The sequence below is a fragment of the Pectobacterium colocasium genome, from assembly GCF_020181655.1.
Taxonomy (GTDB): Bacteria; Pseudomonadota; Gammaproteobacteria; order Enterobacterales; family Enterobacteriaceae; genus Pectobacterium; species Pectobacterium colocasium.
Genome location: NZ_CP084032.1, coordinates 4,205,780 through 4,321,122, shown reverse-complemented (window position 1 = coordinate 4,321,122; position 115,343 = coordinate 4,205,780). Strand labels below are relative to the sequence as shown.

100 protein-coding genes, 2 tRNA genes, 2 pseudogenes and 1 riboswitch (1 of these 105 cut by a window edge) are annotated in these 115,343 nt (G+C 53.4%); of the genes and pseudogenes, 41 read left to right on the top strand and 63 right to left on the bottom strand.

Annotation, left to right across the window (positions count from 1 at the left end; genetic code table 11):
* Both LCF41_RS19475 and foxA read left to right on the top strand, forming a co-directional pair.
* Window positions 1–509, top strand: partial view of a helix-turn-helix transcriptional regulator gene (locus LCF41_RS19475; protein WP_225085968.1) — the 3' portion only. Its footprint begins 448 nt before the window's first position; the window shows 509 of its 957 coding nt (coding positions 449–957); its start codon lies beyond the left edge, outside the window; its stop codon occupies window positions 507–509.
* Window positions 510–688: 179 nt separating this feature from the next.
* A complete protein-coding gene (gene foxA, locus LCF41_RS19470; protein WP_225085967.1) occupies window positions 689–2,794 on the top strand; it encodes a ferrioxamine B receptor FoxA in 2,106 nt (701 codons plus the stop codon).
* A 73-nt stretch (window positions 2,795–2,867) separates the two neighbouring features.
* On the opposite strand, the gene LCF41_RS19465 is transcribed toward foxA, so the two are convergent.
* Window positions 2,868–4,322, bottom strand: coding sequence for a DASS family sodium-coupled anion symporter (locus LCF41_RS19465; RefSeq protein WP_225085966.1), 1,455 nt, complete (start codon window positions 4,320–4,322; stop codon window positions 2,868–2,870).
* Between the two features lie 306 nt (window positions 4,323–4,628).
* Here LCF41_RS19465 and LCF41_RS19460 point away from each other — a divergent pair, with 306 nt between their 5' ends.
* Window positions 4,629–6,275 (top strand): Na/Pi cotransporter family protein, encoded by a 1,647-nt coding sequence (locus LCF41_RS19460; protein WP_225085965.1) that lies wholly within the window; start codon window positions 4,629–4,631, stop codon window positions 6,273–6,275.
* A gap of 369 nt (window positions 6,276–6,644) precedes the next feature.
* On the opposite strand, the gene lysC is transcribed toward LCF41_RS19460, so the two are convergent.
* Complete coding sequence (lysC, locus tag LCF41_RS19455) at window positions 6,645–8,021, bottom strand: lysine-sensitive aspartokinase 3 (protein ID WP_225085964.1); 1,377 nt, start codon at window positions 8,019–8,021, stop codon at window positions 6,645–6,647.
* 115 nt (window positions 8,022–8,136) lie between these two features.
* A riboswitch (Lysine riboswitch) is annotated at window positions 8,137–8,329 on the bottom strand.
* A 201-nt stretch (window positions 8,330–8,530) separates the two neighbouring features.
* Here lysC and pgi point away from each other — a divergent pair.
* Together pgi and LCF41_RS19445 are read left to right on the top strand one after the other, a co-directional pair.
* Complete coding sequence (gene pgi / locus LCF41_RS19450) at window positions 8,531–10,180, top strand: glucose-6-phosphate isomerase (protein ID WP_225085963.1); 1,650 nt, start codon at window positions 8,531–8,533, stop codon at window positions 10,178–10,180.
* Between the two features lie 43 nt (window positions 10,181–10,223).
* Window positions 10,224–10,568, top strand: coding sequence for a DUF4156 domain-containing protein (locus LCF41_RS19445; protein ID WP_225085962.1), 345 nt, complete (start codon window positions 10,224–10,226; stop codon window positions 10,566–10,568).
* 60 nt (window positions 10,569–10,628) lie between these two features.
* On the opposite strand, the gene epmB is transcribed toward LCF41_RS19445, so the two are convergent.
* Window positions 10,629–11,681 carry an EF-P beta-lysylation protein EpmB gene (gene epmB / locus LCF41_RS19440; RefSeq protein WP_225085961.1) on the bottom strand — a complete coding sequence of 351 codons (1,053 nt, stop codon included), beginning with the start codon at window positions 11,679–11,681 and terminating at the stop codon, window positions 10,629–10,631.
* A gap of 41 nt (window positions 11,682–11,722) precedes the next feature.
* Here epmB and efp point away from each other — a divergent pair, with 41 nt between their 5' ends.
* From efp to LCF41_RS19425, 3 genes are all read left to right on the top strand, one after another.
* Entirely contained in the window at window positions 11,723–12,289 is a 567-nt protein-coding gene (gene efp, locus LCF41_RS19435; protein ID WP_180742814.1) for an elongation factor P, read from the top strand.
* 182 nt (window positions 12,290–12,471) lie between these two features.
* Complete coding sequence (locus tag LCF41_RS19430) at window positions 12,472–12,603, top strand: entericidin A/B family lipoprotein (RefSeq protein WP_005972977.1); 132 nt, start codon at window positions 12,472–12,474, stop codon at window positions 12,601–12,603.
* 113 nt (window positions 12,604–12,716) lie between these two features.
* Window positions 12,717–13,070, top strand: coding sequence for a DMT family protein (locus tag LCF41_RS19425; protein WP_015841889.1), 354 nt, complete (start codon window positions 12,717–12,719; stop codon window positions 13,068–13,070).
* 45 nt (window positions 13,071–13,115) lie between these two features.
* On the opposite strand, the gene LCF41_RS19420 is transcribed toward LCF41_RS19425, so the two are convergent.
* From LCF41_RS19420 to frdA, 5 genes are all read right to left on the bottom strand, one after another.
* A complete protein-coding gene (locus tag LCF41_RS19420) occupies window positions 13,116–13,700 on the bottom strand; it encodes a lipocalin family protein (protein WP_225085960.1) in 585 nt (194 codons plus the stop codon).
* Between the two features lie 121 nt (window positions 13,701–13,821).
* Complete coding sequence (gene frdD / locus LCF41_RS19415; RefSeq protein ID WP_005972985.1) at window positions 13,822–14,178, bottom strand: fumarate reductase subunit FrdD; 357 nt, start codon at window positions 14,176–14,178, stop codon at window positions 13,822–13,824.
* 14 nt (window positions 14,179–14,192) lie between these two features.
* Entirely contained in the window at window positions 14,193–14,588 is a 396-nt protein-coding gene (gene frdC / locus LCF41_RS19410; protein ID WP_182101166.1) for a fumarate reductase subunit FrdC, read from the bottom strand.
* Window positions 14,589–14,601: 13 nt separating this feature from the next.
* On the bottom strand, window positions 14,602–15,339 hold the full coding sequence (locus LCF41_RS19405) for a succinate dehydrogenase/fumarate reductase iron-sulfur subunit (RefSeq protein ID WP_225085959.1): 738 nt from the start codon (window positions 15,337–15,339) through the stop codon (window positions 14,602–14,604).
* The gene (gene frdA / locus LCF41_RS19400) at window positions 15,332–17,128 is read right to left on the bottom strand and encodes a fumarate reductase (quinol) flavoprotein subunit (protein WP_180742811.1); all 1,797 of its coding nucleotides are present in this window, start codon (window positions 17,126–17,128) and stop codon (window positions 15,332–15,334) included. Before frdA ends, LCF41_RS19405 begins: the two co-directional genes overlap by 8 nt.
* Before the next feature lie 473 nt (window positions 17,129–17,601).
* Between frdA and epmA the strand changes: the two genes are divergently transcribed.
* Window positions 17,602–18,579: an elongation factor P--(R)-beta-lysine ligase gene (gene epmA, locus LCF41_RS19395; protein ID WP_225085958.1), complete on the top strand. Its 978-nt coding sequence runs from the start codon at window positions 17,602–17,604 to the stop codon at window positions 18,577–18,579.
* 51 nt (window positions 18,580–18,630) lie between these two features.
* Here the strand turns inward: epmA and mscM are convergent, their stop codons facing one another.
* The 3 genes from mscM to rsgA form a co-directional block, all read right to left on the bottom strand.
* Window positions 18,631–21,954, bottom strand: coding sequence for a miniconductance mechanosensitive channel MscM (gene mscM / locus LCF41_RS19390; RefSeq protein ID WP_225085957.1), 3,324 nt, complete (start codon window positions 21,952–21,954; stop codon window positions 18,631–18,633).
* Between the two features lie 57 nt (window positions 21,955–22,011).
* Window positions 22,012–23,040, bottom strand: coding sequence for an archaetidylserine decarboxylase (asd, locus tag LCF41_RS19385; protein ID WP_225085956.1), 1,029 nt, complete (start codon window positions 23,038–23,040; stop codon window positions 22,012–22,014).
* 144 nt (window positions 23,041–23,184) lie between these two features.
* Window positions 23,185–24,234 carry a small ribosomal subunit biogenesis GTPase RsgA gene (rsgA, locus tag LCF41_RS19380; protein ID WP_225085955.1) on the bottom strand — a complete coding sequence of 350 codons (1,050 nt, stop codon included), beginning with the start codon at window positions 24,232–24,234 and terminating at the stop codon, window positions 23,185–23,187.
* Window positions 24,235–24,539: 305 nt separating this feature from the next.
* Between rsgA and orn the strand changes: the two genes are divergently transcribed.
* The 6 genes from orn (at window position 24,540) to LCF41_RS19350 (ending at window position 32,738) form a co-directional block, all read left to right on the top strand.
* Entirely contained in the window at window positions 24,540–25,082 is a 543-nt protein-coding gene (gene orn, locus LCF41_RS19375) for an oligoribonuclease (RefSeq protein ID WP_225085954.1), read from the top strand.
* Between the two features lie 244 nt (window positions 25,083–25,326).
* Window positions 25,327–25,402 (top strand) — tRNA-Gly (locus LCF41_RS19370).
* A gap of 228 nt (window positions 25,403–25,630) precedes the next feature.
* A complete protein-coding gene (locus tag LCF41_RS19365) occupies window positions 25,631–27,439 on the top strand; it encodes a tyrosine-type recombinase/integrase (RefSeq protein ID WP_225085953.1) in 1,809 nt (602 codons plus the stop codon).
* Window positions 27,440–27,596: 157 nt separating this feature from the next.
* A complete protein-coding gene (locus LCF41_RS19360) occupies window positions 27,597–29,846 on the top strand; it encodes a KAP family P-loop NTPase fold protein (RefSeq protein ID WP_225085952.1) in 2,250 nt (749 codons plus the stop codon).
* Between the two features lie 294 nt (window positions 29,847–30,140).
* Window positions 30,141–31,370 (top strand): hypothetical protein, encoded by a 1,230-nt coding sequence (locus LCF41_RS19355; RefSeq protein ID WP_225085951.1) that lies wholly within the window; start codon window positions 30,141–30,143, stop codon window positions 31,368–31,370.
* Window positions 31,371–31,628: 258 nt separating this feature from the next.
* A complete protein-coding gene (locus LCF41_RS19350) occupies window positions 31,629–32,738 on the top strand; it encodes an FRG domain-containing protein (RefSeq protein WP_225085950.1) in 1,110 nt (369 codons plus the stop codon).
* Between the two features lie 625 nt (window positions 32,739–33,363).
* Here LCF41_RS19350 and LCF41_RS19345 read toward each other — a convergent pair.
* Window positions 33,364–33,612 (bottom strand): helix-turn-helix domain-containing protein, encoded by a 249-nt coding sequence (locus LCF41_RS19345; protein ID WP_025919280.1) that lies wholly within the window; start codon window positions 33,610–33,612, stop codon window positions 33,364–33,366.
* A gap of 789 nt (window positions 33,613–34,401) precedes the next feature.
* Between LCF41_RS19345 and LCF41_RS19340 the strand changes: the two genes are divergently transcribed.
* The 7 genes from LCF41_RS19340 (at window position 34,402) to LCF41_RS19310 (ending at window position 45,245) form a co-directional block, all read left to right on the top strand.
* Window positions 34,402–34,920 (top strand): Hcp family type VI secretion system effector, encoded by a 519-nt coding sequence (locus tag LCF41_RS19340; RefSeq protein ID WP_014699222.1) that lies wholly within the window; start codon window positions 34,402–34,404, stop codon window positions 34,918–34,920.
* A gap of 91 nt (window positions 34,921–35,011) precedes the next feature.
* Entirely contained in the window at window positions 35,012–36,862 is a 1,851-nt protein-coding gene (locus tag LCF41_RS19335; RefSeq protein ID WP_225085949.1) for a type VI secretion system Vgr family protein, read from the top strand.
* Between the two features lie 28 nt (window positions 36,863–36,890).
* Complete coding sequence (locus LCF41_RS19330; protein ID WP_225085948.1) at window positions 36,891–37,337, top strand: DUF1795 domain-containing protein; 447 nt, start codon at window positions 36,891–36,893, stop codon at window positions 37,335–37,337.
* Window positions 37,330–41,655 carry an RHS repeat-associated core domain-containing protein gene (locus tag LCF41_RS19325; protein WP_225085947.1) on the top strand — a complete coding sequence of 1,442 codons (4,326 nt, stop codon included), beginning with the start codon at window positions 37,330–37,332 and terminating at the stop codon, window positions 41,653–41,655. Before LCF41_RS19330 ends, LCF41_RS19325 begins: the two co-directional genes overlap by 8 nt.
* A gap of 8 nt (window positions 41,656–41,663) precedes the next feature.
* Window positions 41,664–42,293 (top strand): pentapeptide repeat-containing protein, encoded by a 630-nt coding sequence (locus LCF41_RS19320; protein ID WP_225085946.1) that lies wholly within the window; start codon window positions 41,664–41,666, stop codon window positions 42,291–42,293.
* 422 nt (window positions 42,294–42,715) lie between these two features.
* Entirely contained in the window at window positions 42,716–43,267 is a 552-nt protein-coding gene (locus LCF41_RS19315; protein ID WP_225085945.1) for a DUF8453 domain-containing protein, read from the top strand.
* A gap of 397 nt (window positions 43,268–43,664) precedes the next feature.
* Window positions 43,665–45,245, top strand: coding sequence for a sigma-54 interaction domain-containing protein (locus LCF41_RS19310; protein WP_284144965.1), 1,581 nt, complete (start codon window positions 43,665–43,667; stop codon window positions 45,243–45,245).
* 63 nt (window positions 45,246–45,308) lie between these two features.
* Here the strand turns inward: LCF41_RS19310 and mobH are convergent, their stop codons facing one another.
* Entirely contained in the window at window positions 45,309–47,132 is a 1,824-nt protein-coding gene (gene mobH, locus LCF41_RS19305; RefSeq protein WP_225085944.1) for a MobH family relaxase, read from the bottom strand.
* Between the two features lie 306 nt (window positions 47,133–47,438).
* Here mobH and LCF41_RS19300 point away from each other — a divergent pair, with 306 nt between their 5' ends.
* Together LCF41_RS19300 and LCF41_RS19295 are read left to right on the top strand one after the other, a co-directional pair.
* Window positions 47,439–48,407, top strand: coding sequence for a hypothetical protein (locus tag LCF41_RS19300; protein ID WP_225085943.1), 969 nt, complete (start codon window positions 47,439–47,441; stop codon window positions 48,405–48,407).
* Between the two features lie 201 nt (window positions 48,408–48,608).
* On the top strand, window positions 48,609–48,983 hold the full coding sequence (locus tag LCF41_RS19295) for a DUF3742 family protein (protein ID WP_225085942.1): 375 nt from the start codon (window positions 48,609–48,611) through the stop codon (window positions 48,981–48,983).
* 13 nt (window positions 48,984–48,996) lie between these two features.
* On the opposite strand, the gene LCF41_RS19290 is transcribed toward LCF41_RS19295, so the two are convergent.
* The 14 genes from LCF41_RS19290 to LCF41_RS19225 form a co-directional block, all read right to left on the bottom strand.
* Entirely contained in the window at window positions 48,997–50,514 is a 1,518-nt protein-coding gene (locus tag LCF41_RS19290; protein WP_225088231.1) for a conjugal transfer protein TraG N-terminal domain-containing protein, read from the bottom strand.
* A 12-nt stretch (window positions 50,515–50,526) separates the two neighbouring features.
* Entirely contained in the window at window positions 50,527–50,808 is a 282-nt protein-coding gene (locus LCF41_RS19285; protein WP_431191545.1) for a hypothetical protein, read from the bottom strand.
* 65 nt (window positions 50,809–50,873) lie between these two features.
* Window positions 50,874–52,277 carry an integrating conjugative element protein gene (locus tag LCF41_RS19280; RefSeq protein ID WP_431191544.1) on the bottom strand — a complete coding sequence of 468 codons (1,404 nt, stop codon included), beginning with the start codon at window positions 52,275–52,277 and terminating at the stop codon, window positions 50,874–50,876.
* A gap of 4 nt (window positions 52,278–52,281) precedes the next feature.
* Window positions 52,282–53,217 carry a TIGR03756 family integrating conjugative element protein gene (locus tag LCF41_RS19275; protein ID WP_225085940.1) on the bottom strand — a complete coding sequence of 312 codons (936 nt, stop codon included), beginning with the start codon at window positions 53,215–53,217 and terminating at the stop codon, window positions 52,282–52,284.
* Window positions 53,214–53,660: a TIGR03757 family integrating conjugative element protein gene (locus tag LCF41_RS19270; protein WP_225085939.1), complete on the bottom strand. Its 447-nt coding sequence runs from the start codon at window positions 53,658–53,660 to the stop codon at window positions 53,214–53,216. Before LCF41_RS19270 ends, LCF41_RS19275 begins: the two co-directional genes overlap by 4 nt.
* Window positions 53,661–53,845: 185 nt before the next feature.
* The gene (locus LCF41_RS19265; RefSeq protein WP_225085938.1) at window positions 53,846–56,710 is read right to left on the bottom strand and encodes a conjugative transfer ATPase; all 2,865 of its coding nucleotides are present in this window, start codon (window positions 56,708–56,710) and stop codon (window positions 53,846–53,848) included.
* Window positions 56,710–57,147, bottom strand: coding sequence for a TIGR03751 family conjugal transfer lipoprotein (locus LCF41_RS19260; RefSeq protein WP_225085937.1), 438 nt, complete (start codon window positions 57,145–57,147; stop codon window positions 56,710–56,712). The genes LCF41_RS19265 and LCF41_RS19260 overlap by 1 nt, the downstream gene beginning before the upstream one ends.
* On the bottom strand, window positions 57,128–58,531 hold the full coding sequence (locus LCF41_RS19255) for a TIGR03752 family integrating conjugative element protein (protein ID WP_225085936.1): 1,404 nt from the start codon (window positions 58,529–58,531) through the stop codon (window positions 57,128–57,130). The genes LCF41_RS19260 and LCF41_RS19255 overlap by 20 nt, the downstream gene beginning before the upstream one ends.
* Window positions 58,521–59,423, bottom strand: coding sequence for a TIGR03749 family integrating conjugative element protein (locus tag LCF41_RS19250; RefSeq protein ID WP_225085935.1), 903 nt, complete (start codon window positions 59,421–59,423; stop codon window positions 58,521–58,523). The genes LCF41_RS19255 and LCF41_RS19250 overlap by 11 nt, the downstream gene beginning before the upstream one ends.
* Entirely contained in the window at window positions 59,420–60,100 is a 681-nt protein-coding gene (locus LCF41_RS19245) for a PFL_4703 family integrating conjugative element protein (RefSeq protein WP_225085934.1), read from the bottom strand. The genes LCF41_RS19250 and LCF41_RS19245 overlap by 4 nt, the downstream gene beginning before the upstream one ends.
* The gene (locus tag LCF41_RS19240) at window positions 60,097–60,495 is read right to left on the bottom strand and encodes a TIGR03750 family conjugal transfer protein (protein WP_225085933.1); all 399 of its coding nucleotides are present in this window, start codon (window positions 60,493–60,495) and stop codon (window positions 60,097–60,099) included. Before LCF41_RS19240 ends, LCF41_RS19245 begins: the two co-directional genes overlap by 4 nt.
* Window positions 60,496–60,507: 12 nt before the next feature.
* Window positions 60,508–60,867, bottom strand: coding sequence for a TIGR03745 family integrating conjugative element membrane protein (locus LCF41_RS19235; RefSeq protein ID WP_225085932.1), 360 nt, complete (start codon window positions 60,865–60,867; stop codon window positions 60,508–60,510).
* Window positions 60,868–60,885: 18 nt separating this feature from the next.
* Window positions 60,886–61,119, bottom strand: a complete 234-nt coding sequence (locus tag LCF41_RS19230; RefSeq protein ID WP_137742619.1) for a TIGR03758 family integrating conjugative element protein — start codon at window positions 61,117–61,119, stop codon at window positions 60,886–60,888.
* Window positions 61,116–61,496, bottom strand: coding sequence for an integrative conjugative element protein, RAQPRD family (locus LCF41_RS19225; RefSeq protein WP_225085931.1), 381 nt, complete (start codon window positions 61,494–61,496; stop codon window positions 61,116–61,118). Before LCF41_RS19225 ends, LCF41_RS19230 begins: the two co-directional genes overlap by 4 nt.
* 838 nt (window positions 61,497–62,334) lie before the next feature.
* Between LCF41_RS19225 and LCF41_RS19220 the strand changes: the two genes are divergently transcribed.
* Window positions 62,335–66,831: an NACHT domain-containing protein gene (locus LCF41_RS19220; protein ID WP_225085930.1), complete on the top strand. Its 4,497-nt coding sequence runs from the start codon at window positions 62,335–62,337 to the stop codon at window positions 66,829–66,831.
* A 284-nt stretch (window positions 66,832–67,115) separates the two neighbouring features.
* Here the strand turns inward: LCF41_RS19220 and LCF41_RS19215 are convergent, their stop codons facing one another.
* From LCF41_RS19215 to LCF41_RS19180, 8 genes and pseudogenes are all read right to left on the bottom strand, one after another.
* On the bottom strand, window positions 67,116–67,865 hold the full coding sequence (locus LCF41_RS19215; protein WP_225085929.1) for a TIGR03747 family integrating conjugative element membrane protein: 750 nt from the start codon (window positions 67,863–67,865) through the stop codon (window positions 67,116–67,118).
* Window positions 67,862–70,021 (bottom strand): type IV conjugative transfer system coupling protein TraD, encoded by a 2,160-nt coding sequence (traD, locus tag LCF41_RS19210; protein ID WP_225085928.1) that lies wholly within the window; start codon window positions 70,019–70,021, stop codon window positions 67,862–67,864. Before traD ends, LCF41_RS19215 begins: the two co-directional genes overlap by 4 nt.
* Before the next feature lie 4 nt (window positions 70,022–70,025).
* Window positions 70,026–70,565, bottom strand: a complete 540-nt coding sequence (locus LCF41_RS19205; protein ID WP_225085927.1) for an integrating conjugative element protein — start codon at window positions 70,563–70,565, stop codon at window positions 70,026–70,028.
* The gene (locus LCF41_RS19200) at window positions 70,562–71,155 is read right to left on the bottom strand and encodes a transglycosylase SLT domain-containing protein (RefSeq protein ID WP_225085926.1); all 594 of its coding nucleotides are present in this window, start codon (window positions 71,153–71,155) and stop codon (window positions 70,562–70,564) included. The genes LCF41_RS19205 and LCF41_RS19200 overlap by 4 nt, the downstream gene beginning before the upstream one ends.
* Window positions 71,137–71,853, bottom strand: a complete 717-nt coding sequence (locus tag LCF41_RS19195) for a TIGR03759 family integrating conjugative element protein (protein WP_225088229.1) — start codon at window positions 71,851–71,853, stop codon at window positions 71,137–71,139. The genes LCF41_RS19200 and LCF41_RS19195 overlap by 19 nt, the downstream gene beginning before the upstream one ends.
* 11 nt (window positions 71,854–71,864) lie before the next feature.
* Window positions 71,865–72,515 (bottom strand): hypothetical protein, encoded by a 651-nt coding sequence (locus LCF41_RS19190; protein ID WP_225085925.1) that lies wholly within the window; start codon window positions 72,513–72,515, stop codon window positions 71,865–71,867.
* Window positions 72,512–73,081 (bottom strand): PFGI-1 class ICE element type IV pilus protein PilL2, encoded by a 570-nt coding sequence (gene pilL2, locus LCF41_RS19185; RefSeq protein WP_225085924.1) that lies wholly within the window; start codon window positions 73,079–73,081, stop codon window positions 72,512–72,514. The genes LCF41_RS19190 and pilL2 overlap by 4 nt, the downstream gene beginning before the upstream one ends.
* A gap of 326 nt (window positions 73,082–73,407) precedes the next feature.
* Window positions 73,408–73,721: pseudogene (locus tag LCF41_RS19180) on the bottom strand (transposase); the annotation flags it as partial.
* A gap of 195 nt (window positions 73,722–73,916) precedes the next feature.
* Here LCF41_RS19180 and LCF41_RS19175 point away from each other — a divergent pair.
* The 6 genes and pseudogenes from LCF41_RS19175 (at window position 73,917) to LCF41_RS19150 (ending at window position 76,848) form a co-directional block, all read left to right on the top strand.
* Window positions 73,917–74,774: an ATP-binding protein gene (locus LCF41_RS19175; RefSeq protein WP_225085923.1), complete on the top strand. Its 858-nt coding sequence runs from the start codon at window positions 73,917–73,919 to the stop codon at window positions 74,772–74,774.
* Window positions 74,774–74,995 carry a hypothetical protein gene (locus LCF41_RS19170; protein WP_225085922.1) on the top strand — a complete coding sequence of 74 codons (222 nt, stop codon included), beginning with the start codon at window positions 74,774–74,776 and terminating at the stop codon, window positions 74,993–74,995. The genes LCF41_RS19175 and LCF41_RS19170 overlap by 1 nt, the downstream gene beginning before the upstream one ends.
* 4 nt (window positions 74,996–74,999) lie before the next feature.
* Window positions 75,000–75,242, top strand: a complete 243-nt coding sequence (locus tag LCF41_RS19165) for a hypothetical protein (protein WP_225085921.1) — start codon at window positions 75,000–75,002, stop codon at window positions 75,240–75,242.
* A 3-nt stretch (window positions 75,243–75,245) separates the two neighbouring features.
* Entirely contained in the window at window positions 75,246–75,623 is a 378-nt protein-coding gene (locus LCF41_RS19160) for a hypothetical protein (protein WP_225085920.1), read from the top strand.
* 12 nt (window positions 75,624–75,635) lie between these two features.
* Window positions 75,636–75,725, top strand: a pseudogene (locus LCF41_RS19155) (integrase); the annotation flags it as partial.
* Between the two features lie 181 nt (window positions 75,726–75,906).
* The gene (locus tag LCF41_RS19150; protein WP_225085919.1) at window positions 75,907–76,848 is read left to right on the top strand and encodes a DUF2971 domain-containing protein; all 942 of its coding nucleotides are present in this window, start codon (window positions 75,907–75,909) and stop codon (window positions 76,846–76,848) included.
* Between the two features lie 522 nt (window positions 76,849–77,370).
* On the opposite strand, the gene LCF41_RS19145 is transcribed toward LCF41_RS19150, so the two are convergent.
* On the bottom strand, window positions 77,371–77,706 hold the full coding sequence (locus LCF41_RS19145; RefSeq protein WP_225085918.1) for a hypothetical protein: 336 nt from the start codon (window positions 77,704–77,706) through the stop codon (window positions 77,371–77,373).
* 210 nt (window positions 77,707–77,916) lie between these two features.
* Here LCF41_RS19145 and LCF41_RS19140 point away from each other — a divergent pair, with 210 nt between their 5' ends.
* The gene (locus tag LCF41_RS19140; RefSeq protein WP_225085917.1) at window positions 77,917–78,909 is read left to right on the top strand and encodes a DUF4917 family protein; all 993 of its coding nucleotides are present in this window, start codon (window positions 77,917–77,919) and stop codon (window positions 78,907–78,909) included.
* Window positions 78,910–78,956: 47 nt separating this feature from the next.
* Window positions 78,957–80,111, top strand: coding sequence for a hypothetical protein (locus tag LCF41_RS19135; protein WP_225085916.1), 1,155 nt, complete (start codon window positions 78,957–78,959; stop codon window positions 80,109–80,111).
* A gap of 148 nt (window positions 80,112–80,259) precedes the next feature.
* On the opposite strand, the gene LCF41_RS19130 is transcribed toward LCF41_RS19135, so the two are convergent.
* The 6 genes from LCF41_RS19130 to LCF41_RS19105 form a co-directional block, all read right to left on the bottom strand.
* Window positions 80,260–81,603 (bottom strand): DUF4145 domain-containing protein, encoded by a 1,344-nt coding sequence (locus LCF41_RS19130; protein WP_225085915.1) that lies wholly within the window; start codon window positions 81,601–81,603, stop codon window positions 80,260–80,262.
* A gap of 317 nt (window positions 81,604–81,920) precedes the next feature.
* Window positions 81,921–84,200 (bottom strand): helicase-related protein, encoded by a 2,280-nt coding sequence (locus tag LCF41_RS19125; RefSeq protein WP_225085914.1) that lies wholly within the window; start codon window positions 84,198–84,200, stop codon window positions 81,921–81,923.
* A 135-nt stretch (window positions 84,201–84,335) separates the two neighbouring features.
* Entirely contained in the window at window positions 84,336–85,445 is a 1,110-nt protein-coding gene (locus LCF41_RS19120; protein WP_225085913.1) for a DUF6094 domain-containing protein, read from the bottom strand.
* Window positions 85,446–85,516: 71 nt separating this feature from the next.
* Window positions 85,517–86,164 (bottom strand): hypothetical protein, encoded by a 648-nt coding sequence (locus LCF41_RS19115; protein ID WP_225085912.1) that lies wholly within the window; start codon window positions 86,162–86,164, stop codon window positions 85,517–85,519.
* Window positions 86,165–86,259: 95 nt separating this feature from the next.
* Complete coding sequence (locus tag LCF41_RS19110; RefSeq protein ID WP_048255714.1) at window positions 86,260–86,934, bottom strand: DUF3275 family protein; 675 nt, start codon at window positions 86,932–86,934, stop codon at window positions 86,260–86,262.
* 81 nt (window positions 86,935–87,015) lie between these two features.
* Window positions 87,016–87,936 carry a DUF3577 domain-containing protein gene (locus tag LCF41_RS19105; RefSeq protein WP_225085911.1) on the bottom strand — a complete coding sequence of 307 codons (921 nt, stop codon included), beginning with the start codon at window positions 87,934–87,936 and terminating at the stop codon, window positions 87,016–87,018.
* A gap of 375 nt (window positions 87,937–88,311) precedes the next feature.
* Between LCF41_RS19105 and LCF41_RS19100 the strand changes: the two genes are divergently transcribed.
* On the top strand, window positions 88,312–88,635 hold the full coding sequence (locus tag LCF41_RS19100) for an H-NS histone family protein (RefSeq protein ID WP_048255716.1): 324 nt from the start codon (window positions 88,312–88,314) through the stop codon (window positions 88,633–88,635).
* A gap of 70 nt (window positions 88,636–88,705) precedes the next feature.
* Here the strand turns inward: LCF41_RS19100 and LCF41_RS19095 are convergent, their stop codons facing one another.
* From LCF41_RS19095 to LCF41_RS19025, 15 genes are all read right to left on the bottom strand, one after another.
* The gene (locus LCF41_RS19095) at window positions 88,706–89,479 is read right to left on the bottom strand and encodes a phosphoadenosine phosphosulfate reductase domain-containing protein (RefSeq protein ID WP_250160541.1); all 774 of its coding nucleotides are present in this window, start codon (window positions 89,477–89,479) and stop codon (window positions 88,706–88,708) included.
* Between the two features lie 194 nt (window positions 89,480–89,673).
* Window positions 89,674–90,039, bottom strand: a complete 366-nt coding sequence (locus LCF41_RS19090; protein ID WP_103182588.1) for a DUF3085 domain-containing protein — start codon at window positions 90,037–90,039, stop codon at window positions 89,674–89,676.
* A gap of 148 nt (window positions 90,040–90,187) precedes the next feature.
* Window positions 90,188–90,985 carry a GTPase gene (locus tag LCF41_RS19085; RefSeq protein WP_225085909.1) on the bottom strand — a complete coding sequence of 266 codons (798 nt, stop codon included), beginning with the start codon at window positions 90,983–90,985 and terminating at the stop codon, window positions 90,188–90,190.
* Between the two features lie 233 nt (window positions 90,986–91,218).
* Window positions 91,219–92,649: a DNA cytosine methyltransferase gene (locus LCF41_RS19080; protein ID WP_225085908.1), complete on the bottom strand. Its 1,431-nt coding sequence runs from the start codon at window positions 92,647–92,649 to the stop codon at window positions 91,219–91,221.
* 522 nt (window positions 92,650–93,171) lie between these two features.
* Complete coding sequence (locus LCF41_RS19075) at window positions 93,172–95,184, bottom strand: DNA topoisomerase III (RefSeq protein ID WP_225085907.1); 2,013 nt, start codon at window positions 95,182–95,184, stop codon at window positions 93,172–93,174.
* Window positions 95,185–95,352: 168 nt separating this feature from the next.
* Entirely contained in the window at window positions 95,353–95,754 is a 402-nt protein-coding gene (locus LCF41_RS19070) for a single-stranded DNA-binding protein (RefSeq protein ID WP_044202807.1), read from the bottom strand.
* Window positions 95,755–95,815: 61 nt separating this feature from the next.
* On the bottom strand, window positions 95,816–96,376 hold the full coding sequence (locus LCF41_RS19065; RefSeq protein WP_225085906.1) for a DUF3158 family protein: 561 nt from the start codon (window positions 96,374–96,376) through the stop codon (window positions 95,816–95,818).
* The gene (locus LCF41_RS19060; RefSeq protein WP_225085905.1) at window positions 96,373–97,191 is read right to left on the bottom strand and encodes a PFL_4669 family integrating conjugative element protein; all 819 of its coding nucleotides are present in this window, start codon (window positions 97,189–97,191) and stop codon (window positions 96,373–96,375) included. The genes LCF41_RS19065 and LCF41_RS19060 overlap by 4 nt, the downstream gene beginning before the upstream one ends.
* Before the next feature lie 280 nt (window positions 97,192–97,471).
* Window positions 97,472–98,686 carry an STY4528 family pathogenicity island replication protein gene (locus LCF41_RS19055; protein WP_225085904.1) on the bottom strand — a complete coding sequence of 405 codons (1,215 nt, stop codon included), beginning with the start codon at window positions 98,684–98,686 and terminating at the stop codon, window positions 97,472–97,474.
* Window positions 98,686–99,246: a DUF2857 domain-containing protein gene (locus LCF41_RS19050; RefSeq protein WP_130637083.1), complete on the bottom strand. Its 561-nt coding sequence runs from the start codon at window positions 99,244–99,246 to the stop codon at window positions 98,686–98,688. The genes LCF41_RS19055 and LCF41_RS19050 overlap by 1 nt, the downstream gene beginning before the upstream one ends.
* An 11-nt stretch (window positions 99,247–99,257) precedes the next feature.
* Window positions 99,258–100,982 (bottom strand): ParB family protein, encoded by a 1,725-nt coding sequence (locus tag LCF41_RS19045; protein ID WP_225085903.1) that lies wholly within the window; start codon window positions 100,980–100,982, stop codon window positions 99,258–99,260.
* On the bottom strand, window positions 100,975–101,235 hold the full coding sequence (locus tag LCF41_RS19040) for a type II toxin-antitoxin system HicA family toxin (RefSeq protein WP_040031768.1): 261 nt from the start codon (window positions 101,233–101,235) through the stop codon (window positions 100,975–100,977). The genes LCF41_RS19045 and LCF41_RS19040 overlap by 8 nt, the downstream gene beginning before the upstream one ends.
* Window positions 101,219–102,082: a ParA family protein gene (locus LCF41_RS19035; protein ID WP_225085902.1), complete on the bottom strand. Its 864-nt coding sequence runs from the start codon at window positions 102,080–102,082 to the stop codon at window positions 101,219–101,221. Before LCF41_RS19035 ends, LCF41_RS19040 begins: the two co-directional genes overlap by 17 nt.
* Before the next feature lie 34 nt (window positions 102,083–102,116).
* On the bottom strand, window positions 102,117–102,329 hold the full coding sequence (locus LCF41_RS19030; protein WP_039325633.1) for an AlpA family transcriptional regulator: 213 nt from the start codon (window positions 102,327–102,329) through the stop codon (window positions 102,117–102,119).
* A gap of 437 nt (window positions 102,330–102,766) precedes the next feature.
* Complete coding sequence (locus LCF41_RS19025) at window positions 102,767–103,717, bottom strand: LysR family transcriptional regulator (RefSeq protein WP_225085901.1); 951 nt, start codon at window positions 103,715–103,717, stop codon at window positions 102,767–102,769.
* Between the two features lie 645 nt (window positions 103,718–104,362).
* Between LCF41_RS19025 and LCF41_RS19020 the strand changes: the two genes are divergently transcribed.
* Window positions 104,363–104,438 (top strand) — tRNA-Gly (locus LCF41_RS19020).
* Window positions 104,439–104,943: 505 nt separating this feature from the next.
* Complete coding sequence (locus LCF41_RS19015; RefSeq protein WP_225085900.1) at window positions 104,944–105,489, top strand: hypothetical protein; 546 nt, start codon at window positions 104,944–104,946, stop codon at window positions 105,487–105,489.
* Between the two features lie 96 nt (window positions 105,490–105,585).
* Here the strand turns inward: LCF41_RS19015 and LCF41_RS19010 are convergent, their stop codons facing one another.
* Window positions 105,586–106,191 carry a hypothetical protein gene (locus LCF41_RS19010; RefSeq protein ID WP_225085899.1) on the bottom strand — a complete coding sequence of 202 codons (606 nt, stop codon included), beginning with the start codon at window positions 106,189–106,191 and terminating at the stop codon, window positions 105,586–105,588.
* A 299-nt stretch (window positions 106,192–106,490) separates the two neighbouring features.
* Here LCF41_RS19010 and LCF41_RS19005 point away from each other — a divergent pair, with 299 nt between their 5' ends.
* Window positions 106,491–107,186 carry a YjjG family noncanonical pyrimidine nucleotidase gene (locus tag LCF41_RS19005; RefSeq protein WP_225085898.1) on the top strand — a complete coding sequence of 232 codons (696 nt, stop codon included), beginning with the start codon at window positions 106,491–106,493 and terminating at the stop codon, window positions 107,184–107,186.
* A 124-nt stretch (window positions 107,187–107,310) separates the two neighbouring features.
* On the opposite strand, the gene LCF41_RS19000 is transcribed toward LCF41_RS19005, so the two are convergent.
* The 3 genes from LCF41_RS19000 to LCF41_RS18990 form a co-directional block, all read right to left on the bottom strand.
* Window positions 107,311–107,640 carry a type II toxin-antitoxin system RelE/ParE family toxin gene (locus LCF41_RS19000; protein WP_225085897.1) on the bottom strand — a complete coding sequence of 110 codons (330 nt, stop codon included), beginning with the start codon at window positions 107,638–107,640 and terminating at the stop codon, window positions 107,311–107,313.
* Window positions 107,609–107,845: a TA system antitoxin ParD family protein gene (locus tag LCF41_RS18995; RefSeq protein WP_039317656.1), complete on the bottom strand. Its 237-nt coding sequence runs from the start codon at window positions 107,843–107,845 to the stop codon at window positions 107,609–107,611. The genes LCF41_RS19000 and LCF41_RS18995 overlap by 32 nt, the downstream gene beginning before the upstream one ends.
* A 183-nt stretch (window positions 107,846–108,028) precedes the next feature.
* Window positions 108,029–109,168, bottom strand: a complete 1,140-nt coding sequence (locus LCF41_RS18990) for a DUF1963 domain-containing protein (protein ID WP_225085896.1) — start codon at window positions 109,166–109,168, stop codon at window positions 108,029–108,031.
* Window positions 109,169–109,628: 460 nt separating this feature from the next.
* Here LCF41_RS18990 and LCF41_RS18985 point away from each other — a divergent pair, with 460 nt between their 5' ends.
* The 3 genes from LCF41_RS18985 to LCF41_RS18975 are packed head-to-tail and all read left to right on the top strand — an operon-like array spanning window position 109,629 to window position 112,243.
* On the top strand, window positions 109,629–110,648 hold the full coding sequence (locus tag LCF41_RS18985) for an ABC transporter substrate-binding protein (RefSeq protein ID WP_225085895.1): 1,020 nt from the start codon (window positions 109,629–109,631) through the stop codon (window positions 110,646–110,648).
* Window positions 110,649–110,663: 15 nt separating this feature from the next.
* Entirely contained in the window at window positions 110,664–111,428 is a 765-nt protein-coding gene (locus tag LCF41_RS18980) for an ABC transporter permease (RefSeq protein WP_015841873.1), read from the top strand.
* The gene (locus LCF41_RS18975) at window positions 111,425–112,243 is read left to right on the top strand and encodes an ABC transporter ATP-binding protein (protein WP_225085894.1); all 819 of its coding nucleotides are present in this window, start codon (window positions 111,425–111,427) and stop codon (window positions 112,241–112,243) included. The genes LCF41_RS18980 and LCF41_RS18975 overlap by 4 nt, the downstream gene beginning before the upstream one ends.
* A 69-nt stretch (window positions 112,244–112,312) precedes the next feature.
* Here the strand turns inward: LCF41_RS18975 and LCF41_RS18970 are convergent, their stop codons facing one another.
* Window positions 112,313–113,479 (bottom strand): MFS transporter, encoded by a 1,167-nt coding sequence (locus LCF41_RS18970; protein ID WP_225085893.1) that lies wholly within the window; start codon window positions 113,477–113,479, stop codon window positions 112,313–112,315.
* A gap of 18 nt (window positions 113,480–113,497) precedes the next feature.
* Window positions 113,498–114,382, bottom strand: a complete 885-nt coding sequence (locus tag LCF41_RS18965) for a LysR substrate-binding domain-containing protein (RefSeq protein ID WP_225085892.1) — start codon at window positions 114,380–114,382, stop codon at window positions 113,498–113,500.
* A 252-nt stretch (window positions 114,383–114,634) separates the two neighbouring features.
* On the opposite strand from LCF41_RS18965, the gene LCF41_RS18960 reads away from it, so the two are divergent.
* On the top strand, window positions 114,635–115,252 hold the full coding sequence (locus LCF41_RS18960) for a LysE family translocator (RefSeq protein WP_225088228.1): 618 nt from the start codon (window positions 114,635–114,637) through the stop codon (window positions 115,250–115,252).
* Window positions 115,253–115,343: the final 91 nt, after the last annotated feature.

Here is a 115,343-nt window from a genome sequence, read left to right as displayed (position 1 = left end):
AACAGGGGGGGAATCCGACGTTTTTATGGCAGGTTCCCGGCTATTTATTATCTGGTTTGCAGCACGCGCTGGAAAATACCACGCCAGGGTTATCACGCCAGCTGATGCTGGAAGGTGTGATGCTACAGTTGCTAGGGCAAGGTCTGTCATTCGGGCAACGTGGGGGAGAACGGCGCGTATTGCCCCCGCCCGGCGAACAGGATCGACTGGAGAACGTTCGTCGGCTTCTGGCACAACAGCCTGAAAAAGCGTACACCCTTAATGAACTGGCGCAGATGGCGGCGATGAGCAGCAGCAGCCTGCGCACCAAGTTTCGTCAGGCGTATGGCCATTCGGTTTTTGATTATCTGCGCGACTGTCGGCTGGAGCTGGCTCGACGCTATCTGGCGCAGGGATACAGCGTTCAGCAGGCAGCCTGGATGTCGGGTTACCAGCACGCGACCAACTTTGCCACGGCTTTCCGGCGGCGTTACGGTATGGCGCCAAGCGATGCACGTATTCCCAGCTAGTGTTTCCCTTCATTAACTCTCCCGAGCGTTATTTATGTCAGAGGCTGCCTGCCTGACGTTTTCTCGCTGAGTTCCCGTTTTGTCATTGCGCATATGCAAGCTGTCACTGCGCATAGCTATAGCAATACCAAAAACAGTAATAATTCTTATTTACAATAATAAGGTCTGTGGAGATTCCCATGTTCAGAAAAACGCGGCTGGCGCTGGTGGTTGGCTGTTTCACCAGTGGATTTACTGTGTCGGTACTGGCGCAGGATACGCCATCCTCTTCTTCTCAGGGTGATACGTTAGTCGTCACGTCTCAAACGCAACGCGGGGCTACCAAGCTGGAAACGCCGGATATCGAGACTCCTCAGGCTGTTTCTATCATTACGCGCGATCAGATTCAGGAACAGGGCGCGACCAGCGTTCGGCAGGCGGTTGGCTATACACCGGGTGTGTATAACAACCAGATTGGCGCGTCTAATCGTTTTGACTACATGGTATTACGCGGCTTTTCCGACGGCAGTCTGGATAATGTCTATCTTGATGGGCTAAAGGTGATGGGAGATACCAACTCCCATAGCTCACTGGTTATCGATCCCTGGTTCCTCGACAGCATTGAAGTGGTCAGAGGCCCGGCGTCTGTACTCTACGGGCGTTCTTCTCCGGGCGGGATTGTGGCGCTGAATTCCCGTCAGCCGTCGTTCGATCGCAGCGGACAGATCAAACTGTTCGCAGGCAACAATGCGCAGCGTGGTGCGGCGTTTGACGTTACCGGACCGTTGGATGATGACGAACGTTTTGCGTTCCGCCTAGGCGGGATGGTGCGTGAGGCGGATACGCAATTTGGGCCGCTGAAAGAAGAACGTTATGCGGTTGCGCCTAGCCTGTTGTGGCGGATTTCCGACAAAACTCGTCTGGAATTTATGGCTTACCTGCAACGCGATCCTGAGGGAGGCAGCCACTCGGGTTTACCGTATGAAGGCACCGTGGTGGCGCATAACGGGCAGAAAATTTCGAACACCTTCTATGAAGGTGAAGAGAATTATGAGAAATACGACCGTAAGCAAAACATGGTGGGATACAACTTTGAGCATGGTTTTGATAGCGGCTGGGCGGTACGTCAAAAACTGCGTTATCTGCGTACCAAGGTGCATTTGGATCAGGTATATGCCTATGGCTGGACGCAGCCGAGCGCCGATACGCTGACCCGCTACTACTCCGGTTCCCGTGAGTCGCTGTCGGCGATCACATTAGATAACCAGCTTGATGGTAGCGTGGATACCGGTGCGGTAAACCATCGTCTGCTGGTGGGTATCGATTATCAGCAGCGTAATAACAATATGGACTGGCCTTCGGGTTCTTTCCCAGCGATCGATGCGTTTAATCCCGTTTACGGTTCCGGTCCAACTGCCATGTCCGGCACGCTGGAAAAGCACAAGCTGCAACAGACAGGCATCTATCTACAAGATCAAATGAGCTGGGAACGTTGGCGCTTAACGCTGGGCGGTCGCCACGATCGGGTGAAAGTGACTCACGTTAACCATACCAAGGGGACACACAGCGAGTTGGATAAAAACAACTTTAGCTCGCGTGCCGCGTTGCTCTACCTGTTTGACAATGGTTTTGCGCCGTATGTCAGCTATTCCACGGCCTTTACGCCGACCAGCTTCGCTGATGATAACGGCAACGTACTGGAGCCGATGAAGGGCAAGCAGTGGGAAGCCGGGATGAAGTATCAGCCTGAAGGCTCTCAAGATCAGTACAGCCTGTCGGTATTCCGTATTAATCAGAAGAACGTAGCGACCAAAGTTCAGCCGAACGACCCTTACCGTTCCGTGGGTGAAATCGAATCGGAAGGGGTGGAGCTGGAGGCCGTGAGCCATGTTACGGAGAATCTGCGCCTGCAAGCGGCTTATACCTATACGGATATTCGCTATAAGAAAAGCAGTGTGGCTGAGCAAGGAAAACGTGCGGTGTATGCGCCGCGCAATCAGGCCAGCGCCTGGGCCAGCTATGATGTCAAAAGCGGTCCGTTGGACGGCTTGACGATAGGTTCCGGCGTGCGTTACGTGAACGGTGTGACCTCCGATCGTGCCAATACCCATACGCTACCGTCCTATACGCTGGTGGATCTGGCAGTGGGATACGATCTCTCGAAAGTGGGTCTGAAAGGGTTGAGCGCGCAGCTTAATGTGAACAACCTGACCGACAAACGCTATGTCTCCGCCTGTAACTCGCTGGAGTTCTGCTACTTCGGTGCCGAACGTAGCGTCGTCGGCAGCGTCTCTTATTCGTTCTGATCGCGTGTGTTGCTGCAATGCAAAGAAAAAGCCGGGGTAACCCGGCTTTTGCATATCATGTATTCGCTAACGATCAATACAAGCCAATGACCTTCCACCACAGCAGACCCGCGCTCATAAAGATCGCCTGATTGACCAGACTGACGACGAAACCCGTGCGCCACCAGATTGCAGTGGGCACGTAGCCCGCGCCGAACAGGATGGGGCCGCGTGCGTGGGTATATTGCGTCAGTGAACAGTACAGGCTGCTGGTAAATGCCAGCATGAACGCCATCGGCACTGCGGGAATGTTCAGGTTGATCCCGACACCGAGGAACACCGCAAAAAGCGCGGCGATCTGCGCGTTGCCGCTGGCGAAGAAATAGTGGGTGTAAAAATAGGCCGCATTCAGCAACAACAGCACCAATACCCAACTGGTTCCCTGCATCAGGTGGCCGATGTTGCTGCCGATGAGATCGCCAAACCAGTTAGTGAAGCCGAGTTTTTTCAACTGATTCGCCATCATCAGCAGGGCAGCGAACCAAATCAGCGTATCCCAGGCGCCTTTCTCGCTCTTCACGTCTTCCCAGCTCAGTACGCCGGTTAACAGCAGGAAAGACAGCCCGACGAACGAGGCCGTCGTGGCATCCACGCCTAAGCGGTCGCCAAAAATCCACAGCACCAGCAGCAGGATGACAGTAAATGCCATCAGCCATTCACCGCGGCTCATGTTGCCCATTTTGGCCAGTTCGGCGACGGCCAGTTTTGGCGCATCCGGCGTATGGCGAATTTCCGGCTTGGTTAGCCAATAGACGAGCAGCGGGACAACCGCCAGAGAAATTAAGCAGGGCACGAGCGCCGCCAGAAACCAGCTTCCCCAGGTAATGGTTACGCCCGCGTTGGCTGCGAGTTTCACCGCCAGCAGGTTGCCGGTGTAAGCGGTCATAAACAGCGCCGCCGTCACGTCGTTAACGTTACCAATGCAGGTAATCAGGAAGGTACCAATCTTACTGCGCGAGGCATCTTCCGGTTTGGAGTCGAAGCTGCGCGATAGAGAGTCGGCAATGGGATAAATAATCCCGCCGCAGCGTGCGGTGTTGCTCGGCATGGCGGGGGAAAGCACCAGATCGGCAAAAGCTAGCCCGTAAGCCAGACCCAGCGTGCGCTTTCCAAGCAAGCGGATCATCTGCAAGGCGATGCGGCGACCTAGCCCCGTTTTGATAAAGCCGCGTGCGATCATGAAGGCGACAACAATCAGCCAAATCAGCGAGCTGTTCAGGTCGCTGAGTGCCGTTTGTATCGCGCCGCTGGCCGTTGTATCCCCCGCGGCATACGTCAGCGCAAAGAGCGTGATACTGATAATACCGATGGCCCCAATCGGGAGAACATTCGCGACAATACACACGATCGTTGCGACGAAAATGACGGCGGAGTGCCAGGCTGCCGGGCTTAAGCCGGTTGGGGGTTCCATGTGCCAAAAAAAGGCGGCGATGGCAAGAATAACGATCAGCGGGAACCAGTTCAGTCCATAAGAGGTTTTCGTCTTCATCCATTTTCCTTACACGAGCTAGCGGAATACTGCGGGGTTATAACCCATAAGAGTTATAGGGATAAAGAGAGCATAGCGTTAACCAGGGAAAGGCGTGAGGCAAAATTATCGGCTTATTGATTTGGATTCTGTTTTTTAAATATTGTCAGTTAATTAATTTTTATCATTAATTGATTGGCAGGCAATTTTACTCTGGCGCGGGCTGCCTCGCAGTATGGCCTGCTAACATCTGGTAAGATGATGGTTTACTACGTCATCCACAGATTGTCTTTCATCAACACATGTTTAGCTGGAGGCGCGGACTTTTTGTTAACACTGCTGAATCTCCTTTCTGCGATTGCGTTACTGGTGTGGGGCACTCACATTGTCCGTACCGGTATCATGCGGGTTTATGGCACCCAGCTACGGCGGGTTCTCAGCGACAGCGTTGAGAAAAAACCGTTGGCTTTTATGGCGGGCATTGGTGTTACTGCGCTGGTGCAGAGCAGCAATGCGACCGCGCTGCTGACGACCTCGTTTGTCTCACAGGGATTGGTGGCGCTAACGCCTGCGCTGGTGATTATTCTCGGGGCTGATGTCGGGACGGCACTGATGGTGCGAATTCTGACGTTCGACCTGTCCTGGCTGTCTCCGCTGCTGATTTTTCTTGGCGTAATCTTCTTCCTTAGCCGCAAGCAGACGCGGGTTGGTCAGATTGGCCGTGTGGCGATCGGGCTCGGGCTGATTCTGCTGGCGCTGGAAATGATTGTCGTGGCTGCGGCTCCGATCACGCAGACGTCGGGCGTGAAGGTGCTGTTTTCCTCGCTGACGGGTGACGTCATGCTGGACGCGCTGGTTGGTGCGCTGTTCGCGGTGATTACCTATTCCAGTCTGGCAGCGGTGCTGCTGACGGCAACGTTGACGGCAAGCGGTGTGATTTCGCTGGAAGTGGCGATGTGTCTGGTCATTGGTGCCAATCTGGGCAGTGGATTACTGACGATGATGAGCACCTCGACGCAGAATGCGGAGGGGCGACGGGTGGCGCTCGGCAGCATGCTGTTCAAGCTGATCGGGTGTCTGGTCGTGATGCCGCTGGTTGAGCCGCTTTCGCGCTGGCTGACGCGTATTCCGCTGGGTGCCGAAGAGCTGGTGATTTATTTCCACCTGTTCTACAACCTGATTCGTTGCCTGCTGCTGATTCCGCTTACTGGCGTGGTGGCACGCCTGTCTTGTGCGATGATTGCGGACTCACCGCAGGTCGATCTTCAGATGAAACCGCGCCATTTGGACACCAGCTCGTTGGACACGCCAGCGCTGGCGTTGACCAATGCTGCACGGGAAACGTTGCGAATTGGCGATGTGCTGGAACAGATGCTGCGGTTGTACCGCGACGTGTTGCAGGGCGACCATATGCAGCGCCGGGAGATTCGCCGACTTGATGATGATGTCGATATTCTTTACACCGCGATTAAGCTCTATCTGGCGCAGATTCAGAAAGACGGGTTGGATGAACGGGATTCCCGACGCTGGGCTGAAGTGATCGAAGTGGCGCTGAATCTGGAACAGGCGGGAGATATTATCGAGCGCATGGCAGACGACATCGCCAATCATTCCTCCGGCGTGCGGATGGCGTTTTCAGCGCAGGGGTTGGAAGAGCTGAACCAGTTGCATGAACAACTGCTGGCGAATCTGCGTCTGGGGCTATCGGTTTTCCTGTCGGAGGATATCACCAGCGCGAAACGCTTGCGTCGTGCCAAACACCGCTTCCGCATTATGAACCGCCGTTATGCGCACGCGCACGTTGATCGCTTACATCAGCACAACGTACAGAGTCTGGAAACCAGCTCGCTCCACTTGAGCTTACTCGGGGACATGAACCGACTGAATTCACTGTTCTGCGCAGTGGCGTATAACGTATTGATTGTGCAGCAGGATGGAGAAGAAGAACGCGAAGAGTCACCGCTGACGCTGTGATTCTCTTTGTGGGGTTTCACTGGATACAGCCGTCTATTTTTATGCTGACTGAGAGATAGTTTCGTGCGCGATAATGCCGCTATTTTCATGCTACCTCGTAGCACGCGCCCGACACGGGACGGCTCAGACGCCGCTCGCCCCGTGACCCCAGGCTTTCGGCGGAAATTATGCCGCTGACGCGGTGCCTTCGTCGATATCGGGCTTAACGGACCGCTTGCGACACGCTCCATGCGTGGCGCAAGCTTTCGCCGCGTCCATGCGGCTCATCCTAAGCCTGCCATCTCCTCAGCATAATTTTTTACGCCGAATAACGGCAAAATCCGCGTCTGCATAAAAATATGACGAAGAGACCGACTACGCGTCGTTAATTTACTCGAACAGGCTGCGGTGCAGCGTCTGTACCACGCGTTCGGCGTCGTCGCCAGGAACCAGGAAGCACAGGTTGTTGCTGCTGGCACCGTAACAGATCAGGCGAATGCGGAAAGGTTCCAGTACGCCAAACACTTCTTTCCCGACGCCACAGGCCTGAGACAGCTTGTTGCCGATCAGCGCGACCAGCGACAGATTCTCTTCAACCTCGACACGACACAGTGATGACAGCTCGGTCAGCAGGGCGCTGGACAGCAGGCTGTCGCCCGTTGAGGTGGAGCCAGTTGTGTCGAGCGTCAGCGCGACGTTGACTTCTGATGTGGTGATCAGGTCAACGGAGATGTTGTGACGTGCCAGAATACTGAACACTTCGGCCAGGAAGCCGCGTGCGTGCAGCATGTTCAGGCTATACAGCGTGAGCAGCGTTTGTTTACGACGTAGCGCCAGCGCGCGGAACAGCGGCGGGTTTTCGGTTTTATTGCACACCAGCGTACCGCCAGCGGCCGGATCTTTACTGGAGCCGACGAACACCGGAATATCGCTACGTACCGCAGGCAGCAGCGTGGCCGGGTGCAGGACTTTCGCGCCAAATGTCGCCATTTCGGCCGCTTCTTCAAACATGATTTGGTCGATGCGTTTTGCTGTCGGCACCACGCGAGGATCGGTGGTGTAGATGCCAGGCACATCAGTCCAGATGTCAATTCGGCTGACGTTGAGCGCCTCGCCCAGCAGCGCCGCCGTATAATCGCTACCGCCACGACCTAATGTGGTCGTGCGGCCTTTTGCTTCACTACCGATGAAGCCTTGTGTGATCACCAGACCTTGCTCAAGACGCGGTTGCAACTGGCTACGCGTCAGTTCGCCCAGCACGTCACAGTCCGGCTGTGCACGACCAAAGTTGTCGTCGGTACGCATGATTTTGCGCACATCGAACCACTCTGCCACCACATCGCGCTGGCGCAGAATTTCGACAAACAGCAGGGTAGACATCAGTTCGCCGTGGCTGACCAGTTCATCGGTCAGGGCGTTCGATGTGGCAAGCGCCGCCGCTTCAGACAGCGTGGTGACGCTGTCCAGCATGCGGTCAATCTCATCGCGAATGACGCTCTGGTTGGTGAGTTTGTCGATGATGGCGTATTGGATCTGGCTGATTTTCGCCAGATTCTCTGCGCGCGCTTCCGGTGCTAATCCTTCTGCGAGTGCGACCAGTAAATTGGTGATACCCGCCGATGCCGACAGCACCACAACGCGTACATTGGGATTAGATAACACCACATCGGCGCTGCGATTCATGGCGTCAAAATCCGCCACGCTGGTGCCGCCAAATTTGGCAATAACGGTAGAGTTCGCGTTTGCGGAGACTTCAGTTGCAGACATGTCAAAAAACCTCGTGTCAGGGGGTAAGCTGTTTTCAGTCAACAGCATTCCATTAATCAGCCTTGGCACAGGGGGAGAGCAGAAGTAGGGGGCAGGCGTAGAAAATCGCTACGATACACCCAGAAGCGCTCCACCTTGCTGAACGTCCATCAGGACGAATCCGGTGACAACCCAGAGGATTCAGCCTCTGTAGTCGATAGGGTGAAAGCCGTATTTCACCGCATCTCGGCGTCGCTCCCCCTCGGATATCATCAGTGGATTACGGTTCCTCCGATACCTTACCTGGGCGACGCGCCTCTTCTGGCTTGCACACCGAGTGTGCAAGTACGGTGTTACAAATAACGGGTTATGCGGTTTCTGTCAATAAACAATCTGTCAGTAAACGACAAGCTGTCAGTAAACCACAGGGCATAAACCGCTTTTAGCAAGAAAAGGGATCTCAATCGGGATTTTAAGGGATACAATCGATTCAGTCACTTTGAACTCATGCTTAGAGAGAAAGTCGCATTATGAAAAATATCAATCCAAGCCAAACTGCCGCCTGGCAGGCATTACAAACCCATTTTGACGCGATGAAAGAGGTGCAAATCAGCGAGCTGTTTGCACAGGATAGCGATCGTTTCGCGCATTTTTCCGCTACGTTCGACGATCAGATGCTGGTGGATTACTCCAAAAACCGCATTACAGCGGAAACGATGGAAAAATTGCACGCGCTGGCGCGGGAAACCGACCTGTCTGCGGCGATTCAGTCCATGTTTGCCGGCGAGAAAATCAACCGCACGGAAGACCGCGCCGTTCTGCACGTTGCCCTGCGCAATCGCAGCAACACGCCGATTCTGGTGGATGGCAAGGATGTGATGCCGGAAGTCAACGCGGTGCTGGCGAAGATGAAAGATTTCAGCGAACGCGTGATCGGCGGTGAGTGGAAAGGCTATACCGGCAAAACGATCACCGATGTGGTGAACATCGGTATCGGCGGTTCCGATCTGGGCCCGTTCATGGTAACCGAGGCGCTGAAGCCGTATAAAAACCACCTCAACATGCACTTTGTCTCTAACGTTGACGGCACGCATATTGCTGAAACGTTGAAGCCGCTGAACCCAGAAACCACGCTGTTCCTCGTGGCGTCTAAAACCTTTACCACGCAGGAAACCATGACCAACGCGCACAGCGCTCGCGACTGGTTCCTGAACACGGCGCAGGACGAGAAGCACGTTGCCAAACACTTTGCCGCGCTGTCAACTAACGCGAAAGCCGTCGGCGAATTTGGTATTGATACCAACAACATGTTCGAATTCTGGGACTGGGTGGGCGGACGTTACTCCCTGTGGTCGGCGATTGGGCTGTCGATCATCCTCTCTCTGGGCTTTGAAAATTTTGAAAAACTGCTCAGCGGCGCGCACGCGATGGATAAGCACTTTGCTTCCACGCCCGCGGAGAAAAACCTGCCCGTGCTGCTGGCGCTGATCGGCATTTGGTACAACAATTTCTTCGGTGCTGAAACCGAAGCGATTCTGCCGTATGACCAATACATGCACCGTTTCGCGGCCTATTTCCAGCAGGGAAATATGGAATCTAACGGAAAGTATGTCGATCGCAACGGCAATCCGGTGGATTACCAGACTGGGCCGATTATCTGGGGCGAACCGGGCACGAATGGCCAGCATGCGTTCTACCAGCTGATCCATCAGGGCACCAAACTGGTTCCGTGTGATTTCATTGCGCCAGCAATTAGTCATAACCCATTGAGCGATCACCATAGCAAGCTGCTGTCGAACTTCTTTGCACAGACGGAAGCATTGGCGTTTGGTAAGAGCCGCGACGTGGTGGAAGCGGAATTTGCTGCGGCCGGCAAAAGTGCTAAAGACGTGGAACACGTGGCGCCGTTTAAAGTATTTGAAGGCAACCGCCCGACCAACTCTATCCTGCTGCGCGAAATCACCCCGTACAGTCTGGGGGCGTTGATTGCGCTGTATGAGCACAAGATCTTTACTCAGGGCGCGATCCTGAACATCTTCACGTTCGATCAATGGGGCGTGGAGTTAGGTAAACAACTGGCGAACCGTATTCTGCCAGAGCTGGAAAATGACAGTCAGATCGACAGCCATGACAGCTCCACTAACGGGCTGATCAACCGTTTCAAGGCGTGGCGTAACTAATCGGGCCTGTGCCCTTTGGTTTTTCAATCGCAAGGAGGAAGACATGCAGGTTCGTATTTTGTTGGGGCTATCAGCAGCAGTGTTGCTGGCAGGGTGCAGCAGTACCAGTCAAGTCAGCGCCGCTGGTCAGGCCGTGACGTTCACGGATACCAAGCCAGGAAGCGAATGTCAGCTGTTGGGGCAGGCCAGCGGTAGCCAGTCTAACTGGTTGGCAGGCAACCATAGCGACGGCAGTTCTATGCGCGGTGCGGCAAACGATCTGCGTAATAAGGCGGCGGCGATGGGGGGCAATACGGTCTATGGCGCAACCAGTCCGAGTGAGACCTTCTGGTCAAGCTTTGCGCCGCTGGACAGCAAAATGAACGGCAGCGTCTACAAATGCCCTTAAGCTAAAGAAAAACCCGGTGAGAGTGACATGTTGCTCTCACCGCTTTTCCTAACGTATTGCTCAACCGACTATCCCAGTGTCGTCCTGATGCTGCTTCATTCCTAAATCCAGCGGCGTTTTGCTGGCTTCCCCGCCGATTTCCCGCGCCAGACGCGGCACCAAATAGCCGGATACCTGTTTCATGAGCGCTTTGACCAAGACGCGCGCCTCGTTGTCATCCACCAGAAAATGCGCGGCACCCTGAACCTTGTCCAGCACATGCAGGTAATAAGGCAGAATGCCGGCGTCAAATAAGGCATTGCTGAGCCGGGCGAGCGTTTCTGCGCTGTCATTCACCCCGCGTAGCAGCACGCTTTGGTTGAGCAGCGTCACGCCAGCGCGGCGCAAACGCGCCATACTTTGTGTTAAATCAGGATCAATTTCCTGCGGATGATTAATATGCGTCACCAGAAGCACCTGAAGCGAACTGCGGGACAGGCGATCGCACAGCGCGTCGGTGATGCGGGCAGGGATCACTACCGGCAAACGGCTGTGAATGCGCAGGCGTTTCAGATGTGGGATAGCTTCCAGTTCGGTGATCAGCCAGTCCAGCTCGTGGTCTTTGGCCATCAGCGGGTCGCCGCCGGAAAAAATGATTTCATCCAGTTCGGGATGCTGACGGATATAATCCAGTGCCTGACGCCAGTTGGCCTTATTGCCCTGATTATCCTGATACGGGAAATGGCGGCGGAAGCAGTAACGACAGTTCACCGCGCAGCCGCCTTTCACCAGCAATAACGCGCGGTTGTGATATTTGTGCAGCAACCCCGGCACGACGCTGTGTTGCTCATCAAGTGGATCGTGGGTGAAGCCTGGCGTGGCAATAAACTCCTCACGCGCGGTCAATACCTGTCGCAGCAACGGGTCGTCAGGATTGCCTTTTTGCATCCGTGCAGCGAATGCGCGTGGTACTCGCAGAGCAAAAAGCCTGCGTGCATCGTTACCTTGTCGGAGTTTAGCGTGATCGTTCAGTGCCAAAAGTTGCAGTAATTCATCAGGATCGGTAATTACGTCTGCAAGTTGCTGCAACCAATCTTCTCTGGAAGGTATATTTAGGGTTACAATGTGTGCCATTTTTTTGGCTTCGTACCAGTATTAAATTGTAGAGGGCCTTTATGGCGACTTATTCTAGCAACGATTTTCGTTCCGGTCTTAAAATCATGTTCGAAGGCGAGCCGTATGCCATCGAATCCAGTGAATTTGTGAAGCCGGGTAAAGGCCAGGCTTTTGCTCGTGTAAAAATGCGTCGCCTGTTGACGGGCTCTCGCGTTGAAAAAACCTTCAAATCTACCGATTCTGCAGAAGGCGCAGATGTTGTAGATACCAACATGAACTACCTGTACAACGACGGTGAGTTCTACCACTTCATGCACCCTGAGACGTTTGAACAGCATCAGGTTGAAGAGAAGACCGTTGGTGATTCTGCAAAATGGCTGCAGGACAACGCTGAATGTATCGTTACCCTGTGGGATGGTCGTCCTATCGCGGTTCAGCCGCCGAACTTCATCGAAGCTGAAATCACCGATACCGATCCAGGCCTGAAAGGCGATACCGCAGGAACAGGTGGTAAGCCTGCTACGCTGAGCACTGGCGCGGTCGTTAAAGTGCCATTGTTCGTACAGATCGGCGAAGTGGTCAGAGTTGACACGCGTTCTGGTGAGTACGTTTCACGCGTTAAGTAATGTATCTGAAAAGGCCGCCTTTCTGGAAGGGCGGCTTTTTTGATCCCGTAGCCTCATTGAAATCACCTTCTTGCTTTTCCCCTCATCCGAAAAAATCCCCACAAGAATTAAAATTGGCTACGCTTAAAAAGCAGTCACTTTCGTACCGTTGAAATCCTACTCTCATAAAGAAGGAACCGAGTATGTTGAAGAAAGCGTTTGTTGCCATTTTCTCTCTGGTTATTCTCTCTGCGGTGGTTGGGTGTAATACCACCCGAGGGGTTGGACAAGATGTTGAGGCGGGTGGGAAGGCTATTCAGCGCAGCGCCCAATAATCAACATAGGAAATAAGTCGTAATAACTTTTCCGAGTGGAAGAAAATGCCGTTTGTGGTGTTTTCTTCCCCGCGGCGAGATAATGTGAAAGTGGATCACTCGGAGAAGTAATAATGTCGCCTATTTTCATTACTGTCGGCATGCTGACATTGAGTAATATATTTATGACGTTTGCCTGGTACGGGCATTTACGCTATTTCAGCGGCCGTACCTGGATAATTGCCGCGTTGGTCAGTTGGGGGATTGCGTTATTCGAATACCTCTTGCAGGTGCCGGCAAATCGGATTGGCTATCAGGTTGCTTCTGCCGGTCAATTGAAGATATTGCAGGAAGTGATCAGCCTTTCCGTATTTATCCCTTTCTCAATGATCATTTTAAAAGAACCGTTCCGCACCGATTATATTTGGGCGGGGCTGTGCCTGCTGGGCGCGGTTTTCTTTATGTTCCGCGATAAGATTATGGGATAGGGATAACGTACCGGTTATCCCATTGTTGCGCCCAATACGCTTAGATTACTGATTAACCCAGATAAGCGCTTCTGTCGGGAAGCCGTAGCGTTTGGCTATGGCGACCAGTTTGTCGCGTGTCGCGGCATCCAGCGTTGGCGTGCGTGAGAGTATCCACAGGTAGTCACGGTTTGGCCCGCAAATCAGGGCATAGCGGTAATCGTCATCCAGCTCAATAATGTTGTAACCGCCATAAAATGGCCCGAAGAACGACACTTTTAGCGCGCCACGCTGAGGCGAACCTGTGAAGTAGGCTTTCCCGGTACTTTCTTTCCATTCCTGTTTTTCGACGTTAAAACCACGGTTGATTACTTTGATGCCGCCATCATCCCGTGGGCTGTAGGTTGCTGTCACGCGTTCCAGATGGCGTTCAAAGCGATGGTCGAGACGAGCGATCTCGTACCATGTGCCGAGGTAGCGATTGACGTTAAAATTTTCCACGACGGTGACGTTATCGGGCGGCGTTACGCTACAGGCGACAGAAAAGAGTGCCACCAGCGTGGCAATGCAGGCTTTTCCGCAGCGCCTGATGGTGAGTAACAGAGGTTTGAAGAAAAGTGTGTTAAAGCGAATCGAGTTAAAGTGCATCATATTGACGTCTCATCGTTTTCATCTCTGTTCCAGTGTAGACGATGGGGCGTGCAGGTGCGGAAATAAAACGGCCTGCGACGATGTCGTGCAGGCCGTGAGGTACCAATTTACGGTGTGAGCTTTACAGCGTGACGACGCCGATGACGGTCACCACGGTTAGGATTGCCGCCAGACCGTAGAATACCCATTTTCCGGCAGGAACGTGGATTTTCAGGTCATGCATCGCGTGGTGGATGCGGTGTAAGCCACACCAGAGCGGAAGCACAATCATCAGCAGCAAAAAGACGCGGCCGATAAAGCTCTGGCTGAACGCGGCGATGCGCTCATAGGTTAGCGCATCCGGGAACAGCCCCAGAGGCAGCATCACGCCGACCAGCAGGATAATCACCGGGGCGAAGAACGCGCTCCACATCCCACCGGCGCCGAACAGGCCCCAGAAAGGCGGTTCGTCAGAACGTTTTGGCGTTGGGTTAATCACGTTATTTCTCCTGTTCAGAATAGTAAGGCGATCGCCAGAACGGCTACGGTTACCACCACGGTGACAGCCCACAGCCCTTTAATGAGTGGCTCTGGCCCCATTTTTTCATCTTTAACGATGATGATGCTGGCCTTCGGTGCCAGTTCAAACCAGGTTTTGGTGTGCAGCACGGCGGCCAGTAGTGCAACGATGTTAATCAGCAGCACCAGTGGGTTTTGCAGGAAGCTGACGAAATGTGCCCAGCCTTCCGGCCCGTTCTTCAGTGCGAAGACGCCGCACATCAGTACGATGCTGAACCAGACGGCGGGGACAGCCGTCCCCTCACGCAGCATATAAAAGCGGTAGAACCCCAGTTTTTTCCACCAGGTCGGCGACATATCGCGAACATACGCTTTACGTTTAGATGTCATCATTGTCCCTCCCTTATTGTGGTTTCAGCATAGCGATCATGAAGTCTTTCGCGCTCTCGACTTTGCCTTGCTGGATAGCAGCGGCTGGGTCGACATGCTTCGGACACACTTCTGAGCAGTAGCCCACAAACGTACAGCTCCACACGCCGTTATTACCGTTCAACTGCGGCATACGTTCTTTCTTGCCGCGATCGCGGTTGTCCAGGTTATAACGGTGCGCCAGCGTAATCGCCGCCGGGCCGATGAACTCAGGGTTCAGGCCAAACTGCGGGCATGCCGCGTAGCACAAACCACAGTTAATACAGCCGGAGAATTGGTGATACTTCGCCATTTGCGCCGGAGTCTGCTTGTTCGGGCCATCAGCTGGTTTACGATCGTTGCCGATGATATACGGCTTGATGGCTTCCAGACTCTCGATGAAGTGGGTCATATCGACCACTAAATCGCGCTCGATGGGGAAGTTGCCCAGCGCTTCGACCTTCAGACCCTTCGTGTAGTCACGCAGGAACGTTTTACAGGCCAATTTAGGGACGTTGTTCACCATCATGCCGCAGGAGCCACAGATCGCCATACGGCAGGACCAGCGATAGGAGAGGTCCGGTGCCAGGTTATCTTTGATATAACCCAACGCATCCAGCAGGGAAGTCTGCGTGTTGTACGGGACATCGAACGTTTCAAAATAGGGTTCATTGTCCTGTTCAGGGTTATAGCGCATGACTTCCATTTTCAGGGTTTTGATCGTCTCAGCCATTCGCCTGCTCCTTCTTGCTGCCTTCCTGCGCATCACCTTCTGCACCGTATACGCGTTTGGCCGGTGGAAGTTTGGTAATCTTCACATCGCTGTACTCCAGACGAGGTGCGCCTTCCGGGTTATAGAACGCCAGCGTATGCTTCAGGAAGTTAACGTCATCACGCTCGGTGCAACCTTCATCCAGACGCTGGTGCGCGCCGCGAGACTCTTTACGGTTGATCGCCGAGTGCGCCATACATTCCGCCACATCCAAGCTGTGACCCAGCTCAACGGTGTACAGCAGGTCGGTGTTGAACACGCTGGAGCGGTCGGTGATTTTCACGCGTTTGAAGCGCTCTTTCAGCTCAGCAATCTTATCGACGGTTTTCTGCATCAGATCGGTGGTGCGGTAAATACCACAGCCTTCTTCCATCGACATGCCCATTTCGTCGCGGATTTTCGCCCAGCTTTCGGTGCCTTCCTGATTCATCAGGTCGTGCAGGCGCTGTTCGATGTCACGCGTTTGTGCATCCAGCGCCGCACCGTTGGCGGGTGCTGCTGCCTGTGCGCGCTGTACGGCATGTTCACCCGCAACGCGCCCGAAGACCACCAGTTCGGCCAGCGAGTTGGAACCCAGACGGTTCGCGCCGTGCAAGCCAACAGAGGAACATTCGCCGACGGCGAAGAGACCCTTGATGCGGGTTTCGCAGTTTTGATCGGTTTCAATACCGCCCATGGTGTAGTGCGCAGTAGGACGAATAGGAATTGGCTCTTTCACCGGATCGACGCCAACATAGGCTTTTGCCAGTTCGCAGATGAACGGCAAGCGTTCCAGAAGCTTCTTCTCGCCGAGGTGGCGCAAGTCGAGGTAAACCACGTCGCCCAACGGGGTTGAGACGGTGCGGCCTGCGCGCCATTCGTGCCAGAACGCCTGCGAGACTTTATCGCGTGGCCCCAGCTCCATGTATTTGTTTTTCGGCTGGCCGAGCGGCGTTTCCGGGCCCATGCCGTAGTCTTGCAGGTAACGGTAGCCGTCTTTGTTGACCATGATGCCGCCTTCGCCGCGACAGCCTTCAGTCATCAGGATACCGGAACCGGGCAGACCGGTCGGGTGATACTGAACGAATTCCATATCACGCAGCGGGACGCCGTGGCGGAACGCCATGCCCATGCCGTCGCCGGTGACGATGCCGCCGTTGGTGTTGTACCGGTACACGCGACCTGCGCCGCCTGTTGCCAGTACCACGGCATTCGCGCGGATCTGAACCAGCGAACCTTCCATCATATTGATGGCAACAAGACCGCGCGCCTGGCCGTCATCGACCAGAACGTCGAGGACAAAGTGCTCGTCAAAACGTTGGATTTGTGGATATTTAAGGGACGTTTGGAACAGCGTGTGCAGCATGTGGAAGCCGGTCTTATCGGCGGCAAACCAGGTGCGTTCGATCTTCATCCCGCCAAAGCGGCGAACGTTGACAGAACCATCCGGTTTACGGCTCCAGGGGCAGCCCCACTGTTCCAGTTGAATCATCTCTTCCGGGCAGTGTTTGACGAAGTGCTCAACCACGTCTTGTTCACACAGCCAGTCGCCACCGGAGACGGTGTCGTTGAAGTGATAATCGAAACTATCGTGTTCCTGAGTCACTGCTGCTGACCCACCTTCTGCCGCCACGGTATGGCTACGCATTGGGTAGACTTTTGAGATCAGCGCAATTTTCAGTTGAGGGTTGGCTTCTGCGGCAGCAATTGCCGCTCGTAGGCCAGCACCTCCGGCCCCGATAATGGCCAAATCGGCATTAAAGGTTTGCAATGCATTCCTCCAGTTACTTAAGTTAATTAAGTTAAAATAAAAAAATAATATCTATTCATTTCTGTCTTTATATCCGAGCTTAATATCAAACCCGCTGAAAATTATGTGATAGAGGTATAAAGAATAGATAAACCTATAATTTTTGTGTGGGAATAATTATACCGAATTATAGGTAGATGAAATTTGATGTGATCCCGTATTTTGTCGTTTTTTCAGCGAATCTCGTATTTATTGATAAAAACGTGATCGAAAGACTTATTTAGGTGGAAATGATGCTTTTATTTCTTTAATAACCCTTTTGAAGGGGATATAAGAAAATGATCCACTGGAGATAATTTACGGCTGCTATCCTGAGCGCACCCTCTTAAAGGGTAGAGCATACCTTGCTGAAAAGCGCGTCAGGCTTTTTTCCGCTGGAAATTTGGGCTGAGGCGGGTAGACTGCACGCCCTGTTTGACTTTGGAGTAAGAACCATGAGCGAGACGACAAGTTGGCAACCTAGTGCTTCTGTCGCTAATTTGTTGAAACGGGCGTCGATCATTGCCGCTATCCGGCGCTTCTTCACCGATCGTGGTGTACTGGAGGTCGAAACGCCTGCGATGAGCCAGGCTACGGTAACGGATATTTTCTTATACCCGTTCCAGACCCGTTTCGTTGGCCCCGGCGCTGCGGATGGCATGACGCTGTATTTGATGACCAGCCCGGAATACCACATGAAACGTCTGCTGGCTGCTGGCAGCGGACCGATCTTTCAGCTGTGCCGCAGTTTCCGCAATGAAGAGTCAGGCCGACACCACAACCCTGAATTCACCATGCTGGAATGGTATCGCCCTCACTATGATATGTACCGCCTGATGAATGAGGTCGATGATCTGTTGCAGCAGGTACTGGATTGTGAAAGCGCGGAGATGCTCTCGTATCAGCAGGCATTTCTACGCCATCTGGAAATCGACCCGTTGTCTGTCGACAAAGCGCAGCTGCGCGAAGCGGCAGAAAAAATCGGATTGGGTGATATCGCTTGCCGCGAAGACGATCGCGATTCGCTGGTACAGATGCTGTTTACCTTTGGCGTGGAGCCGCACATCGGGCGCGACAAACCGGCGTTTGTCTACCATTTCCCGGCCACTCAGTCTTCGTTGGCTGAGATCAGCTCGGAAGATCATCGCGTCGCCGAGCGTTTTGAGGTCTATTTCAAGGGGATCGAGCTGGCGAACGGCTTCCGTGAATTGACCGACGCCGATGAGCAGCGTCAGCGCTTTGAGCAGGACAACCGTAAGCGTGCCGCACGTGATTTGCCACAGCAGCCGATTGATGAAAATCTGCTGGCGGCGTTGAAACACGGTCTGCCGGAGTGTGCAGGTGTTGCGTTAGGCGTGGATCGTTTGATCATGCTGGCGCTAAATGCCGAGAAGTTGAGTGACGTGATTGCGTTCTCTGTAGAACGCGCGTAACCCATCTGATCCAGGGCGGAGCCATATCTGGCTGCCGCCCATTTGCCCTTCTTATAAGCTGCCTGGCGTCCGCTGCCGTGGCGTCAGCGTTCTTCCACTGCGCGACAGATTGTCCATTCTCACCTGGAACGGTGGGAAAGGGAGATCCAGATTGTGCTTGCGATAGTTTTCCAGAATCAACTGATGCAACTCATGGCGCAGCGGCATACGGTGCCCCATTTCGGCGGCGAACACGCGCAGCTCGAAAATCTGAATCCCCTGTTGCAGGTCAACCAGAAAGGCTTCTGGCTCTGGCGTATCCAGAATCAACGAACAGCGCTTCACCGCATCCATAAGCAGTTCCGTGACTTCCTGGCTGTTTGCGTCCGCCGGGGCAGGCACCGTCAGCACGACACGTGTGACGGAATCCGACAGCGACCAGTTGATAAACTGCTCGGTAATAAATGCCTTGTTTGGCACGATGATTTCTTTGCGGTCCCAGTCGGAAATGGTGGTGGCGCGGGTATTAATACGCATGACGCTACCGGTGAGATCGCGGATCGTAACGGTATCGCCGATACGGATCGGTTTCTCAAACAGGATGATCAGGCCAGAGATGAAGTTGGCGAAGATCTCCTGCAAGCCGAACCCGAGTCCCACACCTAGTGCGGCCACCAGCCATTGCAGCTTCGACCATTCGATCCCGATCAGCGAGAACCCCATCAGACAGCCGATCAGCATCAAAATATATTTGCTGATGGTGGTAATGGCATAGCCGCTGCCCGGCGACAGATCCAGGTGCTGTAGGATCGCCAGCTCCAGCAGCGCAGGCAGGTTACGCACCAGTTGTGCGGTAATAATAAAGATCAGAATGGCGATCAGCACCGATCCCAGCGTAATCGCCTGAACGCTCTCCACGCCTTTGACCGTGCTGGAAACATCCCACAGGCTGATATTTTCCAGAAAGGCGAAGGCAGAATGAATTTCCGACCACAGCGCGATAACGGAAACCAGCGCGATCAGCGTTAGAATGGATCGCACCAGTTGCAGGGATTTGGCGCTGATGGCGTCAAGATCGACGACAGGCTCTTCCACCGCTTCCGAACTGCTTTCATGGGACGACGCAGACGGCGCGTCTTCTTCACCTTTGGCACGCTGCGCCAGAATTTCCGAACGTCGCTGTTTGGCACGGTCAAAGGCGATACGGCGTCGCTGAATCAGCATCCAACGGCGAATAATGTGGTAGACCACCAACAGGAAGAACCAGATAGAGACGGAGGTTTCCAGACGTGCCAGCAGCGCCTGTGCGGTTGCCAGATAGCCGATGCAGGAGGCTAGCGCAGCGATGAGCGGCATGGCGATCAGGATATTCCACATCGCACGGTTAACGGAATTTTCCCCAGAACCTTCTTTATCCAGATACAGCGGGATACCAGCGCGTTTTAACCCGGTCGTGACCAGACTCAACGCCATACAGAGCAGGATGAAACAGAGCCGCCCCAGCGTGCTGGAAAACTCGCGATCGTTGAGCTTATCGAACGTAATCAGCGCCATAATCAGCGGCACGATAAAGGCGATGGAAAGGCGATAGTAGCGCATCGCTCTGGCGACGCGTTCCGGCGACCAGCGAAAGTGGACAATAAACAGCCCCTGCGGGTGCGCGAATGAGGCGCTGATCATCACCAGCCACATCAACGGCACGGTGGCGGTCACGCTGTCGCCGATGGCGACGGCAATCGGATAAGGCCAGGCGTTTTGCAGCCCGTAGCCCAGCGCGGCCCAGAGCACCGGCAGCGGCAGGGCAGTAAGGATGGACCAGAACACGGTACGCAGTGTCAGCATAAAGTGATCGAGCGTGACTTTACCGACGCGACTGCTGGCGCGCTCCATAAACGCATGATAGTGACGACGGGAGCTGATACTGAAGCCCACCAGCAGCAGTGCGCCCAGCAGCGGCAGAACGGTTTCCTGACTGGTGACCATCATCACCAGCGCGCTACCCAACTGCGTCAGCGTATCCAGAGACAGCAGACGCGTCAGATCCTGCACCAGTTTGAGCGGATAGGCGAACGTCACAGGATCGACATCCGCCACCCAGAACAGATCGCGATGGGCCGCTTCCCGTGTTTCGGTTAGCGCATCCGCCAGCTGGTTATTGGCGACTTTGAGCTTGGTCAGTTCCAGTATCTGTGAGTCACAGCCGGAGATCAGTGAAGTCAGCAGGTCGCGCTGGGTACGCATTTGGTCGGTCAGAATCCGCTGTTGTGCGCTGGTCAGCGGATCGCCGTTATCCTGCTTGGCATTATCAAGATCCTGCGGTTTGTTGATCAGGTCTTCAAAGTGCAGCCGCTGTACGCGCAGCTGCGCCATGTCGCTATCCAGCAACTGAGGTTTGGGCATTTCCGGCAGACGCGCGATTTGCGCCCGTAGCGTTTCTCCCAATATCGGTGAAACGCCGAGCCACTGTGCCTGCTCGCGGATGGTACTCAGCGCCTGACGGACCTGAATGGTGTGCGTGGCAGCCTGACGCTGTTGAGAGGCGATCAGATCCATCCGTTGCGCCTGTTGGTTCAGCGCGACGGAGAGCTCGCGGTTTACCTGTAACTGTTTGCTGATGACGCTGGGCAAATCACCACTTTGTTCCGCGAGAAGCTCTGTGCGCTCTAATGCCTGCTCGGCTTCGCGCTGGCGTAGGTTATTGAGCCTGCTGCGTAAATCCTGTTGCAGCAGATCCAGCCTGTCGTGGCGCTTTTTATACAGCTCGACGCGCAGCCGGGATAGCTCCTGACGATTGCTGGCTGACAGCTGTGCCAGCTCCAGTTCGTCCACCCGGCTTTTGCGTAGCGCGGATTCCGCCTGAAGCGCGACGAGCTGCGCTTGCCCCAGCGGCGTAGCGGGCGTACCGAGAGACTGAATGCGGCGTTCCGCATCGCTTTGCATACGGCTGGCTTCGGTTTGCTGCTGCGGAAGTTGACTGAGCGAATCGCCGATTTCACGCAGTCGATCCTGTTCCTGTTGGAGTTGGCGGGCCTGTTCCAGCAGTTGGCTGCTTGTTTGCAGCAGTTGCTGTTCAAGATCGTTGCTGGAGAGTCCCTCGGGAATCGACGAAGGTTTGCTGTCTTCGGCGTTAAGCTGGCGACGGAGTTCCTGAACCAGCTTGGGGAAATCATCAATAACGCGCTGATATTGTGTGGCGCGTTCCAGCGCCTCTTTACGATCCTGTAGGGTGTTCAGCGCAGCCTGATATTCCTCAACGACTTTTGCCTGATCGGCTGCACCTTTATTGGCCTCCGCCTGCTGTAGCTGCTGGCGTAGCTGCGCCTCATTGGGCGCGGTGGCAGCCAACGTGGCAGTTGATAATAAACATCCCAGAAGAAAAGTCAGAATCAGACGCACGTTAGCTACCCTTTATTACAAACAACACGCTTACAAGCGACTAAAGCCGGACGCTATTTACGGCGCGTCGGGCTTGTGGCCCGTCTGGCCGGACGCGTCAATCGCAGTATTTTGTCCCTCAGCCTGAGCAGGCTCAGGCGTTGCAACGACAGGCGACGGTGCGGCGTCGTTTGCTGCCAGTTCGGTTCCTTCCGGGAAGATGACAGGCGTTGGTTCATCCTGACTGACTTCGGCAAACGGTTCACCCACACGGGTCACGCTCAGGGTGTTTAGATGAGCGGCAAACTGGAGATTGTTGCCTGCGGCAAACAGGTTAATCACCGTTGAGCCCAGCTTGAAGCGGCCCATTTCCTCGCCTTTCGCCAGTACGACGGCACCTTCTTCACCCGCCTGCGGGTAAGTCCAACGCTTGATGATGCCTTCACGTGGTGGCGTCACCACACCGGACCACACGGTTTCGATGCTGCCGACAATGGTCGCACCGACCAGAATTTGTGCCAATGGCCCGAATTCAGTATCGAACAGGCAAATGACGCGTTCGTTACGCGCAAACAGATTCGGCACGTTATCGGCCGTCAGCAGATTGACGGAGAACAGATCGCCCGGCACATAAATCATCTCGCGCAGCACGCCGTCACATGGCATGTGGAGGCGGTGATAATCACGCGGTGAAAGATAAATGGTGGCAAACAGACCGTCGCGGAACAAATCGGCCATTATATAGTTACCGGCCAGCAGCGCTTCCAGCGTGTAGTCGTGCTTCTTCGCCTGAATCAGCTTGCCGTCGGTAATGGGGCCAAATTGCGACAGTACGCCGTCAGCAGGCTGCACCAGACGGTGCGCATGGGGATCGACAGGGCGAATGCCCGGACGCAGAGGGCGAACGAAAAATTCGTTAAACGTGCGATAGGATGCGGTATCCGGCTGCTGCGCTTCCTGCATGTTGACATTGTATTGGCGGACAAACAGATCGATCACCAGCTTGGTGAGTTTTCCCGCACGCTTATTGGCTCCCCAGCCAGCTAAGCGGGTCAGCCAGATCTTGGGAAGCCAATACTGTAATTTGATTTTGATATTATCCAGCACGGTGAGCCTCTTGGATTAATAGTGCGCCATAAAATAAGCTGTCTGGGAAACACATCTGACGTTGTCAGCGGTAGCCCAGAAAGAGAGTCAGCGAATTCGTTAACTCTCAAAGGGGGCGCATTGTAACGATGGTCATGATAAATGTCAGTTATCTGTATCTGAAAAGCCTTTACGCGTTTTTACTTGTGCCATGCTTTCCAGAATACGGTGATAGTTATCATAGCGCTCTACGGCAATCTCTCCGCGCTCCAGTGCGGCGTTAATGGCGCAGCCCGGATCGTTTTCATGTTTACAGTCGCGGAACTTACACGAACCGATGTATTTGCGTAGCTCGATGAAACCACGCGTAACCTGTTCGGGTTCCAGATGCCACAGACCAAATTCGCGCACGCCCGGTGAGTCGATGACGTCGCCGCCGTGCGGGAAATGGTAAAGTCGGGAGGCGGTGGTTGTGTGCTGTCCCAATCCTGAGGTATCGGAAACCTCATTCACCAGAATCCGTTCTTCATCCAGTGCGAGCAGCGCGTTAAGCAGGCTGGATTTCCCTACGCCTGATTGTCCGGCGAAAATACTAATACGGTCGGTGAGCGCCTGTTCCAGCTCAGGGATACCTTGTTGAGTGTGGCTGGACACCATCAGCACGCGATAGTTGAGCGCGCGGTAGATATCCATCAATTTATCAACAAACTGGCGGGATTCGTCATCCAGCAGATCAATTTTGTTCAGTACGATCAGCGGTTCGATCTCCAGCGTTTCGCAGGCGACCAGATAGCGATCGATAATGTTCAGCGACAGTTCAGGCAAGATCGCGGAGACGATCACGATCTGATCGATATTGGCGGCGATCGGCTTAATGCCATCGTAATAGTCAGGACGTGTCAGGACGGAATGACGGGGGTGAACGGCTTCCACGATCCCGCTGATGCCAGCGAGTGATTCATGGCCGGGGCGCCAGACGACGCGGTCGCCAGTCACCAGCGATGAAATGGTCCGACGAATGTTGCAGCGGTGCACCACGCCATCGGTGGCTTCGACATCGGCGTGCATACCGAATCGGCTGATGATAATGCCTTCCTGCGCATCGCCCAGTTGGCTATCTTCCCATTCGACTTTGCTTTCCGTTTTTTTCAGGCGACGCTGATGGTTTGCGCTAACCCGACGCTGCTGACCTTTCGACAGTTTCTTTTTGCTCACTGAGCCTCACTTAATAAGATTTATCGTTCGCGGCAGCGCCTTATCGCCCCACCCGTCATACTTCAAGCTGCATGTACGTTGGCTCCTTCGTTCACCTCAGTCACTTACTGGTGTAAGCTCCTGAGGATTTACTACGTCGCCGCCTTCCTGCAACTCGAATTATTTAGGGTGTATAATACACCCTATTTGATTTTAATTAACTGATACCACCTTGTCGGTATCAGCACTGGGGCGGATACTGTTATCCTTGTATCGATGACAGGGCACAAGGCAACAGTAACACCCACGCAACAGGAACACCCACGATGGTAGATGAAAATAATCTGATCTGGATCGATCTCGAAATGACCGGCCTGAACCCGGATCGCGATCGTATCATTGAGATCGCAACGCTGGTGACGGATGCTAATCTGAACGTGTTGGCTGAAGGGCCGGTACTGGCGGTGCACCAGCCGGATAGCCAATTAGCGCTGATGGATGATTGGAATGTGCGTACGCACGGCGCCAGTGGCCTGACGGATCGCGTCAAAGCCAGCACCACGGATGAACGTGCTGCCGAGCTGGAAACGCTGGCGTTTCTACAAAAATGGGTGCCAGCGGGTAAATCGCCGATCTGTGGCAATAGCATTGGGCAGGATCGCCGCTTCCTGTTCCGCTATATGCCGGAGTTGGAAGCTTACTTTCACTACCGCTATCTGGATGTCAGCACGCTCAAAGAGCTGGCGCGACGCTGGAAGCCGGAAGTTCTGACAGGCTTTAAGAAGCAGGGCACGCATCAGGCGATGGACGATATTCGCGAATCCCTGGCGGAACTGGCTTATTACCGTGAGAATTTTCTGCGGTTGTAGATGAAGCAATCCGGGTAGGGCGTGATGTGCCGCGAACAGCTGCTATTTACGCCACAATTCTACGCAACACGTCTGTTTTGTCAGCGAGTGTCTGTTTTATCAACATATTGTTTTTTTTATCAGCAGTCAGACAATTTTTCATTTTTTGGGGCTTGCGGTTAAACGGATTTCTCGTATAATGCGCACCCCATAACGATGAAGAATTTCAATTAAAGAACTTCAACATCGTGTGAAGATTTCCCGGGCGGGAATAGCTCAGTTGGTAGAGCACGACCTTGCCAAGGTCGGGGTCGCGAGTTCGAGTCTCGTTTCCCGCTCCAATTTGTGATCTGTAGACTGCTACTGAAGTCTGCAAGTCGTTGAAAATAGGACCTTCGGGTCCTTTTTTCGTTCCAGCGAAGTCTACTGGAATCCGTCTACATCCACGCTTTTTTAGTCCATTTTTTAGTCCATAAAAAACGGGTGCGTGGGGTTCCGTATTCTTGCTGGGTCGGAGCGAGCCATGGGTCGAGGATCTAGCCTAACTCTTCAAGTTAGGAGCTGGAACTATGGCACTATCAGACATGGCGGTTCGTCAAGCCAGGGCAACAGGCAAGGCCTATACACTTGGCGACATCGATGGTCTCTCATTGGCTGTGACCGACATGGGCGGTCGGTCTTGGCACTTTCGCTATTCTTGGGCTGGCAAGCAGAAACGTATGTCCTTGGGGACTTACCCTGAGGTCGGTTTGCGTGAAGCGCGAACGCTGCGCGATCAGGCTCGTGCCCTGCTTGCCAAGGGCATCAATCCCAAGCTCGATCGTAAGCATAACCGGCAGTTTGTACGACTTGCCGACGAGCACACATTCAAGGCTGTGTTTCTTCAATGGGTTGAGCATCGAAAGTTAGAGCTCAAAGAGGGGCGCAACAGCACCTTGTCGCAAATCCTGCGTATCTTTGAGCGTGATGTGCTGCCAAGCCTGAGTAAGCTATCTATCTACGACGTTCGTCGTGCCGACTTGCTGAACGTGCTCTCCAAGATTGAGCAGCGTGAGGCGTTCACCACCGCAGAGAAAGTACGCTCCTGGCTCAATCAACTGTTTCGCTTTGCGCAGGTGAAAGTCGAAAGACTGGAGAGCAATCCGGCATCCGACTTGGATGTGGTTGCTGTTCCTGCTCCACCTGTTGTTCACAATCCGTTCCTGCGTTTACCTGAGCTACCCGAACTTCTGCAGAAAGTGCGACGTTATCGTGGGTCGATCACGACGCAACTCGGAATCCGTTTGTTGCTGCTGACGGGAGTGCGTACAGGTGAGCTACGGTTGGCGACTCCGGAGCAGTTCGACTTGGAACAAGGGCTGTGGATTATTCCTCCGGAAGTGGTCAAGCAGTTGCAGACTGATATGCGCAAGAAAGGTAAACGACCCCAGGATATTCCCTCCTATATCGTACCGTTGTCTATTCAGACGATTGAGATCGTTCGATACCTGCTCGAAGAGGTTAGGCCAGCACAACGATATCTTTTCTCGCATCGTAGCGATCTGAAAAAGCGCATCAGCGAGAACACGTTGAACGGTGCCCTCAAGCGTATGGGTTATCAGGATTTGCTCACTGGTCACGGCATCCGTGGCACGATCTCCACTGCACTCAACGAAGTGGGCTACCCCAAAGTTTGGGTGGACGCCCAGCTTTCGCATTGCGATCCCAACCAGGTGAGCGCAGCTTACAACCATGCTCTCTACGTCGAGCCCCGGCGCAAGATGATGCAGGACTGGGCGGACCGGTTGGACTTGCTGGAGCAGGGAGAAGTAGAAGCGGCCAGTCAGCATCTGACTATTCGCATTGATGGTGTGCCTGTTCTGGATGAAAGCAATGGGGCAGATGTAATGCCGAAAGACGTGTCACCCGTTATTGGTGGCATTACGCCCCACCGCTTGTCTGCTGTGCCGGCACGCCCTGTGCCTGAACCTGTCATTGAAATCCCTGTTTCTGACCTGCAGCGTGAGCGGATGGAAATGCTTGCAGCTTATGAAGCACCGCTCAACTTGCCAGTCGTTCAGTTTGCCAAGCTGGCTGGAAAATCCAAGGATCAGATTAATCGAGAAATCAAGGCGGGTAAGTTGTTGACAATCAGCCTTGGGAACCGTGGGCAGAGGGTGCCTGAATGGCAGTTGGTGCCGATGAAACTCAAGCTGACGCAGGTGATGATGAAGCATCTTTCGCATGCTGAAGGATGGGATGTATATCGTTTGTTGAGCAATCCTCATCCTGAGCTGGAAGGTTGTGCAGCAGTTGATATTATTAAGCCCACTAATATGAGCAGTGTTGTGCAGGTTTTACTGTCATTACAAGCATTCGAGGCTGAGCAAAAAGAGTGACGAGATTTATGGCTGATAAATTTTGTGTTTCTCATAAAAAACTACGCCTGATGATCTCAAAGAATGAGGGTGCGTCGAGCTTTTGGATAGACTAGCGTTTGGCCTGTTTTTTTAATCGAGATTGTCGATATATTCTACATCCTAGGAGAAAAGAAGAATGATGAAGAGGATTCGTAAGTTTTTTAGGCACCGAAGTTCGGCGGATACATCACCTGTCAGTGAGTCCATTACCGATAAAGAGGAAAATATTGAAGATGATGGCCACTACCTTTCTGATGAACCAATAATTTCTAAAGAGCAAGACCGTTTCGGTCGTGCTCTTTTTGCCAACAGGATTGCTGAGACAATTGCCAAAAGCCGAGATCCTTCCAGTCTCGTGATCGGCCTTTTTGGCCCTTGGGGAGATGGTAAAACTTCCGTATTGAAAATGATGGAGGAGTCGCTTGCTATACATGAGAGAGTAGTGACTATACGGTTCAATCCTTGGCATTTTCCGAACGAGGATGCACTTCTGAGAGGATTCTTCGCTACATTGGCAGATGCACTGGGCCAAGAGCCAGCTTTCAAAGAAAAAGCAGCTAAGCTTCTGGAGTCATACGGAGGGATTCTATCGCTCGTTTCGGTCGCTCTGCCAGGCGTGGAAATTAATCCTGGTGAAGCGGCAAAGAGTATTGGCGAGTCACTATCTAAGGTATCTCTCGATCAGTTAAAGGATCAAATTGATACCTTGCTAGGCCAGAGTGGAAAACGACTAGTCATTCTTATTGATGATATTGATCGGTTGGATAAAGATGAAACTAATGCCATTTTTAAGCTGGTAAAACTCTCGGCAAGTTTTAAACACACCAGCTATGTGCTGGCTTTTGATGATGAAGTGGTTGCTGCAGCGTTAGGTGAGCGATATGGCGCAGGAGGAAAAGAAGCAGGACGTGCGTTTCTTGAGAAAATTATTCAAGTGCCCTTGCACCTTCCTCCCGTTGATCGGGTAAGCCTGCGTCAGATCGCTTTTGAAGGCGTGCAATATGCTCTGAATCAAGCAGAGATAAGTCTAAATCAGAGTCAGGTTGATATGTTTTCACGCCATTTTGTGGATACACTCGAACCCAAATTAAAGACTCCAAGGATTGCAAAGCTTTACACGAATGCGCTGATGTTTGCGCTACCTCTTGTGAAGGATGAAGTGAATATTTCCGAGTTCATGCTGATTGAAGGAATGCGGGTACTTTACCCAAAGCTATATGCTGCTATTCGCGACAATTCTGAGATATTCCTGAAAGGTGAATCTCGTGAATCTAGGGGGGGCCTTGAGCGACCATCTTCCACTATTGATAAGCTGCTAGAAGATACGATGCCGATGTCGGACTTGGAGGAACGCAGGCGAATGCGAGAGCTGTTGCTTAAGGCATTGTTTCCTCGAACCGGAACCTCCATGTACGGTGATGCGTGGGAGGATGAATGGACTGGCGAGCAGCGTATTTGTTCTGCCCGATATTTTGCGCGCTACTTTGTTTATGGGGTGCCTGAGGGAGATATATCGGATAGCCAGCTTGGTGTTTTGATAGAGGCACTTGCCTCAGTCGATCCAGATGAGCAACGTCGCCTTTTAAGTGTATATCCCATGCGAACTATGCCCCAGTTAGTCCAGGCATTGCGAGATCGAGCGGACTCTATCGATGAAGATTCTGCTTTGCCAGTTGCAGTTGCTATTGCAAGGAATGGCGATCTTCTTCCTCGTGAGCGAGGCATTAATGTGATTGGCGGTACTATTATGCAAGCTGGAATATTGATATATCAGCTAATGAGGCGCATTCCTATTGCAAGAAGGCAGACTGCAGTTGAATCAGTGATTTTGGCAGCGTTCCCGCTAAAAATGGGAAGTGAGTGCATTCGATGGCTTGCACACTCGAAAGATAGAAGTGAGGAGCGCCGCGTGCTCCCAGACGAAGCAAATGACGTTATTTATAAATTTTTTGCTGATCGTATATATGAAGCAGACATTGATATGCCAATATTTGAGCAGGCTGGGAAGGATGCGCCTCACATTTATTGGCACTGGCAAAAAGGGCGAAATAAGGCGGAAATAGAAAGCCGATTATGTGCGGTATTCGATGCTGAGCCTGCTCGGGTTGATGAATTCTTGGAGAGCTATATCGGTGAGGCATGGATAGTAGATAGTGGTTTACCGGTTCGCGCAGACATGATGCGTGAGACTTATGATGCTATCGCACTATTGATTTCACCGGACTATATCGCAGCAAACTTGCGTTCGCGATATGGAACAGAGCTTGATAATCCTCAGTATCATTATGGCGGTGAATCAGCACTGCTGACTGCTCATCAGTTTATGTTTATACACCAGCAGACTTTAACCGAGCAGGGTTCTCAACCTGAAAATGATTTAGCCTAGGAGTGAAGGGAGCTAGAGGGAGATGACCGTAACCTCCCCTCCCTTGAGGTAGGCTTGTCATTTTTTAATCAGTTGGTTTCTTCGAAAATTTGTAGTGCCTGAAATCGGTAAAAGATAAAGATCTATTTCAGAATGCCCTATGTAAATATTTTTTAGTTAGTGGTTTTATTGTTTTTTGTGGAATTTTTTTATTTCATAAAATTGGTTTGTTTTAATCTTGTCATAATTGTCTTTTATGTAATAAAAACCAAGTTTGCCTGTTAGGTTGGCCAGTAAGAACGGATGAGGAATCCTATGCGAACTGAATTAAGGGATGACGAATTTTCGGAAATCTATACGGAATTTACTGCGCTTTTTCCTGAAAAGCCTTGGATTAAGCGTGTGTCTAATCTACAGCATCAGATCAATGAAATGCCGATCATACAGTCCCTTCTGTGGAAGCAGAATGTTTTGGCATACGGCTTGGCAGCTTTTGATTCTCATGGAAAATCTTCTGACCATGAAGTATGGTGCGCTATCAAGCAGGCAATGATATTTGCCTCGCAGATAGTAAAAATTTGTAGAGAAAGCTCTCCTGAAAATGCTCGAAATTTGTGTAGACGGGTGTCGCATGCGCTTAATAAGCCAGATGGTGCACGTGGCCTGCGATTCGAACTGATGGTTGCGACTCACCTCAGCAGAAAAGGCTGTGGTATTACCTGGATGGAAGAACATAGTGGCGAAGAAACCTTTGACATCCTTGCAACGATTTCGGGTGTAGCATCAGTTGAGATTGAGTGCAAAAGTTTATCGGTTGATAAAGGTGAGCCATTAACAGAGGGGGGGTTTTACGAGTTAATAAATTGCCTTATGCCTCTGATCGAGCCAAAGCTTCCAGAGTTGGGATACTATCTCTACGGTATTTCTTTCACTTTAAATGAAAAAGTTCCTGTGATGGCGTCAGAGCGAGCGCAACTCGCTTCTAAATTAGTGGAGGCTGTCGGTGCTGGAAATACAGAGCTGGAAGGAGTTTGTACAATCAACCTACAATTGGGTTGTCTCCCATCGACCGAGCATGAGTTCACTCGAGATGAATTAGGTATTTTTGCAAATGACCTGCTTGGTTATGGTGCGGGGTACCGCTTAATTAAAAACTTGGGTGACCAAGGTTATCTTGCTATAGACGTAAAAAGTCTTGTGCCGAGTAAATTTGATTCAGCGCTGAGTAAAGTTGCTAAGCATGCTGTTCGTAAACAAATGACGGGAAACCGACCTGGATGTCTCGTCATTCAAGTTGAACGGCATTCCAGGTTAACCCTGGATGCATTTGCTGGGGATGAACGCAATTTACTAGCCCATCTCGCTACGAAGCTTCTATGCACCCCAGAGTACTCACATCTCGCCGCAGTGGTTTTTGTGAGTGCCTCATCGTTGGAGAGAATAAGTGGAAGCTCCGAAACTCAGCAAAGCAGAACATATGTTTTTGAGAGCGAATCAGAACAACACCAAAAGTTGGGACTTGGTCGGATTTTTGGTGTTGAGTGATAATTCAAAAATTTCCAGTGCTAAAGTGTATTAGCTCAAATTTGAGCCAGCTCTTAGTGGCTTAGGTAATGCTTAAGCTGATAGGTGGGTTTTTTATTAATAGTAGGTGTGTGTAATATTATACGCTTATCGATAGGGTTTTAGGTTGATCATGATTTTCTGAAATGTAAAATACAGTATGGGTAAATTAATGTTTTGTTTTTGTTGAATGTTTTTTATTAAAATATTTAATTTAAAATTTTTGAGGTTTATTTAATAATGAAAAATGGAAATATAAAGACAGTTGGTGATTTTCTTAAAGTGGTTAGAAAGCTATATCCGATTGATGAAAATGCGTTTTTTCGAGGGCAATCTTCTAATTTTTATGATGTAAACTCTTCTTTTTGTCGTCTTGCTAATGATAATGGAATCGGTGGTGATGAAAAAGATAGTGAAAAAGCATACATATTAGCTAATATGCTATTTAAGGAGTTTAGGATTAATATGCCGATTTATTCGGATAATAACTTGCTTGTGGACTATACACTTAATGATTTAGATTTAATGATGGTTGCTCAACACTATGGTTTAGCAACTAGACTCATCGATTGGACTAAAAACCCCTTGGTTGCTCTCTATTTTGCAACTGAGAAAGTTAATCCAGGTAATGATTGTTCAGTATTTATGATGTATAATGTAAAAGGCTCTCATCAGGTAACAAAAGCAAGCAGCCAGGCATTTTTTCATAATGTAAATAATGAGCAGAAGAAATTGATGGAGATTTATCAGCTTATTGAGGATAACTCAATGGAAGATGTGAGTCCTGTTATCGTTGGGAAAGTTCATAAAATAATCAATAAGGATACCTCGGACGATTTTTTATATCCTCCCGTTCAATTGAATAAAGAATTTCTATCGATTCATTTATTCACGCTTTTGGGGCGATTGTCTCAGGAAAATAAAAAAACCAAATGCCATAGTCTTATTAATCTTTTGCAAAAGGATATTGTTAATTATTTGGCCTTATTAAGTTCGGTTAAGATACATAATGATGTGAAATATATTATAGAGCCATTACCAATAAATCACAGAATAAAAAATCAGCAAGGAGTGTTTGTTTTTTCTAATGATTTAACAAATAACATTATATCCTGCAATGAACTAAGTGGGGCTAATATAATAAATCACATTGACGATGAACCAAGTGATGAAATTAAAAAGTCAGGAATTTTCAGAATTGATATATTGAAGGAATATGTCGCGGAAATTCATGAGGAATTAAATATCTATGGTATATCAAAAGATTTTATATATCCTGAGTTGCCATCATATACTGAGGTAATGCAGAAAAGAGTTGTTTTCGAGGTAAATAAAGGGAAAGTTTGGTGACTTTTAGTGGCCATTCTATTTTTTTGCAGGACATGATTTCGCTGCATTATAAAAAGCTAAATGAATTGATGTGTTTAGCGATCTGTAAAAATTATAGGGTTATAAAAATCACGTATTGCATGATATAAAAAATTAGTGCGTCACGGTAGGAAAAGGTTGTGTAATCGGGGAAAGCTAATGCTTACGATATATCATATATACCAAAATAATTCGATTTGCAGTAACGCGGCGAAGCAGCGAATCCCCAGTGACTTACTGAAGTCAAGTGACTGGGGTGAGCGAGGAAAGCTAACGCACATCAACTTGAAGTATGGTGGATATATGGGGGGGGCTTTAACTAAGGAAGTGAATGCGTGGTTTTTTCTGTTAAAAATGATTTTCATAATAATTCAGAGATGTGATTCAGTTAAGCTGAGAGTATCTTATGTTACGTATAAAATCCTACTTTCAAGTATAGAGATAGTGTTATAAAAAGACTAATGGCGCAAAGCGTGCTGTCGATTTTTGATGTTTTTTGGAAGCTTATTTTTTTACTATTTTATGAGGTGAGGGCATCACCTCTATTTGCTTTTCATAATAATTGAATTCTACAGCGCTTATTTCCCTGGTGTGGAACGCAAGTCAATCAACTATTTCTGGTTTTCCTTTCCAGCTTATTGCCATCATCATCAAAATACCGACTAGGCCAGATTTCGGCGGGCTCCACGCCGAGTGCATTGGCTATCAGTTGTTCGCCTTTCGGCCAGGATCGTGTGAGTGCGTTGGCGAGAGTAGAGGAGCTTAGCCCTGCTTGTCGGGACAAAGCAGCCAGTGTGGTCTGCTTTTTGCGAAGGCCTGCGATGATATCGGCGTTGTGCCAGTCCTGCTTGTTCATTGTCATATGAATTAACCCTGAGTCTTACTGCTGGTGGCGATTCAGACAGGGTTTGCAGTACCGGGCAAGTTACCTAAACCGGCGAGGACAATGTCCTCCCCTGCCTGAACCGCCATAACAGGGGCGTACTCAGGCACATCAGCGTGCGAACGCTGATGGGTAACTCGCTATGGGGCTGCAAATCCCCGCCAATGGATTTTGCCAAAGGCATAATTAAGATAAGTGAAATTTGCAGCTTTCTCAAATTAAAAAGTTGTTGAATTGGCCGTTGGTGAGAGTGGCTTCAATTGAATCTGCCTGTCGTGAGAGTGCAGCCAAGCCGATGCGTTTCTTGTGAGGCGTGGAGACGATATCTATTTGATGTCAATCCTGCTGCTGCGCCATAACCATAAATAGATCAATGTTGTGGGTGGCGATTCAGACAGGATTTGCGCTGCCGGGTATTTTATCCAAAATTAATGTTTTAATTTTATTAATTGGATGATCAATAGCCATAATCTTCCAAAGAGACTGCAGTCTAAAAAACTAATCAAAACTATCAGAATAAACGCGAATCTCAGGCCATTTCTTGCGCAGCTCGCAGAACAATCCAACTGTCTGAGTCAGTTTTACAAAGAATCGTCATTGTTTCGTGGGGTGCTGAGCAACTTCTTGCTCAAATTTGGCTTAGAAGAAATTTGATTTAGGAAAATAAACAATAAAAACAGAAAGATAAAAATTGGCATGGTTATTGATATGAGTAACGGCGAAGCGTTACTTCTTATCAACAACAAGGAAAGGAGCAAGACTATGCCAACTCCATGCTATATCAGCATCGAAGGTAAAACGCAGGGCAATATCACCGCTGGTGCCTTCACCTCTGATTCTGTCGGCAACATCTATGTGGAAGGCCATGAAGATGAAATGCTGGTACAGGAATTCAAACACGTCGTCACCGTGCCGACCGATCCGCAGTCTGGCCAGCCGTCTGGTCAGCGTGTCCACAAGCCGTTCAAGTTCACCGTGGCGCTGAACAAAGCGGTGCCATTGATGTACAACGCCCTGGCCTCTGGTGAAATGCTGCCGACTGTCACCCTGAAGTGGTATCGCACGTCTGTGGAAGGCAAGCAGGAGCACTTCTTCTCTACCGTGCTGACTGACGCCACCATCGTGGATATCAACTGCCAGATGCCACACTGCCAGGACCCATCCAAGCTCGATTACACCCAGTTGATCGAAGTCTCTCTGGCCTACCGCAAGGTCGATTGGGAGCACACCGTTGCCGGAACCTCCGGCTCTGACGACTGGCGCACGCCTGTCGAAGCCTGATGCTGCTCAAACCCGGCCCTGTGCCGGGTTTCCTGCACTGAGTCATGGCCCATGCCATGCCTGAGTGTGGATGACAGCATCAGGAGGACGTGTGGCAAACAGTACAGGATTACAGTTCACGGTAAAGGTCGGTGCATTGCCCGAGAGCACCTTTGCGGTGGTGGATTTTCAGCTCAGCGAGGCACTGAACCAGCCGTTTGCGCTGTCGCTGAATCTGGCCAGCCCGCTGCCGGGTATCGACTTTGGTGCTGTGCTGGATCAGCCGTGTGAGCTGCTGGTGTGGTACGAAGGCGAACTCAAGCGCCGGGTCAGCGGCATTGTCAGTGCCTTCGCGCAGGGCGACACGGGCTTTCGCCGTACCCGTTATCAGGCAGAAGTGCGACCGGCACTGTGGCGGCTGGGGCTGCGCACCAATGCGAGGATCTTTCAGGCGCAAAAGCCGGAGGCCATTATCGGTACGTTGCTGGAAGAGTCCGGCATCACCGACTACGCCTTTGCGCTGCGCCACGATCACGCGCCACGTGAGTACTGTGTGCAGTACCGCGAAAGTGATTTGGCCTTTGTCGCCCGGTTGGCGGCTGAGGAAGGCCTGTACTTTTTCCATGAGTTTGAAGCAGGCAAACACCGGGTCGTCTTTGCCGATGATGCCGGGGCGCTTTGCAAAGGCCCGGAGCTGTTCTTCAACCTCGCCACGCAGGGGCTGAGTGAAGGCGAGTATGTCAGACGTTTCCGCTACGCCGAGGCAGTCAGCACAGCAGAAGTCGCGCTCAAGGATTACAGCTTCAAAACCCCGGCCTACGGCCTGCTGCACAGCAAGATGAGCAGCGAGCTGACGAACCAGCGTGAAAGCTATCAGCACTTCGACTATCCCGGTCGCTTCAAACAAGACCCCAGCGGCAAGGCCTTTACCGGTTATCGGCTGGATGCGTTAAGAGCGGGTGCGATGACTGGCTCCGGTGAATCGAATGCCGCGATGCTGATGCCGGGCAGTAGCTTTACCCTGACTGAACACCCCAATCCGACGCTCAACGCGGCCTGGCAACTGGTGGCGATTACCCACAGCGGTCAGCAACCGCAGGCACTAGAAGAAGAAAGCGGCGGAGATCCGACGACCTACAGCAACAGCTTCGAGGTGATCAGCGCTAAAAGCACCTGGCGCGCCGATCTGCCCTACAAACCGATGGTCGATGGCCCGCAGATTGCCACCGTGGTTGGCCCGGCAGGTGAGGAAATCTACTGCGACGAATACGGGCGCATCAAACTGCAATTCCCGTGGGATCGCTACGGGGCCAGTGATGACCAGAGTTCCTGCTGGGTGCGCGTCAGTCAGGGCTGGGCCGGTGGCCAGTACGGTCTGATTGCCATCCCGCGTATCGGCCATGAAGTCATCGTCAGCTTCCTTGAAGGCGATCCTGACCAGCCGATTGTGACTGGCCGTACCTTCCACGCGACCAACCCGTCACCGTACCCACTGCCGGCGAACAAGACACGCACCTCACTGCGTACTTCAACGCACAAGGGCGCGGGCTTCAATGAACTGCGCTTTGAAGACCAGGCCGGGCAGGAAGAAGTGTTTATCCATGCCCAGAAAGACATGAACACCGTGGTACTGAATAACCGCAGTACTACCGTGACCGCTGACCATGAGGAAAGCGTAGGCGGCAATCAGACGGTGTCGGTCATCAAAGACCAGTCCACAGAAATCCAGGGGCAGCAAACCATTGCCATCTCCGGTAGCCGCAGCACCGTTGTAGGCGATGCCACTGCAACGGAAGACGTCCATGACAGCCTGCAGGTGAAAAACAACATCCTTATCCAGTCGAAACAGGGCGGCATCCTGATTGCCAACGGCATCGGTTTTTTCAGTATCAGCGATAAAGGTGACATCACCATCAAGGGTAACACCGTCACCATCAACGGCAACCGTATCGACCTGAACTAAGTCACAAGAACAACAAGGACGCTGAAACATGTACCAGATGAACGAAGGCACGTTGAACATTCCCGCGCAATGGCGTGATGAGTCCCTGCACGTTTTTGTTCTGCCTGACGACACGACCAACCTGGTGGTCAACCGCACCCCGGTGGAGGGCGGTAAAACGGCCGATGCGGCGTATCAGGACACGCTGGCGCAGTTGTCGGCGCAACTTAAAGGTTATGAAGAGCGGCAGGCGTGGACGCTGACGCTGGATGGGCAAACCGCTCAAGGGGTTGAGTACACCTGGCAGTCGCCCGAAGGTCAGATGCATCAGGTGGTGGTGATGCAGATGCGTGGCAACCTGCTGCTGACCTTCACCATTACCGCCGCCGATGTGCTCAGTGATGAGAACAAAGCCAGCCTGCTGGCCGCGATTGAGACCTTCAAAGCTGTTGAATCGCCTGCCACACCGGAGGATAAGGCAGGCGGCCATGCGTGAGGAAATACTCTCCCGTATTGCACGTGTTGGTGCCATGCATGCGGGCAACCGCCCTAAGTTGCCACCGGGTTTACCTGAGCCGGGGCAGGGTAAGCCGCCCACCTCGCCAGGCAAGGCCATCAAGCATAGTAGCTTCTGGGGCGCACTGGCTGGGGCGGCTGTCGGGGCGTTGATTGCGGCTGCTGCGTTTACCGTGGCCGCCGCCGCCGTTGCGGGTGCGGTCGCGTTGACCGGCATCACGGGCGGGGCGGGTCTCGCCCTGGTGGTGGGGGTAGTCAAGCTGGCGGCAGGGGCGGCGCTGGTGTATGGACTGAGTGACCTGATAGGCGGTGTCAGCAAGCGGGTATCCTCGATGTTTGACAGCATGTCGCCCTCTTCAGGAGCGGTCGACGGTGGTTCGAAGAAAGTCTTTGTTGAGGGTAATCCGGTCTCTCGTGCGGAAATCGATGCGGTTCTGTGCGACAAACACAACGGCCCGCAACTGATTGCCCAGGGCAGTGCCACGGTATTCGTTGAGGGCTACCATGCGGCGCGTGTGGACGACAAAACCGTATGTGGAGCCACGATCAAGGAAGGGGCATCAACGGTGTTCTTTGGTTCAGGCCAAGAATCGCCACTCAAGGTCGAGGACGAATTCAGCGGCTGGCAGAAAGCACTGATACTCGCGGTGGAATTCCTGATGCCCCCCAGTCGCGGTTTGTTCCGGGGACTGGGCAAGTTGTTTACCAAAGGGCCGATGGCGGTGCTGCGGGGTATGAAAGCGGGCGCAGCACATGCCTTGGAAGGACTCCGTAGCGCTGTGGAGTGTGCCAAAAACGGCTTTAAAGAAAGTAAAGGACTGGCGCGTGTCACCGAATCCATTCGCGGCTTCCTGAAAGACCCCGTCTACATCGCCAGTGGTGAGGTCATTGAAAAACGCCTCGATCTGGAGCTGGGCCAGACCGTTCCACTGTTGTTCGAGCGCACCTACCGCTCTGGTAGCCCATACACCGGCTTGCTGGGTCATGGTTGGCACGATAGTTGGAGTGAAGTGGCCACCGTTGGTCGCACCGACCAGGGTGACATCCATGTGACGCTCACCCTGGCGCAGGGCTACGACATTGATTTCACCTTCGGCATCGGTACAACGGTGGTGTACTGCGCTGAATACCCCGAATTCAAACTGGTCAAGCGCCATAACGGCTTTCACCTGTGGCACCGCGATAGCCAGACCTGGCGTGCCTTTACTATCAAGCTGGGCGACCAATTGCTGCTGTCGTCCATTACCGACAATCACCGTAACCGAATCAACTTTCTTCGCGATCCTAAAGGCTACCTGCGCAAGATTAGACACAGCGACGGCATTGAGCTGCTGCTGGTATGGCAGGGGGAATTTCTGCGCCAGATACAGCGTATCGATACCGGGCAAAAAACGCTGCTGGCGGAATATCGGCAGGATGGACAAGGCAGACTGGTCGAGGCTGATGCCGTACATGCCTACCACCTGTTCTATGACTACGACAATCACAACCGCCTGACCCGCTGGCACGACAACGACAAGACCTGGGCGCGTTATGAATATGACCATCAGGGCCGCTGTATTTACACCACCTGTGCCGACGGCTACCTGACAGCCAATTTTGAGTACCTGGCCGACCGCGTGGTGATGACTGACGGGCTGGGGCAGCGCCATGAATACGGCTTCAATGACCTGTACCTGATGGCCTGGGAGAAATCCCCGCTTGGTCATGTCACCCATTATGAATACGACGACGTCGGCAACCTGCTGCGGGAAATCTCTCCGGCAGGGCGGGTCGTTGAATTTGCCTATCTGGACAACAGCGGTCTGGTCAATACCTTTACCGACGGCAGCGGCCACCAGTGGCACTACGACTATGATCATTACGAGCGGCTGACCGGCATCACCGACCCATTGGGCCGAAGTTGGGCATGGCAGTACGACAGCAAGGGCAATCCGCTGAGTCTGACCGGGCCGGACGCCAGCGAAGTCCGGTTTGCGTGGAACCGCTACGGCCTGCTGACCGAAGTGAGCGACGAACAGGGCCGAACGCAGGCCAGCCTGTTTTATGACCATCGGCAGCGCCTGATGAGTGCCACAGATGCGGAATCCCGCACCCAGCAACTGCGCTATGACCAGCAAGACCGACTCACAAGCTGGACACGGCCGGATGGGGCAATGTATCGCCTTGGCTACCGCCGCGCCAGTTGGAAACTGCCGGAGCAACTGATACGCCCGGACGACAAGCAAGAGCAACACCAGTACGACAAACATAACAACCTGCTGCACTACACCGACGGTAACGGCGCGGTATGGACACAAAGCTACGGCCCGTTCGACCTGCTGACCTCACGTACCGACGCCGAAGGCCGTACCTGGCAATACGACTATGACAAAGAAAGCCAGCAACTGATTGGCGTTATCGCACCCGATGGCAACCGCTGGCAGTGGTGGCTGGACGCCGATGCGCGTGTTATCCGCGAGCGGGACATGGCGGGGACGGAAACCCGCTACAGCTATGATGAAGACGGCCACTGCATCAGCATCCGCAATGGCGAAGGAGAAACTCGCCACTTTCTGTATGACGGGCGTGGACTGCTGATTCAGGAAACTGCGCCGGACGACACCTTGCATTACCGCTACGATGCGGCAGGCAGGCTGATTGAAGTGACATCCTCCACCAGTCATATCCAGTTTGAATATGATGAGCGTGACCGGGTGGTGCAGGAGCGGAACAGCGGAACGGAAATCCGACGCCAATACCGGGGAGAGTCGCACACCGTGTCCCGCAGCCTGCACTGGGAAGGCGAAGAAGACAGCGCAGCACTGACCAGCACTTTCCGTTACCGAGCGACGGGAGAGCTGCGCCAGGTACAGTTGCCGGATGGCGCGGAGTTGACGCTGGTTCACGATGGTGCGGGTCGAGAGTCTTCTCGACAGAGCCATGCAGGCTTTATGCAGCACCGTGAATACGATGCCATGGGCTGGCTGACGCGGGAAATGAGCGGCCAGGCGGTGGATGGTCGCCTGCAGCCAGTGCAGACCCGTGAATACCTCTACGACGGTGCAGGCAACCTGACCGGCACCCGGCGCAACCGCGAAGCGGCAGGCTATCAACTCGATGCCAGCGGACGGGTGCTGTCAGTACTGAGCGGCGGCGCGGGGCGTGGCGTCAACACCGAAGAGCAATACCGCTACACCCGTAGCGGATTACCACAGGACGCCACCCGCCTGACTGAATGGCAAGTCGGACGCCTGACCCAACAGGACAACACTCACTATCAGTACGACAAGGCCGGAAGGCTGATACGCAAACAGGTAGTGCAGCCGGGCTATCGGCCGCAGGTGTGGCATTACCGCTGGGACAGCCGCAACCAGCTCAGGGTTGTTGATACACCAACGGGTGAACGCTGGTTCTACCGCTACGACCCGTTCGGACGACGTATCGGCAAACGCTGCGACCAGACCCATGAAGACATCCGCTACTTGTGGGACGGCGACCAGGTAGCCGAGGTGCGTCATCACCGTGGCAATCAGCTAATCAGTCGCCGTCACTGGGTAAATAACGGCTGGGAACTGCTGGTGCAGCAGCGCCAAACTGTGGCGGGGAACTGGGAAACGGATTTTGTGACTAGCGGCCATAATGGTGAACCGCAGGCGGTCTTTAATCCGCAAGGCGAACTTCGCTGGCAGGCTCCGCGCACCAATTTATGGGGCCAGCGCTATACAGATAATACTGAAAGTCTTGATCCGGGGCTGGCATTTGCAGGGCAGTACCGTGACGCTGAAAGTAGCTTATGCTATAACAGGTTCCGCTATTACGATCCGAGTAGTGGTGGTTATATTTCGCCAGACCCGATCGGTATTTTAGGCGGTGAGAGTAACTACGGTTATGTACATAACCCGTTGGGTTGGGTTGATCCGTTCGGGTTGGCCGAATGCCCACTCAAAATTCAGAAAGAGATTTCGCAGATGACGACCAGAAAAGCTGCGGCTGTCGATAGATGGTTGACGTCAAGTAATAGTCGACTTGCTGAAGCTTATAGAGGGTACGCAAAAAGCAATCCGAATTTTGCAGCTATGCTTCGTGGTCGAATTATAGACAGGCGAATGCATGACTGGATGACTCTGAAATACAAAGATGTTCCAGGTGCTTCTTTTGATAAGACTATTCCTGGTTCTGGAAGAATGAGGCCTGATGCCTATTTCCCTGATTTGGATGGGTCATCTGCAATATTTGATATTGGCGGAATTTCAAAAATAAATGATATCAAGAAGTATGAAGGTTTGGCAGATATTATATCCCCAATAATACATTAGGCAGCGCAATGAAAAATAAAGATATTTTGAAAAAATGGAAAGATGAAGGCTACCTGGCTAGCGTATCAAATCATATTGACTCTATATGCAGTAATCGTGCTGATATAGAAGGCGCTGATTTGTCTGGTATAAAAATAGGGTCAGATGCTTTTATTGAATCATTGAAGTCGAAAAGCCTGTATCAAGCCAGAGTCGTAAACTCCGATTTTTCATATTCAAAAATATCTGGAAGCGTGAGTAATGCATTTTTCTGTGATGTCAATCTTTCTCATTCTGTCATGGATCGATGTGTTATGGTTGAATCTAATTTTGTGGGGTGTGATTTTACTCATGTGAAATTGGTTGCAAAATTGAATGATTCTGTTTTTGAGAGAGTTAATTTTTCATCCAGTAAGATTTCTGGTGGCACATTGGGGCTGGAATATGGAGGGAGGCGTGTGAAGTTTATTGATTGTGATTTTACTGGGGCTGTTTTTAATCGGGTTGAATTTAGGGCTTCTAGATTTGTTAATTGCATTTTTTCTGGGACTAAGTTTGTAAATTGTGATTTTCGAGGGGTAAAAACTGAGAGAGGCGTTATGCCTGCGGCATCACAATTTGAGAAAATGGATATTCCCGATTGGGCTGACAGGTTCTAGGCTTGTTAGTATCGCTATACCCACAGCGGCCTACCGCACGGTGTGATAGGGCTGACCGAATGACAGGCCGGACGCCTCACCCAGCAGGACAACACTCACTACCAATATGACGATGCCGGGTGGCTGATACGCAAGCAGATCCCACAGTTGGGCTATTGGCCGCAGGTGTGTGGGACAACCGCAACACGCTCCGGGTTGTGGATACCCCTGGGCGTGGGCACTGGTACTGCTGCTACGCCCCGTTTGGATGCTGTATAAGCAAACGCTGCGATTAGACCAGTGAAGACTCCGCTACCAGCGGGACGGTGGCCGCATAGACGAGGTGCCTCACCACCGCGACGGTAAACTTACCTCACTCTGTCACCGGGCTGATTTTCTATTATCTGATAAACCAACTGAAATTAATATGTGAGGAACCAGAAATGCCGATACCGATTTTGGATGGTTGGATCACTATCATATCTTTGTTTTTATCTTTATTGGCTGTTAGCATATCGCTTGTGTCATTTGTGTTCACTCGAAGAAGTTGGTTTCAGTCAAATCGACCCATCGTGTCGGCGGCAGTCGAGACTCATGCTGGTGGTAGTGAATTAATTGCCTACAATTTGGTGCTAAGTAACACAGGAAATCGACCTGCTACGAATGTTCGTATTCGTGTGAAAGAAAGTGATATTGATGCGTGTTTGTCCGAATGGGTTAAAGAGAATAAAACTACGAATTCTATATATTCTGACGTGATGAGGTGTTTCTCGGATGACGGCGAGATTCCATTGCTGTTGAACGGAAGAAGTATGGTTAATTCATTTGGTTATACTTGCGCTGATGAACAAAAATTTTGGCGCTATGGAGTCAGTCTGACTGTAGAAATCAAATATTGTGATTTGGATGGACGAAAGTATAAGTCAAACCAAACAATTAGAATTAAAGACTCGGAAGGTTTTGCTGGCGGAATTTGGCAGTCATCAGCTAATTAATATTAAAAACTTGATCAAGCTCACTCCATGCTTGCTGCTCTCCGCAGTGAGCATTATTTTTATGCCATCTGTAATCTGTCTGAAATACTGATTATGCTGTTTTAAATAAATTTATCCCACTGTTCCAGCTTGTCTCTGAGGTATGGATTGTCGATGGGTTTTATGTTCGTAAGGTCGTTAATTATTAAGTGTTAAAATAATAATGATGGTGTTGGTTGTTTTTCAATTTTTGGTGAGTAGATTTTGTTGATTGAAGGTGTTCCTGTGTTTCATGGGCGGCGATGCTTGGCGGTTTTCAAGTAAAATAAAATCAATTCGCTCGGGTGGATAAATTATTTTATAAACGTAAAGGAATAAAAAATACGGCAAGGAGATGGCGGTGTCTGAATGCAAAGAATTGCCGAAAGAGGAACAGCGGAGAAAAAACGGTAAAGAGTCGGGGCAGATATCCCGGCTTGATCTGGCATTGACGCTGACTGCCCAGAATACTGAGGCTGAGGTGTGTGACTGGCTTTTGTCTATGGTGGCATCTTACTGGCGACCCCAGGGAGCAATACTTGGGTTGGTTGATAGCAGCGGCAGGCAACTCTTGTGCCAAGGCCAGGCGACAGGCGAGTCCGTTGTGATGACGCTTGATGTGGATGATTTCAGTCACCCATTGGCCTATGCCCTGCATGAGAACAAGGCACATGTCTGGCCATCGTTGAATGGTGGTGCGGGTATTGAGCATCTGGCCTTTCAGCAGATGCTGTCGGAGCTGGGAGCAGCGTGTGGGCTGTATGCCATACCGGTGTTATCGGATAGCGGCACTGTGCTGGGAATACTGGCGCTGCTGGATACACCTGAGCGGTTACAGCAATGGCACGACGGTGGTGAGGGTAAAAAGCTGGTTCAGATATTCTGCAACCAGATGGTACTTTTGCGCCAGCGATCGGGAGGGCTGCATCAGCGGTCAATGCTCAGCGCTTCTGTCAAACGCGCTCGGAGTGAAGCGTTTCAGCAAGCTCTGATAAAACGCATACAGGATGTGTTGATCGGTCAGTCGTCATATATGAGGGCGCTGCAACAGAAGGTCGGACAAGCGGCTGGGCACTCTTTGTCAGTATTGATTCTGGGTGAAACGGGTACAGGCAAGGATGTGGTAGCCCGCCTGCTGCATCAATGTTCTGTCAGGGGCGATAGGCCCTTTGTGGCAATTAACTGTGCCGCGATCCCTGAGAATCTGATCGAAAGCGAGTTGTTCGGCTACCAGAAAGGGGCGTTTTCAGATGCCCTGAGCGACAAGGTTGGTCTGGTGGCGCAGGCCCATGGTGGCACGCTATTTCTGGATGAGGTCGGGGATATGCCGCTTGCCATGCAGGCCAAGTTACTGCGGGTGTTGGAGACCCGGTGTTTTCGTCCTCTTGGCGCGGTGCAGGAAGTGCATTCGGATTTCCGACTGATTGCCGCCACACATCATTTGTTGAAAAAGCGCATAGCAGATGGTGCATTCCGCCAGGATCTGTACCACCGACTGTGCCAGTGCGTATTGCATGTAGCGCCACTGCGCGAACGTGCAGAGGATATCCCGCTGTTGTGCCGCTACTTTATCGCGCAGTGCTGTGAACGGGAGCAGAAAGCAGCGGTGACGCTGGAGCCGTCATTCTTGCGTCAGTTAATGCAGTACGCCTTTCCTGGCAACGTGCGGGAATTGCGCAACCTGCTGGAGATTGCTTGCGCTCACACCTTCTCCGGCCAGCAGGTCACCATGCAGGCATTGCCACCCGAGGCGCAGAAACGGCTGGCAAGTGAACGGATGCAGGGAGAGGATTTTCAGCACATAGCTGATTTGCGCCTCGCCGTACGTGTACGGGAGGCTGCCATCCTGCAAGCGAGGCTACGGCAGTTCGGTGGCGACCGTCAGGCGGCCGCAGACAGTCTGAATATACCCAAGCGTACGTTCAATCGTAAATGTCTCAGGCAAGGGATCAGGTATTGACGGTATTGTGTCAAAGCGTTTTGAGAACGGGGCACATGTGTAGCGTGGTGCCGGATTGCATGATTAAGCTGGCTTGTTCTCCAGAAGCGTTAAGTATGGATTATTGGGTGGTTGCTCCGCGAAGACGCTCGACGGGGCTGTGAGTAAGTAACCGTGCAGCCGCCGGGTCTTTCTTGGCCCTGTCACCTGGCATGTCCAGATGTTCAATCCGTTGTGCTGCTTGCGATGCACCAGGTGCTTTTCGAAGCGCTTTTGAATCCACTGCCAATCCTGTAATCCCTCCTGTTTTGCCATGGTGGCAATTGTTGGGTGCTCCTGCGCATAGCGTTGAAAAATCCCCGGACTGACAAGATAGACCGTGTCGTTCACAGTATGCACCATTGCTTTGGCATCGTTGATGATGAGCTTGCGTGATTGAACACCTTCCCTCAGCCAGACCATGAAGTGTTCGCTCGAAAGCGGTTTGGCAGGCTCGGGCTGTGATGATGTATCCGAGGCCTGTGGCGACATGGGCTCATCCGTGTCATCAGGTGGCGAGGATGCGGGTTGTGCAGCGCTTGACGCACTGGAAGACGCTGCAGTGTTGGGCGCTTCGGCTGGCATCAGCATTGCGAGCATGTCTTCCATGACATCGTGTGGTGTTGCGGGGGACGGTGCTGTTGCAAGAACGGGTATGGGGTGAGCGGGAGATGTCGATACGGCGGGTTCAGGTGCGAGAGGCATCGCGTCGCTGCTATCGGGGGAACTGGTTTCGATCGTTACCGTTCCTGTGAAAGGATCTGGACGCTCGGATGCCTCCCAGATCAATGCCGGGGAGAGCTTCAACAGCGTGAAGCTATGTGTCCAGCCGGATGCACTGCTGATGGTGGCTTTCCAGATGGCCTTGCCATCCTGGGTTGGCTGCAGCACGCCATGCTCCTGCAACACGTTGAACACAGCCGTGTTATTGGATGGAATGCCTTCGATCCCCTGTGACAGCAGATGGGCACGCAGTTTGTCAGAGACGGTCTTGCTGATCAGCCAAAGTGTGTCCTCTGTCAGCCAGCCATCCGAAGCCTGGGGTTGGTTGATTTTCAGTTCCTCCTTGAGCAGGTAACGCAACCCGTCGAGTAGCTTGCGCTGTAGCGCCTGCTTGGGGGCAGTCAGGACTATGCGGTTGGGATTTCCGCCCAGTTCCTGAGCCACCGAAGCGCGATCGGCCTGGATGACGAGTTCTCCCAGCATGCCGGCATGTTCGTATTGGCCTGCAAGCACATACAGCAGCGAAGTCCAGAGGGTAGGGTAGCTGCTGAGCCAGTCGAGGATGTGGTTATCGAGTATTTGCCGATAGAGCAAGCCAGTGGCGGCTCCGTGCAGGCGGTATTCACGGTCATCCCGGTAGCGAAAGCGGTAGGGCTGTTTCAGCGGTCCATGCCAGGGGTGCCAGAGGCTGCCATCCTCGTGCTCGATGTGCTGATCAACGGCAATCTTGCCGATGTCGTGGAGCAGGGCAGCATAAGCGATGGCCGCAGTCCAGGCTTCTGATTGAGCGGCTTGATCTTCCGGAGGTGCGCCTGCCGGCAGCAGGTGGGACTGTCGTAGTTTCAATGCAAAGGCGACGGTTTCAAGTCCGTGATCGAGCATGCCGCCATGGTAAGCATGATGATGCGTTTCAGAGGCGGGAAACAACTGTACCAGCTCTGCGTAGCGTTCCAGAGGCCTGCGGTAAAGTGTGGTGAATTGCTTGCGAGAGAGTGAGGTGCGCTGCCAGATATGCTCCAGCAGTTTTTGCCGACGAGGTGTGTCCAGCAAGGACGCAGCGGGTTCTGGCTGGAGCAGCCCTTTTTCTGGCATGACAGGGTCTGGCTGTGGTGGCGTGGGCTTTTTTCGCTGGAACAGAGTAAACATTGTGATGCCTCAGGTGCGGGGTTAACGGGCCTTTTCCTTTTTCGGGTAGAGCCTTTCCCCTTGACCCCATTCCATTGCCTTTTATCGGTTTTACCCTTGTTGGAGCCTTTTGATATAGCGCTGTTTGTCTGTGCCACCGAGTATCAATGCGGTAGGGGGAAATCCTTTTTGTGCAGGGAAATGGATAACGCTATGAAGGCTTGGTGTTGCAGGTGAAAATATCACGATGTAATTCTTTCAGTCTGAAGAGGTAGCGTAATTTTCTTCAGGCGAAGAACAATTTGGTAGAGTCAGCTGGAAATAAAAATGAAGAACGACATTGAACGTGATATCAGCAGTATCAGGCAGGAGTTGACGGGCTCAGAATTGGATCTGTCATGGCAATCAAAATCCTCTCTGAAATATTATGTGCGGGGTATTTATAGAGATTTAGTGAAATGGCAGTTTAAACGCCAATATGAAAAAGAGGAATCGCAGCGAAATCTTGAATTTGCCCTTTGCGTAATTGGTGTTTTTGGTGTGTTGCTGGCGATTATTCGCTCAGCGGGAAGTGATATCGATTGGGTACGAGAACATACTCTGTCATTCCGATTGTGGGGCGTGGCCTTGTGTTCCATTTTCGTTGGCGTATCGCTGGAACGATCTTCTGTGGTGAGTTCTTTGTGGCGTTTTACTGTCACGAAGGTGTTGCTATCAATTGTGCTGTCGGGGCTGGTGATCTATGCACGGGGTCAGGCAGGCATTTATGTCAATGCTGTGTTTCATGTTGATGCGTCGGCTTTACCTATTACCCTGTTGTTTACTACCGGCCTTATGGTATTCAAATTACTTTTGCCGTTTATCATCTTTGTGGCTGTGATTATGTTTTTGGTGAATTTTTTCTTTATGGCAGCTTGGTTCAAGAATAAGTTTAGTGGTGGCAATTCGGAGCTGCCATTGCTGCAACCTGTTCTTTGTGTATTGGTGTCATCTGTCCTTCTTTATCATGGATGGTTATGGCCCAGTGATCAATTGAGCGATACCCGAGTGTCTGAAAAAATCTATCTGCTGGCTAATGCACTGGATTTTAATGATTCGCATCAATGTGCGAATGTGCCTGCGGATCGGCCAGTGGTTTTTCTTGGTAATGCTCAGGACGCAGTATTAGTTGCACCTTATCAATTGGAAGACTTTGATTTCGCCACGTTCTTTGAGGCCTCGGCAAATGTTCCCCGCCAATTTGTGCGGATGCGATGTGAATACAAACCAGCACAGGCGTTTCCAGAAGGGTGGTGATTGATGCACACTTTGTTCCTGATTAGTTTATGCACTGTCAGAGCAATAAGCGGGACAGACGATCTCCGACAGTTGGATATTTGATGTATGGTATTTCTGCTCTAAGCTAAGTAGACAAGGCGATTTCCGTAAAAACATCGTGTATCAATCGCTGTAAGGTGGACTTCCGGTACAAGCGGGTAACGCAGGAAAATGATGACCATGAATAGCACGAGCCATAACAGTATTGCAGAACGCTTTGGCCGTTGGCTCGGCAGAGGCTGGCGTGGCTATGTGCGTTATGAGCACAAAGTGTTGAACTGGTTGGTATCCAAGGATGTGCCACAGTTTGCTGCCTTCGTGCTTTTGTGGGCAATCAAACTGGTTGTGCTTGGCGCGCTGGCGTATTTCGTCTTTTGGTTGGCATTGTTGATTGTGTTTGCTGTTGTTGCCAGTTGGGCTGTTGGACAAAGCACGCCGGAAGATGATTTTGAATTAGGTTTCCTTGCGACGTTGGATGAGCTTCGCGAAATGCCAGGGTACGATCCTAATCTGCACAACGATACATCTCATGAAATGTATCGCGATGATGATTGATCCGGCTTAAATCCTACTGGAGTTTTTTGGAGACTGTACCAGCCCCCTTTCCGCCAGCATTACCAGCATCCTTTGTGCCCGCTGAAAAACTATTTGCGATTGTCCCCGCCCGAATGCCCGCCCAGGTCAACGCACCGATCCAGAATGTCGGTAGTACGATGAACATCGTACCCATGACGAAGTTCAGCAACATATCGCCGAAGGTATTGTTTATGCCCATAAGCGGATCAACATTGTTGTGTGGCCGATTCCAGCCCCATCCCCAACCGTAAAGCGCATCGAGGATCGTACTGTCGATCCAGCGTGCAAGCTGGAACCAGAAATCCACAAAGAACAGCGCAAACTGCACGATGCTGAGCGTGACAACGGTCTTCAGGTCGTAGGTGCCTACCAGGAGCACCAGAGGGATACAGATCACCAGTGCCATCTTCAGTAGTGCAAGCACCATCGGCAGTGCCTGGCGCACGACGTCCAATGCCGGGAATGCGGCGATCCCTCCAATGGTCATGCCAATGTCGCCTGCAGCACGTGTGACGATATTCGGTAAGGTTTTGTCGATTTGACCGCCATAATCGGTGTAGACACTGCCTTGGTTGAGTTTCTGCTGGCGGGGTGAAGCAAGCGCCCTGATGACTGAGTCATCCACCTCTGCACGGCTGATGAATCCAGCCCAGTTGGCGATGCGGCTGAGTAGGCTGGGGTCGACCTGTGCCAGCAGACGCACACGCAAGCCGTTGCCACCATCACTCCACCATTGGCGGCAGCTCGGATAGCCAGCCCCGCTTGGCACCTGAGCCAGTCCAGCGTCACGAGTGCTGTCGTAGGCCCAGCCCTCACGGGGTGTTTTTGCTCGGTAGGTGTCGTAGAAGCCTCCGGTACTGACAAAATAGGTTGAGCCAATCCAGGTTACGTCGTGCATTTGTGCTTCATCAAGATCGGGACGATTCATGAACAGTTTGGCGCGTGCAGGGCCGTAGCAGTCGTGGGTAAAGTCTGCGACTTCCTGAGCCAGTACGGGATCATCAATACGGGTGGCATTGATCTCCATCCGCATTTGTCGCAGGTCGGTGCCGCATGGGATAGCCGCCACCGAGGCACCCGTGATCGCGCGTGAGAGCGCATGCATGAATGCCCACCATACGGGCACTTTTGCGCTCTGGTTGTTGAGGGTGCTGAAGGATTGTGACCAGCCCGTGTCTTCGGGCTGCGGTACGCTGATCTGGCACTGTGCCGAACGCGCCTGATCGTACCTGATCGTGTTGAGGTCCACATCGATGAACGGAATACCGGCGAACATTACCACCACGATCGCCACCCATACCCGGTTTTCAATGCGCATTGAAGACAGCACGCCCTTGTTGCCTTCGTCAGCACCCTCGGTACGGGATCTCAGCCATTCGTCGATGATGATGGCCACGAAGGGGAGGACGAATACGCCGCTGGAAACCAATACCGCCCAGATGCCGTTGTGGACGACCCAGCTCACCAGGGTCAGGTAATACTCCAGATAATCGGTGGTGAAAAGCGTCATGGTCATTTACCTCTATGCGTTCTGCACCAACAGGCTGAACTCCAGCACCAGCAATGCCGCGATACCGGAAACCTCGGCGCGAATGAGCCTGCGCCGGGCATCGGGGCTGGTATCGCGCAGGAGCAGGCGACGGCGCATCCACAGCCAGCCATAAACGGTGGCACCGTACAGGCACACGCGCCACAACAGGAAGTAGCTGGCAGTATCGGCCAGCCAGTGTTCCCAGCCAGCGATGCTGCCAGCAAAGTAGATGCCCAGGACGTTGGCTGTGACGGTGATGACCAGCAATAGCACCGTCCACAGGAGGACCCTGGCGGTACGCCAACTGAGCAGACGGTGTGAGCGCAGCCGGGCAAGACTCATGGCGTGCCTCCGGGATGGGGACGCTGCAACTGGTCAAGGCGGTTAGGTACGGGGTCGCCTTCATAGATGCCGCGTGAGCCGGCAGCGCGTGCGCTGTGGCGCTGGATGATGGCCATCGGCGAGTTGTTGGCAAGCTCGCGGCGCAGTTCAAGCTCGGTTTTGAGATTGAGGATCTCGCGGTCAAGCGTGTTGCTTTCCTGATCGACGGTGGCGACTGCCAATTGGTTGGCGGCGACGTTTGGCTCTTTCTTGCCGGTCAGTAGCGTACGTTGCAGCAGCAGGGCTTTTTCCAGTACCGATGCCAGCGCGACTTCAGAGGCCAGGCGTCGGGCCAGAATGTCTTGATCAGGCTCGTCACGCAGTGCCTCGATGACGCTGCGGGTGATCGGCAGCGAGGCACTGCCTGCCTCGCGAAGGTTCTCGAACGTGGTGTTGCGGGTTCCCCTGACCAGTTCCTGCAAGGCTTCCAGCTTGGTGTCGTATTCGTCCTGGATGACCGGGGTCAGTCCGACGCCTGGCACGGTCTCGGTCTTGGTGCAGCCTTCGCAGGTGCGCTGTTCCTGCTCGCCCAGCACGCGGGTGGCAAAGTCGATGGCCTGCTGTGGTGATGCCCAGGTCTGGCAGGACAGGCTTTGGCAATTTGCTGTGTCGATGGATGAGGTGTCGGCCACATTGCGACCATTGACCAGGTTGTAGCCTGCGCGGGTGACATCACTGACGACCTTGATTGACCGCTGACCGGTTCCACCTGCGTTGCTGCCACTGACCCACGGCACCCCGTCGTTGCCCCGGTTTTTTTCAGCCTGTTCAATAGCCGAGACGGCATCAGTGCTGGAGACTGCCTGACGCAGCGCCATACCTTGGGCAATCTGGTTCCAGCCGAGCTGGCCGCCTGCGGTGTCTGCCATGCGCTCCGCCATCGCCTGGCAGGAGAGCTTGGAGCGGTCAAAGTCCAGTCGAGCCTGCAGAACGCCATTGGTCAGCAGGTTGTAGAGCCCCGGATCGGCCCGCTGGATGATGAGCGCGGGCAATGAGGCGACCGCGCTGGTGGCGTTCTGGATCACGCTGCTCATGATGTTCTGAAAGCCGTTGGTCAGCCCGTTGAGCTGATTCTGGATTGTGGTACTGATGTTCATGTCGCCACAGATCAGGTTGCTGTTCCAGCCCACACCGACACCAATCGAGCGCATGCCGGCCGCACTGCTCATCGACACGGCGTTGCCGCCACCGATGGAGTACATCACCTCATCGCCAATGACGGCACCGCTGTTCTGGAACCCTCCGTTCTGTGCCAGTGCCAGGCCACTGTTCAGCGCCAGTACGGCAACCAATAGCGCGGGTTGCCACAGGTGCGGCGCAGGAATTGAAAACGCTTTCGGGTCGAGCCGTTTCATCATCATGTCCTCAGTTGAAATCCACGCTGCCAAGAAAGGTCTGGCCGCGTCGTTGGCAGCAGCTATAGGGTCGCCAGAGTGCCCAGGCGTAGTCGTCTTGCTGCGCTTGAGCCAGTGATTCTTTATGTGGGAAGACCGTGCAGGAGGAAGAAAGACGAGGAGTCAGTTCTTGCCATTTGCCGGTCAAGGCATCGCTTTCCATCAATGCGCCTGCCGGCCAGTAACCGTCGCGGGCATTGGCGAGCAGGGGTTGGTACACGTGTAGTTGCCCTCGACGGGTCACGATATCACCCGCCCGCTGGGCGACCACGGCGCTGGCTTTGTAGCTGTCCACTTGATGCAGAAAACCGCCGCGTGGATAGACGTTGCCCCACAGGTTCAGTGCGGTGCGTGAACCGATCTCACGCATACCGGGTATCAGCGCCTCGGGATACACCGATTCGGGAATGTTATAGCGCCACGCGATGGTATCGAGTGTGCTCAGCAGGTACGGCATGAAGGCGGTGCCGGCACCGTCGCAGATATAGCCTGATGACGAGGCAAACTGAGTGAATGCCTGGCCGCTAGGGTGACCGATTACGTCTGCGTTGCGGAAACTGGAGAGATTGTTCTCGTTGCCATGGTTGCTGGTGCCGTCACCACCGCTCTGGGCTGTGGGGTTGGGCATACTCATGGCGCGTACTTCAACCCACGGGTTGTCGCCCGTGTTGCTATAGCTCGATACCACGGCATCGGGGACGTAGTGCCTGACTTTGACGGAGGTGCGCACTGAACAGCCGAACTTGGTGCAAAGCAGCCAGTAGCAGATCCCGGTAACCCGGTATTCCAGGCAATCCGGGGATAGTGATGAGGCGACGATGGTGGTGGTATTGAGGGCGAACGACGAGCTGGCAGCCGTAAGCAAAACGGCGGCAATACTGGTGCGCAGGCGGCGTGAGCGTCTCATGGCTGAGTCCTCTTGTGCGTGTTGATGAGCTCAACCGCTCTGGCGATGTCGGGGTCGCCATAAACCACATACCGCTGATCAACGATAACGGCGGGCAGGGTGGTGATGCCCAGGCTCCAGGCATCGACAACGTCTTGATAGGCTTCGCTGATGCGCTGCTGCAGGGCAGTGCCGCCTTCTTTCAGGCGTTGTTGCACGATGATGGCGGCACGGGCTGGGTCCAAGGGGAGGTTGGCGGCGAGCTCGGCTTCGATGCGTTGAGCGGCGTCCAACTCAATGACCCTCACAGACGGGTGTTCGACCTGAACTGGATGGCGTCGATCAGTGACGACGATGATGTCAGCGGCGAAGGCGTCGGTAGCGAACAGCAGCGCGTACAACCAGGCTGTGATGGCGAGTGGCCTCAGCCTGGGCGAAAGGAACGGAAAAAGATATGTCAGCATGTCGAGCCACCACGTAGTTGCTAATGGGGGTAGTCCACTGCAAAGCCAGGTGGGGTTCGACAAACAAAAGGAAGCTGACGGTCACCGCATTGATGAGAGGCGTATTCTATCTACAGTGAGTCGACTACTCTTTCAAGTTGTGCTCGCGTGTATATCCCTAACTGGAGCAGGGCAGATTTCTGACTTCAACCCAGTACGTGGTCGTATGGCAGGGAGGTGATACCACGCGCATGGTCAATCATTTCGGCCACTTTGAATGCGGCATCCAACTCGCCAATGCCGAACTGCTGCATCAGCCGGTAGCGTTCAGCTTTTTCCTCGGGCTCGGTCTGGGCCAGAGCGAGGTAGAGGCTGGGCGGTACGGCACGGAAGAGTACTTCCAGGTTCTTGGAGAGGATGATGCCTTCGGTGAACTTGCCAGATTCTTTGCGTGCGGACAGCATCAGCGCCTTCTGCGCGGGTGTCAGTTCCCTGAACCTTGCGATTTTCTCCACCTCATCGGGCGGCATCGACAGGCAAATCCACCATTCGATCATGTTGAGCATGGGTTCTGCGGCCTTCGGTAGATCGTCGATGTTCTGCGTCGCGAGCCAAAACCACGCACCCAGTTTGCGCCACATTTTCGTGACCTTCACGACGTAGGGCGAGAGCAAGGGGTTTTTGGTGATGATATGGCCTTCATCCGTGACGTTAAGGATGGGACGGCCCAGGAATTGGTCGCGTTCGGCGATGTTGTTGACGGTGTTGATAAGCGAGATATAGGCGATCGACAGTTGTGCGTTGTAGCCTTCGCGTGCATAGGTGGCCAGGTCGACCAGGGTGATGTCGGCCTCGGGCCAGGACGTTCCGTCACGGTCAAACATTTCCCCATCGCTGCCCTGGCAGAACATATCCATTGCGTCGGCCATCTCCAGCAGGCGAGCGCGCCGGATTTCCGGCAGCGTGGTGTCATGACCTCGCTCGCGCAGCGCATCGCGCACATCGCGGGTCAGCACGGTACGGTTGGCAGTGACGCAGCGCTGAGCGGCGTCCAGAATGCATTGGCGGATCAACGAGCGGTCAGCCCGGGTCATGCGGGCTTCTTCCTTGTCTTCTCCTCCCGTGATCATCAGACGTGCCGTGATCTCCAGTTCGCCCAGCACATCGCGCTGTTCGTCAGCCTCGGCTTCTTTGTTCTGCTGTTCATCATCATCCAGCTCATCGGCATCAAGTGTCTGTACATCGCTGGGTGTTTCGATGAGTCGTCGGGCATCGGCGAACGGTGCGAGACTCACGCCAGATCCGGGAGCGAGTTTGATCCGGTTGACGGTCAGGCCTAAGCGCCGGGCGAATTCGCAGTACAGACCGAAAGAGTTGCCGGCCTCCACAATGAAGATGCGTGGACGATAGATGGCGGTGACTTGATTGAGCAGGTTATTGAGGGTGGCGCTTTTGCCTGAACCTGTGGGGCCGAACAGGAAAAGGTGCGCGTTCATCTGCCGATCCAGTCGGCTGAAGGGGTCGAACGTGATCAAGCCGCCCCCGCGATTGAAGACGGTAATGCCTGGATGGCCTGTACCCTGGCTACGTCCCCAGGTCGGTGAGAGGTTGGCCACATGCTGGGCGAACATCAGTTGCGTGTACCACTGTTTGCGGTCCTGGGCCGGGTTGTACATACACGGCAGCCAGCGCAGATAGGTGTTGAGTGGGGCGACTTCGTCCTCTTCGCGCACCGGTTGCAGGCCTGCGCCCAGCATGACGTTTGCCAGTTGAAGGCCCCGGCTGTCGAGTTCCGCTTCATTCCGGCCACGCAAATAGAACGCCAGGCTGGCGCGGTACAGCTTGTGAGAGCTGCCGATCAGCGAGCGTGCCTCTTGCACGTCTGCCAGGGTTTGTTCGGATGCCAGTGTCTCGCCAACGGCTTTCTTTGCCAGATGGTTCAGGTGTGCTTCGAGTACGTCCTGCGGTGTGGCTACCAGTGTCAGGCACATCATCGTGTCTTCCGGCATCTGGTCGAACAGGGTGTTGATGGCATCGCCCTTGCGATTCTCGCCTGTCATGTGACCCACGCTGGGTGGTGTGCGCAGGCGATCGGTCATCATCACCCGATGCGGCATGCCGTCAAAGTGCCACACGCCCCGGACCGCATCTGAGCGTGGCTGGCCGAAGAACAGCCTCTGACTGAAATCGCACCCGGAGGCCAGCTCGATTTCATCGGCGTAGTGCGTGTTTGGGTAGGCGGTTAACTGGTAGAAACGTTCGCGGTCTTCGGCGCTGGGTCCCAGCAGCGTGGGGTGTGGGTTGAACCAGCGCAGCAGCCAGTCGTGGATGTGCGGCGCGTCCAGGCGCTGGGTGCGGATGCCTGCGTTGGCCAGGCCACCACACAGGCGGTCACAAACCACATTCAAAGCCTGCTCGGGTGTCTGGCCGCGTCGTGCCGTGCTGCCAGCGGTACGGCGATAGACCACCATGCGGACCCGTCGTGTTTGTCCGCGCCAGGGCAGTCGCGTGACCGTGGCATCCTCGAACAGGCCTCCCGGTTTTGCTACCGCGCGCAGGTGATGGGCCATTGAATGCAGATAGAACTCGGTGAAGCGTGAGTGCTGCGCTCGCGGCTGGATGTAGCCACGAAGGGTCTGCAGATACGGGTCAAAGTTGGTCTCGTCCTGAGCGTAGAGTTGCAGCACCCAGGGGTTGTCGTCGAGCTCATCGAAGCTGTCCTGCAGTGCGTTCTCCAGCGCATCCCGTGCCTGAGCCAGCCAGGCTGGCTCGCGGCCTTCGGTGCCCAACGGGGTCAGCTCGAAGAATGCGGCGACCGAGATGCCATCTTCCAGCAGCATACTTTGTGATTCGGGCTGGTATTCAACCCAGGGCAGCAACGCGACGAACGATGGCGCAACGTCGTACAAGGCCTGCTCATCCGCTTGCGTGGCGGGACGGCTCTCCCTCACGGTGGCTCCAGGTTCGGGAATGCCCGATTTTCGTAATGCATCGATGTGGCGCTGCCAGCCGTCAGGTTGTTCATCTTTGGTAGGCACAGAAAGCTTGCGCCAGGGACGTGACCAGACCATCAGTAGTCCTCCGTGCGTTCGCCCGGCATTGCGTACTGCACACGTTGATAGAGGGGGAAGATAGTCGTGTAACCCGGCACTGGAACTGGGTCCGTCCCCGCCAGATGCGGGAACACGTACATCAGCAGGTCGGGATTCGGCAGTCTCTGAAACTGGCTGCGTACTTCATTGGCGGCGGTACGTGTGTAGTGTGCCTGTTCTGCAGGGGCAGCTTGCACATCCGCGTGGCTGAGTGGACGGCGCAAGCTTTGGCGGGCATCGATCAGTTGGCGATAGGCCATCTGTCCCACTCGGCCCCCATTGCCGCTCTCTTGCTGCCAGATATCCTGCATGGTTTGGCCGCTATGAGGTAACAGGTCTTCCTTGCTCGTGGCGCAACCGGTCAGTACGGCTACGGAGAGCATGATTGCCAGCGGTTTAATCCAGTTCGAGCGCATGGCTTTCTCCTGTGCGGTGGTCGACTTTGCGACCTTCGGGCTCATAGTCGATGGCGAGGGGTTTTTCGAGGTGAACAGCGACGTGTGCGCCTGGTTTCACATAGACCGCTGCGAATGCCTGTCCATAGAGCTTGTTGACCCAGTCTGACATGTCGCGCACACCGCCTGCGAGAATACGACCCACAGCCTCGTTGCTGCTGATACCCACCGTACCGATGGAGCCGTCGGCACCGGCGTAGGACATCTGACCGCTGTCTGAATCGATGAGCGATGCCGCGCCAGCCCCCGCAGCGGTGATCAGCGCCTGCGTGCCGAGATACTGCTGGGCATTGCTGCGGCGCTCGCCGGACACGCACGGGATACCGTAGGGGTCGCTGATCCAGCCCAGGCCGTCTTGATCGTTGTTGCGCTGATTGCCATCGCTGTCTTCGGGGATAGTGCGAATGGTGCCGTCATGAAACACGAAGGTGATGGAGCGCACTTGCCCCCTGACGCATGAGAGTGTCCAGTCGCCGGAGGCGGTGCCGCTGAATACCGCTCCAGCTACATCAGGAATATCGATGCCGTTGGCCGTGAGGTTATCGGGGCCGACCAAAACTTTGAAAGGGTAGGGGTCATTGACGGTGCCATCGATGGGCACGCGACCGATCAGCGCGGTCATCGCGACAGAGCCCATCAGCGTTGAGTTGGTCGGTACGGTGTAGACGGTTTTGGCCGTTTTTACGCCAACAGCCCTGGCTCCCGCATCGGTGACAGAATTGGCCGTGGTTTCCAGCGTCTTCTGGGCGGGCCCGAAACGTGTCGGAAAGCTCGGCGCAGCGTTGCCATGACGGCCCTCAGTCTGTCTGGCATCGTCAGGCTCTACCCAGCGGATCGTGGTCTCGTCGCTGAATCCTTCCGCATCCCCGTCTTGCAGGCCGAGGCCGACAGGCAGGTCGCCGTGACCGCCGCTGCCCATGCTGTCCAGCCGCCGCTGCAAATCTGCCAGCAGACCCTCGGTCTTCTGGCGCTCGCTGCTGAGTTGTGCCTGATCGCGGCGCAGGTTGGTTCGTTCGGACTCCAGTGCGGTGCTGATGCGCTGGTCAATGGCGCTTTCGCGCTGACGCAAACGCTGGTTTTCTTCTCGCTGTGCCCGGTTGTCGGTGGTGGCAGTTTGCAGCTCGGTGCGCAGTTGTCGAACCTGGGCTACCAGGGTCGCGACCGTATCACGGGGTGTGTCCCCTTCGATGCCCAGTGCCTTCATTTCCTCCGGGGTGAGCTGGCTGCCCGTCTCTGTCGAGGCTGGGGACTGTGTGCCACCACCAGAGAACATGCGGATGCCAACGAACAGCACCAGCAGTGCGACGGGGATCATCAGCCATTTCAGCAGACCGTTACTGCGCATGCTGCACCTCCGTCGTCGGGCTTGTCGTGGTTTGCACATGCCTGGCGGGATCAAAGCGTTGGATGGCGGGTAGCAACGACTGCGATAGCCCATGCTGGCGGGTGACCAGATACAGCACGGTGGTGTCTTCGGGGGTGCCGCGTGGGCCAAGCGCCGGATGCTGGAAAGTGGCGGTGAGGAAGTTGCCCTGAAGTGCGCGCGGATCGAGTTCGATCCAGCCCCCCTCCATATGGGTCAGCCGCACGGCAGTCACCCACTGGTCTTCCAGCCGCCATGATGCCTGCGCGGTCGCCTGAACAGGCAGCGTAGGCAGTAAGGTGTCGAGTCGCAGATTACGGTGCAGGTTCACGCGCACAATGCCGGGTACAGGTTCAATGGTGCGCAGTGGGGCATACAGGTTCTGTGCTGCGTAGCGTGTCAGCACCACGGCCACGGGTGTTTCACGTCGCGTCGGCCTGTCCTGTGCTGTGGTGGGTGCGTCGGTTTCGCTGTCCCGTTGCTGGCCATAGCGCGGTGGCGTGGTCTTGCCCTCAACGATGCGTACCGGCTCAAGCACTGGCTCACCGTCTTTGGCGGGGGAGGCCGCAATGTCGAGCAGAATCAGCGTGCCGCTGTCGGCGTCCTGCAACTGCAATCGGGTGGGTTCGATGGGCTTGCTGGCTCGCAGGTAAATTGCACCCCCAGCACTCTGTACGCGCAGTCGATCGCCGACGCTGGCCGGGACGCCAACACGGATGTTGCGATCCACAAACACAATGCGTTCCTGTCCGACCGTAAGAGGAACGGCAAGCGGCAGTCGCTCCCAGCGCAGGATCTCCACAGAATAGGCAACGGGCGTCAGCATCAGGGACAACAGTCCCAGCAAGATAAGACGGAGAGGATGATGCTTCATGGGGTTTCTCCCTGTGTACCCAGACCGCCACGACTCGGTGGCTCCGGTGTGGGGGTTGTGATGCGTTGCGGGGCACCGTCGTAGCAGTCGAGCATGAGGCCAAACGGATTACGGGCCGGATCGACATCGGCACGTGCGACTTTCACCGGGTAGCGCACCAGGGCGCGTTTGACCTGTTCTGGGCCGTGGTACTCGTTGGCGCTGAGATCGAGGGTCACCACCCAGTCACTATTGGATATTGTGCGTACCCGTGCGGTGGGGTTGTCGCCATAGCCGCGCCCTGGAATTTCGTAGACACCGCGTACGCGCTGTCGCAGTTCTCCAGTACTGCGGCGATAGTCGTAATCCGCCTGCAAAAAGGCACGGCATGCTGGGGTGAGGTACGGCGACAATGCATGCAGGTTGCGTGCGTAGTCCTCCTCCCCATTGCTTGGCCAGCGGTTGAGTTGCTGGAATACATAGAAGGTGAAAGCGTAGACCGACTCGGGTGGCACCTCCCACCAGGCACGTGTGCTCCCCGAACGCAGGTCGGGCGGTACGTGAATGGTCAGGTCACGCGGTGCGCTCCACCAACCGGCCCCCATCATCAATGACACCAGAAGTAATGCACTGGCACCGATACGAAGGGTCTTGATGTGTGCCTGTAGGTGCGCCACTTCGTTCTTGAATCGACTCATCGCACCGTCCTTCTATTCGACCAGAAGCCTGAGCGCGTGATCAGCCGGTGTCCGCCCACCCAGCCTATGAATAGCGGATAGCGGGTCGTGATGCGCCATTGCAACTGACGGTACAGCCAGGTATCGGGACGGCCGCGTTTCTGTCGTCGCAGGAAGCCGCCACCGACGAATACGCCGCAGGCGATGCCCAGCACAATGCAGGTTGGTGCCAGAGCGATGGTCGAAAGTAGCCAGGACAGTGGGATGCCGATGAGCAGCCCGGCGCTGCCGGACAGGCCACAACAGATCCACAGCTCATCGGCCGTCAGACCGCGCACCACCACAGGATGCCGATTGAGCCGATGCGGCAGGAACGTGACGGTGCCGTCTGCGCGGGTATGAGGATGCGCTGACATGTCCAGTCCCTCTCACAAAATGCCGGTAGCTTCGGTCAGCAGCCAGATACCGATCACCAGCAGCACCGCCCCAACCGCAACCGTCAGGCCGAACTGGCCCCAGGTTTTCTTGCCGTTGTGGATCTCGGCGTAGGTGCCATACGCGTGATAGCACACGCCGATGAACATGCTGGCGACCACCAGAAGCGCGACCAACAGGACGATGTCGTAGCCGTAGTTGCGGATGGTTTCCATGATGCCGCCACCGGTGCCTCGCGAGGGATTTTCCAGTTGCGGCAATCCTTGTGCGAACGACAGTGAGGACAAGGTGGTCAGGCTCAAAGCCAGTGCGACGCGCTGAGCGAAGCGAGTGGGAGAATGGGGGTATTTCATGGAGTTGATCCTTTCTGGTTACGAGAGGAGGAAGAACGTCAGTACGAGGTACATCGCGAGAAAGCGCACGATGACACCGAGGAACTGACGCTGGTTGAGCTGGTTCTCGGCCCAGCCGACGTAGGCGGTGCGGATGGCCCATGCACCCCATAGCAGCAGAACAGCGAACACGATGCCGATCAGGACAGTGGACATGGCTGCTGGTGTGATACTGCTGTTTGCCTGGAAGGCGCTGATCTGTGCGGCAGTCATGGCTGGCCTTCTGGGGAGACGTTGCTGCGCTCGGATACCGATTCCTGGCGGTAGTGACTGCTCAGCTCGGTGGCGTCGCGCGGCTGGGCGCGGGACGGCGACAGATGGAACTGGATGCCTGCGCGTACACGCGCTAAATCATCGAGCAGCCGGGGGTAGTCGAAGTGATAGCGCTCGCCTGGTACTGTGGGGGCTCTGGATGCGCTCTGCGCAATGAAGCGCTCTAGGGCGTCGAGTTGGCGCAGTGTGGCAGCCAGTTCTTGACGCTGGGCTGATGTGTCGGCATGGGCAGTCAATGGGCTGACCAGCATCAGAGCGGCGGAGAGAAAAATGAGCGCGCTGTAGTGCGCAGCGCGAAGTCGGGTTGGGGGAACCATCACTCCATTCCTCTGTTCGTTGAGCAATGGCGTGATTTTGGAGAAATGGGTGCTTCAGGGCTGCAAACAATAAGAACTGTGCAGTTACCGGTTTTTTAAATTTTGTGGCCCATGCAGTAAAAATTCAGGTTTTTAGGTTTAATATTATTTTTGAAAAATCATCGGTGTGTGGTTGTGAGCGAGATGTAGAAAGCAAAATGTTGCCTGCGTTGATAAGCCAATTTAATGTGGGATGGCTATTTTGAATGGGTTGTTGGGGGGATATAAGGGTAGATGGCAACATAGAATGGTTGAGGAATTTAATGGTATGTATTTTTTTTGTGTGTAAGGTAAAGCTGCCGCCTAAAACCCGCTAGCTGAAAGGCTGCTTGCTGGATAAGCCGGAAATCATTTTTGGAAGTGCTGTGCCAGAGGATAGCCCATACTTGTCAATTATCTGCTATTTACGAATGGCATCCTGTAGTTGTTTTTGAGTTACGTCCCTTAATATTGCAGAAAAACGATAATAGGGATTTTATTTCCCGTTGCTATAAAACTGGCACTACGTATCTGAGTAATTGTGTTCGCTTCTGTAGAAACCAGGGGGATAGAAAATATGGCCAGACCACTAAAAGACTGAAATTAGGTATTTGCGGCTTACATGAAAAACATGACACCTCCGACAATTGGCTATTCAGTTGATTTCAATTGTCTGAAAGGGTGAGAAAATTGAACGCTTAGCTTCATCGACTTGCCCTATCGACTCTTTTCATAAGCAGCCGTTAGAAAATCTCAATATGAGGATTTCTTTTCTAGTTTTTCATAGTCTGTTATTTGATCAGCGAATTGGAGGATTGACTTGTTAAATTTTTCGAAAATAAATGCCTTTGAAACGGGGCAAAGAGAGTCCTTTGAGGAACTGATTTGTCTTCTGGCAAAGCGAGAATATCCTGAGGGAGTCATGAGATTTCAGAGGATTGAGGGAAGTGGTGGGGACGGTGGAGTAGAGGCACTTTGGATAGCTAGCGACGGATCGAAATTAGGCTATCAAGCCAAATATTTTTTGCAACTTGGCCATAAGCAGTGGTCGCAGATTGACGAGTCCGTCAAGCGTGCGCTGGAAGTTCACCCTGAACTTACAAACTACGTGGTAGCTCTACCGATCAATCTTACAAATAAGCGAACGTTTCTTGGGCTTGGAAAATCTGCTTGGGAAAAGTGGGAGGCTAGAGTTGAGACGTGGACTGGTTGGGCCCAAAAAAAAGGCCTGAGTGTTAAGTTCGAGTCTTGGACTGCAACCGATATCAACGACATGCTTTTTAGAGAAGAGAATTTCAGTCTTATAAAGCATTGGTTCGGAGAGCAAGCTCTTGGTTTAAATTGGTTCAAGAAGCACTTTTTCATAGCTAAAGGCTTACTGGATGACAGATACAGCCCCTCTGAACACGTCCATGTATCCTTAGAGGCTATGTTCGATGCCATGGTTCGTGGGCCATCCACAATGTCACAAGTTAGGGAGTACTACACTAATTTAAGGAAGCATAATTTTTCATCAATCGATTTTAATAAACTTTTTCTGCAGCCCAGTCAGTCCGACATTGATAATGCAGAACAGGCTTTGATTCGTCTGCTTGATACAGAGAAAGTCTTTTCACCCAATGTTAGAGATGAGTGGCACACAACGGCGGTTCTGAATGCATTGGACGAGTACAGCAACTCTCTTCACCCCCTAGAAGCCGTACTCAGTGCTGCTAGGCAGAACACCAAAACAGATTTAGAGGTTCTTGCTCTTCACAGCACCGAAATAAGTATGTCGAAGGCTCGTAGTGCGATCTACAAACTAAAATCATTTACGAATAGTAAGAACTTGCGTGCCGAGCACTCGCGGTATGCGATTGTTACCGGCCCTGCTGGGGCGGGCAAATCGCACTTGCTGGCTCATATAGCAGATCTTAGACTTTCAATGGGGGAACCAACCATTCTTCTGGTTGGACAGAGTTTTTCGAACGCTGATGTTTGGGGGCAAATCGGCGCATTACTTGATATCCCAGAGAAGACTGCCGCTGAAATTCTGGGCCTTCTTAGTGCTGCGGCAGAGCGCCAAGGTAAGCGCACACTAGTAATGATAGATGCGATTAACGAGGGAGTTGGATCTGACTTCTGGCGCGATCGAATTGTAAGTTTATTGAAGCAAGCTGAAAATTACCCAGACTTGGTATTTGTCTTTTCGTGCCGCGAAGAGTATCTGTCTTTTGCATTTCCAAAATCAGTTATCAATGAGGCCTGCCTCTTTCGAATAGAGGGTTTTCAAACCATTCAGGAAATGGAGGCTGCGGCAGAAAAATATCTGGACCTGAAAGGCATAGCCAGGCCAAATACTCCATGGTTATCCCCAGAGTTCAGAAATCCACTTTTTTTGAAGAGTACCAGCGAAGCCCTGCAGACAAAAGGTGAGGTGGAGTTTCCTAAAGGATTGCACGGAATTTCACAGCTTATGTCGTTTTATTTAGATTCCCTCTCAATGCGTACCGGGTTGGCTAGCGTCGATTACGATCTTTTAGCATCTGCTATCAAGAAATCAGTTCAATCTATTGCTGGAAAAATGGTCGAAGCTGGCGAAGATTTTGTGGAGCTAATGGAAGCCGATAAAATCGTAAACGAAGGGTTCGCGCATCTTTCCAAACCAGCAAATATCACTTGGTTAGGGGTTTTGATCCGCTCCAGCATATTAAGGCGTGATCCTCCTCCCATAAATGAAGGAAGTGATCCACTTAATCCTTTGCAAGATCGTATTCGGTTCGCTTTTCAACGTTTTCAAGACCACCTTATGGCACAAGCGATCGTTTTTCAGCTAAATCCTAGACGATTACGCACAGCTTTTGAGCCCGGTGGAGAACTGTTGTTCTTGTTCTACGACAATGATGTGAAAAATGGTTTCTCATACAATCATGCTGGGCTTTTGGGAGCACTTTCTACGCTCTATCCAGAGAAGTTTTCTATCGAGTTTGCAGATACCCTTCCAGAAGGAGTGATCCTTTGGGAAGACAACCACATACTACAAGAAGCCTACGAAACAAGCTGCAAGTGGCGTCGCTTGGATGCATTCACAGCTCGAAGCATTGAACTATTCAACATGCTTGATGAGCGATGGTGCAATAAATTAGCACTTCTAATCGAAGTTTCGATGACTATCAATCATCCTTGGAACGCTATATTTCTGCATAATTGGTTATTCGATCAAGAGATGGCAAAACGCGACAGCTATTGGACGAATTGGGTCAACTGGGCTAGTAACGAAGAAGGCAACCAAGTTGAACGTCTCATCTCTTGGGCAAATGGGACGGCAGATGCCGATACCAGACATCTTGAACTTGCTGGATTAGTGATAGCTTGGTTGCTTACTTCCTCCCGCAGGACGACGCGTGATCAGGCTTCAAAGGCTTTGACATCGATTTTCTTACGTCAATTAACAGGTTTCCAATTTGTTTTAGATAAACTATCAGAATGTAATGATCCATATCTTTTAGAGAGATTATATTCTGCTGCGTTCGGATCTTGTTGTATTGATCAATCCATAGAACGTTTAAGCTCTTATTCGAGTGCTGTATGGAATGCTGTTTTTTTACATGGTAATCCACCAGTTGCTCTGCTAACTAGAGACTACGCGCTGGGTATCATTGAGCTGGCAAAAGCCAATAACTGTCTTAGCACGAACGTAGATTTTGAGCGATGTCTACCGCCTTATGGCTCAGTGGCTCCAGAATTCGAGCTGACTTCCGAAGGTGTTGAAGAGATTGCTAACGCGCGAGGAGAAAAGACAATCTTTAGGTCTGCATCAAGCGAGTGGGGGGATTTTGGGAAATATATCATCCCAAGTCGCGTTAAGACCTTTCTTGCTACACCACTGACAGATCCTTCCCCTATTTCTGCCGATAAAGTTAAAGAAAAATTCATCGAAGAAGTTATCTCGTCTAGTGTGGAAAGAATTGAGGCGTTTGATGAATTCAAGAAGATTCGTGCCAAACCACATCTGTGGCTATTAAGGTACATAACCACGCAAGAAATATCGGATGCTGAAGCAGCGAAGTCAGAAAATGAGACCACCGCAGAGTTATCTGCTTCTCGGGGAAGAGTTGAAGAACTTTTGTCTGAATCCGAGAAATTGCGATTTATGAAAGACTATTTGAATGAAGACGGTAACCATTCACAGTATCAGCACATAGACGTTCAGCAGTGTAGGCTCTGGGTCACCAAACGGGCTTACGAACTTGGTTGGTCCAACGAACTTTTCCCGCTAGACGGTCGCGGTACTTATGGGTCCCGGCATGACAATGATTTTGAAAGGATCGGAAAAAAATATCAGTGGATAGCACTGGACGAAATTACAGCACGATTATCTGACAATTTCTGGTACTTAAATGAGTGGCCTGAGTCTCCTTTAATATATCAACACTCCTCCCAAGATTTTCGTAGGGATATCGAACCAACAATATTGCCTTGTAATCCTCGTTTTTCAGCGCAATTAAATGCCGATGAAGACTGGATGATTGAACCAATCATTCGACTGCCTGAAGTCTCAGAAGCGAATCTTAAAGATTGGCCCTTCAATGAAGATCCGACTATAGATTTTCAGGCTAAGTTGCAACGTATTGACATAAACGGGAAGAAGTGGCGCATCCTCTATGAATATAATGGTGAAAGGCAAAATTACCCTGAGGCTCGAGGAGCTATGCATAGTGCTCGTTATGAAGAGTTTCGTTTTATCTATTGTGCATTTGTAAAATCAAAAGACGTAGATAAATTTGTTGCGGGTCTGAGAGAGAATCAATCGTTGGATGTTACAGATTTACAGCCACGCGATTATATAGATGGCCCATTTTTTTTGGAGGCCTATTGGAGAGATACTTGGAATTCTGAACAATTCACGAGGGAACTCCGAAGTTCCCCGGGAGTAAAGTTTTCAAACTCTGTCGCAAGGTATAATTGGGAAAGCCACCTGGATAAAACAATTCAAGATGGTTTTGAAGTATATATGCCTCAAAGATGGCTGGCTGATGGCTTGGCTATCAAGCTTGCCGAAAGTAGCACGAGGTTTTGGACCGATATAGATGGCAATGAGATAATCAAGATTTTAGGGTCGGATAAAGATGCATCTGCAGTTCTAATATGCGAAGAGGCAATCGGAAAGTATTCTGAGAAAGAAGCATTAACACCAGTTTGGTTATTGATTGGGGAGCGAAATGCATGGCCTGGAGGGGACAATGCCCAAAGTTGTTGGCGTAGGTCTGAAGGTGCCTGGTGGCAGTCGAACGGCGAATGGAAGCATATCGCATGGAACCGTGATATTAAGCGATGAAATAGTGATGGTTAGGCCTGTTCCTCATTGATTAATACAGACTGATGTTAACAACGTCTACTTATGGTGCAGAGCTGCTTATCAGATTAAGTTTGGTTCTGTGCCGTAGGTCCGAATTAATGAAAATAATGAAGCATTATGAAATTGGTAAATACTTACTTTCGTTGGATGGTTGCCCCGAGATAAGTGCTCGTTTTCGATAGGCAGATTTCATTATGTCCTAACATAGAATATTGCTGGTCATGTTCGAACAATAGAAATAAAAGCTTGATAAGCAAGCACTGCTACAAATACTTTTTAAAGCTACTCGCCGTCAGCGCCACCGCTACGCCCAGCAATCCAGCACCAGGCAGCAGGATCAGCAGCGGATGCACTGATACCGGCAGTGCCAGATAAGTTACCCAGGGCAGCACAGCCAGCGGCAGTAACGCGGCCTTTGCCCTGTGGTAAACGAAGCCTGATTCTCGACCCGCTCCAAACCTGCGTACATCGCGCCGCACCAGGCCATCAACCAGGCCCACAAACACAGCCATGACAATGAGCGGCAATGTCAGTACCAGCACCAGCAAGCGCACCATGAACGTCAGTATGGTGAAGGCTGCGGCGATCAGATAGTTTTCCGACCACACATAGACTTGGCTCACAAAGTAGCGGAAGTCGCGCCTGAGTGTCTGGTTGGGAGCACGCGCACGTTCGGCAGTCTGCTTCATGCGCTCAAGTAGTCCGGTCTTGATGAACATCCATTCATAGCCGGTGTCAATGAGCTGGTGTGCCGTGCGGCCCGGCTCCTGCACGATGACGCTGCGGGTAAAGTTATTCGACAGGTGTCCCAATTCGTACTGCAGCATCGCCTGCGAGTGTTGCCAGCCCTGATCTTTCCAGAAAAGATGCATGCCTGCGCATTCCACGATGATCGAGATCAGCAATGAACCAATCAACACACCAACCAACCTGAATGGCAAGGTGATGACACTGGCCAGCAGGCTTTTCCGGTGTGTCTGCTGATGTTGTGCCGTAGCCGCTGGATCGCTCATGGCGCTTTACTCTCGTCGATAATATTGTCGGCATCCTCATCAAGCAGTTCAGGCGGTATCGCTTGCTCCTGTAGCGTAGGCGACCCTTGGTTCTGCCACCATTGACCGGTATCGGTGTAGCTTTGGCGCATGTAACCAGCCAATTGCTGAAGATCCGTCGGCATGATTTCATCTGGATCGGGGGCGGGTAGGGGCATGCGGACTTTACACAGGTTGCCACCCTGCAGCAGCGCGAAGCATTGCCCTTTCGGAAGTTGAACAACGTGTGACGGCTCAATCATCGGCACGCTTGACATGCTGATGCGATCCTGCGTGTTGCTGGTGAAGTCGGTTTTGGTGTGGATGTCGGAGCTGTCTGTTGCGCCACTGACCACCGTTGTGGTGTAGACCTCCACCTTGGGCAATTGCTTGGTGAGCAGTTCAGCGGTGGCTGTCTCGCGCACGCGCAGCATGAACAGGTTGGTGAAGTTTCCGACGACCTGTCCTGCTTTGGCGCGATTACCGATACGTGCTTCGATATCGCTCAGGGTTTGAGTGTAGGCGGTGACCTGGATGCCGGCACCGCCACCTTTGTTGATCATCGGGATGAATTCGTTACCCATGAGTTCGTTGAATTCATCGGCATGAACGTTGATTGGTACTTTGGTGTCAGCCGATGCGCCGGGCAGGCCGTCGTCGATACCGAATTTGTAGATGTGTCCGGCTACAGAGACCATATCGCTGAACATCGAGTTGCCCACTGCGGCGGCGACTTCGGCATCGGATAGCGCATCGAGCCCGACGTAGACCACTGCGCGTTTCCTGATGATCTGCATCCAGTCGAAAATCGGCCTGGGGTCGTTCAGATCTGAATAGTTCGGTGCCAGCAATTGGGCAATTTTGCCGCTGGTGAGTTTTTCAAGCAGGGGCAACAGGCTGGCGACGATCTTGTCGAAATAGGTTTTGTCGTAGCGAACCGCCGATCTCAAGCCATCCAGTACGGGGTCGTAGTTACGGGCTTGACTGAGGTATTGCTCAAGGGCCACCACGCGCTTTTCGCGCCCGATCATGTTCCTAGGAATGTTTTTCTCGTTGAGCCTGGCTTCAATCTGAACGATGACTTCCCAGGCCTTGGGTTCCGTCCGGGCGAAGTAGTGCTGTGCGTATTCGATGAACAAGGCGTCGATATTGATGACGTGCCGCTGGATCAGCATGTAGTCTGGTCGTTGTCCCAGTTCAATCAACGCTCTGGCGATGATGTTGACGAACCGCCAGGCAAACTCCCGGAAGGCCGCGCTGTTTCCTTCTCCCGATAGCTGGCCCGAGATACGCGTCGCGACCTCGGAAATTCGCCCGAAGCGGCCTACCGCGTTGTAACGGGCGCTGATCTCTGGCCACCCCAGATGGAACACGTAGAACGCGTTCTCTCTGCCTGCGCGTCTTGCCTCGACGAACATCCTCTTGAGCAGATCTGCGTCTCCTTTAGGGTCGAAAACAATGACCACTTCATGCTCACCGAGGTGATTCTTTCGACGAATGTCCTGGGTGATGAACAGTTCGGCCAGCCGCGTTTTGCCCACGCGTGTGGTGCCCAGGACGAGTGAGTGGCCAACGCGTTCACCCAGCGGCAGGCTGACGTCGACTTCCTCCGGCTCGATGCCATGCAGGCGCGGCAAGCCGCCAACAGGCGGTAATGGCCGTACCGGATTGAGCGGGATATCCCAGGTCGTGAGTCGGGGCAGTTGCGACAGCGGAAAGGAGGCGAACTCCAGCCGTTCCTCCAGGCGACGTGCCAACTGGTAGGCGGGTGTCGGTTCCACATAGCGTCTGAACTCGGGTCGGTAGGTCTGCATCAATCTGTGGGTGTGCTTTTGTTCCCAGCGAAACCCTTTGCCAATGAACAAGCGTTGTTGGCTGACAGGGACATCCTTGCTTGTCATCACGTAACGTGGCAGGCGACGGATATTGCGGCGGTAGCGCAGGATCACCTGCGCATCGCGCCAGCGCAGTACGCCAAAGATCCCGAAAGCCAGTGCGCTACCGATGCCGATGTCCGGACTCAGCGCGAGCGACCACGGTGCAGCTACGCACAGCAGCGCGGCTCCGGCACAAACGGCAACGGTGTAGAGCTCCACAGGGGGGCGCAGCAGTACCTCGACCGGCTGAGTCTGTGCCATTGTGTTATTGCTCAATACCCGTGCTGGTGATGAGCACGGGGTAATGTCGCAGGCCAAGGCGTTCGGCCAAATCATCGGCTGCAACGGGCGCAAGCTGCAGACCTGGTACGGCTGTGCGCAGGCGTACCAGGCCCTCCTCGGTCTCTACGTTGACGACCAGGCCGACGGCACCACGCTCTCGCAATGATGCGCCCTGACGTTGTAGCCACGTAGACGATGCTTCATCGTCGCCAACCAGGAAGAACGGCTGCAGGCCAGGAGCGTCAATGATCCGGCGTGCTACGGTGCCGGGGGTGAGCTTCGGGCTGCGCACTGGCAGCATATCCGCTTCGGTGGCTGGATTGACCTGCACCGAGGAGAGTGCAATAGGGGGGCGTGGCCTATCGGGTGAACGTGCTTGAAGACTGAGCGCTTCGTAGTATGGCAGGGCGGATGCCCCGCCCAGGTCTTCCACCACGATGGGCGGCTGTGCCGCGTGCAGCAACGGCGGTACGGTGGTGATGGTCAGGAACAGGCCGTATACGGCAGCGATACGGGAAGTCATGGGGAGGTCTCCTTGCTGACAGTGGGGGCGAACAATTGCTGTTGTGGTCCCAATACACGCTGAAGGTGCTGCGACACACTGCGGCGGTAGCGTGCCGCCGGAGCACCTCCTGCTGGTCGGTGGTAGCGACCAATGGCCAGCAACCAGTCTTCGCCGGGTGTGTGCTGCTCTTTGAGGATCTGCGCAGCGATTGTCAGGTTGTTGTACGGATCGAGTAATTCACAGGGCTGGCGGTAGCGGTGCTTCTGCCAACCGAGATTGATTTGCCCCAGGCCCACGTCGATGCGTGTAGGCGGTACGTCTTGCAGAGCCTGATGCACTCCTGCGCAGGCTTGCGCCTGGCTGGCATATCGGCGTGACTGGCCGGCGATATTCAGCGACCACGGCCACGGCACGATACGTTCTCTCCGGTACACGCCACTTTCCTGCAACGCCACGGCATACAGGACGACGGAAGGAATACCTGCTCGTCGGGCGGCCAACTGGTAGGCGGGTGGAGGGATTTCCTGCGCCTGGGCCAGACTGGTCAGCAGCAGGTACGCCAGTAGTACATTCAGGCGCTGCATGGCGTTCAGGGCTGGCGTTGCCATTGACCATTGACCTGCCTGAGACTGGCGGGCAGTTCTCCGGGTATGCTCAGAGACAACCAGCGACCGGCATCGTGGTTCAGGGTGATAGTGCCATTACGCACCCGTACCGGGTCGATCCGGGCACGCTTGGCCCAATCGCGGATACGCGCATCGTCTTGCCGCGAGCCGACCATGTACAGGTCGAATTCAGTCCCAGAGGCTTGCAGGCGTTGTACGTGCTCGGTGCACGAGAGGCAGTCGTCTTTGACGAACACTGCCGTGCGGCCATTGCCGATCAGTGCGTTGCTGTTGGGGGCGGCATCCGGCAGGTTCACCCGCTGCATGCCGGGGTTCAGCCTTTGCCAGGCTTCATCGTAAGCACGCTGATAGGCCAGCAGCTTTTCAACGCGACGTGCTTCTGCCTGTACTTGCAGTTCGGCATAGCGTTGTCGTTCGTCGTCACTGCGTGCCTCGATGCCCAATGCTGATAGTGGGTCGAGGTTGGGTGAGTATGTGCCGAGCGGCCCCTCCATGAGTTCGCGGTAACGCTGCCATTCCTCAGCATTCAGGCCCCAGCCCTGAGCCAGAGGCTCGTCTCGGTGCTGTTCGACCTGGGTCGGTACGATACGGGACTGCATCGTGGTGGGTTGCTGTGCCATTGTGGGAAGTGGAAGGGCGGTCACCGCAACTGCGATGAGGATTGTCATCAGGCGTTTCATGGTCTTCTCCATCAGGGGATCGCCAGGCGGCGTGTCTGTCCGGCGCGGCTGAAAATTGCGGTGTCACCCTCAATGGCATCCAGTCGCCACTGGTCCACGGTTTCGCCGAGCGACACGAGCTGGATTTGGTTGGATGACAGTTTTCCGCTGGTAGGTGCCAGCGAGACCATGCGTTGTCCCGCACGCAGTTCCAGCCCCAAAATGCGGAACGGGAATGGCATTTTTCTGGGCGCTGTCGCTGTCGGACTGGCGGTGCTGTGGGTGGTTGGGGGGCTGGAGCGGGCAACGTCCTGTTGAGACTTCAGCCGCTCAAGCTCGTCACGAAGCGTTTGCACGGCTTGTGTGGAAGCCTGGTTTGCCTGCTTCTGCTCGATTTGAGCGAGGCGATTTTCCAGATTCTGCTGTAATTCCCGTAGGGCTGTAGCGCTGGCAGGGAGAGTGTGTGTTTGAAGTACCTGCATGCTGTCGGCCAGCTCTGTCACGCTTTCTTCCAGTACGCGAATTTGCTGCATGCTGGCATCGACCTGTTTACGTTCGGCGAGCTCGGCTATCGTGCGATAGCTCAGGCCGATAAAAACAGTGAGTACACTCAGCCACGCATAGATCAGGAACCAGGAGACTGCGGTGGCCGTGCGCTTCAGTCTTGTAGGTGCGTTGCTCATGGTTGACCTCCTGAGGGCAGGGCAGATGTATCTGCTTTGGCGGCTGGGAGGTTGCGGGGAACTGCACTGACTTCGCTATCTGTGCTGGCGCGTACAAAGCACACCTGCCGCACTCGGTCATCGACCTGCATATCCCACGCTGAGCCAGCCAGGGTCAGCAGAGCGTCACGTAGGATCATGGGCCCCATATGCAGGTGAGCGGCGGGGAGCGGAAGTGAATACAGTTCAATGAGGGGCTGTGCTGTTTCACAGAGCCGATAACCGCTGCGTTTGAGTACATGCCGCAGGCCATCACCAACAGTGGCGCGGGCGTCTTCGGGTATTGCCACGTCAATTACCTGTAGCAGCAGGTTGCGTTGCGCCGCATTGGGTGCCAGTTCAACAAGGGTATAGCGCCCGTAGCGTACGATTGGGATGAAGCCCTGCGTCGCGTCGGGAACTGGGGAGACGGCTTTAATGGGCGGTGAGGGGGGCGGGGCAGTGGTTGTTGTGCATCCGCTGCTCAAGGCTGCAATGATCAGCAGGTGACTGACGAACAGCCGCCGGGTTGAATGTGTGGGTGACATGGCTCAGCTCTCTGTTGCGATGAGCTGATACCTTCGTCTGATGCGTGGGTTTGATCAGCAAAGAATGCGGATTGGGTGCCTTCCTTTTTTTGCGTCGTTGACGCAGACGAAGTGTGGGGGGGGTCACGATGACATCAGTACCGCAATTGTCTGGACTACGACAAGGCTAGATGGACTTCCCCTCGTGTAGCTCCCATGGGGCTCTTGGAGACCGGGATTGCTCGAGGAGTCATCATGGCGAAGATCAAGATCACCAAGTCCGCGGTCGATGCGGTTCCCCCCAAACGTGGATATAGTGGCGTTCTGCTTCTTATGCAAAATTATCCCTGCGGGCCGCTCTCACACGTCGATTGCAGTGTGTGGTCATCTAGGATTACCACACTGGGCTGGCCTTGACGCTGTTGCACCACGCGTAATACCGAGCACAGGTCTGCACCAGCGCCTCGAAACAACCCGTTTGTAGCCAGCGCAGTGTTTGCTGATACACCGTCTCCCAAGGCGGAAAATCATTGGGCAACAAACACCAGGGCACTCCTGCTCGTGTCATCCAATGCAGCATAGTGAACATTACCCTCAACTCGTACTTGTGCAGTGGAGCCTATGCATCCATCCGCGTCAAATACGGTGCGGAAACGTCTATTCTTCATAACTCACATCGGTCAGGCAGGCGCGGCGCTTCGGCAACGATAACCCTCTGCGCCCAAGTTCATAACACGCTCTCTTGCGTCGATGGAAGTCGGAATGGCAACCGATGCTTCCGATGCGAGTTTTACTTGGGAAGAACCGGGCGGGTCGGGTTAGTATTGCGGCCTGCTCAGTAACCACGGAAAAAATCATGGATCCTGTTGTTCGAATCGACTCACACGAAATTGAAAAGAGGCTGTCTTCATCGTTTATCTATGGTAATGATTTGCAGCTAATCAGAATGCACAAACTCTGTGAGTTGACGGCCTCCCCGGCCTCTCAAGAGATGCTTGCAGCCTTGGACTTTCTGCCGACAATCTTGCTGTTCGGCCCGCCTAACACGGGTAAAACGACACTTGCATACAGGCTGTTAAGCAAGATTAAGGAGTCAAACAATAATGCTAATCTGTATTACTTGAATTTTCCCCAAGTGATGTCCGCTGAGTACGGGGAAACCTCGAAGAATATCGCTAGAGTCTTCGATTACCTGAGACAGAACACCGCTGACGACGAGTTCAAAATCCTCCTAATTGACGAGATCGACCAATTCTGCATGTCAAGGAGCAGGGCCAATGAGCACGACGCATCAAGAAGGGCGATGTCTGCCCTCATGCTGGAGCTAGACAAGATTCATCCCTGTAGCAATCCACGATTGGTCGTCATTGCCGCGACCAATGTCCAAGAAAAAATCGACAATGCCATTGTGCGGAGATTTTGCCTGAAGCTCAAAGTTAACGAGAAATTACAACGGGAAGTTTTCGAAGACTACATAAGAAAGCTGATTGGGTGCATTAGCAGCCTCGCGAGCAACATCAAGTTGAGCGATAACCAAGTCAACAGCCTGTACCAAGCTTACAGTGATTCGAATCTCACCATTCCTGACATAAAGGGCATCTTCAGGAACGTCGTTCTTGAAGATATTCATGATTTTGAAGTGTTTTTTTCACACCTAGATCATAGGTTCAGATTGGGGTACAGTTCTATCGACAATACACTGGGGGCAATTTGATGAGTGAAAATTTCGAAACAGATGAAGACCGGATGATCTATCATCTGGAACTTCATCGTGACACAATCAGTTGGCTGTGCAAAAAGTTGGACGAAAAGGGCATAAAAAATAAAAGAACCCGTGGCAACAGTGCCGAAGGCGACATCCTCCTGATCAAGCCAGAGGATGCGGAAATAGTCAGGCAAATGATTCGCGAGCTTCACAAGACCTTCAACGAGTAGTGTGATGAAAAGTAAAAAAGTGCTGCCACCCTCAATCGAGGTGAAAACTAACTATGTTCACAAAAGCGTCGTTGAAGATATGATCAGAAAACGAGAGGTCGCTGGCGTGGAACCTATTGCCATCCTGACAACAGTAAGGTTCTCTGGTCCAGCCATCGAACTGCTGGACAGTAGAGGTATCGCTTGGGCGGTCATCCCAGAGTCAGAGATCAGAAGCACGGAAGGCAAAGAACAGGAAAAGAAGTAACATATGAACATTCAAATCCATGTAGTTGATGAGAATAGCAAGGTACTGAAAACGCGAGTCTTCGATTTTTCAGACGCTCTATTCTTGCACTTTGCAAAATCGGAATTTTCCAAACTAGGGGTATCAGTCAAAACCTCCGTCATCCTTGATGAGGCACCGGCAGAACCAACGCTGGTGCGGCTTTCCCCGTTCGTCAGACAAGCGTTGGCTGGCTACCTCAAAGATTACTTGGTCGACCTTGTGAAGGAGTCCTTGGCAAAAATGGGGAATTCGCCCTCAAAACTCGAGTACCAAGAATACACAATGGACTTGAAAGAAATTCCTGACTTGATTCGGTGCATCGAGGATGACGAGTACACCCACCTTAATCGCATGGGTTGATCGTCATGAGCCATCGGCCACACCAAGTTAGAAGGCACGGTGCGATGCCTTGGTATTGAAGTCGACGATGTGCTTGAAATGGCAGAGCAGACAGAAGTGTGAAGTTTGCTTACAATTGAACAGCGCACCAGCTCAAATGGTCGCTGTCAGCCAAAAGCGGGCCATCCGTATCAACGCGAATGGATTTGGGTAGAAGGCTTTCATATCTCTAGGAAATAGAAGGCGATTGATAGTTGTGATAGCGTCTCACGTCTAAACAGACCACGCAGGTTCAGGAATTCGTATGGAGCGGGATTGGGTAAGAGAACTGATTGAAAATTTTTCCTCAGCCACTATCAGTGGCATGAACATCCCGAAGCTTATTAACGAAAGGCAACTGCATACGCCTTCTCGATTGTTCAAAATCAGAACCTGCAGTGACTTCGCATTCAAGAACCTAGCTGAAAAGACCCTCTATTTAAGCGTAGCCAATGAGTTCAATGATCCCTACGACACGGTTTTCTGGGCCGACTATCGAAAGATTGCCTCTGGGGAAAAGCTCGATGAATTGGGCTTTAGCAAGGCTCAGGTCGGCAGGGTGCTCGAGTCTAAAGACCCGAATTCATCTGCGATGGCACTGATTTCGGCTCAAGAGCCTCCCATCCCCAGCATTGAACAATGGCTCCATGAGGTTGAGGCTCTTGCGTCGAACTTCCATACCAGACAGCTCCCATGGCTCATTGACCAGTTCAAAAGCAGCTACAAGATCTGCAGCCTGAGCGAACGTGTGGATTCGGTGCTGATGTGGAGTCACTATGGCAACAACCATACCGGGTTCGCCATGGAGTACGATTTCACAGGCCTTCATCGAAACCACCTTTCGACACTCACGCTTTGGCCCGTTGCATACACAAATCAACTGTTCGACGTTACACACATTCTCAAAACTCAGCGTCGGGACGAGGATTTTAACGCGTTTTATGGCATCGTAGCCTCATTGTGCAAGGCCATCGATTGGCAGTACGAGCGAGAGTGGCGCTGGGTTGTTCCAGACGGTAGTGAGGCCAAAGGTTTTGACGTCGATGCCCCCCTGAAGGCCGTTCATCTCGGCGCTAGAATCTCAGATCCTAATGCCCTCAGGATCATGAAGATTTGCAGTGAAATTGATATTCCGGTCTACAAGGTCAGGCTGTCACCTCACGAGTATCAGATGATTTCGGAGCCTCATATTCCGGCAATTGAATGAGAGGCAGAATCTCGAGCTCCGTCAGCCCTTTAGCATGTCGTAATCATCACGTCTTACGTGGTTAAATCTGTTGCCACTTGTGCGGTAGCAATTGATCGATCTCACTCGCCAACTGTCGGCCGGTGCGTGAACACCACTGCTACATACATCCTTCAGGGTTTTGTGGAGGGCATAGCGATCCAGGAAAGAGAAATCGCTCACATCAGTGTCGTTGAACCAGTGAATCACGCTCGTATAAGCCACACTTTCCACCCACTGCAGGCTGTCATCTTGAAAATCACTGCAATAGCTCCACTTGACAGGTCTAGTTCGACTCACATTCTGACTTTGGTATCAGAGCTACATGCAGATTTGATTATCCTTCCTGGGTACTGGCACAACACACCCTCAATTACTCGGATACGCAAAACTCTTCCAAAAGATGCATGGGCTTTCCTTGAGTCAGGAGAAAAGCTGCATTCATCGCCCATTCTAATTTCTTCCTCTGCCACAATTAGACTACCTCGACAGGTATTTGGTACATCACCTACAAAACAGCAGCTTTTTGACCTCGAATCCTGCTTTGCTCACCGAACAGTTCAGATCGGGCAGCAACGTGTCTCCTTCATCTTGTGTGGTGAAATCAATGCCTTTCAGGTGGATGGGATCACGAAGTCTGGAATTAACCTTCCTTTCGACATCCTGATCAGCCCTGCGCACTTTGTGATGGGGCGCTGGCATATCCTCGGCCGAAAGCTCAGCACGCTCTCCCATCGAGGAGTGGTTGTTCACGTAGCTAATAACCATAAGAATAGTGACAGACTCACAACTGATGTTCGTATCTATGCTGGAGGCCGGCAGGTGGGAGAGCGAATCCATAATGAGTTTGCTGCCTGGTGTACGTACGACGTTCCAACGGTGAGTCAATAATATCGTTGCGTTGATGCTGTCCGCTATCGGCCAAAAGCTGGACTACACCATTTTTTGCTGTCCAGATGCTATTTAAGGGGCCGCAGGAAAGTGGTAAAACTGTGTTTGAAGATCAGCCTTGAAGTTAGGGCCGAGCGTTTTGAAGCAAGGGAAGGGGCTATGCCATACGAAATTCGTAGATGGGAAGATATTGCCGGGGACTTCGAGCGGGGCACCGTTCTGGTCGGTAACGGCGCAAGTATCGCGGTTGATAGAGGTTTCGGGTATGAGGCGCTTCTTCAAGAGGCGCGCCAACGGAGCTTGCTAACTGCTCAAGTAGAAGATCTTTTTAGGTCATTCACTACGAACGACTTTGAGTTGGCTCTGCGGCTCGTTTGGCATGCAACCAAGGTCAATTCTGCGCTCCAGATCCCAGACGACCTCACCCGTCAGGTTTACCAGGACATTCGCCGAGCGCTCATTGATACAGTGCGTGCGGTGCATCCTGTGCACGCCGATGTGGCTGAACGCCTTCCTAGCATGTATCGCTTCCTGAAGCAGTTCAGCACGGTTCTGTCGTTGAATTACGACCTGCTTGTGTACTGGACGATGACCTACGGGCTAGACCTGCCGGACCAGCACCAGTTCAAAGACTGCTTCTTGAATGGAAACTTTGATGACGATTGGAAGCGCTTCAGGAGGAGCATTCGGGAACAGACCAATACGCTGGTTTTTTACCCCCACGGCAATCTGGCTCTGCGTCGAGATGTGTTGGACAGAGAAGGCAAAATTCACGACCAGGGCGATGGGCTTCTCGGGGCTATCCTGAGTGCTTGGAACACTGGCAATTACATCCCCCTGTTTGTGAGCGAAGGCACGTCAGCGCAGAAATTATCGGCGATCCAGAACAGCTACTACCTATCCACTGTGTATCGGGAAGTTATCCCCTCGCTGGAGGGAACCCTTACCATCTTCGGCTGGGGAATGGGTGAGCAGGAAACGCACTTACTTCAACGGCTTGCGCAAGCAAATGTGACTCAGATTGCGTGTTCGGTACACCAGGGTAATCAGCAGTTCTGTGAAACCGCGTTTCGGATCCTCAGAGATCGCCTGGGCGAGATAGACGTTGTGTTTTTTGACAGTGCGAGCGCTGGGTGGGCAATTGGCGCTTAGCGCCCACCCGGGTGCGGCAAAGTAGAAAAAGGAATCGAGATAATTTGATGATGAAGAAAAAGCTGCAACTAGCACTCAACAAGTACCAGCCGATCCCTCATACTCTCCAAGGGAAGAACGCACAGAGCGTGAAAGCGGTGATTGATTTGGATCTTGCCGCTCTGTATCACCACTATTACCTCGATACCTACGGTATTCAGCCCCTGTTTCCAGATCCTGCTCAGTTTGAGCACATGAGATTCTTGATGCCTGATGATAAGTTTCGATTTCAAGGTGAGGGTTTGGGCGCATCAACCAATGCCAGACGGGGCAAGTCCAGCGAGATGGGGCAGGCATTCTGTCGCTGGTTTCTGCATGAGCATGTTGGGATTAAGTACTTCGCCCATTTGGATGGTTTGATCGGTAACCCCAGCAATAATGTGCGCGGGTTTACCGTACAGCGCACCGCACCAAACGATATCCCTGACTACCTGTGCAGTGACGGGGCGGGTTCTGTCGTGCTTGCCGAGGCTAAGGGACGCTACACCTCGGTGGGGTTCCATACGAAAGAGTTTGAACGTTGGCGGAAACAGTTCACGCGGGTTCAGGTGTTGGACGTCAAAGGCCAGGCTGTCAGGGTGAAAGGCCATATTGTGGCTACCCGCTTTGCAACCGAGTCTAAGCCTAGGGTTCAGACCAAGCTGTTTGCAGAAGATCCAAGCACAGAGGGCCGGGAGCCGATATCGGGAGAAACCGCGCGCAACCTCTCTGGACAAATCATCGGCAGCCATTACGGTAATGCGTTGGAGAAGATCGAGCAACCCCATCTGGCTCTAGCCATCCGAAGATCAAGGCGTTTAGAGTGGCAGAGCAGAATTCTAGTAACCGTCTGGAAGTTCGCCTTTGAAGACCAGCAGCGGTACTTCGTAGGGTGCTACTACGAAAAGGATACCGACCCGTTAGTTGACTTAAAAGGTGTGCAGATCACGCACCGCAGCAGGAATCCCTTCAGGCTGGGGGGGCATTCGGGGACATTTGTGGGCGTCGAGCTTTCGGTCTTCGAGCATTTGGTTAAGGTCGCTAGAGGTGATAGACGTTTGTTGGATGATCTCCCAGAGGTCGAGCCCGTTAGGGATCTCTACAGCGGGCTAAGCATGTTGCGCGATGGCTCAGTTATCGGACCGTCGTCAAGGTTCATACCTGTCGAATTAGCAAGTTACTAAGCACGGGTTGATCGTTTCGATTAATCCTGAGAGTGGCAAAGAGCCCCGCTCGAATGGTTGCTTATATATGGCCGAAAGCAGCCAGAAACAATCGATAGCTTTCAGCCAGACGCAGCCATCCACGATGATTTCGATCAATCCGGCTGCGTTAGGCACCACAGCATCTCTTGTACTTTTTACCTGATTTGCAAGCACAGGAGTCATTTCTCCCTTGCTTTGGTCTTTCAGGTTGTTTTGGCATGCTGAGTAATATGTCTAAGAAATGTGCCTGTAATTCTTTGTGAAGTTTGTCATCTACAGCAAGATTGAAGTAATGCGCCGCTGATTCATGACCCGCTTCCGCAGCTGCTTTTAAAAGCGCTTTACCGCGCTCTTTGTCCTGAACAAGCTCTTTGCCTTCATAGAGGAACCGTCCAAGCAGGTATTTGCAGTGTTCGTCTCCGCTATTAATGCCATTTATAAAGCTTTGTTCAGCCAGATTTTGAGAATAGTCGGAGTAGGATTTTTCCAGATACAGCAACCCAAGTCCTGCATGTGCCGAGATTTTCCCTTTTTTCAAGGCATGTGAAAAAAAGCCAAAGGACTCAACGAACTTGCTTTCCTCACGTAGCCAATTACCGTATTCAGGCAGAGCATCGGTATAGCCTCGCTTAGCTGCGGCCTCCAAGGCTTTAACGCCGCGTTTCTGGCTTTCCTCGCCTTTTGACTGGTAAAAAGTAAGCTGAGAATACCGAAATAATGCTTCTGTATTTGCGTGTTTAAACAGAAATGCCTCTTCCCCGCCCATTTTGTGAATCTCGATCTGGCTTTTTAAATCAGCTCCAGCGCTGATCACGCATGCAGCCCAGTACAGCTCTGCCGCCATTTTTTGAGTTGTTTGCTTATGCGCGTATTGGCTATTCGCTATGATTAATACTCCTTTGGGCAAGGGAGCCAATGATTGTGCCTCCAGAATCAAGCCCGCAGCCATCTTTGCCTCGAAGTTCACTGATGAAATAGCTTTCCAAAGCGTTTGCTGACTATTGATGATGTCGCCGATGTCCACGATTGTTATCTCTGGCAACTCCTCACCTTTGTTAACCAAGAGAAAAACACTTTCGAAGATTCCCACTAGCGTTTTACGGGCAGAAAGTGCGCTTTCCAAATTACCAGCACCTCTTGCTTTACTGGTATCCTCTCCACCACCATTTACATCGCCATTTGTTAGCTTGGCATGAACCACTTCATTTCCAAGCTGACGGATTCTATGTAGCTCAGTGCGCAAGTTATGGTCGATGATCTGGCATTTGGACAACTCTTGAATGGAGTTAAAAAGGTCTGAATTCTCCAGATCAATGCCAGAATGCTCGCCTAGCTTTTGCGTCAAGTGTTCGACTACGATTCGGAAGTTTGTTTTCGCATAGTCTGGATAGGCCGTCATCACGTCTAAAGCGCGGCGGTATGCATCCCCTGCTGCCGGTACAAGGTCGATGCAAAGTTCTACATCAGTCATTTTGCGCCTAATACCTTTCCTATTCATATTTTCTCTTTTTTCACGTGGCCTGCGGCAATTTGACCATACCTAAATAAAACGGTACACCGTTTGTTCTCATAGTATCTAAGCGGATAGATTCCAGTGACTGCAAAAGGTCGAAAACAAGCATCTTCCTTTGCATCTGGTGTTGTGCCTTCTTTGTTTTAAATGGTGCGCGAAGGAATAGGCTACTACGACGAACAAGCACGCTGTCTCTGGGCAGTTTTCACCACCGCAGCGCAACGTGTCATGTGAAAAAAACCGGCATCCTTGCGGGATACCGGCAAACAAGAACATCAAGCCGCGACAAGTTGCCGGGCCAGGGCGACTTCAATAGAGTCGCCATCTTGATTAAGCACATCCAATCCTGACTCAGGAACGTCTCCCGACGTGCTCTGAGAGACCAGAATCTTCTTCGCCATCAGGGCCAGGCACGTCATCTGCGATGTGGCTGCATACCCCAGGTAGATCACCTTTACAGGCTGCTTCTGGCCGATACGCCAGGAGCGTCGTGCGGCCTGCTGCAGTGTGTACACGTTGTACCCTGATTGCATGAACACAATCGTGGGGAACTCCAGAAGATCCAGCCCTGTTTTGACAAGCTCCGGGTTGGTGATGAGGACATCAATTCCTCTGTCGAGCTGTTCTGCAATCCAGTCTTCACGGCGGCTGGCATCGACGCTGGTGCGCAATACCGCAACCCGAAAACCTTCTTGCTCCAACAGCATTTTCAGCCTGCTGGTGGTATCTCGCGTGCCTGTGTAGACGGAGTAGGCCAGGATCTTGCGCCCCTCTGCCTTCTCCTGCTTGCAGATGTCGATCAGTTCCCGCTCCTTGGGCATCACCTGCAGCTCGTTGAACTGGGCCGGGGTGAATGCCAGTACCTCTCGCGTGCGCGGGTGGCGCACGGTTTCGGTACGAAAGCAGCAGTCAGACCAGGCCAACAGCACATTGAGCACCACGCCCAGCAAGGTGGTGTCCCGCTTACGCAGGGCTTCCTTGAGCTGACTCGTCAGGCTGGCAGCGAGCTTGCTGTAGGTATCACTTTGCTCGGCATCCATCTCGACTTCCCTGAACTCTTCGTCATACGAGGGCAGTACGCCACCAATATCCCGGAGTTTGAGGAAAATCGTGAAGGGCAGAACGCAGCGCAGCACGCCCTTGGGGCCGAACCCCGGCGCTTTGACGGTTCTGACGGTGACCTTCGAACCTTTTGCAGTCTTGTGGGCCGGGCCGTCGCTCTCGGAATAGATGTCCTTGAGGACGCCATGATCCCGCATGAATGCCATGGCCGCAGTGTTCATGCTGCCGTTGGTACTCGGTCGGTAGCCGTCTTCGATCATACGTCCGGGCAGTGCCCGGAACAGCAGATAAAAGAGATCGGAAGCGTAGCCACCCATCAGCGTGCCGGTGAGCAGCAACGTTTTGCGGGTTTTGGCCGCAATAACGCCCATGGCCTGACCCTGTGCGGAACCGCCTGTCTTGTACTCGTGGGCTTCGTCAGCGATGAGCAAATCGAACGTGCTTTGCGGCAGATACCGCTTCACAAATTCGCTGGGTTGATAGCCGCCCTCACCGAAGCCGAACTCCATACTCGACATGGCGCGTTCCATGCGCTGAGCCTGCCGGTCTGAAAAGACCAACTCCCCCCGGTTGTCCATCAGGTTGATGAACTGGTGGAAGTTGTCCCCAAGCATCGAGGCCAGGAATGAATCGCCGAAGGTCTTCATCAGCTTGGCCGCCGTGGCTTCACCAATGGTCGGAATGCGTTTCAGCGCCCGCAGTACTGCTGCGGATTGATCGCTGCCTGACAAACTGCGAGGTCGCATCAGTGTCCAGAGAGCACTTTTGCAAACGCCACATTTGCGACGCACTTCTTCAGCGTCGAGTTCCAGTGCGCTGACTGGCTCGCCATCAAGGGTGTTAACCATGGTGCCGCAGTGTGGACAAAGCCCAACGGTGCCGTGACGGGTGCGTTTGCGAACGAACGCGGGCTTCCAGTGGAAGCCCATTCGCATGCGCACACGGCCAATGATGAAAAATTCCTGTCCATCGGCTGGTACGTTCAGTTGCTCGCGCAGCTTGATCAGTTTGAGCAGCGTGTCCGGGCCGTTGAGCACCCAGACTCTGGCTCCTGTGACGGTTTCGAGAATCTCCCGCCGCCATTTATAGACCAGGTGTGGTGGGCTGAGGACGAGTGTGCGGCGATAGCCTTCCGCATTGAGTACCGCCGCCAGCGCGATGCCGACGGTGGTTTTTCCCGTCCCCATCTCACCATTGACGATGGCCGCGCGCTCGCCCTGGTTGACGAGCAACTCGGCCGCTGCATGCACGACCTCGGCCTGGGCGGGGAACAACTGTCGCTTGAGACTGGCGAGAATGCGTTGTCGGTTTGCACGTGGCACACCGTTGTAGACTGGTGGATTGGCCCGGTTGAGAGAGTCGAGCAACTCATCCCCGAACTCGCTGACAAAATCCTGCAGACTGATAGAGAGTTCGTCGTTCGCAGGGTCGAACAGATCGCCTGTCTCGGGCGATGGCGTGACGGCAGGAGCCGCTTCGATTTGTATGCTCATGGTGATGCTCCAAAAAATGGGGCATGCACCGCCCAGGGGCGATGTATGCCCCGATGGGTAAGAGAAATGAGCTGGTGTTGAACTCGGGTTCAGTGGCCAGCAGTGTGTAGGTGATACTGCTTCCCCTTGCGGGGATTAATGGATGGTGAGAATCCGTCCCAGCGTGGCTGAGTCGGGAGACAGGTCCCATGCTCTGATGACGGGCACGAACTTATCGGTGAGAATGCGCGTTTCGGCGATTGAACCGTCATCGCGTTCGCAATACTCGGTGCTCGTCGCTTTCTGCTTGTAGGTGTCGCCCTTGACGGCAAGCGTGCGGCCGCTTTGGGACTGCACGACACCGGAGATCGCACCCGCCGCCAGGGCTAATGCCAGGTGCCATTCAGATAAAGCCCGAGCAGGCGCACGCAGCGATTGCTGCGCAGCACCGAGGTGAGTCTCGAACGCCGGCCACAAACCTCGCAGACGCTGTACTTCTTCGGCGAACTGCATCGGCTCCATGCTGATGCGATAAAAATGCTCGGGTTCGGCCTGGGTGCCTGGCACGATATAGGGAAGCGACGTCCACTCGGGCGGCAATTCCTCTGCGTCTTGCTCTCCCTGCCCAATTTGCAACAACCGGGCGCGGGTGGATTTCACGTCTTCACTCGCCAGATCACGTTGGCGAATGCGACGACCGAACAGCACCACTTGCTTGAACTGTGTATCTACCGCACGGAAGATTTGCAGGTCGGCGAAGTGGCGTGTGAGCCAGCCCACCATTTCCTGATCGAGCACATAGAACGGAATGATAAAAACGAGAATGCCGTGGTACTGCAGCAAGGGCAGCGTCCGCTGGTAGAACAGCTTTTCCAGTCGGGGCCGGCCTTTACCGTCGTAGCCGATATTGCCGTTGGCATCTCTGGATAAGTCGCCGTACGGTGGATTGAGCCAAAGCAAGCCGAATGCCTGACGCGAGATGAGGGTATCCATCAGGTCGGCATGGATGCAGTGATCGACCAACAACCGTGCATGGCTGGCGCGCTCCTGATCGTACTCGACAGCGTACGAACGGGTGTGATCAAGCCCGAGGGCATGGGCGGCTTCGGCAATCGCAACGCCTTCGCCGGCACAAGGGTCAATAATGCACATGGGCTCATTGCCGGGAGCCAGTGCGTCGAGTGTCCGTTCGAGCGTGGACTCATCGGTAGGGTAATAGCCATTTTTGGCAAAATTTCTGGCGAGCCGGGGAAACATGAGTGCCATAGGGTTCTCCTGTCTGGCGGTGATGAAAGAACGTGCAGGTGCCTGGTAAGGCAGTGCCTGCTGTGGAACGATCAGACCACCGCGTGCGGTGTCCAGATCTGTGACGGGTATGGATAGGCTGTGAGAACACCGTCGCGGATAAGCTCGCCCAGCGCGTCGGTGAGCGCTGGCACGTCCAGTCCAAGGCGAAAGCCCCGCAGTGGCCCGAGGGCGACCGGTAGCTCATGGAGCATGTCGCGGCTGCGCAGCCACTCCAGCACCGGCGTTTGCCAGTGGTCGAGCAGCGGCAGCGGACATGTATCTTTGACGAGTTGCCACAAGCGAACAGTCGGTTCAGCAGCAGAGCGCGGCAATAGTGCCAGTGCGCTGGCTGTGCTCTTGTCAGGGCAGATGCAACGCTGGTCGAATAGCCACAGGTTGGTGAGCGATCCAAACAGTGTGCGGCGATAGTTGCGGGTCAGGCGCTTTTCAAGGCGTTCGACCGAAGGGATGAACACTGGCACAGAGCCGCCGTGCTCTGTGATGAGGTGAAACTGGTTCAGCCCATCGTCATCGCGGCCCAGTGTGAGTCGTGCGATAAATTGCTGGATGGCAGTATCCCGCGCCCAGATTGAGACAAAGACCAGATCGCCATTCTCGCGGCAGACGCAGGCATCAGCCATCAGGTCAGTACATTCGTCGATACGGAACAACGGTTGCTGTAATGAAGATTCGGGCATGGTGGTGTCCTCAATAAAAAATTGAGGGGCAACACTGCCCTTGGGGCCGTGTTGCCCCGAAGGATGGGAAAAGCGCGCAGCGGTGGCTGGAGGAATCAGGTCACCAGGGATTCAGACTGACGGTTCCACTGCTGGGCCGTGGCGTCGAACACATAGCTCAACTGGCTCAACCGCGCGACTTGCAGGCGCAACGTGCGACGGTCAATGGTTGCGTCCAGCTTCACCGACTCACCCAGCGGCCAGAGGATGCCGAACAATGCAGCATCATCGCTATCGGGATTGTCCGAGGCCGCTACAGTCGCGGAGGGCGCATCGACGCCGAATGGCGTGGTGTCGACCAGTGGGTCCTGGGTGGCTTGCACAGGGGCAGGCCTGGCCTTGGATTTGGATGTTGCGGTTGGCGTGGGTACGGGTTGAGTACCCGATTCCTCATCAAGCGGATCGACATCCTGCGTGGCGAAGGCGCGAGCCTCTGCTTTGCTGAGTTTGTCGATACCAGACAAGGTCATGCCATCCAGGTTGGCCCGGATTTCGAATCGCATGCCGTCGCCGACAGGATAGGCTTTCGGATAAATATATCGAATCGCAAACTCACCCTCATATTTCCCTTCGGGATACTGCTCCAGTTCGGGATCTTTGACATGGAACAGCCCAAGGTGGGTGGTGAGACGACCAACAGTGAATCGGCCATTACGACCGGATATTGTGCGGATTGCGAGTTGGCCGCGAACGATGATGGGGGGAGCGGATTGAACGGCTGCTGTAGCCATGATGAATCTCCTGAGATGCGTTGTATTGCCGACAGACCTGAAAAAGAGACAAGACCCCACTGTGAGGTCCTGTCGATCGGCTTAGTGTGACGTGGCGAGAGCGGGCTCTTCTTCTACCGAGGATTGCGCTTCAGGTTCGGCTGTGCCGGGTGTCGTAGACGGCATATCCACGCTGTTATCAGGACTGTCTGACTCAGTGGATGCCGCCGTGGCGTGCCCGGAAGAGGGAGTCTGACTGGCAGTGGGATAGACCAATTGGCCATCGATCTTGATCAGGCCAATATGGATTAGCTTGGACTCCAGACTCGCTGCCGGCTCACCGGCATGCTCGCCCTTCGTGCGAAGGTACGGATCAGCTTTCATGTCGTTGAGACGAAAGGCCACCAGAACCTTGCGCTCAGCCTCGACGGCCTGCACGCAACGGCGCACCAGATGTTGAGCCTCCGGTGTGGTCACTATGGTGTTGATGTACCGATACTCCGGTTCTTCGACAGGCCCGGCCAGCGCACCGAGGGTGCATGCGAGGAACGGGTCACCGTTCTTCGGTGTGACATCTTTGGGCCGATTGAGGTAGCCAATGCCCCGAGTGACCAGCTCGTACTGTTCGATTATGTGCAATGCAACAGGGTCGATCAGTTCAGCCTTCAAGAGTCGTCCCTTGAGGCTGGCTGCCGGTTCACCCTTGCGCTCACCGCTGGGGCGAATGAATGCATCACTCCACAGATCCCCCAGCCGGAACTTGATCATCGGACGCTGCTTTGGATCATCAATGCCGACATAGTGTTCGACCAGTTTTTTAGCCTCGGCACCTGTGACTTTGACATCAAAATAGCGGGTGGCCGGTTCTTTGGCGGAGCCGACCAGCGCGGCGATGGTGCAGGCCAGGAAGGGTTGAGCACGTCGGCCACCCCGCACGGGAACTTCCCGTACACGCTGCAGACGACCGTAACCTTCAGTGTGCAGATCGAAATAGGCCTTTTCGCCTGAAGTAGAATGAGCCATGGTGAAATCTCCATTGAAAATGAAGCGGAGACACACCAGGCCCGATGGCGAGGGTGTGTCACCCCGCGATGGGTTGATAAGGCGGATGCATCCACTACCGGTAAACCGGTGGTCGTTCGCGTGAGGATGCTGTGCGAACTGGCTCGGTCATGCGGTTTTTGCCGCACCGCAACCTTGGGGACCGTGGTTGCGTGGCATGTCGCTGACAACGTCAGCAAAACATGCGGACAGACTGCCCGCGCCTCCACGCCGGCGCGACGAGAAATATGAACTGGAGCCGTTCCCTATTTTTGAGATGCCATTCCTCTGGAAATGGCAGTCGTGGTACAAACGCGTACTTAACGACTTTCTGCATCACCCATGGAGGGAGAAATAATGTCGATTGATTTGCAGGCGCTGTCCGCAGCCGAATTGAAGAACCTGATCGCATCCGCACAGGATCAACTGGTCAAGGGAGAACGTGAACGCGTCAAGGCCGTTCGCGAGAAAATTCTGCAGTTGCTGGAAGGTGAAAATCTGGAGCTGGAGCAGGTCTTCCCGAACTCTAAGCCCAGTCCTCGGGTAAAAAATCCTGTGGCTCCCAAATATGCGCATCCTGATAACCCAAGCCTGACCTGGAGTGGTCGAGGCAAGCAGCCGAACTGGTTCAAAGAGGCGCTCGCGGCAGGCAAAACGCAGGAGCAGTTGTTGCTGTCCTAACCGTTATCCAAGGGGCACCTGATCAGAACAGACCGAAGTCAATCAGGTGAAATCTCTCCTGCGGCGCGATTTAATCGCCACAAAAACAGGCCACCGCATCTTCGGTTGAGTCGAACAGATCACCCTGGTTTGCGGCGAAGCGCGCCAGATCGGCATAGCTGGGACCGTCAATACGAAACCGTGTGCCACTGGCTTTGCTGGCCAGATTCAGTGATTCCATGCGCATCCACCATATGGCGGCTTCCGGTCTGGCCTTGATGAGGGCCAGTCGCTGCCCTTGTGGCTTGAGGAAGCACAAATCGCAGTTGCCTTCGAGTGTGCGGCCTTTCACGGTCAACAGTTCCAGATCGAAAGGCTGTGCCTGCCAGAACGCACTGACCTCGTAGACGCTGATGTGTGCATCGGCCAATGGCATGCACATCATTTCATGGCTTGATTCCGTGGAGTGACCACGCGCCCGGATTTTGGCGACACGCCGTTGTTCGTCGGCGCGGATGCCAATGAATTGATCCCATTCCGTCCAGCCGAGGCTGCGCAGGTATTTATGCATCGGCCGGATTTTCAGGCTGGTGGTGCAGCCCCGAGCAACGGGGTTAGGCAGGTATTGGCGCTTACGGATCAATGCCTCGAAAGGCTCACCCTGGCGGCTGGCAGTCGCGAAGTCGACCTGCGTGAACCCCGGTTCGGCGTCCTGATATTCGAGCCAGAGGATAGGGATTTTCCAATGTGTGGCGCAGTCGCGCACGAAGCGCAGGGTAGCTTCGACTTCTTTGCCCGTGTTGGCGAAGCAGACAACGGTATCGGCAGGCAGGCCGCAGTTGGCCTGTAAAACGCGCCACAGCATATAGGCACTGGTGCGGCCACCGGAAAAACTGATGCAGGTCGGGGTGTCAATCTTGAACGGGTCGCGCATGGGGGCGTCTCCAGGGTATCGCTGGTGGAATGGCCCGTCGTGGGCTGAGACGAATGCGCGTCAGTTGCGGAGATGCTGGCGTGAGAGGAAAGAAGCCCCCATCAGGGGGCTACGGAGGACGAGAGTCAGTGGCTATCGGAGTTTGTCGCGACAACTTGCAGGAAAATCTGTGTTGCGGTAGCGGACACTTCGAGATCGCCGGCACCATCCAGGATGCCGGTAAACACCCTGTCACCAGGTTCGAAAAATTCGCCAAAGTCGTCGCCACCGAACTCAGCGCGTGAGCGCTCCCACCAGTCGTCGAAGGGCGCAACGTCAGGGTTGCAGCCAATCGCGTAGGCGATCAGCTTTTGACGCCCATCGGGATGGCGTTCACCATGCTCGGCGAGCCAGTAAACACCCTGATCCTTGACCAGAATGATGCGGCACTGATTGGCAACCGCTTCGGCGATGACGGGCCGCAATTCGGCTCCTTTGAAGCGTAAAGTCATACACGTTACTCCTGAGAGGATGGTATGCCGGGCAACACAGTGAAGAAGCGTTGTCCGGGGCGGGGGATTGGTGCGTATCCCGGTAGAGGCGCGGTAAGTAAACGGGGCTGGTCAGATAACCTGCCGTATAGACGGGCTGTCTGTCGCGTCATGACTTGCGCCGCAGCGGCTTTTGAATGGTGCGCACACGTATGCGACGCCAACTGCCATCGTCGATCAGCCTGAGCAATACGTCTCCGAGGGTATCGAAGAACACACCGTCAACCCGTTCGACCAACTCTCCATCGTGGCTCAGCACGACGGCATAGAGGTCGTCGGCGCGTTCGTATTGCACAGTGACGCGGCCATTGAATTTCGCCGTGCTTGTGTTGAAGCTGATAGCTGGTGGTGTAGCGATGATGTCCTTGGGCAGTGGATCAACCCAGGTGAAATCTCGCGCACCCGCATCAACCAGCAGATGCGTAATCCGACGAAAACCATCCGGTGCCGGCAGCTCCTCCAGTTGCCTGATCAGTTCCTGTAACTCCGGGCAGCGGGGTTGCGGGATCGGCAGTTTGGTGGGGGCGGAGCCGAGTACATACGTCTGGAGCTTGTAGGGCGTGCCATCAGCGGTGTATTCGGTGCGCTCTTCGGGGGTGTCTGCGCGAAGACCGTCGAACCGATGCCGTGCGTAGGGTTCGACCTGCACCCTGGCTCCTTCGTCGGGATCTTCGGTCACGAGCGTCCGGTCAAGCACGGCGAACTCGATTCTGCCCGTCTTGACGACAATGGCATCCTCCGTCCTGGCGATGATCTTTCCTTCAAAAGGCTTGGGATCAATGTGAAAGCCCAGTGTCGACACCTTGGGCTGGCCGTCAAAAATGTTGAACCTGAAACTGCGGGCATTGGAAGGAACGTGGTCACGCACCAATGACTGCATCTGATTGCGAATGGTTTGATGATCCATGGGAAAGTCTCCAAAAAAAGGAGCTCCCCAGCCACAAGGGAGGAGAGCCCCTATGGGTGGAATGAGAAAATAACGAAAGCCAACACACCGTCGGCGTGTCGCAGTCTTGATGGCCTTGACTGCCTGGGATGTTGCCAGCTACGCCAGCGAACATGTATTCAGCATGACGTGGCAACGGTGCGTGTGTGTGGAACAACACGCATCAGGACGTGCCCGTATTGGTTAGCGCGATGTCACTTGGGTGTCTGCAATGCCTGGAGCAGACGCTGACCCAGCCAGGCCACGCAGGGTACGGCCATGGAGTTGCCGATCGCTTTGTAGCGGGGGGTATCAGCAGCCGGTTTGCCGCCGCGATATGGCACCAGCGTCCAGCCATCCGGCATGCCCTGCAAGCGTTCGCATTCGACGGGCATTAACCGCCTGACCTTCCATTGCTGCCAGTTTTCTCCATCATGCTCAAGCGGCGTGTAATGGAAGTGCGCGTCAGGCGGGGTGACGCTGAATACGGTTGGCATTCCCTGACCGGGCTTTCCGCCGCTGGCGAGCAGCGTGCCAGCGATCTGGCCATGACCCGATTCCAGGCGCAGTTCGCCACGCCCGTTCTGTGCAAAGGCGATGGCAGGCCAGGCCCGGGTACGCAATGTCGGGGTGACGTCTTTTACGGCATCCGCGCCATAGTCCTGAGCGGTAAAGGCCATCATCGGGATACCTTGGTTGGCACCATCTTCCCTGTAATTTTTGCCATGCGCTGCCGTGTTCAGTGTATGGCTGAGGGGGCCTGCCATACACTGCACCAGGAAGTTCTCGGTGCAGATGTCATGCTTGGAACCGGCTGCCATCAGGCAGGCCGCCACGTTGGCAGGCCCTGTACCGCCAGCGAAACTGAATGTCGTGACAGCCTTGCCGTAGGGACTCAATCCGGAATAGTCGCTTGCTGTCGCAGGGCCTGCTCCAGCATTACGGGCAGCCTCTTGCCACGGCGAGCTGCTCGCAGAAGAATGCCCGCGCACGCTGTCGCGCTCAAAAAGTACTTCGCAGGGATCGAGGTCGTCTCGACCACTTGCCACAAGAAACACACGCTTGCGGCGCTGGGCGACACCGAAGTGTTGGGCGTCGAGCACCCGCCACGCAAGGCGACGGCGGGGTCCAGACACGTGACCTGCGTGCGCCCATTTTTCCCCTGGCGGGTTGAGCGCATGGCTTTCTCCGGCCAGTGCGCCCAGCAGGCAGCCAAAGGCGTTGGAGCGGTCACTGAGCACGCCTGGGACGTTTTCCCAGACGATCGTGGTGGGGGACTGATGATTTTTGAGACGGATGTGGTCGATGACATTGGCAAGCTCCACGTAGCTGAGGGTTAAGGCACCGCGAGGGTCGTTCAGCCCCCGTCGTGCGCCGGCAATACTGAACGCCTGGCAAGGTGTCCCGCCAACCAGAATATCTGGGGCGATGACCTCGCCAGCGTATACCTGGTTGGCGATGAGCGTCATGTCGCCGAGATTGGGCACATGGGGGTAGCGGTGTGCGAGCACGGCACACGGGAAAGGGGCGATTTCCGAAAACCAGGCGGCTTTCATACCAAGTGGTTCCCAGGCGAGGCTGACTGCCTCGATGCCACTGCAGACGCTGCCGAATTGCAGTACATGGGGTGTAGGTTGCATGTTCATGGGGTCTCCTGTTTTTTGGTTCAGGGCCACAGGCCCAACCGTGTGTGTCGTAAATCAGGAGAAAAAGTGTCGGGGACCTGCTGGCCTCCGACTTGGTAGGAATAAACCACCTGTGGGCTGTTTCAGGATGTGGTCGTCGTCAAAACCATTCACTGTCGCAGCAATCGCACCCGGCCGTTATCGTGGTTGTGGCCGGAATCCTCTGGCATGTATCCACACACAAATGGAGCCCAGTTTTTCGCCGTTGGGCGCGGCAACGAATACCGTCATCCCCGAAGGGTTTCCTGATGTCTGGACTCTCAAGCAAGGCATCAGGAAACCCTTCAAGCACGGCGGAAGTACCGGAGAAGAGGGAACGCGTCTGGTGCGTCCGTGGACAAGTTGCCCTCTGCCTCGCTGCCGGAGCAGAGCGAAGTACGCACTGTTCAGTAGAAGGCGTGGTGCGCGGGGATTCCCGCATGGGCGCGGGATGGAGCCATGTCATCACAAAAGGCGTGACATGGCTTTTGGGTTCAGAGCGGCTCAGGATGCCCGGGCGCTGCTGTTACGTTTGCGCGGCATAGCACGTTTGTGTTTGCCGTTGTCGACAGGCTGAGAGCCTTTGCAGTCAGGATAGCGAGGGCAAGACCAGAATGGCCCGCTCTTGCCAGTACGCTGACGCATAGCGGTGCCGCATTCTGGGCATGCGTGTCCCTGTGGCACCTTGATAGACAGCGATGCTCCTCGATACTGCTGTACCAACTGCGTGATCCAGGCTGACTGCTTGTCGATGAAGACATCGAGAGTGAGCTGACCGGCCTCGATCATGTCCAGCGCCTGTTCCCAGATGGCGGTCATGCCGGGGTCGGCAATGGCACCGGGAACGGCGTCGATGAGTGTGAAGGCTGCATCGGAGGCACGCACCGAACGGCCTTTCTTCAGCAGGTAGCCACGGTCAAGCAATCCTTTGATGATATTGGCGCGAGTCGCCTCAGTGCCGATACCCGTGGTGTCCTTCAGCTTTTGCTTCAGGCGCGGATCGGCGACCAATTTGGCAACGCCCTTCATCGCTTTGACCAGTTCGCCCTGGGTATAAGGACGTGGCGGCGATGTCTTGAGCGCTTTGCAGTCGATTCCAGCGATCTGGCAAGACAAACCTTCATGCAGCGCTGGCAGAACCTGGCTGCGCGGAGTGGTTTCGCCATCATCGTCTGGCCTGGGCTCAGCGAGCACCTGCCGCCACCCGATGACGATGACCTGCTTGCCGACAGCCTGTAGCGTTTCACCCGCACAGGATAAGCGTGCAATGGTGCGGTCAAACTCATGTTGCGGCAGAAACTGCGCCAGATAGTGGGCACGGATCAGCGTATAGACTGCCCGTTCCTTGTCGCTCATGGCCGCTAGGTTAGCGGGTTCGAGCGTGGGAATGATGCCGTGGTGCGCCGTGACTTTGCTGTCGTTCCAGGCTCGTGAGCGCTGGTTGCGGTCTAGCTGGTCAACGAGCGGTCGCAGGCCAGGATCGGTCTTGAGAAGACTGTCGAGTACGGTGGGCACCTCGGCGAACATGCTGTCGGGCAGATAGCCGGAGTCTGAGCGCGGGTACGTCGTCGCTTTGTGAGTTTCGTACAGGGCCTGAGCGATTTCCAGGGTTTCCTGCACGTCCAGCCCCAACTGTTTGGAGCAGATTTCCTGCAGCGTGCCCAGATCGAAGGGTAACGGTGGGCCTTCACGCATGCGTTCAGTCTCGACGGACGTGATCTGGGCGCTACCAGTTGAACGCATGCGCTCCGCTGCCTGCCGGGCTATGGGCTCCTGCAGGCAGCGGCCGGCATCGTCTGTTGCTGTATCTGGTGCAAGCCAGGCTGCAATGAAAGATTGACCTGCGCTCGATAGTGCAGTCTCGACTGCCCAGAACGGTACAGAGACAAAGCATGCGATCTCGCGGTCGCGATCGACAACCAGTTTCAGCGTTGGGGTTTGTACCCGGCCCACGGAGAGGACGCCGTCGTAACCGGCCTGCCGCCCCATAACGGTGAACAGGCGACTGAGATTCATGCCAATCAGCCAGTCTGCGCGGGAACGGGCCAAGGCCGAGAAGTACATCGGCAGGGTTTCGCTTGATGGCCTGAGCGTTGCCAGTGCTTTGCGGATCGACGCGTCATTTAATGCCGATAACCAGAGCCGCTGGATGGGGCCGCGATAACCGCACAGTTCGATGATCTCACGTGCGATCAACTCGCCTTCCCGGTCAGCATCCGTTGCGATGACCAGCTCGGTGGCCTTGCTCAGAAGATCTTTGACGACGTTGAACTGCGAGGCGGTCTTGGATTTGACGTCGACGCGCCAGCGCTCGGGGATAATGGGCAATTGCTCGATAGACCAGCGTTTGTACTGCTCGCCATAGGCATCGGGCGGTGCTGCTTCAACGAGATGACCGATGCACCAGGTTATGGTGATACCTGCACCAACGAGGCAACCCTTGCCTCGTTGGGTAGCCCCCAGTACTCGTCCGATATCTTTGCCTTGGGAGGGCTTCTCGCACAGAAATAGCTTCATGGAATTCTCTCGGCACGTGAATCATGCCGTCGAGTATTCCCGGCTGGAGATTTTAAAATGATAAAGAATGCGGATTACGAGCCAACGTATTCGAGTGTGCGAAACGCAATAGACGTCAGTGGAATAGGGGACGACCCGCTGTCTGGGATCGTCCCGAAGTGCGATGTGTTACTCGGTCTGTGGCCCCGGATCTGCTGACCCTGACTTGGGGCTCAGGGTGATGGCCTCGATTCGGTAAGGGAGGATGCCAACGCTGCGTGCATTGACACGGTAAGTCGTACGCGGGTTGTTGTTCTCATCGGTCCAGTCGTCGCGCTCCACACGTCCGCCAACCACGACCCGCATGCCTTTCTGGAACAGTCCAGAGAATTGCTCCGCATCACGATGCCACCAGTCAACTGGCCGCCAGAAACCTCCACGATCTTCAAAGGCACCGCTCTTGCCGGGGACGGGGTTGTCGAAGTAGACGTTCAGACGCAACACCCGACGTGGTTCTTCGTTGCCGTTGGGGTACTCGTGGAATTCTGGCGCAGAGCCGATATTTCCCTCGCCACTGAAATGTGTACTCATGTCTATGACTCCTGTTTGATGTGAAATGCCCGCATTGGAAAGACAATGCTGGTTGAAACCGTCAACGGCGTTGTGCCGATGCCTGATGTTTCATGTGGTCTCCCCCTGTATGGGGCGGGTTTAGGTCCGCCTGATGGCCTGTCCGGCGCAGATAAATATCGTCGGCGTGGGTCACTTTGCTGGCGCAGTCCCTGGCCTGGCGTGCGAGTGTGTGCAACAGGCTAATCTGCATGTTCAGCACGGCACGCTGGACTTCCATTGCGTGTAAATCGCCGATGAGTCCGGGTGGCGTAGCCGGATTGGCCATCATCTTTTGCCACAGGGCTACGCCCATACTGCTGCGGTCGAGGTTGCGCCAGCGCAGAAAGGTGGTGCCTGCGCCAGTGGTTTGCTGGGCCAGTTGCGTGGGTAGCAGGTTGAAGGGATGGCTGCGTGCCTGTGCCAGAATCTGCCGTTGCGCCAGCACGATCAGATTGTCGCGCAGTGCCTCGCATTGGCTGGCCCAGACTTCGAGTGCCCCTTTACCTTTAAAAGGTTTTAAAAGGCCTTTTAGGTAGCCTGCATGTTCCAACTGCTGGAAGGCGGTCTGTTCCAGCAGGGTGAAACGTGTCGATGCGCTCATGCGTGGTCATCCTCGCTATCCTGTGCATCTTCGGTTGGGTTTCCACTGGCGTTGGCAGGGACATCAGCAGGTTCGTCTGCGTGTGAGGGTGTTTGATGTGTGATGCCTGAATGCGCCATGTTCGTTTGCCCACGCCGGATCAAGGGTGGTGCGAAGCGTGAACGACGCGTGCCTTCGAGCACGTCCTGCGGCAGTTCTCCGTACTTTTCCACTGCGGCACGGGCTGCGGCATTGTTGGCAGCAAAGTCGTCGCGCCGGCTGCCAGAGTAGCGGTATTGCTGCGCCAGACTGAAGAGACTGCGCAGGGCATGGGCTCCGTCGTTGAGCCAGCGCTCAAGGGTTGAGCGGTCGATCAGGGCAGTGTGGTGAGCCAGGATCAGGCGGCGGGCAAGATCATCGTAGTCGGCCAGCAAATAGACCGCCATAAAGCCCAGTTGCGAAGAGACGAACAGCGGCAGCTTGACGGGTTGCACATTCATGTTTTCACCAATACTCAGCGCGGGTGGTACGTCAGCCAGTGCCTGGTCCACTTGTTGGCGCAAGTTCAGGAACTGTTCTTTGGTGAGCGACAGCTTGTCTTCAATGCGCAGCATCCACCAGTCGGAATAGGGATCGTCCTGCTCGGCACCGCGCTTGAGCTTGTTCATGATGGAGACAAATCCGTTCAGGCCGACGATGCCGGGTTTGCCTTCTGCGGCTGCGCGTCCGTGCCAGATACGCGACGCGTGGTGGGTATGCAGGGTCAGTGACATCGCACTGCGCAATGACCCCAGGTTCAATTGCAAGGACTCGGTGGCATTGTTTTCGTTGGCCATGGTGATGTGACTCTCTGTAGTGAAACGAGTCGCCAGCTTCGGCTGTAACAGGAAGGCCGTCAGTCATGAAACCGCACTGCTGGTCAGCCTGTTTTGCGAGGCACCGGACGCCTTGCGAGGGAAGGGGATGTGTGCCGCTATACCCGGGGTATAGGCGACGGTGGACGCCAGTGGACGATATGTCGCTATTTTTGTGTGAGTCGTATGCGTATCGTCTGGAAGGCTGTGTGTACAGCTATACCCAGGGTATAGACGACCATGGATGGTGATGGATATGTCGTCAGGTGGCATCCAGCAATTTGCGCAGCCGTGCCAGATGGGCCAGTGCGACATCTCTGTTCGCCGCAGGCGGTTGCGGTGGGGCGGGGTTTTCACGTGGTTTGGTGGCAGGCGTTGTCTGTGTGTTGTCTTTCTGCCCTGCCCAGGCTCGGAAATCACCACGCAGGGCTTTCTGGATGATGCCAAACAGATAGCCCGCAGGGTTGCGAATGGTGGTTGTCGTGCATCGGGCATCCCATTCGTCAAGGACGGATTGGTGCAAATTGGGTTCAACCGACTGCAATGCGGCCAGCGCACCGGATTGCTGCTCAGCCTTGAGTGCCATAAAGCGCTCTGGCAAACGAAGCATCCCAAGCCCTTGCGCACGCGGTACTGTAAGTATTTTTTTATTATTTTCTTTTATAGGTACTGTACTTATGCTCTTCGGATTCCGAAGTGTGTTGATTTTGCTGGCGCTCAGGCCTGATTTGGAATCCGAAGTCAGGTCGCCATCATTCCGAAGAGGGGGCGTTGTCCCTTCTTCGGAATCGTGATCGTTCATATCCTGTGGGTAACGTGAATCCATGTGCCAGCCCTGTGCGGACAGCCGCTGTGTCAGCACCTGCAATCGGGTTGGCAGTACCTGGCCGCTGAGCATCGCGTCCTGGGACATCTCCTGTAGCGTATACACGCCGACACGCTGGACAGACTTACTGGCATGAACCAGAGACTGGCTGACCAGCGCCAGATAGTCAGCATCAAGCTGGATTGCCTCATAGGGGGTGAGTGGTTCATCGTGCAGGACATAGAGGTTGCCCAGAATGCGGCCTGTGCGCGGATCACGTCTGCGCCTGACCAGGCTGATCCATCGGGTCAGGCGCAGCATCGTCAGGGTGCGTGCGACCGTTTCATGAGACGCTCGGGCCGCGCACGGCATGGAGGCGAGCCAGGGAGCGAGCTGATCGTACGTGGGCATCGCGGTGATACCATCTTCTGCGAGCATCAGCCGGAAGACTTGCCAGCCGTTGCGTTCAAGCGGGGTCAGCCGCCCGTCCATCAGGAGTGCCCGTGGCACGCTGTCGTGGTGGTTGCCGCTGAAGAGGAAACCATCCGTTGCCGCAGGCGATGAGGCGGCTTTAACCGGCTTCGCAGATTGCGGTTGCAGGTGAGAGAACGCCTGGTCGAACAGCTCATTCAGCCGGACAGGACCGTTCGTGCGTGGCTGGCCTCCCGCCATCAGGCCTGTCCTTCATCAATCCATCCGCGTATGGCACTCCAGATAACGGACAGCGGCAGATCTGTAGCTTCAGCGAGATCCGCTGCGATACCCAGCATGTCCATATCGTCAGTGAGTGCCACTTGCTGTGACTTAACAGCAGCAGACCAGCGGTGCCACAGATTGGTATCCTGTTCTTCGCTCAGAACCGGATGGCGGCCTTTGCGTTTTGGCAATCCGATCACGCTGCGGCGCAACGCGATTTCCTGATGCGTGAGCCCGAAGAACTTGCTGATAAGCTCGGTACTGGCTCCCAGGCGCAGAAACCTGTCAATTTTGACGACCTCTTCGGTTACCCCATCGACCTGATGCAGCAGCCGACGCAGCACATCACGGTTGACCACGACGGAGCACCAGGACACGTTGGCGTTGGCCAGCACACTTGCCATGGCTGGATGCTTCAGCGCATCGAGGTCGGTGTCATCGAATCCCATGGACTTGGCTCTGCGCAATTGACCATTGCGCAGATCATGCAGTGCTTGCGCGATGACAGCCTGATTGAGAGGGTGTGGACCAGTCATGGCTGTGCTCCTCATGATCCGGGAATGACGTCGCCGCCATCCTGTGTGCCGTTCTCAATGTCGATCAGCCTGCGGGTCAGCCGTAGCAATCGGAACAGCTTCACCAGTGCGCTGTCATTGAGCCGCTGTGGTGCATCGTTTGCGTCATTGCTTGTATCCAGTATCCCCTGCAAAAGATGCCCGAGTAGCCCAAACCGGATCGAAGACGTGGTATCTGAAAGCGGATGTATGGCGGGCAGATAGGGGGCGCTCAGTGCGTGTAGCAGTGCCAGCACCATGGATGCTGATGTATCTGTGTTGACACGGTCATCGGCGTACTCGCAACTGAATCCGATGCCGTTTTCATATGGCTCAATAGCCTCTTGCGCACCGACTTCGTGGGCGATTTCTGCGGCAAACTGCGCAATATGGGTGCGTAGTCGAGAAGGTTCATCCAGTGATGCCTCAATGTGCCAGATATCGGTGATTGGATACAGGCTATCGGCCTGGATAGGGATGGATTGCAAGACATTGCGCTCGAAGTCCGGCAAGGTCTCGCCAGTATGGCCGGCGACCAGCCGCTGAATCGACAGCAGCCGTTCGGTGGTGCCGGCAGGAGAAACAACATGCTGTTGCAGCAGTGCAGCCTGCTCGTCGTTTCCTGTCGCAGATTTGTCTTGCGGGGTATGATCAGCAGGCTCTGCCGGGGGCGATGCTGGTTGTGCAGACGCTTTGCTGGTCGTTGATGGCTCGTTATTCCTGGATGGCGTGGATTCGGATGTGACCCCAGGCGGCGTTACGGGTAATGGCGTCTTCTCTTGCAGCGTCGATGCTTCAGGTTCAGCCGCTGGTGTTTCATTGCTGAGTAACTGCCAACGACGATCGGCGTCGGTGATCTCGAATGCCAGCGTGTCGTATTCCATCTCCAGCAGATCTGCCATTTGTCCAATCAACTCATCCTGCACACGCTGGACACTGAAATTGCCCGGTGTACTGTCGAACATCACCAATACATCCTGGAACAAGGTGGTGAAGTCGATATGGCGATGCGTGTTGGTGCTGCGAGCAGACCAGGCCCGCTCAGCAGCACGTCGCAGGCTGGTCAACTGCTCGACCTGATGTCTTCCCAGCCCTGCATAAAGAACCGTAGGAATGGCCGGGAGCAAGTATTGAATAGCCTCTTGCATGCGACTGATATGGGGCTGGGGTACAGGGTAGCCATCGGCCTTGAGGCGGCGGGCCAGCTCTGACTGTGACAGTGACTTCCCCGTCTCTTCTTCATAGAGCTCTCGTGCTTTATTGACGCCCAGGGCACGTTCAATAAATGACAGGCCACCGTGCAGTTCGTTTTCAGCCAGATGCCCTGTCAATGCGATGATTTCACCGCGTTCCGGCCATGGGCGGAACAGGCATGGAATGCGGAAAAAGCGTTCGTTCCTGGTCTCAGTCCAGAGTTCGCGCAGGATCGAGAGTCTGGTATTACCCCCGTTGCGAATGATATAGCCCTTTGCTCCTGGTCGCTGAGTGATGGAAGGCGGGGAGTCGAGTCCGCGCTCGCGTATCGAGGCCTTGATCTCGTCGTAGAGCGGGTTGCGGGTCAGTCGTGGATCGAGCTCATAGGGGGACAATTCGTCGAGTGTGATAACCATCGCGGTTTCCGCAATAGGTGCGCTTAACACTCCGGTAATCGGTGTTTTGCTCGCGAAGCCTTCACTCAAAAGCTTGTTGGTCAGGTCTTGTACAGAAATATCAGGCATGGTGGCCTCCCTTGTCAGGAGAGGATTCGTCAGTGGCAAACTGGTTCTGCGTGCGTCGGAGCAAGGCGCGTGCATTGCGCCCGGCGCGGTAGTCGCTGGCCGTAGAACTGGTGAAAATGGGGGGCATACCCGGTTTGGTGAACTTCAGATGTCCGCCAGAGGTACGCACAACCTCCCAGCCTTCTTGCAGCGCGTATTCGATCAGCGGTAGTAACTGCTTGTGGCCTTTAGCCAGTTCACGGGCATTTGACATGGGCATGCCCTCCGCTGGTTTTTCCTGTGACCTGTGCGAACTGCTCACGCCACTGAGGCAGCAATTCGGTTGCCAAGCTGCACATGATTTCTCGCGCAGAGCGAGTCTGACGGCCATAAGGCCTGGTACGCTCAACGCGATGCGCCGGCAGACCGCGAGTCGCTGCACGGGGAAACGCTTCAATTGCTGGTATCTCAGTGTCCAGAATGTGGATGCCCGCTTGCTCCTGAAAAATCAGGCGCAAGGTTTTCTGGATCATGCGGGCATTGGACGACACGGCTGGCACGCGATTGATCAGCAGGTGTAGAGGTGGGGGAGTAATGCCCAGATTACGGTAAGGTGCGATGTCCTCGACCAGTTGCAGGGTTCCACGATGGAGCTCCCGGGCGGCAAGTATTTCTGGTGTGACGGGGGAAATGGCCTGTTGTGATGCCAGTAATGCCATCTCCAGCAAGACTGTGCGTGCGCCCTGCGTGTCAATGACAACGAGGTCGTAGTGTGGCTGGAACACAGGCAATAAGTTGCGCAGCCTCAGCCTGCCGTCCGGAGCGTGAAGTAGCAGCGTGTGCAACTGACGATGTTCATCGTTGGATAGCACAATATCCAGACACTCAATGGCGGTACGGGAGATAATTTTCCCCAGATCCTGCTCATTGAACGCCAGGAGCTCATAGATGCCGGCGGCGGCACGGTTGCTCAACTCATAGTAAGAGGACAGCGTGGGTTGCATGTCCAGATCGAGTAGGAGTACGCGGAATCCGGCATCGGCGACGAAACTCCCCAGGTTGGCTGCAATGGTTGTTTTACCCACGCCACCTTTCGTTGAAATAACAGAAATCACCTGCATGGTCTGCTCCTGATAATTGGCGACTGGGGAGCAGTCAGGCTCGTTCTTTGAGGCGATCAGTGATCCACTGATCAATTTCGGCAGAGTCCCATCCTACTGCACGGACGCCAAGACGCAGCGCCTTGGGAAACTTGCCCTCTTTCATCAGGTTATAAATATGGGCTCTTTTAAAGCCGGTTTTGGCTTCAACTTCAGCCCGACGCAGGATGCGACGCTCTGGAACGGGAACAGTGTTTTGTTGGAACATGATAGTCACTCCTTAATGCTTGGTAGCGCTTATTGAGGGTGACTGCCATTAAATAGACACCATCGATAAGCCACATCAAACAATAGGGACGAGCGGGTCACCGCTTTCTTGTCGCAACAAGCACAACATTTGATTTAAGCCAATGTCCACTCGCACCAAAAAAGTGACAATATTGGTTATCACTTCCAACCGATAAAGCTGGCATATGATCAAATCCTCCAATGCATAAAAATGAATGGTTGGAATGTTTTGGTTTTTGTTTGTCTGCAGACGAAAAATGTCTGAGATTAATTTTTGTTGGGTGTTGACTCATGCTTCAGGTCTTGGGAGCGATGCGCGATAGTTCACTAAGGCTGTATGGCAGGTACGGTTATGCAATAGAAGGACTGTTTTTGTCATGAAAATGACAAAAACAGTCCTTTTGTTTCATCAGTGTGTCACAGTGTTCGGGTAGGTAAGGCGTGTGGCGAACCTGATATTTCTCCGATTGCTATAGCCCGATTGATAAATCGAACCAGCTCTGCTGAGCGTTCTCTTTCTGCGGTTACGACAAATGTAGCTGTGCTGGGAATATTGTCTGCTGCTTCGCGGATAATGACATTGGGATGGTTATAGAGAGCAATTTGAGATGCCAGCCCGATACCGATCCCATAGCCTGCTGCAACTAACATGATCATGGGTTCATGCCCTGAAACATATTCGGCGATGTTTGGTGTAGGGAGTGACGGATTGCTGAACAAATGTCGAGTCAGGTTATATCCACCAGTGCAGCGTTCGGGATGGCAAAGCACTAGCGGATAGCGAAGCATCTCGGCGTCAGAGATTTTTTCTTGCGAGAGCAACGGGTGGTGAGTTGGGATCGCGATGGCTGGGCGCTCGGTCCATACAACTTCTTTGAGGTAGCCCGGCATGATTGAATTGTCGACAGTAAAACCAACGTCGATTTGATCGTGGCTGATGGCCAATAACATCTCGCTGACAGTCATCTCCGTGATCCTAACTTCGGTGCTCGGTTCTTCTTCACGACAACGAGCGAGCAGTGTCGTCAGTCTTGGTGGAGCCAGACTGTCTGCAAGTCCAATACGCAGTCGGCCACGGTAGCCTTGCGAGGCTGAGTTAACCCGTGTTTGAGCGTTCTCTATAAAGGCAATGATGCGTTGAGCTTCTTCGCGAAAGACTTCACCTGGCCAGGTCAGTCTGATACGTCCTTTGGCGCGATGAAGCAGTTGTACCCCCAGATGGTTCTCCAGTTCCTTGATGGCTCGGGACAAAGGTGATGGTTCGATATGAATCCTGGCCGCTGCTCGGGTGAAACTTTGCTCTTCTGCAACGATCAGGAAATACCGCAGGTAGCGTATCCTCATATTTTCATACTCCTTTCTTTCCATTGGGTATTGATTCCTTTTTATGGAGGAAGGCTCCGCTACATGAATAGGACTCATTCATGTTTTTGGGCTGTCTTTTGCGGGGCACCCCATGCTGAAATGCAGCCTCAACGGGTTGTGAGGGCGTAGGGCATCTCAATAGCTTGCTGAGCCGAGTCTTTCTGAGGGGGGCAGGTGTGGAAAACGAGCAGATCAACCCGGCTGTGGAGCATCGCTAATGCTAAGGCTGCTTCTTATGGGGTTTTGTTCACACGTTGCGTGTTTCTGTCTCTGGATGTAGTGGGGTAAGCTGATGAGGGCTGGCGCTTGCCTGTGATGGGTTACAGCATCGTTATTTGACGGGGAAAATTACGGCTTGGAATCCATGTCGAAGGGCGTGGTAAGCCCTCCCTGTCCCATACCTTGTGGATGTTGTTGGACGTGTACGACGCTGTATGGAAAAAAATTAAGGTTCTGACTTGCCAAGATCTAAGTTCTAGTCCATAATGCTGTCCATCCTATCAAGGGATGTCGGGAAACTCTTTCTAAAACAAAGAGATAACGGCTGGATTCCAGACTCGTTTCCCGCTCCACGTTTTATCACTGTTTGTCACCATACAATCAGTGCGCAGTAATCAGACGTAACGCCTGTTAATGTCTGTCCGATATGCGGGAATAGCTCAGTTGGTAGAGCACGACCTTGCCAAGGTCGGGGTCGCGAGTTCGAGTCTCGTTTCCCGCTCCAATTTTTTCATCTCTCTTTTTTCTTGTACCATCAATCTCCCTGTCGTGCTAGAAATCTATTCGCTCTTTTCCGTTGTGCAACGATACCGTTAGTACGCGGCGTCGCTTCCTTGTTTGGTGATATATACCATCGTTTTATTCGATGAACATCGTTAAGTACATTCGAGTCGACTCTTGAACGTTGATATTGTAGATAAATCATTTTATTAAATACTTAGCCTGGTTATATTTATTATGATTTCTATTATTGTTTTATTTTTTGTGCCGTTGGGATTTTGACGTAATATCAAAAATTGACTATGTTTATAACCAGAATGCATTTATAAAAATCACATTGTTCAAAATGACGAAGGTTGTTATTGATTTTTTAGTGGTTTTTTCTATTCGATTTTATCTGGGAAATATCATTTAAATTTCATGAGGCATTTCGGTTATTTATTTAATAAATAAAGAATTGTTGTCATGGATCATATGGTTATCCCTGTAGATAAAAGAGGATGGAAAAAATGAATGCAATGAATAGCTCTATTTTACACGTTGTAGCAACGGCGGCGCTGGTGATGAGCGGTTTTGCTCAAGCAGATGATATGGCAAAAGCCCATACCGGAAAAGACCAAGTTGAATTAAAACATGTTCATGCTGTCCTGCAAAATGGCACGCCCAACCCGCAGCACGATGCAATGTGTGAAAAACAGTTGAATATGCCTGAATCCAAATACGTTGGCATGAAAGTAACAACAGAATATAACATTAATACCCAGTCAATGATGATGTCAGCAAAATCAATGTTCCCTTCGCCACACAGTACGCAACCGATGGAATTAACGGCTGACTTATCCCCTCTCGGTTTATCTGATAGCTACTCATTCGGTGCATTTAAACCCAGTTCCTTACCCAATGCTTATATTATTTTCTCTGTTGATAAAAAAATGAAAAACCCGGTGAGCACTTTTATGGTTATTAATGAAAGTGAAACGTATAACTGTGTGATTAGCAGTTCAACGCATGGGTTAAGCAAAGAGGTAATGAAAAGCCTTGAAATGAAGAAATAATGATTTTTTATTTTCTACCGTAGATTGCAGGCTGCCGTCTGCAATTTACGTTTATAAAATAGGGGCATGTAAACGTCACCGTAGACTATAGGCCGTTCAAACCGAGAGAAAGTTAGCTAGCCGACTCAACGCACGAAGTTCACTTTTGTAAGCCGATTTTGAGAGCAGTAAACGATAGTCACAGGCATGCAGGGTGCTTTTAACCGCATTGGTTGAAACCTGGCTAAATAATGCTGATTCACTAAAATCGCTCTCAATAGTGACAATCGAATATTGCCCTTTTGTACTCCATTGAGTAAAGCGAATGACGACGGCGTTCCCTATGATAACGGCCCCTTCTTTCTTATCCTCTGAGAAATAAAAATCAAAGACAGGTTCAGCCATCCCATCGGCTAAACAAACGGCCTTATAGCATTTCAAAAGAGAAATAAGTCTCGCTCCCCGTCCTATTGAGAAGCCGCTTCCGGCGTTTTCATCGAGATAAAAATAGCGTTTAAAAACAATATTCAGCGTTTTGTTATGGTAGCCAACAACATAGTCCTTCTCATAAAAATGAAAGTCGGTCGGATCGCCGACTAACTCGTATCCTTGAGAAATCAGTTCTATCGGCGAAAAATCTTTAAGCCCAAAAATGTCTGGGTGCTGAATGGTCGAGGTTTTTAAATACCTGATAAAGAGAGTAAAGAAAGAGATTTTCAGCATGGTTTACCCACCGCGTATTGCGCCCTTGAGTGTGTCAGCAGCATGGATTCCTTTCAGGAATCATCATGTTACCTGTTTGTATACGGATGTGATGGTATCATCTCTGTTCAGGTGGCAGAAAATTAGTGCGGCGTGCTGTTCATTTTCAGGCTGGGTGCGTTTCCGCGGGTGATGATTGGGCTATTGACGCTCTCCTTCTTTGTTGTGATTCTGGGCGTTAACCGCGCGCTGACGGCTGCTAAGCCCGCGCAGTCCGTCTCCACCAAAAGTGATTCCTTGATTTCGAGTAACCAATATTTATGAAATACCGCCATTTTCTGTTTGACCTTGACGACACGCTGTTGGATTTCAAAGCCTCTGAGCGTCTTTCGTTTGCGCGTACGCTGAAGGATCTTGGCGTCGATATTGAAAATACGACCCTGTTTGCGGACTATCAGCGAGAAAACTCTCAGCTATGGAGCGCGTTCGAAAAGGGGGAGATCGCCAAAGATGTACTGAAATTCGAACGATTCCGTCGCACCTTCTCCCTTCATGGCATTGATATCGATCCTCACAAGGCGAGCAGCCTCTATCTGGAGTGCCTGCCTGAGACCGTCGTGCTGGTGGATGGCGCGGTTCAGCTATGCGAAGCGCTTGCCGAGATCGGTGAAGTTGGCATTATTACCAACGGCATTGAGTATGTGCAGGCGCAGCGGGTGGCGAACTCGGGGTTGGCGGACTGGCTCACGTTTGTTGCTACCTCTGAAGCTTGCGGCTTCGCTAAGCCGGATGCGCGCTTCTTTGAATTCTCAGCCAGCAAGTTCAGCTCGTTCAAAAAAGCCGAGGCGATCATCGTGGGCGACAGGCTTGATGCCGATATTCTGGGTGCAAACCTGTACGGCATCGACAGCTGTTGGTTCAATGCCAGTGGGGCTGCCAACGATTCGGATATTGCGCCAACTTATGAGGCCGCAACCCTGCAAGATGTCTTCACACAGATCGGTACCAGCGCGTAAACCTGTACCATGCCGCATCGACGACAATCACTGCTATCGACCCGCTTTGGGTTGTCGTCGGACTCTACTTAGCTGTTTCCTGAATAATAAAACCGCTTAAGATAAAAGGAACGGCTGATATTGGTTATTTAATTAGCTTCAGGTCAGCTTTTCTGTGACGCTTTTGATCATCATAGACATTTTCATGTGAGCCGAGGTTCAATAAATATATTTCGAGTTTAGCGTCAACCCAGCGATAACTCAGGAGATATTGCTGGTTACTCATATAAAATTTATGTACCCAAAGATAATTTAGATCACCCTTTTTGCGCTCACCCATCTCAGGTTCGTCAATGATAAGTTCAATCTGTTCATCGACGGTTTTCTGTTCTTGTTCTGTCAGAGTGGCAAATTTCTTCTCAAAACGGCGTGACTGATATACCTCAAGATTTTTCCCGGTCTCTTCTGCGCACATACTTTGTCATTCTTCCATTGTCGATTTCTGATTTCGCCAGCAGAATTTCGTTGATGAAGGAAAAAGGTAATTCAGGGTTATCCTCAGCAATACGGCCAATTTTAGCCCAGTACTCTATTTGCTTTGGCACGCTTCGGCTCATTGCTTCTGCATGTACTTTCACTTCTTCAACAAAATCATCATCCAGGCGGATGCTTGTTGCCATATTTCGGTACTCCATGATGTAGTCACCACAGCCTCTTAGTGATGGTTTTGATGATACGTCACCTTTCGACGCACTACGGATCTTAGTTTGCGACAAATTGTCGCAATGTGCAATCTATTTTCTTACTGCAGCCCGCAAAATGGCTATGCCTTGCCTTTGCGATCGTTTTCATGAAATACCCCCTCAGTAGTCGCAGACCAGAAATACGCGGTCGAAGCGTTGGGCTGCGAGGTCGCTACGGTGGATGATGAAATTTAGCGTGCCGTCATCCCACTGAAATTGTCCATCCAGACAGGCCTGAAACAGCACCAGCCAGTCCTGCGCTTCGCCGCCCAATTGCTGTGCTGCCTGCAACTCTGGCAATTCATGCTGGCTGAAGCCACAGCCGTTGACTCGGGCAATACCCTGATATTCAGGCAACGGGGCATCAGGTGGAAAGTCCGATGGCAGCATCTCCTTTTCGACCATCCAGGCGAGTTGCTCTTCTGTCACTTTACTATCGGGTAACAGGTTGAATGCCCCCAGTTGCCGCAACTGCCAGGCGTAATATTGCGCAAAGCCAAGACGGGACAGCGCATTGTCATACGCATCATCATGCAATGCTGCCTGCTGTTCCTGACTCAGACGTGAGCACAATAGGGCATCAAGATGAGGGTTCTGGCACAATGCGTAAAAGCTGGGGACGGCGACGCTGGTTCTCGGGTGCAGTTTGAGTGCAGGCTTCTGCCCGAGCGTCTTCTCGTCATTGAAGGCCAGGTCTGCAAAGCGCATCCCGCTGCACAGACGTGCGGCATCCTGCACATAGATGACTTTCCCTCGGGTTGTTACAGGGCTGCTTCCACATTCCAGAAAGAAGAATAGGGTCCCCTCGCGCGGCAGATAGTCCTGTAACTGTGCTAAGGCGCGGCAGTCTATCTGCGCAATAAATTCCAGCGGTACATGATAGCGCTGTGTGACGTCGTCCCAGGGGAAAATGCACACATCTTTTCCGTCTTCACCTTCTTGCCAGTACTCCTCGTATGCGAGCAAGGTATCTTCGGTGATGCTGACGCAAGGGTAGGGAATATCGACAGGTAAATCCGGCAGGCCGCCCAGCCGATGATTGCCCAGTGCGGTCTGGTCGTCCTCTGTGCCATGATAGAAATCGACGCTGCTGCGTAAGGTGCCAGCCACAGCATCAGCGATGGGGGCGATAGCATTCGCTGAGAGCAGCGAGTTCAGAAGATGTTGTCGCTGTGGAGAATGTTCCGCCAGCAGCGGGCGCAGGGCGGGTTCCACAGCCACGGAGGGATTGGCCGACTCTTCCATGTGTATGATTGGCATAACGACTCCTGTTTGAATACTTGCTCCTTAGAACAGGAGCTTAGCGACACGACTCTCAGACTATGTCTGCCCGAAAAGTGTGCTCATCCCGATCCGTCGCCTGTAGCCCGAATAGAGGGGCAATAAAGCACGAAATAACGCAGAGAAAAACGCAGCAACCCATCGTTTCTATGATGCCACATTTGCCTGCCTCAGCAAGAAGGCGATGTACTGACGGCAAGCCACTCTGCATCACCCATAATGCATTTTTGTAACGTTTTGCCTTTTTTTGGTGCGTTAACGCCGCCGGAATCCCTGTGTTTACTGCATTTTCACCGCATTGGAAATCATGGCACGGCCTGTGCTTAGTCTTATATACCATCTTGTGTACAAGTTGGGGCGACTCAGGCAATCGACCTGATCGGTTTTTTCAGGCTGGGGTTTATCGGCTGTTGTTAGCTCACCGTTGAAGGGGGAACACATGAAAAATAACAATGACAAGATCGATCGTAAACGCAGGCAGTTGATGAAGTGGTCAGCAGTTAGCGCAGGCGCGTTGACGCTAAGCAGCCTGCTGCCGTGCATGGCTTTTGCTGCCGACGGTGAAGAGATCCGCATCGGCTACTGGCCCATTGTGGGCGGTTTGCCTTTATACGTGGGCGTTGAGCGGGGTTTTTTCAAAGAGGCAGGGTTGAATGTGCGAGCGGTGAAATTCGCCAGCCCGCAACAGATTGTCGAGGGGATGATCACGGGGCGCATACACGGATGCGCCAATGGTACAGCCACCGGCGCGTTGGGATTAGGCGAGATTACCTCACCCGGCCTGTTCAAGATCATTTGTTCGAACCCGTCGAATCATCAGATGGTACTGGATGAATTTCTGGTGCCGTTAAACAGCGACGTAAAAAGCATCGCAGAGCTGAAAGGCAAACGTATTGCCTGTGGACCGGGTATTCAGAATGTGGTGATGACCAAAATCATTCTGGAAAAAAACGGCTTTACGGCGGATGAACTGCGCGTGACGGAGTTGCCGGTTGGGCAGCATGCCGCAGCACTGGCTGCGGGTCAGATTGACGGGGTTTATACGCTGGAACCGACGGGGACGGTAGGCCGACTGAAAGGGCTGTCGCGTACGCTGGAAACAGGCGTGATCTCACGCTATGTGCTCGGTAACCCTGATGCGCCGTGGTTTGGCGGTGCGGCGGCACTCAATAGCGGTTTTATCGAAAGCCGTGCGGCGGACGCAAAACGCTTCACGCAGGCCTATGCCAAATCGGTGCAGTTTATTCAGCAGAATCCGGAAGCGGCTCGTGAGCACATCACCGGATACACCAGCATTGAAGCCGAACTGAGTAAAGAGGTGCCGTTGCCGGGGTTTGTCATGTACGACGAGCTAAAAGGCGACAATCTGGCGTGGTTCCAGAAGTTTTATGATGTGTTCACCGAAAGAAAAATCTTCCGGCAGCCGGTAGATGTCAGCAGCCTGATTTATCAGCCTTAAGGGAGGAGCTTTATTATGCGCCAGCACTGGACGTCTAAATTATTGCCCGCTGTCGGCCCGATTCTGCTGTTTCTCTTCTGGCAGTTGGCGGTCAGCGCAAAATGGCTGAACCCCATTTTATTACCCTCGCCGGTCGATACGTTGAGCTATATGTTCCAGTCCTTCGCGGATGCCAGCATGCGCACGGATATCGGCGCGACGCTGTACCGTACGCTTGCCGCATTTGGCTTTGCTGCACTGATTGGCGTACCGCTGGGCGTTATTCTGGGGAGCAACGAAAAGATTTACCGCAGCCTGGAGTTTTTGATCGACTTCTTCCGCTCTACGCCGTCATCAGCGCTGATTCCGCTATTTTTGCTGATTTTTGGCATCACCGACGCGAATAAAATTGCTATTTCGGCTTTTGCGGCCGTACTGGTGATTCTGTTCAACAGCGCCTATGGCGTGATGAATGCCAAGAAAACCCGTCTGATGGCGGCACAGGTGATGGGAATCTCCCGCTGGCATATTTTTAAAGACATCATGCTGCTGGAAAGTCTGGCGCAAACCTTTGTCGGTCTGCGCACCGGTGTGTCGATGGCGTTGGTGATTGTGATTGTCGCGGAGATGTTTATTGGCTCGGAAACAGGGCTGGGGCACCGCATCATCGATGCGCAGCAGGTGTTCAACATTCGGGATATGTACGCCTCCATTCTGATTACGGGCGCGCTGGGATATCTGCTTAACGTCCTGTTTCTGATTGTAGAAAAACGAATTGTTCACTGGAGTGGCAAAGCATGATGACACAGAGCATAGCGCAAGTGGAAAAACCGGAGACGGCGCTACCGCCTTATCCGGCACCGAACACCCACGTCACCATTCGCGGGTTGAACAAGTCGTTTGCAGGTCAGCCGCTGTATACCGATCTGAATCTGGATTTGCCGCGCGGCAAGATTGTGTCGATTTTCGGGCCGAACGGCTGTGGTAAATCGACGCTGATGAACATGATTGCCGGGCTGATTCCCGTGGATAGCGGCGATATCCTGTTTGATGGCAAGACGCTGGCGGAAACCCGAATTGGCTATGTGTTTCAAAACTATCGTGATGCGCTTTTTCCCTGGATGAGCGCCTGGAAGAATATTGCCTATCCGCTGGTACGTAGCGGGATGAGCAAACACGATGTGCAGACGCGGATGGATGAACTGATCGCGATGTTTGATATTCGTTTCGATCTTCTGCGTTATCCGTATGAGCTTTCAGGCGGACAGCAGCAGACGGTCTGTATCATGCGGGCGCTGGCGACAGGGCCAGAGGTGATGTTTCTGGATGAACCGTTCTCCGCGCTGGATTTTGAAATGACGCTGTTTATCCGCGACAAGCTGCAAGAGGTTCAACTGGCGACCGGTGTGACGATGGTCATCGTGTCACACGATTTAGAAGATGCGGTGTTTCTGGCGGATGAAATCTTGCTGCTGACGCGTCGACCGACGATGGTGTCGGAGATTGTGCCGTTTGATTTAGCGCGTCCACGCGGTGCGGAGGCGATGAGCGACCCTGAGTTTATTCGCGTCAAGGCGCACACGCTGGAGGTGTTCAAACGCGAAATGGCCGCATAGGCCACCCCTCTGCCGTTCCATTTCAGGCACGCCAGTCCGTCGCTGGCTTGGTGTGCCTGATGCCGACATTCACTCTTCACCCAGCGAACGCGATACGCGTTCTTTTCTTAATACGCCCTGTATGCCGACAAACAGCATGCCGGTTAGCAGCAAGATGGCGATGAGGCCGTCGTAGCCATAAAACGTGATGGCTGCGCCAGAGAACAGCGGCCCGCTGATGCTGCCCGCAGACCACACCAGCCCCAAAAGGGAATTCATCACGATCAGTCGCTGACCCGCAAATTTCTGACCCGCCCGTACCAGAGACAGCGTGTAAAGCCCGCCTGCGGCGGCGCCCAGTACGATACAGACGGGAACCAGAAGTGCAGGGGAGGAGAATGAGAAGGTGATCAATACCAGCATCACACAGAACAGGATGCCGCAGGCTATGTGGGTTTTGATAATGCCGCATTGGTCTGCCAGCCAGCCAATCGGCGTCTGAAAGACGGCATCGCCCAGAAAAATGAGCGTAACCAGTAAGATCGCGGACTTTTCGTCTAAGCCTTGTTCCATACCGTAAAGCGGAAAGAGCGCCAGTATGCTGGCATCGAAGAAGGAGAAGCAGAGCACGCCAGAGGCGATGGCCGGGAGAAAAGGGATAAGATCCCGATAAGACGCTGAGGACGACTCCTCTGCCTGAACCATCGTGGCACAGCTCCTTAGCATGAACGCGCACGCGGTGGAAATGCCGCAAATCAGCCATAGCGCATAGATTTGTATCGACTCCCCTGCGGCAATAAGCAGCGGCCCTATCAGCTGACACCCTGTGAAAACGGCGGCATATAGCCCCGTCAGCGTTGCTTTGTGTTTGTCTGAAGCCCGGCTGGTGACCCAGGTTTCTCCCAGCACGACCAACACCCCTGAGGCCAGCCCGGTTAACAGGCGGGGTAAGGTGAGCGAAACAGGATGTGACAGCAGGAATGAGGCCACGGTGGATGCCGCCAGAATAATCAGGCTGCCGGAGAGCAGATAACTGGCATACACGCGGTGGCTGAGCCACGGCGTAACGAAAGAAGAGAGCATCATCCCAGCCGCCGGAAGAGCCGCCAGAATACCGAGCGTCGCTGTGCTGTGCCCGTGCTCGGCCAGCTTCAGGCTGATCAGCGGCAGGGTGTACCCTGTTACCAGCCCCACAAGCGAGGCGGCGATAATCATGTTCAGTGTCGTGAAATGGGTGTCACGGGAATGTGCTGTCATTGTCTTTCCAGTGCGGGTTTAACACGCGTCCTCAACCCCGGAAAGGCAGGCGGACACTTCCTGCATTAGCCAGGTATGAAATCGTAGGGACTTCTCATTTTGCTCAAGCGGGATGGGCGAGAGCAGATAATACGCTGAACCGTCCTGCGCAAATCCGTAGGGGGCATGCAGTTGTCCGTTCGCAATCTCGTCCTGCACCATCAGGAAAGATGCCATTGCCATGCCCAACCCCGAGACTGCCGCCTGAATACACAGATAGAAGTGCTCGTAGTCCGCTCTGATGCTGCCTTTGATGGACACGTGCGTCTGCCGTTGCCAGGTTACCCACGCTTTCGGTCGTGTTCCGGTATAGAGCAGGCGCGTCCCTTCCAGACTGCTTTTGCGTTCGGCTTTGTCGCGGCTTACCGGCCCCATCCATTCGTCGCACACCTTTACTCCATGCGTTTGCGGATCCCAGTGAAAATCGTCGCGCCGCAGCGCAAGGTCAACGCCGCTACGTACAAAATCAATCGGCCCGCCTGCCGCGACCAGATGGAGTTTGATATCGGGATTTGCCTGATTAAACGCCGGCAGCCTCGGAATCAGCCATTTCATCGCAATGGTGGGTTCGCATGACAGCGTCAGCACGTCATCCTGCGCACCTTGCTGTAGACGATAGACCGCCCCTTCGAGCTGCTCGAAAACGGACTGTGTGACCGTATGCAAAGAACGGCCCGCGGCGTTTAAAAAGATCGCCCGGTTGCGTCGTTCAAACAGCTCCACCCCCAGCGCCTCTTCCAGCAATCTAATCTGCCTGCTGACGGCGCCATGCGTGACGTGCAGAGACTCGGCGGCTTTAACAAAGCTACCGGTTTGTGCGGCCGCTTCAAAGAAGCGAAAAGAAGCTAGCGAGGGAAGTTTCATATACACGATGAAATTTGACAGATTTACACCAAGATAAATCGCTTTTTTGCCACATGCAAACGCTGAATAATCACACTGCCTTCTGGCGATAAGAGGCGTAATTACCTAAATAGTGAAGAGATATCGTGAGGTCAGCCTCTTTGATCGCCGTGTTGCGTCAATCACCTTTGCATTCCTCCCTTCGCCAGTCTTTCATCTATCTGTGCAAAATCATCGTGAAAAAAGATGGCTTGCCGAACAAGGAAAACGTTAATTAATGAGTTAATTGCCGTCGCGACGATCACCATTTTAGCGGTGATCAGCCCAGGACCTGATTTTGCCATGGTGACCCGCAATAGCTATGCTTTTGGTTCACGGGTTGGATTGTTCAGCGCATTCGGCATTGCCTGTGGTATTCAGGTTCATGTGATGTATACCGTTTTTGGCATCGCCGTATTGATTGTTAGCTCCCCGCTGCTATTCATGGCGATGAAAATTCTGGGGGCGTCATATCTGATTTATATCGGGTATAAATCCCTCACCAACACGACAAAAATAACATTGGAAGAAGCGTCCGGCCATGCGCCATCATCGCTTACCGCATTTCGCATGGGCTTTCTCACCAATGCGTTGAATCCAAAAGCGATGTTGTTTGTGGTCTCTACCTACACGCAAGTTGTACAACCCGGTAGCCCACTGAGCCATAATGTTGGCTATGGGTTATTTATGTCTATCGCTCACTGGGTCTGGTTCAGCATCGTTGCGCTGTTTTTTGCTACTCCAGTCATGCGCCGCCGCCTGCTCGACAGGCAACGTCTGGTTGACAAAGGGATTGGCATTGCGCTGATTACGTTAGGCGCTTCGCTGGCGTTGACCAAGATTGCCCTCTGATGAATGACGGTGGTGAATAACATTATCTGTAATACGTCATGCGAACATAAAAATGCAGAATTAGGCAAGAAAACAAGCGGAATGCTATACC

Excerpts from the sequence above, each read along its gene's own strand:
- foxA (WP_225085967.1), top strand. The coding sequence starts at position 689 with ATGTTCAGAAAAACGCGGCTGGCGCTGGTGGTTGGCTGTTTCACCAGT.
- LCF41_RS19465 (WP_225085966.1), bottom strand. The coding sequence starts at position 4,322 with ATGAAGACGAAAACCTCTTATGGACTGAACTGGTTCCCGCTGATCGTT.
- lysC (WP_225085964.1), bottom strand. The coding sequence starts at position 8,021 with ATGTCTGCAACTGAAGTCTCCGCAAACGCGAACTCTACCGTTATTGCC.
- pgi (WP_225085963.1), top strand. The coding sequence starts at position 8,531 with ATGAAAAATATCAATCCAAGCCAAACTGCCGCCTGGCAGGCATTACAA.
- LCF41_RS19445 (WP_225085962.1), top strand. The coding sequence starts at position 10,224 with ATGCAGGTTCGTATTTTGTTGGGGCTATCAGCAGCAGTGTTGCTGGCA.
- epmB (WP_225085961.1), bottom strand. The coding sequence starts at position 11,681 with ATGGCACACATTGTAACCCTAAATATACCTTCCAGAGAAGATTGGTTG.
- efp (WP_180742814.1), top strand. The coding sequence starts at position 11,723 with ATGGCGACTTATTCTAGCAACGATTTTCGTTCCGGTCTTAAAATCATG.
- LCF41_RS19430 (WP_005972977.1), top strand. The coding sequence starts at position 12,472 with ATGTTGAAGAAAGCGTTTGTTGCCATTTTCTCTCTGGTTATTCTCTCT.
- LCF41_RS19425 (WP_015841889.1), top strand. The coding sequence starts at position 12,717 with ATGTCGCCTATTTTCATTACTGTCGGCATGCTGACATTGAGTAATATA.
- LCF41_RS19420 (WP_225085960.1), bottom strand. The coding sequence starts at position 13,700 with ATGATGCACTTTAACTCGATTCGCTTTAACACACTTTTCTTCAAACCT.
- frdC (WP_182101166.1), bottom strand. The coding sequence starts at position 14,588 with ATGACATCTAAACGTAAAGCGTATGTTCGCGATATGTCGCCGACCTGG.
- LCF41_RS19405 (WP_225085959.1), bottom strand. The coding sequence starts at position 15,339 with ATGGCTGAGACGATCAAAACCCTGAAAATGGAAGTCATGCGCTATAAC.
- epmA (WP_225085958.1), top strand. The coding sequence starts at position 17,602 with ATGAGCGAGACGACAAGTTGGCAACCTAGTGCTTCTGTCGCTAATTTG.
- orn (WP_225085954.1), top strand. The coding sequence starts at position 24,540 with ATGGTAGATGAAAATAATCTGATCTGGATCGATCTCGAAATGACCGGC.
- LCF41_RS19365 (WP_225085953.1), top strand. The coding sequence starts at position 25,631 with ATGGCACTATCAGACATGGCGGTTCGTCAAGCCAGGGCAACAGGCAAG.
- LCF41_RS19360 (WP_225085952.1), top strand. The coding sequence starts at position 27,597 with ATGATGAAGAGGATTCGTAAGTTTTTTAGGCACCGAAGTTCGGCGGAT.
- LCF41_RS19355 (WP_225085951.1), top strand. The coding sequence starts at position 30,141 with ATGCGAACTGAATTAAGGGATGACGAATTTTCGGAAATCTATACGGAA.
- LCF41_RS19350 (WP_225085950.1), top strand. The coding sequence starts at position 31,629 with ATGAAAAATGGAAATATAAAGACAGTTGGTGATTTTCTTAAAGTGGTT.
- LCF41_RS19345 (WP_025919280.1), bottom strand. The coding sequence starts at position 33,612 with ATGAACAAGCAGGACTGGCACAACGCCGATATCATCGCAGGCCTTCGC.
- LCF41_RS19340 (WP_014699222.1), top strand. The coding sequence starts at position 34,402 with ATGCCAACTCCATGCTATATCAGCATCGAAGGTAAAACGCAGGGCAAT.
- LCF41_RS19330 (WP_225085948.1), top strand. The coding sequence starts at position 36,891 with ATGTACCAGATGAACGAAGGCACGTTGAACATTCCCGCGCAATGGCGT.
- LCF41_RS19325 (WP_225085947.1), top strand. The coding sequence starts at position 37,330 with ATGCGTGAGGAAATACTCTCCCGTATTGCACGTGTTGGTGCCATGCAT.
- LCF41_RS19320 (WP_225085946.1), top strand. The coding sequence starts at position 41,664 with ATGAAAAATAAAGATATTTTGAAAAAATGGAAAGATGAAGGCTACCTG.
- LCF41_RS19315 (WP_225085945.1), top strand. The coding sequence starts at position 42,716 with ATGCCGATACCGATTTTGGATGGTTGGATCACTATCATATCTTTGTTT.
- mobH (WP_225085944.1), bottom strand. The coding sequence starts at position 47,132 with ATGTTTACTCTGTTCCAGCGAAAAAAGCCCACGCCACCACAGCCAGAC.
- LCF41_RS19300 (WP_225085943.1), top strand. The coding sequence starts at position 47,439 with ATGAAGAACGACATTGAACGTGATATCAGCAGTATCAGGCAGGAGTTG.
- LCF41_RS19295 (WP_225085942.1), top strand. The coding sequence starts at position 48,609 with ATGAATAGCACGAGCCATAACAGTATTGCAGAACGCTTTGGCCGTTGG.
- LCF41_RS19290 (WP_225088231.1), bottom strand. The coding sequence starts at position 50,514 with ATGACGCTTTTCACCACCGATTATCTGGAGTATTACCTGACCCTGGTG.
- LCF41_RS19280 (WP_431191544.1), bottom strand. The coding sequence starts at position 52,277 with ATGATGATGAAACGGCTCGACCCGAAAGCGTTTTCAATTCCTGCGCCG.
- LCF41_RS19275 (WP_225085940.1), bottom strand. The coding sequence starts at position 53,217 with ATGAGACGCTCACGCCGCCTGCGCACCAGTATTGCCGCCGTTTTGCTT.
- LCF41_RS19270 (WP_225085939.1), bottom strand. The coding sequence starts at position 53,660 with ATGCTGACATATCTTTTTCCGTTCCTTTCGCCCAGGCTGAGGCCACTC.
- LCF41_RS19265 (WP_225085938.1), bottom strand. The coding sequence starts at position 56,710 with ATGGTCTGGTCACGTCCCTGGCGCAAGCTTTCTGTGCCTACCAAAGAT.
- LCF41_RS19260 (WP_225085937.1), bottom strand. The coding sequence starts at position 57,147 with ATGCGCTCGAACTGGATTAAACCGCTGGCAATCATGCTCTCCGTAGCC.
- LCF41_RS19255 (WP_225085936.1), bottom strand. The coding sequence starts at position 58,531 with ATGCGCAGTAACGGTCTGCTGAAATGGCTGATGATCCCCGTCGCACTG.
- LCF41_RS19250 (WP_225085935.1), bottom strand. The coding sequence starts at position 59,423 with ATGAAGCATCATCCTCTCCGTCTTATCTTGCTGGGACTGTTGTCCCTG.
- LCF41_RS19245 (WP_225085934.1), bottom strand. The coding sequence starts at position 60,100 with ATGAGTCGATTCAAGAACGAAGTGGCGCACCTACAGGCACACATCAAG.
- LCF41_RS19240 (WP_225085933.1), bottom strand. The coding sequence starts at position 60,495 with ATGTCAGCGCATCCTCATACCCGCGCAGACGGCACCGTCACGTTCCTG.
- LCF41_RS19235 (WP_225085932.1), bottom strand. The coding sequence starts at position 60,867 with ATGAAATACCCCCATTCTCCCACTCGCTTCGCTCAGCGCGTCGCACTG.
- LCF41_RS19230 (WP_137742619.1), bottom strand. The coding sequence starts at position 61,119 with ATGACTGCCGCACAGATCAGCGCCTTCCAGGCAAACAGCAGTATCACA.
- LCF41_RS19225 (WP_225085931.1), bottom strand. The coding sequence starts at position 61,496 with ATGGTTCCCCCAACCCGACTTCGCGCTGCGCACTACAGCGCGCTCATT.
- LCF41_RS19215 (WP_225085929.1), bottom strand. The coding sequence starts at position 67,865 with ATGAGCGATCCAGCGGCTACGGCACAACATCAGCAGACACACCGGAAA.
- traD (WP_225085928.1), bottom strand. The coding sequence starts at position 70,021 with ATGGCACAGACTCAGCCGGTCGAGGTACTGCTGCGCCCCCCTGTGGAG.
- LCF41_RS19205 (WP_225085927.1), bottom strand. The coding sequence starts at position 70,565 with ATGACTTCCCGTATCGCTGCCGTATACGGCCTGTTCCTGACCATCACC.
- LCF41_RS19200 (WP_225085926.1), bottom strand. The coding sequence starts at position 71,155 with ATGGCAACGCCAGCCCTGAACGCCATGCAGCGCCTGAATGTACTACTG.
- LCF41_RS19195 (WP_225088229.1), bottom strand. The coding sequence starts at position 71,853 with ATGAAACGCCTGATGACAATCCTCATCGCAGTTGCGGTGACCGCCCTT.
- LCF41_RS19190 (WP_225085925.1), bottom strand. The coding sequence starts at position 72,515 with ATGAGCAACGCACCTACAAGACTGAAGCGCACGGCCACCGCAGTCTCC.
- pilL2 (WP_225085924.1), bottom strand. The coding sequence starts at position 73,081 with ATGTCACCCACACATTCAACCCGGCGGCTGTTCGTCAGTCACCTGCTG.
- LCF41_RS19175 (WP_225085923.1), top strand. The coding sequence starts at position 73,917 with ATGGATCCTGTTGTTCGAATCGACTCACACGAAATTGAAAAGAGGCTG.
- LCF41_RS19170 (WP_225085922.1), top strand. The coding sequence starts at position 74,774 with ATGAGTGAAAATTTCGAAACAGATGAAGACCGGATGATCTATCATCTG.
- LCF41_RS19165 (WP_225085921.1), top strand. The coding sequence starts at position 75,000 with ATGAAAAGTAAAAAAGTGCTGCCACCCTCAATCGAGGTGAAAACTAAC.
- LCF41_RS19160 (WP_225085920.1), top strand. The coding sequence starts at position 75,246 with ATGAACATTCAAATCCATGTAGTTGATGAGAATAGCAAGGTACTGAAA.
- LCF41_RS19150 (WP_225085919.1), top strand. The coding sequence starts at position 75,907 with ATGGAGCGGGATTGGGTAAGAGAACTGATTGAAAATTTTTCCTCAGCC.
- LCF41_RS19145 (WP_225085918.1), bottom strand. The coding sequence starts at position 77,706 with ATGGATTCGCTCTCCCACCTGCCGGCCTCCAGCATAGATACGAACATC.
- LCF41_RS19140 (WP_225085917.1), top strand. The coding sequence starts at position 77,917 with ATGCCATACGAAATTCGTAGATGGGAAGATATTGCCGGGGACTTCGAG.
- LCF41_RS19135 (WP_225085916.1), top strand. The coding sequence starts at position 78,957 with ATGATGAAGAAAAAGCTGCAACTAGCACTCAACAAGTACCAGCCGATC.
- LCF41_RS19130 (WP_225085915.1), bottom strand. The coding sequence starts at position 81,603 with ATGACTGATGTAGAACTTTGCATCGACCTTGTACCGGCAGCAGGGGAT.
- LCF41_RS19125 (WP_225085914.1), bottom strand. The coding sequence starts at position 84,200 with ATGAGCATACAAATCGAAGCGGCTCCTGCCGTCACGCCATCGCCCGAG.
- LCF41_RS19120 (WP_225085913.1), bottom strand. The coding sequence starts at position 85,445 with ATGGCACTCATGTTTCCCCGGCTCGCCAGAAATTTTGCCAAAAATGGC.
- LCF41_RS19115 (WP_225085912.1), bottom strand. The coding sequence starts at position 86,164 with ATGCCCGAATCTTCATTACAGCAACCGTTGTTCCGTATCGACGAATGT.
- LCF41_RS19110 (WP_048255714.1), bottom strand. The coding sequence starts at position 86,934 with ATGGCTACAGCAGCCGTTCAATCCGCTCCCCCCATCATCGTTCGCGGC.
- LCF41_RS19105 (WP_225085911.1), bottom strand. The coding sequence starts at position 87,936 with ATGGCTCATTCTACTTCAGGCGAAAAGGCCTATTTCGATCTGCACACT.
- LCF41_RS19100 (WP_048255716.1), top strand. The coding sequence starts at position 88,312 with ATGTCGATTGATTTGCAGGCGCTGTCCGCAGCCGAATTGAAGAACCTG.
- LCF41_RS19095 (WP_250160541.1), bottom strand. The coding sequence starts at position 89,479 with ATGCTGTGGCGCGTTTTACAGGCCAACTGCGGCCTGCCTGCCGATACC.
- LCF41_RS19090 (WP_103182588.1), bottom strand. The coding sequence starts at position 90,039 with ATGACTTTACGCTTCAAAGGAGCCGAATTGCGGCCCGTCATCGCCGAA.
- LCF41_RS19085 (WP_225085909.1), bottom strand. The coding sequence starts at position 90,985 with ATGGATCATCAAACCATTCGCAATCAGATGCAGTCATTGGTGCGTGAC.
- LCF41_RS19080 (WP_225085908.1), bottom strand. The coding sequence starts at position 92,649 with ATGAACATGCAACCTACACCCCATGTACTGCAATTCGGCAGCGTCTGC.
- LCF41_RS19075 (WP_225085907.1), bottom strand. The coding sequence starts at position 95,184 with ATGAAGCTATTTCTGTGCGAGAAGCCCTCCCAAGGCAAAGATATCGGA.
- LCF41_RS19070 (WP_044202807.1), bottom strand. The coding sequence starts at position 95,754 with ATGAGTACACATTTCAGTGGCGAGGGAAATATCGGCTCTGCGCCAGAA.
- LCF41_RS19065 (WP_225085906.1), bottom strand. The coding sequence starts at position 96,376 with ATGAGCGCATCGACACGTTTCACCCTGCTGGAACAGACCGCCTTCCAG.
- LCF41_RS19060 (WP_225085905.1), bottom strand. The coding sequence starts at position 97,191 with ATGGCCAACGAAAACAATGCCACCGAGTCCTTGCAATTGAACCTGGGG.
- LCF41_RS19055 (WP_225085904.1), bottom strand. The coding sequence starts at position 98,686 with ATGGCGGGAGGCCAGCCACGCACGAACGGTCCTGTCCGGCTGAATGAG.
- LCF41_RS19050 (WP_130637083.1), bottom strand. The coding sequence starts at position 99,246 with ATGACTGGTCCACACCCTCTCAATCAGGCTGTCATCGCGCAAGCACTG.
- LCF41_RS19045 (WP_225085903.1), bottom strand. The coding sequence starts at position 100,982 with ATGCCTGATATTTCTGTACAAGACCTGACCAACAAGCTTTTGAGTGAA.
- LCF41_RS19040 (WP_040031768.1), bottom strand. The coding sequence starts at position 101,235 with ATGTCAAATGCCCGTGAACTGGCTAAAGGCCACAAGCAGTTACTACCG.
- LCF41_RS19035 (WP_225085902.1), bottom strand. The coding sequence starts at position 102,082 with ATGCAGGTGATTTCTGTTATTTCAACGAAAGGTGGCGTGGGTAAAACA.
- LCF41_RS19030 (WP_039325633.1), bottom strand. The coding sequence starts at position 102,329 with ATGTTCCAACAAAACACTGTTCCCGTTCCAGAGCGTCGCATCCTGCGT.
- LCF41_RS19025 (WP_225085901.1), bottom strand. The coding sequence starts at position 103,717 with ATGGAAAGAAAGGAGTATGAAAATATGAGGATACGCTACCTGCGGTAT.
- LCF41_RS19015 (WP_225085900.1), top strand. The coding sequence starts at position 104,944 with ATGAATGCAATGAATAGCTCTATTTTACACGTTGTAGCAACGGCGGCG.
- LCF41_RS19010 (WP_225085899.1), bottom strand. The coding sequence starts at position 106,191 with ATGCTGAAAATCTCTTTCTTTACTCTCTTTATCAGGTATTTAAAAACC.
- LCF41_RS19005 (WP_225085898.1), top strand. The coding sequence starts at position 106,491 with ATGAAATACCGCCATTTTCTGTTTGACCTTGACGACACGCTGTTGGAT.
- LCF41_RS19000 (WP_225085897.1), bottom strand. The coding sequence starts at position 107,640 with ATGTGCGCAGAAGAGACCGGGAAAAATCTTGAGGTATATCAGTCACGC.
- LCF41_RS18995 (WP_039317656.1), bottom strand. The coding sequence starts at position 107,845 with ATGGCAACAAGCATCCGCCTGGATGATGATTTTGTTGAAGAAGTGAAA.
- LCF41_RS18990 (WP_225085896.1), bottom strand. The coding sequence starts at position 109,168 with ATGCCAATCATACACATGGAAGAGTCGGCCAATCCCTCCGTGGCTGTG.
- LCF41_RS18985 (WP_225085895.1), top strand. The coding sequence starts at position 109,629 with ATGAAAAATAACAATGACAAGATCGATCGTAAACGCAGGCAGTTGATG.
- LCF41_RS18980 (WP_015841873.1), top strand. The coding sequence starts at position 110,664 with ATGCGCCAGCACTGGACGTCTAAATTATTGCCCGCTGTCGGCCCGATT.
- LCF41_RS18975 (WP_225085894.1), top strand. The coding sequence starts at position 111,425 with ATGATGACACAGAGCATAGCGCAAGTGGAAAAACCGGAGACGGCGCTA.
- LCF41_RS18970 (WP_225085893.1), bottom strand. The coding sequence starts at position 113,479 with ATGACAGCACATTCCCGTGACACCCATTTCACGACACTGAACATGATT.
- LCF41_RS18965 (WP_225085892.1), bottom strand. The coding sequence starts at position 114,382 with ATGAAACTTCCCTCGCTAGCTTCTTTTCGCTTCTTTGAAGCGGCCGCA.